Origin of the sequence: Prevotella sp. MGM1 (assembly GCF_002933775.1) — a bacterium.
GTDB lineage: Bacteria > Bacteroidota > Bacteroidia > Bacteroidales > Bacteroidaceae > Prevotella.
Genome location: NZ_BEWV01000136.1, coordinates 115,344 through 222,303 on the forward strand (window position 1 = coordinate 115,344; position 106,960 = coordinate 222,303).

The following is a 106,960-nucleotide window of genomic DNA, read 5'->3' on the forward strand; positions in this document are numbered from 1 at the left end:
TCAGCCGTAATGATATTCTTCTTCAGTTTTGCTTTTTTGAACTCCATCGGTTTTATGACATCAGGATGCTCAAAGTCATTATAGTCTGTGGCATTTTTTGACGTGAGTATGCGGCCTGTGATGTTCTTTGCGGCGAATCCTTTCAGGTCTATCGAAATAGTCTGATCCTTGTCGAGACTGATGTTAGACAAGGAGATGATAAGCGAACCGTCGGTTTGTTTTGCGGCTGAAGTATTGAGAACAGGTATCTTACGGCCGTCTTTTGCGTGCTGGTCTCCACGGACGGCGATACTGTCGCATGTAATATCCATAGGCAGGTATGTGGCTTCCTGAAATCCTTTGTACATGTCGAACACATGATATGTAGGTGTGAGAACCATGTGGCCCGTGCCTTTTTGGTCAGTGAGTATCATTGACTGTAATACGTTTACGATTTGTGCGATGTTGGCCATGCGCACACGGTCGGTGTGACGATGGAATACATTGAGCGATAGTGCTGCCACGAAAGCATCCCTCAGGGCGTTTTGCTGATACAGGTGCCCGGCTATAGTTCCCGGTTCTTCGTCCCACCATGTTCCCCATTCGTCAACGAGAAGACCTATTTTCTTTTGCGGGTCTTTGGCGTCCATGAGTTTTGAATGTTTTATTATCACGTCCTCAATGCCGAGGCATTTGCCCATTGTCCAATAGTAATCATCGTCATTAAACTTTGTAGCCGACCCTTTACTGCCGCTCCATCCAGTTACGGTATAGTAGTGCAGGGATACTCCGTCCATGCGGTTACCGATGTTGTTCATCAGCACCTTGGTCCAGGTATAATCGTAATCACTCGCGCCACTGGCAATCTTGTAGAGCTTATTACCATCATAATTACGGCAATAGACCGAATAGCGGCGATACAAATCGGCATAATACTCCGGACGCATGTTGCCGCCGCATCCCCAGCTCTCGTTGCCGACACCGAGGAATTTTACTTTCCATGCTTTGTCCCTGCCGTTTTTACGACGTAATTTTGCCATTGGTGTATCACCGTCGCTTGTCATATATTCAACCCATTTGGCAAGTTCCTCCACGGTTCCGCTTCCTACATTTCCGCTTATGTAAGGCTCGCAACCGAGCATTTCGCACAAGTTAAGGAATTCATGGGTGCCGAATGAGTTGTCTTCGATGGTTCCGCCCCAATTGTTATTCTGCATTTTCGGACGGTTCTCTTTCGGACCGATTCCATCCATCCAATGGTATTCATCGGCGAAACATCCGCCCGGCCAGCGTAATACTGGTACTTGCAGGTTTTTGAGGGCATCGAAAACATCTTTACGATAACCGTTGATGTTCGGGATTACGGAGTTTTCGCCGACCCAGAGTCCTCCGTATATACATGAGCCGAGGTGCTCGGCAAACTGACCGTATATCTCTTTATGTATTTTCTGACTCCCTTGTTTGATGTCGATGGTGGCTTTGGCATCTTCCGCGGACATTGTCAAAGTACAGCCCAGCATTATGGCTATTGTTATAAATACTTTTCTCATATATGTTATTTCTTAACGTTTACGGCCGCTTCCTCAATTGCCAGACAATTCCGATAATTCTCTATATATTTGTTGAAACCTGCCACTTCTTCTTCAGTTGGAGAAATTTCAACTCCAGATTCGCCGGTGAACACCTTGTATTCCAAAAAGTCGGCGAGTGAAAGTTGGCTGTTATTGTTTACAAGATACGATGCAAGCAGTGCTATACCCCATGCTCCTCCTTCTCCGGCGGTTTCCATGACAGAGATTGGAGAGTTGATGGCTGCGGCAAGTATTCGTTGCCCTACGCCTTTGGTTTTGAACAGACCGCCATGTCCTGTTATCCTGTCAACTTTGACTTGCTCGTCTTTAAAGAGGATGTCATTGCCTATTTTGAGTACACAAATGGAGGCATATAAGTGAGAGCGCATGAAGTTAGCAAGGTTGAACTTGTCGTTTGCCGAGCGGACAAACAACGGCCTGCCTTCCGAAAGGCCTGTTACAGGCTCACCGGAGAAATAGTTGTATGCGATAAGACCTCCGCAGTCAGTGTCGCCGTTTAACGCGTTGTTGTACAGTTTACCGTATATCTCATTCATATCTACCGGAATACCGAGCAGTTCCTGATATTCTTTGAAAATATTGACCCATGCGTTCAAGTCGGACGTACAGTTGTTGCAATGGACCATTGCTACTGGGCTGCCATCAGGCGTGGTGACCATGTCTATCATCTCGTATGGCTTGGATAAGTCTTTTTCCAATACGATCATGGAGAAAGAGGAGGTTCCGGCCGAAACATTACCAGTGCGGACTTTTACCGCATTTGTGGCAACCATTCCCGTTCCGGCGTCTCCTTCTGGCGGGCAGACGGGAATGCCGGCTTTCAAATGGCCGGAGATATCAAGACGTTTTGCTCCTTCTTCTGTCAGGAAACCGGCATTTTCTCCGGCAAGTAAAACCTCCGGCAGGATATCCGTAAGTTTCCAGGCATATCCTTTATCGGCAATGAGGCTGTTGAATTTGGCGGTCATACCGGCCGAGTAGTTTTTCGTCTCAGGATCAATCGGGAGCATGCCGGAGGCGTCTCCGATGCCTAATACTTTTTTGCCCGTTATCTGCCAGTGGATATATCCGGCAAGGGTAGTGATGAAGTCAATCTCTCTGACGTGTTCTTCCTTATCCAAGATAGCCTGGTACAGATGGGATATACTCCATCTGAGAGGGATGTTGTATACGAAAAGTTCGGATAATTCGGCAGCGGCCTTGGCTGTATTGGTGTTTCTCCATGTCCTGAACGGCACGAGTATTTCCTGCTTTTTGTTGAAAGGCATGTAACCGTGCATCATGGCACTTATTCCAATGGCCCCAAGTAGCTCTATCTCCGTATCATAGAGTTTCTTCACGTTGGAGCGAAGGTCTGCGTAGCAATTTTGCAAACCGTTCCAAATGGCTTCTATGCTGTAGGTCCACAGACCGTCGATCAGCTGATTTTCCCACTCATGGCTTCCTTGGGCTATAGGGTTGTTGTTTTGATCTATGAGTACAGCTTTGATTCTTGTGGAGCCAAACTCTATTCCAAGGATCGCTTTGCCGCTGTCTATGGTGGATTTCGCTTCTGAATTCATTATGTATGTATTAATAGTTTCTTGTGGTTAATAAAGATTTAAACATTAAGAGTCAAGATGTAAGGAATATTTTTGTTGCCGTGGCAAGGGAAATGTATATTCTTATATCTTAACTCTTAATATTTATTATAATCAGCTCAATGCTTTGTTAAGCATGTAATAAACCTCATTGAACCGCAGTTCTTTGCGGAAATTGTCGACAGTGGTATCGTTGTTAATGAAAAGGCATTCTATTCCGGCTATCTCAGCATAGTCTTGCCAGTACTCATCTGTCAGATCATAAGAGAAACAGCTATGGTGTGTTCCGCCGGCATATATCCAGCATCCGGCACCTACCTCAAAGTTTGGTAGGGGAATCCATAATGCCGATGCGACAGGAAGTTTGGGCAGTGGTTTTGGCTCAATGCAATCAACATCATTCACTATCAGACGGAAGCGGTTTCCCATGTCGACAACCGTAGCGGTTACGCCTTTTCCAACCTTTGATGTGAACACAAGGCGTGCCGTTTTGCTCTTACGGATGCCGATGCCGAGGAAATGGACTTCGAGTCTTGGTCTTGAAGCTGCGATGAGAGGACATACTTCAAGCATGTGCGATTGAAGTATGGAACTTTGATCGCCATTGAAGTTTAGCGTATAGTCTTCGAGGAATGAACATCCGCCTTGCAGTCCTTGGTTCATGACCCATACACTGCGGTATAATGCAGCGGATTTCCAGTCGCCTTCCGCACCGAAGCCATAGCCCTCGGCCATAAGGCGCTGTGAAGCAAGACCTGGAATTTGATCAAAACCTTTTCCTGTCTCATTAACATTAATGTCTCCGAGATCATCAAAGTTGGTTGTGAACCCCTTTGCTCCTTTGGCTTTCAGTATGGCACGTAATGCCAACTCGGCCTTTGCGGAGTTCCATACTTTTTGATAATCCTCTGTTGTCTTGTCTTCAAGTGATGCGTCGTGTTCATAAAGAGCGAAATACTCTGTGACAAGTGAATTTACATCTTCATCCTTGACATCATTGAAATAGCCCATGACTTCACTGAACGGGCAGTAGTCGACATGGTAGCCTAAAACTTGTTCGGCCGCTACTTTGTCGCCATCGGTGACGGCAACATTGTTCATTTGATCTCCGAAACGAAGAATGAGCATGTCCTGTGAATCAGACCAGGCTGCACAGACACGCTCCCATATTGCGATGTGTTCTTGTGTTTTTGCTTCTTTCCAATATCCGACCACAAGTTTTCTGCGGATGCGCATTCGTGAAATAATGTGGCCGAACTCACGGTCTCCGTGCGCACTTTGATTTAGGTTCATGAAGTCCATATCGATGTCATTCCATGGAATCTCTTCATTGAATTGTGTGTGCAGGTGGAGCAGTGGTTTATGGAGAATTTGAAGACCGTGTATCCACATCTTCGCCGGTGAGAAGGTGTGCATCCATGTTATTACACCTACACACTTCTTCTCATTATTCGCTTGTGCAAATATATCGGCAACTTCTTTTGAACTGTTTGCCGTTCCTTTGTAAATTACTTTTATAGGTAGTCTTCCTGATTCATTGAGTCCTTCTACCATCTTTTTAGAGTGGTTGTCAACTTGTAATACTGCATCTCCTCCATAAAGAAGTTGTGCACCGGTGACGAACCAAACCTCCATGTTCTCAAAAGCTTTGACCATATTATATAATATTTTAAGTTATATGATTTATTGTTTTTTCTTTTGTCCGTAATATGCATTTGGGCCATGTTTACGACTGAAATGCTTTTCTATTAATAGGGGATTCATTGTCGTGCATGGGTTTACGGAATATGAGATAAATGCCATTTTGGCAACTTGTTCCATGACAACGGAATTATACACGGCATTATCTGCGTCTTTTCCCCACGAGAAAGGACCATGATTTTTCACTAACACTCCCGGAGTATGCATAGGGTTGATATTTGCAGCCTTGATTCTTTTTACTATTACGTTCCCTGTTTCCAACTCATAGTCACCCTTGACTTCTTTTTCTGTCATGTCATCGGTGCATGGAATGGAATCGTGGAAGTAATCGGCATGGGTTGTCCCTATGTTCGGTATGTCTTTGCCTGCCTGTGCCCATGCAGTGGCATAGGTGGAGTGTGTATGTACTATTCCTCCTATTTCGGTAAATTCTCTATATAAAGCAAGGTGCGTGGGTGTGTCTGATGATGGATTTAATTCTCCTTCCACGACTTCACCCGTATTTAAATCTACAACCACCATATCTGATGCTTTCATCTCATCATAGCTGACCCCGGACGGTTTAATGACAACCAATCCTTTTTCTCTGTCTATTCCAGATACATTGCCCCATGTAAAAATAACAAGATTATGTTTTACCAAATCAAGGTTGGCACGGAATACTTTTTCTTTCAGTTCTTCTAACATAAGTGATTGAATAATTATTTGTTATAGTTTAAAATTGGGATCTTCCTTATATGCTTTCTTGTTGAATCTATATAAGTATGCCCCGCGTTTTGAACTTGTTTTATCTATAAGCTCGGTTTTTTCAATAAAGTCCATTTCTTTTATGCGCTTACGGAAGTTGCGCTTGTCTACTTCCTCTCCGCATACAGCCTCATACACTTTCTGTAGTTGGGTAAGAGTGAAGAGATTGGGCAGTAAGCGAAAACTAATTGGCTCACGGGAAATTTTGTCTTTCATCATTTTGTGGGCTTTTCTTACCATCTCATTATGGTCGGAGTATAATTCCGGTAGGTCATTTATGTTTACCCAATGCACATCGTGCTGTTTTTGTTGCATGCTGTCATAGTCCGTTGTATTTATCAGCGCATAGTATACAATTGATATGACGCGTTCTCCCGGATCACGGTCAACCTGTCCGAATGCACCCACTTGTTGCATGTATAAATTTCTTAAGCCGGTAAGTTCCAATAGCACTCTATTGGCAGCCTCGTCAACACTCTCGTTGTTTCTGACAAATCCTCCATAAAGAGAATCTTTCCCTAATCCGGGTTCCATCTTGCGTTTGCCGATAAGAACTCGGAGTTCTCCCTCATTAAATCCGAAGATAATACAGTCAACAGAAACAAGAACTTTAGAATACTCGTTATAGAATTTTGTCATTTCAAAGAATTAAAGAGTGAAAAGAACGGAGGATATATTAAATCCTCCATTCTTTTTATTTACCAGAAATAGTAATAGAATGCAACAGTTATGGCTAAAATGATAGATGTGTGGATAATATCCCATTTATTCCAGCTTGCGCGTGTCTCGGCACGTTGTTCCGGAGTGGATGTTCCAAACACAAGACCACGTATCTTGTCTTCGGAAGGTGCTTCTGTCATTAGGCTGACGATAATAACAACGAGGCAGCATACGACCAGCATTACTCCACAGAAATACAGCCAGTTGAAATCATAGAACAACCATTTGAACCAGCAATCTGATGCATCAGTGTTATTGCTGTAATAAACTTTTGCTCCAAGGCGTGTGAGACCGATGACCATACCGGACAACAATCCCCACATTCCTCCTTTTGCGGAAGCGCGTTTCCATGTGATACCAAGTAGGAAGGCTGCTGCAATACCTGGGGCAAGTACCGATTGTACGTCTTGCAGGTAATTATATAGCACATCACCAACTGATTTCATGATAGGAATCCATAAAATTCCCAGAATAACGATGACAACAGTGGCCGCTTGTCCGATTTTCACCAGGGCTTTCTCTGATGTGTTGGGTTTAAAACGTTTATAGAAGTCTATGGTGAAGAGCATCGCCGAAGAATTGAAAAGTGATGCCAAAGAAGACATTAGGGCAGCAAGGATACCGCAGACAACAAGTCCTTTTACTCCTGCCGGCAACAACTTGGCTACCAATGACGGGAATGCGGCATCAGCACTGGGGAGAACATATACGCCTGTTGCAAGTTCTATTTGATTTTTTGACATTGCAAAGGCAATCATTCCGGGAATGAGGAACAGGAACACGGGGAGAAGCTTTAGATAAGCGCCAAAGATGGTTCCACGGCGCGCTTCTTTCTCATTCTTTCCAGATAGTACACGTTGTACAATGAATTGGTCTGTACACCAATACCAAAAACCGATGACTGCAGAACCGACCAATGCGCCGAGCCAAGGATAGTCTTTGTCACGAAGGTTGCGTATAAGGTCTGTCATGTGGTCGCCATATTGATTTACTTCAACGGCTTTGCATGTTTCCATCATCACATCCCAGCCTCCAAGTGCGCGAAGTCCTAAGACGAGGATGATGAGAGAGCCCAGCAATAATATAGGAGTTTGTAATACAGACGTGTAAAGGACCGATTTCATACCTCCGAGAATGGTGTATAGGGCTGTTATGATAACAAGTCCGATGGCTGCGATCCAGAAGAAGTCTATGCCCCAAAGTTCTTTGATCCCGAATACCTGTTGGAACACAAGGCCACCGGCATAAACTGTTACAGCAACTTTTGTGAGCACATAGGAAATCAATGAGATTACGGAGAGTATGGTGCGGCTGGCCGCATTGTATCGTCTTTCAAGGAACTCTGGCATTGTGTAAACCATAGACCGAGTGTAGAATGGAACGAATACCCATCCGAGAATAAGGATCATCCAGCCTTGAATTTCCCAATGTGCCATTGCCATACCGGATGAAGCTCCGGCTCCGGCAAGTCCTATCAAGTGTTCGGAACCTATGTTGGAAGCAAATATGGAAGCTCCGATTGCGATCCATGTCGCGTCTTTACCTCCAAGAAAATAATCTGCCGAGTTGTTGTTTTTTTGGCTGATGACCCAGATGACAATGCCAATTAGCGCAATGCAAAAGACACCAATTACAATCCAATCTAAAAGTGCCATAATTTATGTTTTAGTTTTTTTGTTTGAACTTGAATTATTTGATAGAAAATTTATAAGCAACGTGGCTGTAATACTTTTCGCCCGGTTTCAGATAAGGGCTTGGCCAGTCTTTTTTATTCGGCGAGTCGGGGTATTTCTGACTTTCGAGACATACAGATACATGCTTGGGGTATTTAGTATTGTTCTTGCATGTAATGCCTGTGCCTTGGAAGTTACCTGTGTAGACTTGCACTCCGGGTTCGTTGGTAAACATTTCAAGGAATATTCCAGTTGAAGGAGAATAAAGGCTGGCACATACTTGAGTGTCATCGCCTTTACCGTCTTTATATGTATTTAAGCACCAGTTATGATCATATCCGGTCGCATTCTTTATCTGTTGGAAAGTGGTATCATTTATAGTTTCGCTTATAGCGTGCGGCTTACGGAAGTCCATAGGGGTGTTCTCGACCGTAGCTATTTCTCCTGTTGTCATGTATGTCTCGTCAGCCGGTGTGAAATTATCAGCGTTCACATATAAAACCATGTCTGTTCCTTCACGGGACGGATCACCGTTAAGGTTAAAGTAAGAATGGTTTGTCATATTAATCACTGTCTCTTTGTCTGTTGTGGCTTCGAATACAATGTCTAATGTGTTGTCGCTTAACAGTGTGTATGTGGTTGTTGCATTTATTGTACCCGGGAAGCCGTTATCTCCATCCGGTGAGACGATAGTCAGTTTCAGTGTCGAGTCATTTGGCTGTTCGGCATCATATACTTGATACATCCATCCGGAGTTACCGCCATGCAGGCAGTGTCCGAAGTTGTTTTGTGGTAATTGATATTCTTTTCCTTCGACAGTTATTTTGCCTTTGTTGATGCGGTTTGCATAACGTCCGACAGATGAGCCGTAGTCACTTGGTGAATTGACCGTATCTGCGTATTGGGCGATATTATCATATCCTAATACAACATCGGTCATGTTTCCGTTTTTATCAGGAACCATAATAGATACCACTCTTCCGCCGAAGTTGGTTATGCATACTTCCATCCCGTTGTTGTTTTTTATAGTAAACAAGGATGTTTTTTTGCCGTTGATGACAGAATCAAAAGCGGTAGGATTTAATCCGGATAAGGTGGTAAGCTCTTTTTGGCTCGTGGAGCAACCGGCAAGTAGCAGGGCTGCAAAGCCAAATCCCAAACAGGTCTTTTTAAGGTTTTTCATTATCAGAATGTTTTTAATAATTTTATTATAGATTATATTATTTAGGCGTAAAGTTACTATTTAAATTTTAAATCGCAACATAAAAAAGCATATTTTTTCACGCATAGTGTTTTCTTTACACTTAAAGGCGGTTTATTTAACGTACTATAACATATTTGTTGCATGATATTTATTATCAGGATACTATTAATCGTGTTGATGGATAAAGATTTGTGTCTCTTGATATTCATGCAAAAAGGCACTTACAATCCTGTAAGTGCCTTTTTGCATGAATATTATGGGGTTATTAGCAGACTTTTCTTGAACCGTCACTTATGACGATGTCATATACTTTCGGAGCGTGTCCGAATTTGGCTGCAAACTTCTCTTTTGCATCGGCGATGAACTTGTCGTATAGTTCTTCTTTTACGAGGTTGATTGTACATCCTCCGAAGCCTCCTCCCATTATTCGGCTTCCGGTTACACCGTTTGCTTTTGCCAATTCATTGAGATAATCCAGCTCTTCGCATGATACTTCATATTCTTTTGATAATCCGTGATGAGTTTCGTACATTTTTTTACCTACTGTTTCATAATCTCCGGCATTGAGAGCATCGCATACGGCCAATACGCGGTCTTTTTCACCAAGCACGAACTTGGCGCGGCTGTAATCCTCTGCGCCGACCTCATCTTTGACCTCTTCAAGTTGTTCCCATGTGCAGTCCCGTAATGTTTCGAATTTTCCTTCAGGATGTTTTTCCGCAATGTGTTTAACAACGTTCTCGCAACTGTTTCTACGGTCATTATACGGTGAGCCGGCCAATTCGTGCTTGACAACAGAATCCAACAATACCAGTTTGTAGCCGACCGGATTGAACGGGAAATACTCGAATTCGCGGCTGCGGCAGTCAAGACGCATCAAACATCCTTCCTTTCCAAATACGCTTGCAAATTGGTCCATTATACCACAATTGACACCGCAATAGTTATGTTCTGTCGCTTGACCAGCCAATGCCATATCCCATTTGCTCACCTTGTTGTCTCCAAACAAATCGTTTAGGGCGAGAGCGTAGCAACTTTCCAATGCTGCGGATGAGGACATGCCTGCTCCAAGTGGCACATCGCCTGCAAATGCGGTGTTAAATCCTTTGACATCCACGCCCAGTTTTTTCATTTCCTGGACGATTCCATAAATATAACGTGCCCAACTTGCCCGTGGGCCTTTCGGATCGTCAACCTTAAACTCTACGCGGTCTTTCAGGTCAATGGCGTATGCCATTATCGTGTCTGTTCCGTTAGGACGGATTTCACACATTATACCTTTGTCTACTGCTCCGGGGAATACAAATCCTCCGTTATAGTCGGTATGCTCGCCTATCAGGTTAATACGTCCGGGTGATGTATATATATTACCCGTTTTGCCGTCAAAGTGCTTGATGAAGCGGCTTCTTACAAATTCAATATCCATAGTTTTCAGGTTTTATAAAGTTATGAATGCTTTTTCTTATTTGCTTAATCCTATTCTGCTTCCCCAGTTGCAGAACCAGAATATATATAGGTAGTAGATGAACATCATGGCGATTGCGACTCCAACCCCAAGCCCCGGGTTGTCTACTACACGTCCCATTATTAATGGCAGTGTAGCGGCTCCGACGACACCAAGGTTGATTATACCGGAAGCCGCTTTCGTGTGAGGTCCGAGTTCTTGCAACCCGAGATTGAATATGAGCGGCCACATGACAGAGTGGAAAAGGCCGGCAGCGAGCATTGTGTATACAGCGGCCATTCCGCTAAGTGCGAATGAAGCGGCTACACAAACAGCTCCAAGAATCAGGCATACCGAGAGAATCTTGCGCGGTTCGAACTTACTGAGCACTCCGGCACCCACGAAACGTCCAACCATCATGCCCCCCCAGTATAACCACAGGAAGTCTGTAGCATTACCAAGTGACGGGTCTGCCTTGAAATATGCCGGAAGCATGGAAGGAATACCGATCTCGACACCCATGTACATAAATATGCCTAATGCGCCGAGCCACACATGTGGATATTTGAAAACGCTGTTTTTATATTCGCGTTTCACGTCTCCGGTTTCTGCATCCTGTTCTTCTTCATTGATATTTGGTAATTTGAGGAAATAAAGGATGATGCACAGTAATATTGTAAATAATCCGAGTCCTAAATAAGGATATGGTATATCGGATGGTACAGCTTCTTTTGCGTCTTTGCCGTTTAGGATGACATTGAGGATAAATATCGGTGCTACGGTGGTGGCAACAGAGTTGAGAGCCTGCGATAGGGTCATGCGGAACGCTCCTTTCTCAGGACTTCCAAGTACCATTACGTATGGGTTTGCCACGAGTTGCAGCATGACTATACCCAATGCGACAATGAACATGCAGGCCAAAAACATCCAGTATATAGATGCCGTACTGCCGTTTAAATTGCCGCTGATACAGAAATAGTTTATTACGAAACCTATGCCGACAACGGCAAGACCGAGAACCAGCGTGGCTTTATAGCCGATCTTATTCATCATGAATGCAAACGGTATCGACATTGCGTATGCGCCATAGAATGCCGAGTTTACCAATTGCCCTTGTGTCTCATTTAGGTTGAAAGCGTTTTTGCAAAACTCAATCATCGAATTGTTCATCGTTGTGACAAAACCGATGAGGAAGCATACGATAATTACGATTGTAAGAGCGAACGTATAGTTCGGTGTTTGTTTTTGATTCATTTTTTATAATGATTCTGATTGGTTATTTTAGTTAGATTTATTTCTCTATACCGAATTTGTATATTGTCTTCTGCTTGTATTGCTCGTTCGGATTGAGTATTACGGACGGGAAATAAGGATGGTTGGGTGTGTCAGGAAAATGCTGGCATTCGAAGCATATAGCGCTTCTGCGTGGGAAAGTGGCACCGTGTTGTCCGGTATATCCGTCTGCCCAGTTGTCGGTATAAACCTGTACTCCGGGTTCTGTGGTGTATACCTCCATTGTACGCCCGCTTGCCGGCTCTGTTATCTTTGCCGCATAACTTAACTCTCCTTCTTCTTCCTTGTTCAGGACGAAGCAATGATCATATCCGGCACCGTTCTTAATCTGTTCGTCATCGGTGTCAATGTCTTTTCCGACAGGTTTAGGCATTCTGAAATCGAAAGGTGTGCCCTTTACCAAACGAATTTCACCGGTAGGTATTGAAGTGTCGTCGATCGGCAGATAGTAATCGGCGTTAATCTCGCATATCAGATTGTCTATTGTCGGTGTCGGGTTTGCGATTCCGGCAAGACTGAAAAATCCGTGATGTGTCAGGTTTATGACAGTTTTCTTATTTGTTGTGGCAAGATACTCTATAATGAGTTCATTGTTGTCCGTGAATGTAAATTCCACTGTCACACGGCATTCACCGGTAAACCCTTCTTCTCCGTATGCAGATACATAGTTTAAGGCTAATGAGCGCGGCCCCATTTGTCTTGCGTCCCATACGCGGGCGTGAAAACCTGACGGGCCGCCGTGCAGGGCATTCGGGCCATTGTTGATTGCGAGTTGGTATTCCTTGGCGTTTAGTTTGAACTGTCCTCGACGGATGCGGTTCCCGTATCTGCCGATGAGAGTGGACAGGAATGGTTCGGGACTGTTGATGACATCCTGGATGTTGTCATGGCCTTGAATGACATTGGCGACGTTGCCATCTTTGTCCGGTACCATTATCGCAACGATGGCTCCTCCGTAGTTTGTTATGGCTACTTCGTATCCTTTTCTGTTTCTCAATATGTATAAGTCCGTTTTCTTACCATTTAAAGTGGTCTGAAAATCTTTGCGGTTAAGGCCGCATAAATTGGTGTTTCCCGCTGTGTTCGTCATTATTCGTTTGTTTTAAGTTATTGATTATGTATTTGCAAAGTAACCTAAAAAAAACGATAATAACGAACGAATGTTTAAAAAAAACGTAATGCTCTTAGTTAAAAACACCTAAAAACAAGTTTTCATAAAGTCTGAAATGATATAGCAACTTCCGCCTATAAAAATCAAATCTTCGGGTTGTGCTGTGGCCTTTGCTGAACTATAAGCTTCCTTTATTGTGCTGAAACATTTTCCGTTTAATCCGTATGCGGCGGCGATGCTTTTTATTTTGTTTTCGTTTAATGCTCGTTTGTTGTCAGGTTTAGTGAAGTAGTAGCGCGCACCGGCCGGCATCAGTCTTATCACTCCTTCTATATCTTTATCGTCAACCATCCCGAACACGATGTGTATATTTCCTTTTCCGGCATTGCTGAGCTGCCGGCCTATGTATTCCCAGCCTCCGGTGTTATGCCCGGCATCACATATTACGGTCGGTCTTTCTTCTATTTTTTGCCATCTTCCCGTCAGTCCGGTAAGACTAGTCACTTCCATGAATGATTTTTTTATTATATTGTTTATGTCTTTGTTTTTTATGATGTGATTTCCCGCTATTAGTTCTTTAATTGCCGTAAGGATTGTTCTTGTGTTTTTTATTTGGTAATCTCCGCTTAGTTCGCCTTCGAATTTTCCAAATGAAAGTGTGTCGTATTCAATGCGCCCGTCAGCTGTGTGTGCCGCTTTTAATATTTCGGCTGTGTCTTCTGCAAATACGGTTTTTACCCCTGTGTCCTGTGCCTTGTTTTTAAATACTTGGCGAGTGTCTTCCGTTGTCTCTCCTATGACAACCGGGACGCCTGGCTTCATTATCCCGGCTTTTTCACCTGCAATTTTTGCCAATGTGTTTCCTAAAAACTGTGTGTGGTCAAGGCTGATGTTAGTTATTACCGATAGGATGGGGGTTATGATGTTGGTACAGTCGAGCCGCCCTCCGAGTCCAACCTCAATTACGGCAATGTCAACTTGCATGTCACTGAAGTACTTGAAAGCCATTGCTGTTGTCACTTCGAAGAACGACGGGTGTAGCGGTTCGAAGAAGCCTCGTTCCTGCTCAACAAAATCTACGATATATTCTTCGCTTATCGTGATGCCGTTTATTCTTATCCTTTCCCGGAAGTCGATTATATGCGGCGAAGTGTATAATCCTACTTTGTATCCCATGTTTTGCAGTATTGCCGCTATGGTATGGGCGCACGAACCTTTTCCGTTTGTACCGGCAATGTGTATGGTTTTGTAGTTCCGGTGAGGATGCCCGAAGTGTGCGTCAAGTGTCATGGTGTTGTCGAGTCCTTCTTTGTACCCGGCTTTTCCCTGCTTTTCGAACATCGGCATCTGGTTGAATAAGTATTCGGTTGTTTCTTTGTATGTCATGGCATAATGTTAAAAAGCGGAAAGCACAGACATGCTTTCCGCTTTGTTTATCAGTTGAAATAATTTTTGAAGCGTTCGAATATCGATCGTTTGGTCGATGAGTCGCCCTTGAAATTATCACTGTCCTTGAATTGTGTTAGAGCGTCTTTCTCTTCCCTGCTTAGAGTTTTCGGCACATATACGCTGATGTTCACTATCAGGTCGCCCATGCCGTGGCCGTATCCTTGCACAGCCGGCAGTCCTTTCCCCCGCAGGCGCAGGGTCTTTCCTGGTTGTGTTCCGTTATCAATCTTTACTTTCAGTCTTGTACCCTCTATGGTCGGTATCTCAACGTCGCCTCCGAGTGCGGCCGTGGGGAAGTCGAGCAGCAGGTTGTATATCAGGTTGTTGCCGTCCCGTACAAATATATCGTTGTCTTCTTCGTCAATGAATACCTGTATGTCGCCGCTTATTCCGTTTCGCATACCGGCGTTACCTTTGCCTGGAACGTTTACGACCATGCCCTCGGCAACACCTGCAGGGATGTTTATTTCCACCACTTCTTCTCCTTTGACCACTCCCGAGCCTCCGCAGTGTTTGCACTTGTTTTTGATTACATGGCCCTCACCGTTACACGTAGGGCAGACTCCTTGTGTCTGCATCATGCCGAAGATGCTTTGTGTGGTATGCGTGATGACTCCTGATCCGTGGCATGTCTGGCATGTCTCCGTACCGCTTCCGGCCTCGGCGCCGCTTCCGTGACAGTGTGAACAGGTGATGTCTTTACGTACCTTGAATTTCTTTGTCACACCGTTTGCCACTTCATTGAGCGAGAGTTTTACTTTCAGTCTCAGATCGCTTCCACGATGCTGTTGCGGTCGGCGTTGCCCGCCTCCGAAGCCTCCGAAGCCGGCTCTTCCGCCGAATATGTCACCGAACATGGAGAAAATGTCATCCATGTTCATTCCTGCACCTCCAAAGCCTCCGAACCCGCCGGCTCCCGCCGGGCCGTCGAAACCGAACTGGTCATACTGCTGGCGTTTCTGATTGTCGTGCAATACATCGTAAGCCTCCGCCGCTTCCTTGAATTTCTCCTCGGCTTCTTTGTTGCCGGGATTACGATCAGGATGGTATTTAATGGCTATCTTTCGGTAAGCCTTTTTTATTTCGTCCTCTGATGCGTTTTTGTTGACGCCCAGCACTTCGTAGTAATCTCTCTTTGCCATAATATTATTGTCCTACTGCCACCTTGGCGTGACGTATTACTTTATCGTTCAGTTTATAACCTGTCTGCACACAGTCGAGAACCTTGCCTTTCTTGTCGTCTCCCATGCCCGGAACCATGGCTATGGCTTCGTGTACGTCCGTGTCGAAATCGGCGTTTGTTGTTTCGATTTTGCTTACTCCAAGTGTTTCAAGTGTTTTCTGAAACTTCGCAAAAATCAGTTCCATGCCTTCTCTCAGCACTTCGGGTTCTTCCGTCTTTGCTCCGTTGGCTATGGCGCGTTCCATGTCATCGAGTACCGGCAGTATTGCCGATATGGCTTTCTCGCCACCGTTCAATATTAGTTCGGTTTTCTCTTTGAGCGTGCGTTTGCGGTAGTTGTCAAACTCAGCCACAGTGCGCAGATACTTGTCTTTAAGCTCTTCAATCTTTTCGTTAGCTGCCTCAAGCGGGTCTTTTTCTTGCTTTTCGGCATCTTCCGCATTGTTTTCGGCTGTCTCTTTGGCGCAGTTCGCTTCTGTTTCGGATGCCGTTTCGTTATTCTCGTCGTTCAGCGGCTCTTTATCGAGAGTCTCGTTCTCGTTCATATTTGTTTTTTCTTTCATTCTACCGTTTGTTATTTGTTAGCATGAAGGTTGTAGCAAAAAGCGTGCCTGTCGCACGCTTTTCTTATACCTCGTACATTTTGGCTTTCTGGGCCTTGATGTTTTCATCATATATGTACTGGTCGTATTCCATCAGTTTGTCGATGGTGCCAGATGGGGTGAGTTCTATTATGCGGTCGGCCACGGTCTGTATGAACTCGTGGTCGTGGCTGGCGAATAGTATGTTTCCCTTGAATCCAACCAAGTTGTTGTTGAAGGCCTGGATGCTTTCGAGGTCGAGGTGGTTTGTCGGTGTGTCGAGGATTAGGCAGTTGGCGTTTTTCATCTGCATGCGTGCTATCATGCAGCGCATTTTCTCGCCTCCGCTGAGCACGTTTACTTTCTTCTGTACATCCTCGTCCTTGAAAAGCATGCGGCCGAGAAAACTCTTCATCTGTACCTCATTGCCTTTGCCGAACTGGCTCAGCCAGTCTACCAGGTTCAGTTCGCTGTCAAAGAACTCGGTATTGTCGAGCGGCAGATAGGCCGTGGTGATTGTCACTCCCCATTTGTATTCTCCCGCATCGGCCTGGCGGTTGCCGTTGATTATCTCGAACAGTGCGGTCATGGCCTTGGGATTATGGCTGAGGAACACTGTCTTCTGGCCTTTTTCTATTGTGAAGTTGATGTGGTCAAATAGTACCGTTCCGTCTGTATCTACTGCTTTCAGGTCTTGCACTTCGAGTATCTGTGTGCCCGGTTCGCGCTCCATTTGGAATATGATGCCCGGATATTTGCGTGAAGAGGGGCGTATTTCCTCTACATTGAGCTTTTCCAACATCTTCTTGCGGCTTGTCGTCTGCTTGCTCTTTGCCACATTGGCAGAGAAGCGGCGGATAAACTCTTCAAGTTCCTTGCGCTTCTCATCGGCTCTTTGCTTCTGGTTCTGAGCTTGGCGCAGAGCCAACTGTGAACTTTCGTACCAGAACGAGTAGTTACCCGAGAACACAGTTACCTTTCCGAAGTCAATGTCAACTGTCTGTGTGCTGACGGCATCGAGGAAGTGGCGGTCGTGGCTGACCACGAGCACGGTCTGCTCGACATTGCTCAGATACTCTTCGAGCCACATCACGGTGTCAAGGTCGAGGTCGTTGGTAGGCTCGTCGAGCAGCAGGTTGTCGGGGTGACCGAACAAAGCTTTGGCAAGCATGACGCGCACTTTCTCATTGTTCGAAAGCTCGCTCATCATCTTGTCATGCATGTTGTCTTTTATGCCGAGGTTTGTCAGCATCTGGTCGGCGTCACTCTCGGCGTTCCATCCGTCCATCTGTGCGAACTTGTCTTCGAGTTCCGCGACTTTGATACCGTCCTCCTCGTTGAAGTCGGGTTTCATGTAGAGGGCCTCGCGCTCTTTCATGTTTTGCCAGAGCGGCTGATGCCCCATGAGCACAGTGTCGCGAACGCTGTATTCGTCGTATTTGAAGTGATCCTGCTCCAATACGGACAGACGCTCTCCCGGCCCGAGGTCGACAGAGCCCTTGTTCGGTTCAAGTTCGCCGCTGATGGCTCTCAGCAGTGTTGATTTTCCGGCGCCGTTGGCACCGATTATTCCATAAATGTTACCCGGAGTGAATTTCAGGTTTACGTCCTTGTAGAGTACTTTTTTGCCGAATTGGATAGCAAGATTTGTTACTGTTATCATTATTTAATAATTATTTTATTTTTTGCGGATGCAAAGATACTCAATTTCAATGTAAAAAATGAACGTATTTGAAGAAATAACGCAAATTTGATTGTAAATGAGGCATTTAACGTATGAGAAGGTTTGGGAAGTTGTGAATCCGCTTGCTTTTTATCGGTTGTATCGTGATGTATATCGTGAACATGCTTGTTCGGTCGTGCTTTTTTATTTAACTTTGTACTCGGATAATACAAATTGAGATATGATGAAAGTAGTAAATATTTACAATATGGCATATCGTGATTGCATATTTATACGGTTTCGCAAATCATTGATTTTTGATATGGGACGATGTTTTAAGTATCGTTTCCGGTTTTTTGTCGTGTCTTAATATCCATTGATAATTGATAAGTGCATGCCGGCCGTGGCATCAGGTCTTGCGGGCAGGGGTTCACCATAGTGTGAAGTCCTGCCCGTTCTTCTTTTTCGCAAATGAATATTTATGCAAAATAATGTTTTTTCGTGCTGTAATCGGATACCGATTGCTGCGCATTCGGTATCCCGTTGCGACGTAACGGGATACTCGTTGCATCGCAACGGGTATCTAAATGCAGGATAACGGATGTCCGGTTGCGGATGAAGTCTTATACCGGTGTCTGCAAACTGCTTTTTTATCAAAAAATAATGTTTTTGTTGCTCTTCTGAAGTCGGTTTTTGCATAAATATTCATTTTCGGCAGTGTTAAATTGAATATAAAAATCTTTACTGTGAACTAATAGTACTACCTTTGCAGGAAAATAAAGAAAGGATGGAAAATCTGAAAGATAAGACGGCCAAGGGATTGTTGTGGGGTGGCTTTGGTAATGGTATGCAGCAGTTCTTGGGATTGGCTGCGGGCATCGTGCTCGGCCGGTTGTTGTCTCCCGACGATTATGGACTGATGGCGATGATTGTTGTCTTTTCGCTTATAGCCAATGAGTTGCAGAATAGCGGTTTTAAGGTTGCTCTTACAAATCTTGACACTCCTACGTCCCGTGATTATAACTCCGTGTTTTGGTTTAACACGATGATGGGCGCCTTGATGTATGTCATCTTGTTTTTCAGTGCCCCGCTGATAGCCGGTTATTATCGCCGTCCTGAGCTGATACCGCTTTGCCGCTATGCTTTCTTGGGGTTTGTGTTTTCAAGTTTCGGGGTGGTGCAGTCAGCCTATCTGTTTAAGAACTTGATGGCTCGGCAACAGGCTCAGGCTAATATAATGGCCACGTTGGCGTCTGTTGCGGTGGGTGTGGGTATGGCCTGGCTCGGTTTCGGCTATTGGGCGATAGCCTCACAGAACGTTGTTTACATAGGTACAAACACGTTGCTATTATGGCATTACTCGTCATGGCGGCCTTCTTTCAGCATTGATTTCGGACCGGTAAGAAAGATGTTCCGTTTCAGTTGCAAGATTCTTCTGTCAGGAATATTCACCATATTGAACAACAACATACTTAATGTTTTGCTCGGGCGTTATTTTTCTGCCCATGCCACAGGCGTGTATAATCAGGCATATCAATGGCACTCGAAGGTTTTTTATCTCATTCAAGGCTCTGTTCAGGTCGTGGCACAGCCCGTATTTGTGGATTTGCGCAGTGAGAAAGAGCGTCAGTTGAAGGCCCTTCGCAAATTCATGCGCTTCACTTCTTTTCTCGCTTTCCCGATGATGTTCGGTTTCGGCCTTGTATCGGAAGAGTTTATCGTGCTCACCATAACCGAGGTATGGCGGCCCAGTGCCATCCTGATAAAGTATCTTAGCGTTAGCGGAGCATTCGTTCCGTTGAGTTTCCTGTTGTCAAATGTAATCATGAGCAAAGGTAAGTCGGGTGTGTACATGTGGTCTACGATATGCCTCGGTGTCATTCAGGTATTGCTGATGATAGCCCTTCATTCATACGGCATACACACGATGGTGGTGGCATACGTTTGTGTTACTATTGCCTGGTTCTTTGTCTGGCATCATCTTGCCGGCCGCTATACCGGATACGGGGTTTTGATGGTACTTTCCGACGTGCTGCCTTTCTGTCTTTCTGCTTTCGCCGTAATGGCGCTAACGTATTTTATGACATCGGGAATAACCAATCTTTATCTTCTTCTCATCTCCCGGGTGGTGATAGCCGCGGCGCTGTATTATCTCGTGAGACGGGCGGTGAGGTGCGAGATACTTAACGAATGCATCGGGTTCGCAAAGTCGAGAATAAAGCGGAAACAGTAATATTCGTTGCCGGTGATGGTGTCGGAATAGCGAAAAAGTAGTAACTTTGCAGCCGTACAGATAAAAGACATTTTAACATGAGATATAATACAGCTTATAAGCGTGAGGGGGATTACGAGCATTTTACGGTGAATGAGAAGTCGGGACTGCTCGATTTTCTTCTTGCGAACGTGAAGGAAAGCCGCTCCAAGATAAAGGCCACGTTGCAAGGACGCGGAATAAAGGTAGATGGTAAGTGCGTCACACAGTTTGACTATATGCTTGAACCGGGGATGAAGGTATCCGTGAGCAAGACCAAGCGTAACCAGAACGGTTTTAAGAGCCGTTATGTGAAAATCGTATATGAGGATCGCTGGCTTGTGGTGGTAGAGAAGAACATCGGTATATTGTCTATGGCTGCGGGACACTCGTCTCTAAATGTGAAATCGGTGCTTGACAATTATTTTTCGAAATCACGCCAGCGCTGCCGCGCACATGTGGTGCACAGGCTCGACAGGGATACAAGCGGTTTGATGGTATATGCGAAAGACATGGATACTGAGCAGATTTTCGAACGAAACTGGCACGATATCGTTTATGACAGGCGTTATGTCGCCGTGGTAAGCGGAGAGATGGAGAATGAAGGCGGGACTGTCGCCAACTGGCTGAAAGACAACAAAGCGTACGTTACTTATTCGTCTCCAGTGGATAATGGTGGCAAATATGCTGTCACGCATTATCATGTTTTGGACCGCACTACGGAACATTCACTCGTTGAGTTTAAGTTGGAGACAGGACGTAAGAATCAGATAAGGGTACACACGGCGGATATGGGACATCCCGTTTGCGGTGACGTGAAATACGGAAATGGTGACGATCCGTTGCACAGGCTCTGTCTCCATGCGTTCCTGCTTTGCTTCACCCATCCCGTTACGGGGGAGCGAATGGAGTTTGAGACTCCTGTTCCTACGTCATTTCGCAGGATATTTAAATAATACAGGGTTATCGCAATGACAGATATTACATATTATATTGCGCTTTTGCTGATGATAATCGTCGGCTTTATCATTGTGAAAAAGGTTGCCGGTTGTCTCATACGCACGGTAGTAATAGTGACGCTCGGAGGCGTGCTTGGTTGTCTTTATTATTTCTATTTCAGGTGATAGGTATTTGATTTATACCTGAGGCAATCGGGTTATCATGTATAAGTCTTTCACGCCAAATGCGTGAAAGACTTTTTTATTATATGCAGGAAGAGCGTCTTTATACGTGACGAGGTTTTCTTTATGCGAGAAGAATACCGGCGGATACGCAAATTCCATATATGAACATATTGCGGGCAGTCTCGCCAAGGCATATATTGAGAGCTTTTCCCCGATGTATACGTTTGATTTTCATATATGTAAAGAAATGAAGAACGAGGTATATGAGTGGAAGGACAAAGGCGAGAATGTGATTCTCCAATATAAAAACACCCCCGATGAGACATGCGGAGACTCCTGTCATCAGGTAGGCATACAATCCGGTGTTTTCGCCGAAGCGTACTACAATGGTCCTTTTTCCGGTGTCACGGTCGTTATCGCGGTCACGATAGTTGTTTATAATCAGCAGACTGTCAATGACAAGCCCGCAGGCTATTGAAGCTACGAACACTTCAAGAGTGAAAGTGTGAAGTTGTATGTAATATGATACGCATACGGGAATAATCCCAAAAAATACTATTACCAATGCGTCTCCAAGTCCCATATACGACAAATGGGTGGTATAGAGGAAACAGAAAACAACGCATACGCACCCAATGAGAATCATTTCCAGACCACCGTAAAGAATAAGTGGTAGGCCAATGATGCATGCCGCGCACGTGGTAAGTGCTATCGCACGCTTCATGGCATCGGTGCTTATCCATCCTTGGGCGCAGGCGCGACGCGGACCGAGTCGTTTTTCTATGTCATCGGTCCCCTTTGCGTAGTCGAAAAAATCATTGATGAAGTTTGCGTCTATTTGCATTATGAAAGCAAACAGGAAACATAAGACGGCCGCAGTCATACAGAAAGTGTCTTGGGGATATTCTCGTGAGTCGGCAAACGCAAGCGCGATGCCGATCATCACCGGAACGGCCGCTCCGGCAAGGGTTTTCGGGCGGGCGGCAAGAATCCATGCTTTTAGTGAGTTTTGTCTTATATCGGTTTCTGGCATGCTTTTGTTTTGTAAGTTCTTGCAAAAATACAATTAATTCACTATATTTGCAAAAATATTAATTTATTTTATCATGATGGGTAATACGGCAAGTCTCGACCTTGTTGAATTTATAGAGACGAGCATTCTTCCGATGTATGCGGCATTCGATAAGGCTCACAACATGGAGCATGTGACAAGGGTTATAAGGCGTTCTCTTGATCTTGCACGTAGGACCGGAGCCAATATAAATATGGTATATGCGATTGCGGCATACCATGACATTGGTATGTCGGGACCTCGGGCTATACACCACATCACGGGCGGTAAGATGCTTATGCGTGATGCCCGATTAAAGAAATGGTTCTCGTCGGAGCAGATTAAGATAATGAAAGAGGCGGTTGAGGACCACAGGGCGTCGGCATCGCATGCCCCTCGCAGTGTATATGGTAAGATTGTGGCCGAAGCCGACAGGGATTTGGATGCGGAAGTGGTGTTCCGTAGAACGGTACAGTTCGGGCTGGCCAACTATCCCGAGCTGGATAAGGAGCACCAGTGGATAAGGTTTAAAGAGCATATGGCGAACAAGTATTCTGTTCATGGGTATATAAAGCTGTGGATACCGGGTTCCGATAATGAGAAAAAGCTGAATGTCTTGCGTTCGTATATAGCTTCTCCGAATGAGCTTCGGGATATTTTTGAGCGAATGTACAATGAGGAAACGGAAGCGAAAGGATAGGTGATTTGGATTAAAAGTACGAGCAGATGGGATTGAGTATGTTGTCAACTAAGATAATAAGTATAAGTAATTGAAAGAACAATAGGAACTGGTGTATGAAATAATACGGGCTGTAGACTAAACGGTTGTCTGCAGCCCGTATTTTTTTTATTATATAAAACCAATAAGATTGCTGTTTAGAGTAATTATATACGGATGTTTATGGCGGTGTGTTTTAATTGAAGAAGTTCCATGACACTCCGATCCTTAGTATTCTTCCGTTCTGCGGATAATGTGGTGTGAGGAAGTACATCTTGTCTCCATTGCCTGCCGTGGCATGGCTGAACATGACGAAGAAGCGTGCGTGTTTCAGGTGCATGTTGGCATAAACGTCTACAAACGGGTAGCCTCCGAGTTTAAGACGGCTGTCATTGTTTTCCTGAACAGCAAACTGATTGAGCTGCGGACAGAAGTCGGGGGCATAGTATTTGGTGAAGAAATAGGCGTCGCCTCCAAGCTCTACCAATAGTTCGTTTACTATTTTAAACTTTATATATAAGTTGGTAAACATGTTTAGGGCAGGCAGGGGGAGTACGTCCTGATTGCTGGAATTCTGGTATGTAACCACATTTTCCCAGTTTAGAATGCCCAATCGGAAATTCTGCATCAGTTGGGCGGTGAGCAAATTGATGTTGGAACCGTACTGTCTTACACCAGCCGAAAGGCTTGTTCTTGCGTCTTCGGATGCATTGTATTTCATGCCGAAGTATGTATAGTTCTGTATTTCCTCAATTGCTACTCTTAAAGTTGTTTTTGTTTTCTTGTAGGAGAACAATCCTTCAAGGCGTGTTCTGGTTTCTTTGCTCATGTCGTTGCGATCCCACCAGAAATGCTTTGAGTGATAATTCCTTTGATAAAAGGATGGGTTGATGCGATAGAAGAAAGCTTTGGCGGCCAATGTCACAGTGTCTCCGAACAGCGGGAAGTTAAGATCTGTGCTGAAATCGATCTTTAATTGTCCGGCATCCTCACCCGCAAGCCATGTCTCTGCCATGAGATTGTAGTGCAAAGTGTTGCCTTGTGTTTTGGAAATTTGTCCACCGATACTTATAGTATGTTCATTAAATGATGTCAGACGTGAATATGACAGTGGGCCTTCTCCAATGATTTCTGGCATTTTGAACTTTCTCATTTCATGACTTGCGAATACTTTCAGTCCGGCTTTCGCATATTTGTTGAAGCCTTCGAGCAATGCTACCGCAAGCGTATTCTTTATCGAGTGATGCTTGGTCTGGTCGTAAATGGAGTCGCCTCCGTATGTTGAGCCGTCCGTGTAGTTGTAGAATGTGTCGGCATAGTAATTTTCAGGTGTATCGTATGCCTGATAAATGCGGTCGTGTGTGTTGTAGTCAAGGGTATGTATAAAGCTTGTCACCGGAACAAACTCTTCTCTTGTGGTTGCGTCCAAAGAGTCCTTTAATGCTTTTGCGGCTAAAAGACTGTCCATTTTTGCCTGGCTATCAACACTTATACGTGTGGTATCATCCTTTGAAACATTATCTATTTGAGGCTCATTGCCGGCTATAGCCGCTCCGTCGGGTCTTCCGGCTGGTTCGCTGTCAGATTCTTTAATACTGTTACGCTTCCTTGAACGGACGGTGCTTTCATCATACTTGTCTTTCTTTCTACTGCTTGCATTCTCTTTTCTTGATGCCGCCGCGAATTGTCTTGCCTTTATTTCATCCTCTGTCAGTTTGACACGTTTATAAAAGCCGAGGCAGTATCTGTGGGTCAAGAAGAAGTGCAGGTTATTGTTCCTATTCCAATTTTGGTTTAATATAGTTGGTATTTCGTTTTCGCTGTATGAGTCCTCAAAACTCTCCGGGTGCGTAATGTAATTATCGTTGGTTATTCCACCGTTTTCAGACACTTTCTGGTGGTAAGTGGAGAACATGGCATGCATCTTGTATTTGTCACCCAAATATGAGGCATAGAATGTCGCTCCGAAATGTGACGCACTTTGATTGGCATAATACCCACGGGCGTATGCATAATTGAGATCAAAGCCCATGCCGAGTCTCCGGCCGGAATTTACAGCGAATTTAGCTTCTATATGGTCTTCACCGTTGGTCTTGTCTCCGCAATTGTCGTATGATAGGTTTGTGACCGGCGACAAAGTGTTGGTGAAATGCAACTGGTCCGGTTCTTTTATAATGTAGCTATATGGCCTGGTAAAAACGAACTGTCCCAAAAGCGGACGGTTGATGAATATTCTGCTTTCCCTTGCTGTGTAGTTATTACCGGTCGTATTGTATTCTCCGTATATTCCCGTGTTGAGTGTTGTGTTTGGGTATAAATGCGGGACAGTATCCGGAACGGCTTTCGTTATGTCGCCAAATTTCCGGTCTATCGTCCAGACATACAGCCCTTTGGGTATTTCCTTGTTTTTTGTTGTGTCGTTGTTGTGTTTGTTGAAGTTCCTATTCGTATTTTGGTCAAATTGCGTTATCTGTCCGTTTTCATCTATTTGATTGAATTCCTGTGCGCAGACCGTGACAAAAAACAAACTCAACAAAAAAGCTGAGAATATACTTTTCATTTATATTCGTAAAAGTCTTATTGCAGATTCCGTTATTTTGAAAGGTATGGCGGCCAACATTATATACATTCCTGTTTCTTTGTCGGAACTCATGTATATGATGATTCCCACTATGGCGGTAAGCATGAATATGATATTCAGCGCGTTTCTGATTATCAGTATCATGTTCTTTTGGGGCCGATGGTGTCTCTCCCTGTTGCCTATATTGTTTGTGTCTTCGTTTGTCATGATAACCCTATTTAAGTAAAGCCTCAAATCTGTCGAACAAATAGTCTTTTCTGTCTATTGTCTTGCGACGGAATCTGCCGGTCACCCGTGATAGTTTCTCCTTACTTTTTTTCAGTCCGTATTCATCGGTAATCCATTCTTCGGCTCTTAATGTCTGAGGCTCGCGTTCCTCATCATATAAGTAGTATATGCGTGTCATCTTGATGTCGGCTTTGCCATCTTCGCATTTTACGAACAGGTTGTACATAAGCCGTGTGCGGTCGAGCACTAATGCTGTACTTTTAAACACAAGCCATTCCTGATAGAAACCGCCTATTTCATGAGTAACGGAGTCTTTATATGTGATTCTGCTTTGTTCAAACTGATTGTCTTCCTTTGTCAACTCGGTCATGAACTTCAGGGCAATGTCGTAAATCTGTGCGGCGGTTTTACCTTTGGCATCTATCGTTTTCTCGAAAATCACTTTCCCGTCAGCCACTGGTACGGCTCCGGCGAGATATTTTTGGTCAGGGTTAGGTTTCGTCTTGCCTGTGGCATCTTTCATTTCCCATGTATTCTGTGCCATGGCCATAAGGGGCAGGCAAGATATGATCAGCATATAAATCTTTTTCATATATTCGTTATCTTTTTATAATTTGCCAAAATTACAAAATATATTGGTATTAGCATCTGCGATCACAGAGATTAACACACTTTTTTGCTTTTTTTTGCAACGTGACTCATTTTGAATGTTTCTTGATGTTTCTGGGGTGGTGTTCCAGTATTGCCTGCCTCAGCATAGTAGTGTCTATGTGTGTGTATATCTCGGTGGTGTCTATGCTCTCATGTCCGAGCATATCCTGGATAACACGCAGGTCGGCTCCGCCTTCGAGCAAGGCTGTGGCGAACGAGTGCCGCAGTGTGTGCGGACTTATTGTCTTCTGTATTCCAGCCGTCTTGGCCTGGCGTTTTATCATTATCAGTATCATGGTTCTTGTGAGGTGTCCTCCTCGGCGGTTGAGGAACACATAATCCTCTTCGCCTGGTTTGACGTTCATCCCTTTTCGGCATTCGAACCAGTTATTGAGCTCTTGTATGGCCCGGGGGGATATGGGGACAAGCCGTTCTTTTTTTCCTTTTCCGAACACACGTATGAACTGTTCTTTGAAATATAAGTTGGAGAGTCTCAGATTTACCAGCTCGGTTACGCGCAAACCACAGGAAAAAAGAGTCTCTATGATGGCTCGGTTGCGATGCCCCTCCCATTTGGACAGGTCGATAGAGTTTTCAAGTTCGTCTATTTCGTCTGTCGACAGCACTTCGGGCAGGTGCAATCCAAGTTGTGGTGATTCCAAAAACTCGGTAGGGTCATCGTCACGGTAATCGTTTAATAGAAGAAACTTGAAAAAAGACCGCACACCGCTGAGTATGCGGCATTGTGAAGAAGCTCCTATGCCTGCATCGTGAAGCCCGGCCGCAAATGTCTGAAGATCTTCCAGTTTTACATCGAACGGGCTGATTTTCACGCTTGACAGATAACCGTCCAGCTTCATCAGGTCTCTGTGGTATGCGTCGAGCGTATTTGGTGAGAAACTGCGTTCCAGTTTCAGGTATCGCATGTATTCTTCTACTATATTAGCATGGCTTTTCTTGTCAATATCCATTTATTTTAGTATTTTTGCCGAGACAAAGGTAGTAAAAATATTCGTAAACATGAAAATACAGATTATTAACGGACCGAATCTGAACATGCTTGGAGTCCGTGAGCCGGGGATTTACGGAAGTAGTTCTTTCGATACCTATCTTATGAAGCTGAGAGACATGTATCCTGATGTGGAAATAGAGTATTACCAAAGTAATATTGAGGGCGAACTGATAGACAGGATGCAGAAAACAGGTTTCGATAGCGACGGGATAGTACTCAATGCAGGAGCGTATACCCACACGAGTATCGCCCTGCAAGATTGCATACGTTCGTTGAAATGTCCTGTGGTGGAGGTTCATATATCCAATGTACATAAGCGTGAGGGATTCCGTCATCATTCGTTTATCAGTTGTGTGTGCCGAGGGGTGATATGCGGTTTCGGGCTCGATTCATACCGCCTTGCGATAGAAAGTCTTTTGGTCGCAGAGTGATAGGTTTAAATTGTATTGCGACGTGTCTTATGACGCATGTTGTTTTCTTATTTGTAATCTTTATATCTTTGTTGGCGAAAAGTTGATTACAGGCAATGAGAAAAATAATGTTTACAAATAAAGTGTCGGATACGGTGTGTATACAGGTCGGGAATGTATATTCATGCCTTTTCCGATGGCTTAGGAAAAAGGCTCCCGACATATTGCGTAAAGTGCCTTTTTCTTTGAAATAGTCTGCTTTTTGTATTGTAGAAAGATACTTATTGTGTTGCATTCCATTGGGTATCTAAATTAATTGTAACGGGTATCTTTTGGATATACCTTGCTTCAATGTTACGTCAGTCTTTGAGCTCAAGTTCTTTTTGCAGTCTTATGATTTCGTCGCGGTATTGTGCCGCTTGTAGGAAATCGAGTTTCTTGGCTGCTTCCTTCATTAGTTTTGTTGTGTTTGCAATGCTCTTTTCGAGTTGCTGTCTTGTCATGCGCTCCACAATCGGGTCGGCTGCGAAAACACTTTCTTCCGGTCCGATATACGCTGTATGTACAGGATGGTTGTCTCCGTTATCTCTGTCGTTTGATATTTCAGTCCTAAGGAAACTTTGTTTCAGTGATTTCCTTATCTGTGTGGGTGTGATGCCGTTTTCTTCATTGTAGCGCATTTGTTTCGTTCGCCTGCGCATTGTCTCGTCAATGGTCTGCTGCATGCTGTCTGTTATGGTGTCGGCATACATTATTACCTTGCCGTTCACGTTTCGTGCGGCACGTCCCGCCGTCTGTGTCAGGCTTCGCCGGCTTCGCAGAAAGCCTTCCTTGTCAGCGTCAAGTATTGCCACGAGAGAAACTTCTGGCAAATCAAGGCCTTCGCGCAGCAGATTTACACCTACCAATACGTCGTATACTCCTTGTCGCAGGTCTTCGAGTATTTTCACTCTGTCGAGTGTGGCAACATCGCTGTGGATGTATGCCGTCCTTATATTATGGTTCAGTAGGTATTCCGACAGTTCCTCGGCCATTCGTTTGGTAAGGGTGGTGATGAGTACCCTTTCCTCACGTTCGATACGTGTTCTTATTTCTTCCATTAGGTCATCGATCTGGTTCTCGCTCGGTCTTACCTCTATTTCGGGGTCGAGCAGTCCGGTAGGTCGTATTATTTGCTCGACAACCACACCTTCAGCTTCCTGCAATTCAAAATCGGCCGGCGTGGCAGATACATAGATGATCTGGTTTATCATATTGTGAAATTCATCGAATGTCAACGGCCTGTTATCGAAAGCCGCCGGAAGTCTGAAACCGTATTCCACGAGGTTTGTCTTTCTCGCCCTGTCGCCTCCGTACATGGCATTGATTTGCGGTACGCTTACATGACTTTCGTCGATGACCATCAGATAGTCGTCAGGGAAGAAGTCGAGCAGACAGTAAGGTCGTTCGCCGGCTTTCCGTCCGTCGAAGTATCTCGAATAGTTTTCTATTCCCGAACAGTGTCCCAACTCTTTTATCATCTCCATGTCGTATTCCACACGCTCTTTTATTCTCTGGGCCTTGATGCCGTCTCCCAGTTCGGTGAAAAACTCTACCTGTTTCACCAGATCATCCTGAATGTTTCTTATGGCGATGTTGGTCTGTTCCTGTGTGGTCATGAAGAGATTGGCCGGATATAGCTTGTATTCGTCGAACGATGCGAGCCTGTCCATCGTCACCGCGTCCAATTCTTCAATGGCATCTATCTCGTCGTCCCAGAATGTTATGCGTAGTATGACTTCGTTGTAGGCCATGGCAATGTCTACCGTGTCGCCTTTCACGCGGAAGTTTCCACGTTGCAGTTCTATGTCGTTGCGGACGTACAGTGCCTGCACGAGTTTTCTCAGCAGTGCGTTACGCTCGATGCTCTGGTTTCTGCGTATCTCTATTATATTCTCGTTGAGTGCCACCGGGCTTCCCATACCGTATAGACAACTGACGGACGAAACTACAACAACGTCTTTTCTACCTGAAAGCAACGATGATACAGCCCGTAGGCGCAGTTTGTCTATTTCCTCATTGATGACGAGATCTTTCTCGATGTATGTGTCTGTGGTTGGGAGGTATGCTTCGGGTTGGTAGTAGTCGTAGTAACTCACATAATATTCCACAGCGTTTTCAGGGAAGAAGCTGCGCATCTCTTCGTATAGCTGTGCTGCCAAAGTCTTGTTGTGGCTCAATATCAGGGTAGGGCGGTTGATATTTGCAATGACGTTTGCGACAGTGAAAGTCTTGCCCGAGCCTGTGACTCCGAGCAGCACTTGCGCATGGGCGCCACGTTTCAATCCTTCGGTCAAATCCCTTATTGCTTCCGGTTGGTCGCCGGTTGGCTTGTATTTTGATGTAAGTTTGAAATCGCTCATATCGTGCAAAATTACTTATTTCCGGTGTAATAAACGTTATAATCAGATACATTTTGGTAAAAAAGGTTTTAAATGCTTTGAAATTAAAGGAAAAATAACTATTTTTGCACTTCAAATTTCGAGAAATGAAGAAGTCTTTGTTCATATTGGCGTGTACCGTTCTTTTGATGACTGGGTGTGCAGCTGAGTTTAACAGGGTTTACAAATCCGCCGATTACGATTATAAGTATGAATTTGCCAAGCAGTGTTTTGCCGAAGGAAAGTTCAATCAGTCAATATCATTGTTGCAGGAACTGGTAACCGTTCAAAAGGGAACGGAGAACGCTCAGGAGAGTCTTTATATGCTGGCAATGGCAGAATATTGCGATCGTGATTATGAGGCGGCTTCCGCTACGTTCAGGAAGTATTGCTCTTCTTATCCGAAAGGTGTATATGCGGAACAGGCGTCATATTACATCGGTCAGTCGCTATATGAGAGTACCCCCGAGCCTCGTCTCGACCAAACACCCACAGTGGGAGCTATAAATGCATATCAGGAGTTTCTTGACCTGTATCCGGATTCAAAAATGAGGCCGATGGCTCAGAAGAAACTGTTTGACTTGCAGGATAAGTTGGTACAGAAAGAATATCTTTCGGCACGATTGTATTATAATCTCGGTGACTATTTTGGAAATTGTACTTTTGGCGGATCTAATTATGAAGCTTGTATAATAACGGCACAAAATGCGTTGAAGACTTATCCGTACAGCAATATGAGAGAGGACTTTGCCGTGCTTATAATGAAAAGCAAGTTTGAGCTGGCTCAGCGAAGCGTTGAGGAGAAGCGTTTGGAAAGGTATCGTGATGCAGAGGACGAGTGCTATGGTTTCCTGAATGAGTATCCCGATAGCAAGGAGCGTGACACGGCAGAGAAGTTTATTGCCAAATGCAAGAAAGTGACAAAGGATTAAAAGATAAAAGAAATATTTAAACATATATAAGGTAATATGGATTACAAGAAATCAAAGGCACCGGTAAACACCGTAACCCGCAACATTATGGATCTTTGCCAGGATACAGGCAATATCTATGAAAGCGTAGCTATTATCTCAAAGCGCTCCAATCAAATCTCAACCCAGATTAAGGAGGATTTAAGTAAGAAGTTGGCAGAGTTCGCTTCATATAACGATAGCCTTGAAGAAGTATTCGAGAACCGTGAGCAGATAGAAATATCACGCTATTATGAGAAACTTCCTAAGCCAACATTGCTCGCTACTCAGGAGTTTGTGGACGATAAAGTGTATTGGCGCGATGCGGTTCGTGATGCACAGTTGCAAGGCGAAGAGCGGTTATAATGTAAATCTGTTTGTTTATGATACAGCGTATACAGACTGTATATATTGTGATAGCCGTGATGCTGACCCTTGCCAGCCTGTGCTTGCAGATAGGCTATTTCAATTTGGAAGGGTTGACGGTAGCACGTGAATACAATCTTTGGATAATCGACGAGACTGGTAAGTGCGACTTTATCACATGGCCTCTGTTTGCTATCCTTGTGCCTTCAGCCGCATTGGGGATATATACTGTTTTCGCATATAACAACAGAAAGAGCCAGGCTCGTATGTGTATATTCAATGTGTTGCTGATTGTAGGTTGGTATATATTGTATGGAGTTTATAGTCGTGTGCTTCCTGGAGATACTGTTCGTCAGTCCGATTTTGTTCCGACTGTATTTGCGGCCTTTCCTGCTTTGTCTGCCCTTTTTTATGTTTTGGCTAACAGGGGAATTGTGGCGGATGAGCGACTTGTTCGTGCGGCAGACAGAATAAGATAAGTTTTATATACAAAATAAAAGAGGCGGATATCCAATTGGATATCCGCCTCTTTTATTTTGTTTTGATGTGTTGTATATTATACAATTCCTTGTCCCATCATTGCTTTTGCAACTTTCATGAAACCTGCGACATTAGCGCCTTTCACATAGTTAATGTAGCCGTCTGCCTCGGTACCATACTTCACGCAGTTCTCGTGAATGTCGTTCATGATAATCTTCAACCGGTTGTCAACTTCTTCGGATGTCCAGCTCAGGCGTTCTGAGTTTTGGCTCATTTCAAGACCTGATACCGATACACCGCCGGCGTTTGATGCTTTGCCTGGAGCATAGAGTATCTTGGCATCCTGGAAAACTTTGGTCGCTTCGGGAGTGGAAGGCATGTTTGCTCCTTCGGCAACAGCTATAACCCCATTACCAATAAGGGTTCGTGCATCGTCACCGTTTATTTCGTTTTGGGTAGCGCATGGAAGTGCGATGTCTGCCTTTTCGTTCCAAGGGCGCTCTCCTGCATGGTATACAGCGTTGGGATACTCTTCCGCATATTCTTTGATGCGTCCGCGCTCGATATTCTTCAACTCCATAACGAAATCAAGTTTGTCGCGGTCTATTCCGTCAGGATCATAGATATAGCCGTCTGAATCGGAGAGAGTGAGAACTTTTGCGCCTAACTGGATGCATTTTTCAGTGGCATATTGGGCAACGTTTCCTGAGCCTGATATAAGAACACTCTTGCCTTTCAGTTCAATGCCTCTTGTCTCAAGCATGGATAACAGGAAGTAAACAGTTCCGTATCCTGTAGCTTCCGGGCGGATGAGCGACCCGCCAAATTCACGACCTTTGCCGGTAAGAACGCCGCTCCATTCATGTGTCAGTTTCTTGTATTGACCGAATAGATAACCGACTTCACGTCCGCCTACACCAATGTCACCGGCAGGAACATCTACATCGGGGCCGATATGGCGGTACAGTTCGTTCATGAAAGCTTGGCAGAAACGCATAACCTCGCCATCGCTTTTACCGCGTGGAGAGAAGTCGGATCCTCCTTTTGCCCCTCCCATGGGGAGTGTGGTGAGTGAGTTTTTGAATGTCTGCTCGAATGCAAGGAACTTCAATATACCGAGATTAACGGATTTATGAAAGCGGAGACCGCCTTTGTAAGGGCCTATCACATTATTATGCTGTACACGGTAACCCATATTTGTCTGTACGTTTCCTTTGTCGTCAACCCATGTCACACGGAATTGGATGATTCTGTCCGGAATGCAAAGGCGTTCAACAAGGTTTGATTTTTCAAACTCTGGATGTTTGTTATACTCTTCCTCAATAGTGGGAAGAACCTGACTTACTGCCTGAATGTATTCCGGCTCATTGGGAAATCTAAGTTTAAGATCCTCTACAACTTTAGCTGCATTCATGTTCTTTTACCTTTTTAGTTGTTTACTATTTAGTGATTTAAATATTTGCAAGCAATATTTGATTATCGAGTGCAAAGATAAAGCATTTTTGTGAAATAACAAACTTTTTATCTGGTAAATTGCAAAATAAATATCTTTTTGTTATAATTTGGGCTGGTTTATTGACGAAATACATTTGTTATTAAGATTTTGGCTATCAAAAAAGACCATGGTTGATAATTGCCATGGTCTTTTTGATTTGTTATTTATTCTTCGCAGTCTCCTTGTTTTAATTTATCGACGTATGCGTCAATTACAGCTACCGCTGTTATGTTCACCACATCACGAACCGAACATTCGAAATCGGTGAAGTGAATGGGTTTGTTAAGACCCATTTGAATCGGGCCGATGATTTCCGTGTCAGGGTCTAACGACTGTAACAATTTATAGGCACCGTTGGCACTGCTTAGATTTGGGAAGACAAGCGTGTTGACATCAAGTCCTTTTAATCGGCTGAACGGATACTTGCTGTCTCTTAATTCCTTATTCATCGCAAAGTTAACCTGCATCTCTCCATCGATGGCCAAATCGGGATATTCACGTTGCATCTCCTCAACTGCTTGATGGACTTGTACTGGACTTCCCGTTTCTTCCGTTCCGAAATTGCTGTAACTGATCATTGCCATTCTCGGTTCGTCGTTAAAAAAGCGGACGGTCATGGCGCTGAGTTTGGCTATGTCTACGAGTGTTTCTTTATCTGGATGCCTGTTTATCAGCGTATCGGTTATATAATATGTTCCCTTTTTAGAGTTGAGTATATGCATGGTTCCGAAATGTTTGTATTCGGGACGTATGCCGATAACTTCTTTCGCCACTTTAATCGTATTTGAATACTTTGTATACAATCCGGTAATGAAAGCGTCGGCTTCGCCCGTTTCCACCATCATCATTCCGAAATAGTTGCGCTCGAACATCTTGTCATTGGCTTCCTGCTCCGTATATCCCATGCGCTGACGTTTCTCGGCCAGTATCTTCGCATAGCGTTCGCGGCGCTCAGCTTGATTGTCGTGACGCAGGTTGACTATTTCTATGCCGTCAAGATTAAGGTCAAGTTCCTTTGCCAGTTTCTCAATGCGTTCATCGTTGCCGAGCAGTATTGGATGGCAGATCTTCTCGGCTTTGGCCTGTACGGCAGCTTTCAGCATCGTGGGGTGTATACCTTCAGCGAATACCACACGTTGCGGATGATTGCGTGCCGTATCATATAATTTCTGTGTCAGTTTTGTCTCTTGTCCGAGCAACTCACGAAGATGGTTCTTATATGCCGTCCAATCGGTTATTTCCTTTCTGGCTACACCGCTTTCAATTGCTGCTTTGGCCACTGCGGCGGAAACTTCTGTAATTAATCGCGGGTCAACAGGTTTCGGAATGAAGTATGACGGGCCGAAAGTGAGATTGTTTACGTGGTAGACATCGTTGACAACGTCTGGTACCGGCTGCTTGGCTATTTCCGCAATGGCGTTTACTGCGGCCATTTTCATTTCTTCGTTAATGGCTGTCGCATGTACGTCGAGTGCTCCGCGGAATATGTATGGGAAACCAATTACGTTGTTTATTTGGTTCGGATAATCAGAGCGTCCGGTAGACATGAGTACATCGGGGCGGCTCGCCATGGCCTCTTCATAACTGATTTCGGGGACGGGGTTTGCCAATGCGAATACGATTGGCTGTTCGGCCATCGAGCGTATCATGTCCTGTGACAGAATGTTTCCTTTTGACAGTCCGACAAAAACATCGGCGCCTTTTATCGCTTCTTCAAGTGTGTGTATGTCTTTACGGTCGGTTGCGAAAAACTTCTTCTGCTCTGTGAGGTTCGGACGGTCATTGGTTATCACGCCTTTTGAGTCGAGCATCACTATGTTCTCTCGTCTTGCGCCTAATGCCATGTATAATTTTGTACATGAAATAGCGGCGGCTCCGGCTCCGTTTACCACGATTTTGACCTTTGAAATATCTTTACCGTTTACTTCAAGTGCGTTTTTAAGCCCTGCGGCTGATATTATGGCTGTACCGTGCTGGTCGTCGTGCATCACAGGAATATCCAATGTCTTTTTGAGTCTTTCTTCTATATAAAAGCACTCAGGAGCTTTAATGTCTTCCAGATTGATACCTCCAAAGGTAGGGGCAATCTTTTCTACCGCTTCGCAAAATTTCTCGGGATCTTTCTCTGCGACTTCGATATCAAATACGTCAATACCTCCATATATTTTAAATAGAAGTCCCTTTCCCTCCATGACCGGTTTGCCGCTCAATGCGCCGATATCTCCAAGTCCGAGTACAGCAGTGCCGTTGCTTATCACTGCGACAAGATTTCCTTTTGCCGTATACTTATAAGCGTCATTCGCGTTCTGTTGTATTTCAAGGCACGGATAGGCTACACCGGGTGAGTAGGCTAAACTTAAATCTGTTTGTGTGCGGTAAGATTTGGTTGGTTTTACTTCTATCTTACCCGGTCTTCCGTTCTCGTGGTATTCAAGAGCGGCTTCTTTGGATATTTTTACCATATTATTTATTATAAAGTTGGATTATTATCTTTAGTAATAGTTTGTCAAAGCAGGTTTTCTTTGTTAATATTGAATATACAGAGGCAAAGTTAATAAAAAAATATTCAAAATGTTTCTTTTTTTTATTATTTTAGTAACTTTGCAACCTAATTAAGGTTAGGTCATGCAAGAGGTTAAAAATCTTTCCATATACAGGCAGTCTTTGCGGGACAGAATATTGGAAACAGCGATATCATTGTTCATGAAGAACGGTATTCGTGCCGTTAAAATGGATGATATAGCCAATGTCATGTCTGTCTCAAAGCGTACATTATACGAAATGTATAGTGACAAGGAGCATTTGCTTTATGAGGGGATTAAGAAAGACCATATAATGAGGCGTGAGCATTTGAAGGAATTCGCTTCGAAAAGCGACAGTGTAATGGATGTGATATTATATGCTTACAAATTGAATATAGAGAAATTCCGCGAGGCAAATCCCCTGTTCTTTTCTGATATGGAAAAGTATCCTGATGTGATAGGTTATCTGAATGAAGAGAAGATTTATTCCGGAACGCAATTCGTTGATTTTCTTAACCGTGGTATTGAAGAAGGATATTTCAGGAGCGATATTAACTGTAAGCTTATTGTCTGCTTGTTTGACGCATTGGGCGATTATTTTAAGTCGGCCCAATTATATAAGCAATATACTTGGGAGGAAATAATGATGAATATTGTCTTTGTTTCTTTGAGGGGTATATGTACATCCAAGGGGGGGGAAATATTGGATGGTTTTTTGTTGACTTACAATAGGTAAGAGCATAGATTGGTTATAGGATATGAATCACGGTGCGCGGACCTTTATATTGACAGGGTTGGTTGTTGTTGTCCTTTTGGCTCTGCATCAGTTACCTACTATTTATTTGAATGACTCCGAGATGCGTCATGTCAATATTCTCAGTGATATTATTCCTGAAGTATACGGAAACAGTGAAACCGAGGATACCATTCCGCTTTTGAAAGAAGTGCCAGACTCAGTTGCTCAGGCGGATACGGTGTCGATACCTTCGAGGCAGGTGATACCTGATGGGGTGACGATGATTGACGACTACTCCGGAGGCGCACCCGGAGGCATGAGGCATTTTTATGAGATGCTTAACTGTGTCAAGTCTTTGGAACGTCCGGTTCGGATAGCTTATTTCGGCGATTCTTTTATAGAAGGTGATATTCTTACATGTGATATAAGGGAACGGCTGCAACGGCGTTTCGGCGGAAATGGTGTAGGATGGGTTGACTGCGGCAATAAGATAAACGGGTTCAGGCCGACGATAAGCCAAAAGTTCAGTGGATTCTCTGGCTATGAGGTAGTGAAGAAACCTTATAATCATAACAATGCTGGCATAAACCAGAGATATTTCATTCCGTCGGAAAATGCTGTCGTATGGACGGGGGGCACAAAGTACCGCAAGCATTCATCAGGTTGGAATGTAGCCCGGCTGTTTCTTCGTACCGGCAGTGGCCTGTCTCTGCATACAAGCATTAACGGAAGGTCGGAAACCGTTCGGGTGATAGACTCGGCCTCTGTTGTCAGGATGATAGAAGACCGCGACTCCATGAGAAATATATCATATCGCTTCACCGGTGTTGGCCATGATACATTTATATACGGCATGGCACTGGAGTCTGATTATGGTGTGGTGCTTGATAATTTCAGTATGCGTGGTTCGGCGGGATTTACGATTGCCAATATCCCGCATTCTGTTTTGGCAGATTTTGCCCGTCTGCGTCCTTACGACCTCATCATATTGCATTTCGGTTTGAATGTGGTGAGTGAGAAAAGTCGTTCGGCCAATTACAAGGCATACATCAAGAGGATGACGCGTGCCGTGGAAAAACTTCGCGGTGCATATCCTGAGGCGTCGATACTGATAGTAAGTGTTCCTGATAGAAACCAGCGCACAGCAGACGGAATAAAGACGATGCCAGGCATAGAGTCGCTTTCTGCCTATCAGCAGATAATGGCGTCTGAGTGCAAGGTGGCATATTTCAACTTGTTCAAGGCTATGGGCGGCAGGGAAAGCATGAAGGCACTGGTGGAGAGAAAATTGGCAAACAAAGATTATACCCATCTTAGTTTTGGTGGCGGAACCTGTCTTGCCGGGTATTTCTACGATTCTTTCATGGCTGGATACGACAATTATAAATACAGTATTGGTGAATGAACATGTTGGATAGAATATCAAGTATGCTTGCATATAATCCCGAGGAGCCGTTGCTTTTCAGTTCGGGGTTGTTCCTGTTTCTTTTTCTTGGTTTCTCGTTTGTATATATGCTGCTCAATAAGCAGCGTACTTTGCGGCTTCTGTTTGTGACCGCTTTCTCATACTACTTCTATTATAAGAGCAGTGGTACGTATTTCTTTTTGTTGGCTATAGTGACAGTTTCCGATTATTTGATAGCCCGATGTATATGGAATTACAGGCAGAAAAGTCCGCAGAGTATGTTTGTTCCTCGGTTTTTGGTCACTTTGAGTTTGCTGATAGATCTTGGGATGCTTGGCTATTTCAAGTACACCAACTTTTTTGTCGGGATGTTCGAGCACATGATTGGGAATAATTTCCAGCCATGGGATATATTCCTTCCTGTGGGAATAAGTTTCTTTACATTTCAGAGTCTTAGCTATACGATAGACGTGTACCGTGGAAACCTTAGGCCGTTGGGCAATATTCTCGATTATGCTTTTTATGTTTCTTTCTTCCCGCAGCTCGTTGCCGGACCGATTGTCAGGGCGCGGGATTTCGTGCCGCAGATACATCATCCGCTCATAGTCACCCGCGAGATGTTCTCACGTGGTGTTTACCTTATAATTATAGGACTGTTCAAGAAATCTGTGATAAGCGATTATATCAGTCTCAACTTTGTAGACCGTATATTCGATAATCCGAGGCTTTATACAGGAGTGGAGAATTTGTTGGGGCTTTATGGTTATGCTATGCAGATCTATTGCGATTTCAGCGGTTATAGCGATATGGCGATAGGCATAGCTTTATTGCTTGGCTTTCATTTTCCTCTTAATTTCGATGCCCCTTATCGCAGTTGTAGTATAACCGAGTTTTGGCGGCGTTGGCACATCTCTCTGTCATCATGGATTCGCGATTATATTTATATATCGTTTGGCGGCAACCGCAAAGGAGCCGTGAGGACGTACGTAAATCTGATGGTTACCATGCTTCTTGGCGGCTTATGGCATGGCGCGAGTCTCAATTTCGTGGCATGGGGCGGGCTTCACGGGTTGGCTTTGGCAGCCCATAAATATGCGAGCGCTAATATATTCCGCCATGAAAAGAATTATGTCTCGCATGGAATGCGTAGGTTTTTCGGTTGTTTATTTACATTCCATTTTGTTTGTTTCGCATGGATTTTCTTTCGCAATACCGATTTCTCGGCGAGCATGATGATGCTTAACCGTATATTCACGGATTTTCATTCCGAGTTATTCATGCAAGTTATCGGGAGTTATCAATATGTGTTCGGTCTTATAGTTTTCGGATATGTCACTCATTTTATTCCCGACAGTTGGCAGGATGGAATTATAAAACTGCTTACCCGTGGCAATGTCTTGGTTGACGCTTTATTGGTTTCGGCAGTGATATATATAGTCATTCAGGTCAAGAGCAGTGCTATACAACCGTTCATTTATTTCCAGTTCTGAGCGGTTGGGGGATAATCTAAATGGAGAACCTCTTTGATAAAATACATGTTTTGACGGCTTGTGACACTAATCCGTTGTTGTGAAAAATCTTATAAAAGTCCTTTTGGTATTATCACTTTTTGCTATAAGTAGTTTGCTGAGTATCTGAAACGTATGTATGTGCGGTCGTCAAATGAATTATTTCCGTCCATAAAGGCCTTGGTAGCCTTGAACGTTTTAATGTTCAGCGGATCATTGGTGAGCTGTTGATGAAGAGCTTCCTCCGACAGAGAAAGGGTGGGGCACAGGAACGGATATCCGTCGCTTGCCAATACCACGGTACCTTCATTGTCAGCGAGTGATATTCTTTTTACTTTGTCCATGGGGATAGGAAAACCGTCGACCACGGAGTATGTTTTGTTTTGGTTTTCCATGTTCCTTATCATATCCGGTATTATGGCTTTCCGGCCGATGTCGTTATTTCTTATGTCATCAATGGTATGTGTCTTTTCCGCCAGGGCTTTGCTTATGATTTCTGCCCGATGTCCGGCAAGGATGCTTTCATCCGGTTTGGGATTTTCATAAAGCTTTCCGTCTATCAGGCACTGGCAGTCTCCAATCATCCATATCTCCCGCCTTTTTTTGCTGAACACTATGCAACTTGCCGTGATTCTTTCTTCCGGATGAGATTTGGCATGTTCTTTTGTGTCTTTGTCATATACACTATTGACACATGAGGTTACACCGGAGCAAAAGCCATTGATATCGATGTCTGCGTCGACACTCCTGATATATTCGCTTATCAGCAACATGCAGTATCTCCCGTTGGAGTGCTGGGGAGATATGCGTTTGGCCGTTTTACTTGTGCTTCCGTCTATTACGGCGATGAAATCATCTGTGATTACGATCCCGTCTTCCGGCTCTGTTGTCTTGCTTTTCGCTGTTATGCTTTGCTCTATTATTTCCATTTCTGTTCTGTGAGGCGGTCTTTTGCCGTGTCTCTCTGTGGTGTTGGTAAACCATTTGCGGTTGTGACCATAATTCGCTGATTAGTTCCGGTCGCCCTATACGTCTGAGAGACTGCTCTATACCGCGCCTTTCTTCTGGCTTGTACCAAAAGAAAAACTGGCGCTGGGCAAGTTTTTCCCGTTGCGATTTTGCGCTGTATACCTGTTCCATGGTGTACGGGTCGTAGCCTGTATACCATGTCTCGGTGCTTACCGTCATTGGAGTGGGCGTGAAGTCTTGTATCTGTTCGAGGTGGAAATCCAGCTTTTTTGTCTTCACTGCCAGTTCCGCCATGTCGGCTTCGCTGCATCCCGGATGGCTGCTGATGAAGTAAGGGATTATCTGCTGGTTCAAGTTCTCTTCACGGTTTATTCTGTCAAATATGCGTTTGAACTCGTCAAACTGTCTGAACGGCGGTTTGCGCATCAGCCGCAGCACGTTGTCCGACATGTGCTCGGGAGCCACTTTTAGCCGGCCGCTCACGTGTTTGCAAATCAATTCGCGCGTATACTCGGCTGCCGCCTTGTTTGTTTTCTCGTTGTCGCTTCTATGCAACAGCAGATCGTAGCGCACGCCGCTGCCGATGAAACTCTTTTTTATTCCGGGAAGTTTATCCACCGTCCGGTAAATGTCTGTCAGTGCGCTGTGGTCGGTATTCAGGTTAGGGCATATCTGCGGGTTTATGCAACTCGGACGTTTGCACTTCTCACATATATTAATGTTTCGCCCTCTCATTCCATACATGTTTGCCGACGGACCGCCGAGATCAGACAGATAGCCCTTGAAGTCGGGCATGTCAATGACTTGCCTCACTTCTTTTATAATACTTTCTTTGGAGCGGCAGGTAATGAACTTTCCTTGATGTGCCGATATGGTACAAAACGCACATCCGCCGAAACATCCGCGATGTATGTTTACAGAGAATTTTATCATCTCGTAGGCCGGAATACGCTTGTTTTTATATTTGGGATGCGGGACACGGGTATAGGGCAGGTCAAACGATGCGTCCAGTTCTTTTGATGTCATGGGAGGATATGGAGGGTTGACAACGGCTAATCTCCCGTTCACCTCCTGTATAAGGCGTCGGGCATGGATTTTATTCGATTCTTCTTCGATATGCCTGAAATTTTCGGCTTGCGCTTTTTTGTCTTTTACGCATGTCTCATGGCTGTGCAGCAGTATGTCGTCTTTTGATATGCCGCCAGGTAGATCGTTTTTGTTTGTTAGGTAAACGGTCTGTGGAATGTCCGTAATCATTTTTATCGGCATTCCGCTTTCGAGCTGTCGGCAGAGCTCCACTATAGGTTTCTCGCCCATACCATATACTATAAGGTCGGCTCCGCTGTCGCACAGGATACATCTGCGCAGCGAATCCTGCCAGTAGTCGTAATGCGTCAGTCGGCGCAATGATGCCTCAATGCCTCCAAGGATGATAGGAACATCAGGGTACAACTGTCTGAGTATCTTTGAGTATACGATGGTAGGATATTCCGGTCTCATGTCGTGCCGGCCTTCTGGACTGTATGCATCTTCAGAGCGTAGTCGCTTGTTGGCGGTATACTTGTTTACCATTGAGTCCATACAACCGGGAGATATGCCGAAGAAGAGTCTCGGACGACCGAGTTTTTTGAAATCACGGAAGTCTCCATGCCAGTCCGGTTGAGGAACGACGGCCACTTTATATCCTGCCGCTTCAAGTGTCCGGCCTATTACCGCCGCTCCGAAAGAGGGGTGGTCTACATAAGCATCGGCTGAAAACAGAATGATGTCAGCCTCTTGCCATCCGCGAATATCCATTTCCTTTTTTGTCGTTGGCAGGAAATCCGATAGTTTATATTCCATATTGTTCGCCCTTGTATAATACTTGCTGGCTTTATGTCTGTATTGTTATTATTCGAAATGCGCAATCAGCCGGTTGGAGATGTCGGTGCGGTTGATTTGTTTTACTTACTCTGCCTGAGGGTCTTTGTTTTTCCATTCGATGAAAAGCTGCACCAGTTTTTGCAGTCCGAACGCTTTCATATTGGGATGATAAATGACATCGAGGCAAAGGTCGAGCAGTGCCTTATCGTTATTCCCGCTTGATTCGAGAAGTGAGCGGGTGTTCAGTCTCAGTTTGTCGAGCACTTGTTCGTCCACGTATCCATTGCTGTCTATCAAATCTCTGAACAGCAGATATTTGTCTATTGTTTGCAGATGTTCCTCGCTTATGCATATGTACCGTGTACCGGATAGGTTTGCTTGAATCTTGAACATAATCTTAATGTATTTGTTACAGTTATTGAACTTATTTCATGAGGAAATCCATTATTCCCCTCATGATAGAATGTTTCTTTTGGTTTTCTTTGATGCATTCGAACGGTATGCCCATCGTGAACGAGCGATAGTCGCTTCCTCTATATGCGATGGCGGCATTTCCTCCGTTGTTATAGCATAGTGCGGCGTATGCCTGTCCGTGCGGTGTGAATGCGTCGTGCTTTGTTGCGGCATAGTGTTCCTCATTGATGGCGTTGTGATAAGGAATGGTTGTGTTCATGCCGTATATGAAGTCATTTAGGCTTGTGTGGCTTCCAGCATAGCTGCATTTCAGTGTCTCTTTCAGGAAGAGTTGCTCTTCAGGGGCTGTCATATCGCTACCGATGTACGCTCCGGAGACCAGCAACCTTCCGCCACGTTTGGTAAATGCACGCAGTTGGTCACGTATCAGCAAGGGAAAGGTTTTGTAGTATTTGAGGCTGTGCCCGTCATTGCGTTCGAGTCCAAGTACCATATCTGCCAGTTTATACCGTGACAAGTCTATTTTTCCTGTTTCCAAGGCTTCACTTGAACAGCTTGCTATATTGTAACTGCCGGATGCTTGTATCGCTTCGGCATGGGTGCGGACATGGTTCCTGTCGTTGCCTGCAATGAACATACCTGTAAATTCATCGCCTGACCATCCCAACCCGCTTTCGTCTTCGATGCCAATTCTGTCACGGTTGTAACATAATTGCCTGCCGACCCAACCGGCAGTTGGGCCGAGAGATACGCCAGGGTCGTCATCAAAGTCAAATCCTTGCTCAAAGACATTGTCACGGATAGCGGGCGAAGAGAGTCTGTGAAAGCCGTCTATGATTATTATATTGTCGGCGTATTCGCTGTCAGAGTTGTATAGGGCGCATAGCGTTTCTGTGGTAAAACTCTTTCCGCCTTTGTTTGCCGCTGCGACTTTGAAACTGTAGAGCACGCCACGTTCCAACTTAACCTTGTGATAATTTGAGCCTTTTATGTATGTTCCGTTGTCGAAACCGGCACTTCCAACGCTTGTATATACGATGTATCCTGTCGGCCGTGAGGTGGCCTCTTGCGGGTCTTCGACCGGTTCCCATGCCAGTTTTACTTCATTACCATCCGTAAACTCTATGCGAAAATTGTTTGGTGTCATAGGAGTTACGATGTATGACCGGTCGTGCGAGTTGCATATCTGGCGCAAAACAGTTTTGTATATAGAACGTGCAAGGGTAAATTTGAAGTTGGGATCTTGCCCGTAACGCATGTCTGGGAAGTTCTGGTGAGACATGGTTTCTATTATGGCGCTTGGTATTTCCGGTATGCGCGTTTCCGAAAAGTTCCTGTCATATATTTCCCTTTCCACCCATTTGCCGTATTTATATCTTATGTCTTGCGTAATATTTGTGAGCAATGATTTGGCGAAATCGAGGGAGACCGTACGCGAAATGCCGGAGTTGAGCATACCGCTGCCAAATCCTGTGGTGCATATAGCCAGTGAACCGATAAGTCCTGTGCCGTTTGCTGAGTATCCGGCGTCGCTGTGAACGGCTAATGACAGTTCCAACGGAACTTTACGCCCCTCGACGGTCGGCATGTAACAGGAACCTCCGCCGAGATGATTGGTCATGTATGAGCGTGTGTTTATGTCGTCGCGGTAGTCGTCCGTACCGGATTTTGTACTGTATACGTAATATGGCATGCCTGCCCATTGGGCATAATATCTGGCACCTTCAAGACAACGGGGTAACCCGCTGGTTGCGTTTCCACGCATGATATTTCCCATACCGCCGCCGAAACGCACTGCATCTGACGTTACAACGCCTTTGCGTGCACTTTGATTGGTTATCACGACCCTGTTGAATTCATTGCTTCCCTTGTCGAACTCGAACGTGCCGAGATATACCCATGTGCCGCTTCCCATTTTCTGATTGACCTTAAATACCGTTTTCTCACCTTTATGCCAAACAGTATAGCATGCGTCATCTATACTGTTTGGCAATGTTTGATAGCTCACGTAAACGGCATATTTTCCCTCTTGTGGCAATTTGGGCTGGTAAGAGATAAGACTGTAACTGTTTGATTTTCTTGTTGTCTTTGCCATTCGTGCCGTACCGGCGGTGAACGGGTTTTCTCCGTCCGTGTAATATCCGGGATGTTTGGCAAATCCCTTGATACCGGTATTTTTCCATGAGTGTTGCGAACTGACTTCTATATAGCTCGTCCCGACCATGTTGTCATCATTATCCACAATGACTTCGTTTTTCTGCCAGTCTCGTTCGCGTGGTGTAAAGACGATTGCTCCGGCGTTTTCAAGCATGGGGATGAGATACGGAACGACGATCGTTTGGGTAAATAAATCCTCAGTCGTACCGAAAAGTTTGGGCCTTTGCCATTTCCATAAGTTTTTATTGTTGTCATAATACCGTCCGTGGCTTGCCCATACCGATATGTGTCGATTTTGCAATCCGTGTGTTATTTGTGTTGGATCGGAAATGTTCTTGACCCATGGATTGCCTTTATAATCTATATTTATTCTGCCGGAAAGCCTTTTACCGGCCTCCGATTTTATGTTTGGCGCAAGGTTGTCTATAGACAGTCCGTTTGAGATTATCGTTATCTTATGGTTCCGGTATCTTTTATCGAGTCTTTTGCTTATTCCTTCATATATCTTTCTTGTCGTTTTAGCGGAAAACTCCTGCATGGCAAAAGTCTCGTCAACTGTTATTCTTACAGTCCGTTTGCTATTGTCAACTTTATAGTCCAGAATAACAGGTGTCTGGCTTTTGTCCTTGTTGTTGACCTTGTATTTCTTGAGAAACTTTTCTATTTTCTTCACCGTTTTAGCGTCAATCCGCGAAGGTTGGGCGCTTATGGCGATGGAATACAAGAACGATAATAATATAAAAAAATGCCTTATTCTCATAGGCTTATATCTCCCCGACAGTGAATTTTTCCGGTATTTTCCCCTTGAAGTCTTTGAAATATAGTTTTATCTCTTTCATCTGATTGTCAACATCTCCGTTTGGGATAATTGTTTTCTTGCATTGTATGACGCGCTTTTCATAGTCGGCTCCATATAATAATATGGGAATGCCGGCTTTCATTGCAATGAAATAGAATCCTTTTTTCCATTCTGGATTAAGCGAGCGTGTACCCTCGGGAGTGACACACAGGTGGAAACTGCTCGACTTTTTGGCTGTTTCGGCTAAGTTGTCTGTCATGCTTGTTCTTTTTGTGCGCCATACAGGAATGCCGCCCAAACGTCTGAAAATGCCACCCAACGGCCAAAAGAACCATTCTTTTTTCATCAAAAAGTTACTTTTCAGCCCTTCGGCGCCGGAATATAACTGCCCGATGAGAAAATCCCAGTTACTTGTGTGCGGTGCGAGACATATAATATATTTATCGGGATGAGGCTCGGTCACGTCGGCAACCCATCCCATTTGTTTGTATAACAGCCATCTGCAAAATGCTTTCCACATATATATTATTCTCTTGCTCCGTGATTAATTGAAATTATTTATTTGGTCGATGGTCTCATTGACACCTGCATGGAATTTGTCAATGAGGTCTTTAAAATATGTTTTTGCTTTCATTCCTGGCTCTGGATGTGATATTCTTCTGATAAAACAGCTTTCCAGCTTCAGTATAGAGAACATCAATGCTTTCACATTATCATCGTTTGTCTTTGCGCTATAAAGCGATACTGCCACACACTCGGCGAGTAAATCCGCGCAACTTGAATTGATGTACTTTTTTAGTTTTCTTTTGTTTGTCATAATAATAGCCTCCTTGTCTTTTCGATTTATAATTACTTCGTCAAAGATACGGAAAAAAAGCGAATGACGATAAGTTTTTGTTATGAAAATTAATTAAATATTTGATTTTATACAGTTTCTTTCTTATTTCTGTATGAAAATTGTTATTTTTGCATTCATGAAATAAGCGATTAGTTCATTATTCATATAAAATATTAATTATTTATGGAAAAGAGTGCTTTGCAAATTGCAAGGGCTGCTTATCAGCCGAAGTTGCCGAAAGCCCTTCAAGGTGCAGTGAAAGTAAAAGAAGGAGCTCCCACACAGAGTGTGGACAATCAGGAAGAAATTAAAAAGTTATTCCCCAACACTTATGGTATGCCGGTCGTTGAGTTTGTTCCGAGCGATGAGGCAAACACAAAAAAAATCAATGTAGGTGTGATTTTGAGCGGAGGACAGGCACCCGGAGGTCATAATGTAATCACCGGCCTGTTTGACCAACTTAAAAAGCTGAATCCAGACAACAGGCTCTATGGATTTATTCTCGGCCCCGGAGGGCTTGTAGACCATAATTACAAAGAACTTACAAAAGAGGTTATTGACGAGTATCGCAACACCGGCGGTTTCGACATGATTGGTTCCGGACGCACAAAACTCGAAGAGGAGGATCAGTTTGAGAAAGGTATCGAGATTATCCGTGAGCTGGACATTAAGGCAATAGTAATTATAGGCGGAGACGATTCAAACACAAACGCTTGCGTACTGGCGGAGTATTATGCCGCAAAGAAATATGGGGTACAGGTAATCGGCTGCCCCAAGACAATAGATGGAGACCTTAAAAACACACAGATAGAGACCAGTTTCGGTTTCGACACGGCAACAAAGACTTATTCGGAGCTTATAGGAAATATTGAGCGCGATTGCAATTCGGCTCGCAAGTATTGGCATTTTATCAAGGTTATGGGACGTTCGGCGAGCCATATAGCATTGGAGTGCGCTTTGCAGTGCCAGCCTAATGTTTGCCTTGTATCGGAAGAGGTTGAGAGCAAAGACATGACGCTTAACCAGATTGTTGAAAACCTCTGTGAGGTGATTGCCCGCCGTGCTGAAGACGGCAATAATTTCGGAACAGTGATCGTGCCTGAGGGCCTGATTGAGTTCATACCGGCGATAGGCCGCCTTATTCAGGAACTAAACGACCTGCTTGCCGCTCATGGTGACGAATACAAGGATTTGGACAAAGACGCTCAGCGCAAGTACATCATGGCCCATCTGTCTGCCGAGAACGCATCCACGTTCGCAACTCTGCCGGAAGGCGTGGCAAGTCAGCTTTCTCTCGACCGCGACCCCCACGGAAATGTGCAGGTTTCGCTCATTGAGACAGAAAAACTGCTTTCCGATATGTGTGAGGCCAAGTTGGCCCAATGGAAAGATGAGGGTAAATACACTGGAAAATTCTCGGCATTACATCATTTCTTCGGATATGAGGGACGCTGTGCCATACCGTCAAATTTCGATGCCGACTACTGCTATGCTCTCGGTTCGAGTGCGGTGCAGCTCATTGCTAACGGAAAGACCGGCTATATGGCTATCGTGAAGAACACTACGGCTCCGGCCGACGAGTGGATAGCCGGAGGTGTGCCAATCACTATGATGATGAATATGGAGCGCCGCAACGGAGAGATGAAGCCTGTAATCAGAAAGGCTCTTGTGGAACTTGATGGTGAGCCTTTCAAGGCGTTTGTCGCCATGCGTGATGAGTGGGCAAGGAAAACTTGTTATGTATATCCCGGTCCGATACAGTATTGGGGACCGACGGAAGTTTGCGACAAGCCGACTATGACTTTGGCCTTGGAGCAGAATAAATAAGATACTCTACCGCAAGTTGCATTGGTAATACGATTGACATGGTATGTACCGTTATCAGTGTGACTTGCGGTTTATATTTTCAGCATGCCGAATACAGTAAAACGACGCCCCAATAGAAAATCAACGAGAAAGAAATATCACAGTCCCGTGCGCAGGAACAAGCCGGGATTGCTGACCCGCATACTTCAAAAGATGCCCGGCTGGGCTTGGTGGATAGGTGGCGGACTCGTCGTTTTGGGATATGTATGGGCTTTTTATTATTTTTTTGTCGGCCCGTTCGGTTTCCGTTGGCGTGCTCTGTACGGTGATGTCTCTTATCCGGAAGGATATGAGATACACGGAATAGACATAAGCCACTATCAGGGCACGATTGATTGGGGTGATCTCAGGAACAACGGCATGATAGAGAGATGTCCCGTGCGGTTTGTCATGATAAAGGCTACCGAAGGCGCAAGCCGTATAGACAATCGTTTCAAAGATAATTTCTATCAGGCCCGTGAGTACGGTTTCATTCGCGGAGCATACCACTTTTGGAGTACACGCTCTACGGGAAAGGCTCAGGCCGAACATTTCATACGTAACGTGAAACTTGAAGAGGGCGATCTTCCTCCTGTACTTGATGTGGAGCATAAGGCGAAAGAACAAAGTCCGGAAGAGTTCAAGAAAAGCGTTCTCACATGGCTTGACATTGTAGAGAGGCATTATAATGTGAAACCGATAATCTATACTTATTATAAGTTCAAGACGGCCTATCTCAGCGATTCCATATTCGATCAATATCCTTATTGGATCGCTCACTATTATGTTGACAAGATTGAGTATAAGGGTAAATGGAAGTTCTGGCAGCATACGGATTGCGGTAAGTTGCCCGGAATAAAGGGATATGTGGATTTCAATATATACAATGGCAGCTATTATGACTTGCGTCGCCTTACTATCGGTAATGAAGAGGGATCGGATGAGCCGGACTATTATCCACATTGACAGTCAGGAAGCGGTCATTTTTCAGGGCGTTTTTTGGGGGAGATGGTAGTGTAAGCCATTCCGTTGCCTGATATCATGTGCTCTTTGATATTGAGAATGTAATAATAAAGTCACGAATTTAACACTTTGCTTTTCTTCATTCTACGTTGGCAATGCGATATACATCACTATACATAATGCGTCGGCATAATCATTTCATGACTATTATTTTACCTTTTTTCTGCAACGGGATACCCGTTGGAGTCTGTTCGGCAAGTAATTGCAAGACGTTTAGCCGCCCGTTACATTCTAACGGGCGGCTAAATGCAGGCCAAAGAGCGTCCCGTTGCGGAAAACTTGATGAATAATCACGATAATGTTTCCTGTTATATCAGCTTGAAGTGCGTATATACTTGATAAATAGTATGTTATGTGAAATGGTGAAATAAGGTGATATTTCAGGTCTACGGATTTTCATTACCAAATAATCGAAATACAAAACGTCTTTTGTCAATATTATTCCGAATGAGAAAGCGGCTGCGATAGTTTTATATGACATATCGGAGCCGCTTTTTTATATATTCTTGTGGTTTAGCGTTTGTTGTCGGAAATGAACGATATGCATGCCCAGTCTCCGTCATTTTTCTCCTGTTTAGGAGTGAGGCCGATACTTTTGCCTTTAGTTTTGAGAGCGTCGGTGTCTTCTTTGTAAAATCCGCTCATAATCAATTCTCCATCGTCTTTCATCACGCTTCGGAATCGTTCCATGTCGTTCAACAGTATGTTTCGATTGATGTTAGCCACTACTATATCAAACTTCATGTCTGTATCATCGAGTACCGAGGCATCTCCAAGGATGGACTTGAATTTGTCATCCACATTGTTTATCACCGCATTGTGGCGTGCGTTGTCCACGCTCCATTCGTCAATGTCGTAGCCTACGGTTTTCGCTGCTCCGCCTTTCAGGGCCGCTATGCCGAGTATTCCCGTGCCGCAGCCGCAGTCGAGCACACTCTTTCCTGTAAGGTCTTCGGCCAGCAGCGTGGCAACCATCATCCGTGTCGTCTCGTGTGTGCCTGTTCCGAACGCCATGCGGGCATCTATTTCTATTGAAATGTCGAAATTACCTTCCGGCAGGTGCCTGCCGTCGTGTATCACGCATTTGTCAGCTATTGTAACGGGCATGAATCCTTCGTTTTCCCATTGCTCGTTCCAATCCTTGTATTCGGCTTCCTTCGCATTATATGTAATGTCTGTTCCCTCCATCGGTATATTGTCTATGGCCTGTTTCAAGGCTTCCTCATCATACATGGAGGTCTGTATATAGCCTTTAATGCCGTTGTCTGTTTCCTCGAATGTCTCGAAACCCGCCTCTCCGGCAAAAGCCGCTATCAGGTCGCGCACGTCCTGAATATCGGCTCCGGACGTTCCGGTTGTTATTTTAAAATCAACTTCGTAATATCTCATAATAATATGAATTTGATGCAAAAATACAAAAAATAGGGAAATTCCTATAACTATTTAGGGCTTTTCCATGTGATAATAGGTTTAATATGATTATTTTTGTATCATGAATGAAGTAAACAATAAAAAAGGAGCGATTATGAGAAAGTTTATTCTTATGTCAATGTTTGTGTTGGCTATGCCGGCAAGCATGATTGCGCAAGACGATATGTACTTCGTTCCGACGAAGAAAAGCGTAGCCGAAAGTACCGCCGATTTCGGAATACCGCGCGGCACGTATTATTCGGGGAGCGATCGTGACGTCGATGAGTACAACCGGCAAGGCAGTTCTGTGCATCAGATTGACTCGGCCGGAAATGACGTTATAGAGTTTGACAGTGTGGCGGGTGTATATCCGTCTGTGGCGCAAAACTCGGACGATGACTATGCATATACCCGCCTGATGAGCCGTTTCGACGATTATCATTGGTCAGATTCCTATTGGGCCGGTTATCATGACGGCCGTTTTGACGCTTGGGGATGGGGGAGTCCTTGGTATTATTCGAGCTGGTATCACAGTCCATGGCATTATTCAGGTTGGTTTTATGACCCTTGGTATCACGGTTGGTATGATCCCTGGTATCACGGTTGGCACGGACATTGGTGGGGCGGTCCTATCTATGTTGGCAGTTCCGGCGGTCACACGGGTACAAAGAATCATCTTAACGGTACTGGACGTCGTCCGCTTGCGGGCTATGGCAACGGCAACGCTACAAGTAAGGGACGTGTGACGACAGGTCATTCGAGAAACTCAGGATTTGGAAATCGTAAGTTTAACGCATCCGAGCGGTTCGGAACAAACAGGACAAATACTGCGAACAGGCCCAATACCGTCAACAGGAATGATAATAAAACCGTGCGCCCGGTAACTCCGCCGCGCAATACCAACTCTTCGTTTGGCAGTGGAAACGGTTTTGGAGGCAGTAGGTCCGGTGGAGGAGGCTTCGGTGGCGGAAGCCGTTCCGGAGGCAGCCGTTCCGGAGGATTTGGCGGGCGCAGATAGTAATAAGGTAATAGTATTAAAAGAACAACTGATATGAAAGTAAGATATTATTTGGCTGTTGCCTTGATGTGCGGGCTTATGCCGGCAGCGGCTCAGGAGACTTATGAGAATGCCAACATTGCGACGGGCGATTTGAATGGTACGGCGCGATATGTGGGAATGGGTGGAGCGATGGACGCTCTCGGAGCCGACATATCCACGATAGCCACTAACCCCGCTGGTATAGGACTTTTCAGACACTCGACGGCAAGCATGTCTTTCGGTCTCGTGTCTCAGGATGGAGCGGAAGACTTCTCAACCGGCAATAAGACAAACCTGAGTTTCGACCAGATAGGATTTGTATACTCGAACCGTTTGGGACGCAGTTCGTTTGTGAACTTCGGTTTCAACTATCACAAGAGCCGTAATTTCAACCATATACTGAAAGCTGCCGGGCGTATGGCTGCCGGCGCATCGCAGAACAAGATGTCGTATAACAAGGGTGTTGCGGCTGCGGAGAACGGTTGGGACTTCGTAGAGATAAAAGACGATGAAGTCATATCGAATGACCTTGCGTATAGTGTGACGGACTATTTGTACTACAATACGATATTGTATAATCCTCTGATAGACCCAAACGGAAAAGATATATATCATTATTATTCCTCTGAGCGCTATATGATGGACAGGGCAAGCAAAGGATATATAGGCGAATACGATTTCAATATCAGTGGAAACATAAACGACAGGGTTTATCTTGGACTTACGGTGGGGCTTCACGACGTTCACTATAAAAGCTATTCGGAATATGCGGAGCTGTTCGCCCCAAACCATGAAGGGCTTGGAGGTACTCTGCTTGAAGACTCTCGTGAAATCACCGGACTGGGTTTCGACTTGAAAGCAGGTGTGATATTCCGTCCGTTTGAGAACTCGCCTTTCAGAATAGGTATGTCTATTGCCACGCCTACGTGGTACGACCTTACGACCCGTAACTACACGACACTCCTGATAGACGACACTAATGCCAATCCGGAGACATATCGCGGGCTTGGTTCTCTCAGCCTGTCGGAAAGCTATGACTTCAAGCTTTATACTCCATGGCGGTTCGGATTAAGTCTCGGACATACGATAGGAAACTACCTCGCCCTCGGCGCTTCGTACGAATATGCCGATTATGGCAATCTTGACAGTCGTGTAAACGACGGGTATGACTATTATGGCAATGAGACAAGCGTATCCGACGAATGGATGAACGAACACACCAAAAACACTCTTAAAGGTGTATCGACATTGAAACTGGGTGCCGAGTTCAAGCCCGATCCCGCCATTGCCGTTCGTCTCGGTTTTAATTATGTATCGCCGATGTACGAGAAAAACGGGATGAAAGACGGCACACTCGACTCTTACGGGGTTATGTATCAGTCGGCGACAGACTGCACGAACTGGAAAGATACATACCGTGTGACGGCCGGTATCGGGTATCGTATAGACAAACTGTCTCTTGACCTTGCATATCAGTATAGTCAGACAGATGGCACTTTCCGTCCGTTTACAGATGTTCTCGATGCTTCGAATGTCGCTGATGCGGTAGATATAAGCAATAAGCGTAATCAGTTGCTGTTCACTGTCGGGTATACTTTCTGATGATTTGTGTCAATGTATTGTTGTGTCAAGCGCATAATGGCAGTGAGCGGTGATAATTTAGTGTAGAACGGAACATATATAAACCCACAGCCGCACTTCAAATAAAGATTTTGAAGTGCGGCTGTGGATTTTGGTTGAAATGTTATTATTCTATTATTCCGGCTTCATGCCATTTTAATATCATGGCTTCAACATCTTTTTGAGCGGTTGGCTGTTCCACATCGTATTCCTTGGTTAGCAACAGCACAAGTTCGTCTGTCGTGAATTCACGGCCTTGAACTTGTTGCCACAGGTACGCGGCGGTCTCGTTCATGCTTATTATCTTGCTGAAATCGATATTCTCTTTTCCCTCGGCCACGATGATATGCTCACCGCAAATTGTGCGCAGATTAAATCCTTTCTTCGTTATCATAATATTAATTGACTTATTATTGTTTTATGAATAAATGCCTGTGTAAGTACAGTAGGTATCGGCGGATAGGGTAGAGGCGTGTCCATAGCCATGAGTATATTAGCCATTTTGTTCCGTTGGTGTAATCCGCTGTGATTTTGTTCTTACGATAAAAACCTACGGCAGTGGCTTTGATATCATCCAGATGGCAGTATTCCACTCCCAGATTTCCGTCTCCGCGGAGAGTGGCTACATCGTCGTAAATATTTACTATGCGGTGGAGCACAAAATTACCCTCACTGATTTCCGCCAGAACAACATCGCCGGCTTTTGCCTTTTTTGCTTTCGTTAGGATGGCTTTATCACGTCCGTCTTCAAGAAACGGCCTCATACTGTATCCGCGTAATGGTAATGTGACGGTGTGCCCGGCTTCTATAATCTTAATGACTTCTGGTATAAATGTCGCATTTGGCATTTGTTTTGTTGTCATAAGGCTGTTTCTTTCATGTTTTGTCTGTTTGTTATTTAGTGCTTGTCGGATATATGTTGGCGAACATTTGGCATTCTGTTGATTTATTACGATTTTCTTTATTGCCCTTTATTCTGTTAGCGGTTTCTGTTTGTTTAAATACATTGTTGCCTTTATTCAAATAACTGTTCCTTATTCGTTTGATTGACAATCTGTTTGCTTATATATGATAAATTACTTTTTAGGAGCCGCTTCCAGCTATTCCTTTATGACAGACCAGGGCTGCTTCTTTATCAGGCAGGCAGTGCATGGTGAACATCGGCACTGTTTCGACAAGTCGGGTGATTATGTTACAGATATTATTATAAATAATGCTGTCCCATTTCATTGAAGAGCATTGAGGGAGCATTGATGCAAATGCCTGAACTGGGCGTAGCCTTTCTATACGGTTTGCGGGTGCCCGGTCAATTCTTGTTACAGCTCCCAAGGGCGCTTTTATATCTTTATAACACGGAGTCTTGCCGCTCCATGGTGAACCGTATAGGAATGGTTTACCATCAATAATTCTTATTATGGGATTGTCATCATTCATTAATTCCGTGTCTTGGATATGCTTCAGCCACAGGCTTGAATGGGTGCTTTTACCGGTTCCGCTCTTGGCAATGAAAGGATAGGCATAGCCGCTGTGGCTAACGCATGATGCATGGATTAGAAGTGTGTCTTGATGACTGCCCCGGAACGCGAAAATCAACATAAGGGCATCATTTAATCCAAAACTGCGCATTGTCGCCGTCCCGTTCAATGCGCAGGTGCACAGGCTGAAGTCTTTGTTTGTGTGCAGTAAACAGCACGGATTATTGTATATGTCTTTTATGATATACTGATAGCCGCCGTCAGGCAGTGTATATACCAAAGTATCTCCGTTGCCGGTGTCACATTTCTTTATAAGCTCTTTTTCCTGTGCCGGCTGCAGATTGTCGTCTACCGTGAGGGTAAACAACAGACAATCCGTTTCCGGCTGTTCGGTTTCAAAAACGGAGAAAGAAGGCAGCAAAGAAATGCTGTTTTGGTTTGAGTTTTCAAAAACTATGGATATATAAAAGTCCGCGATACGGAAGAAGTGCCGCTTTTTCATTCTACTTCTTCTATGCTCATGTCAATCCCTTTGAATTTGAATTCGCCTGTTTCCAGAAAACGAACATCAAACGGAGTCTTGGCTTTGACGGTATATTTGTTTTTCAATTTTATCAGTTTTTTCTCCACATCCTTTTTCTTTTGTCCGAAGAATACCACGCATGTTCTTGCCGGCATATTCTTCTGTTGGGCGAAGTAATTCTTTAACTGATAAGAGTAGTTGTCACGACCGAGCAGGAATTTGCTTTTTGTGTCGATCCAAACGCTATCTACCGTTTGTACATTCGTAAAGTAAACGACCGAGTCTGTAAATGCGGCAGAAAAGCCGAACATGTATGCCTTTGGCAGCATTTTTTTCTTTGCGGAAACCTCTCCCACGAAAAAAAATGGGATTAACATTGCCGCAATTGTAACGTATTTAAGTGATTTCATTATTCTTTTATTGTCCTAAATATGATTTTAACAGTATATTATTCGTATTATTTCTCAATTGCCTGATGGCTTTCTCCTTTATCTGTCGCACACGTTCTCGTGTAAGTCCGTATTTTATTCCTATCTCATCGAGGGTCATTTCATTCATGTTAATGCCGAAAAAAGCTTTGAGGATGTTACTTTCCTTTTCACTCAGACATTTCAGAATTTCGTTTATTTCCGTGCGTAACGATTCCGCTACCAGCTCTTTGTCTGCCATTGTCGAGTCGTTAGAGGCCATAGTATCGAGCAGTGTGTTCTCTTCTCCATCCGTGAACGGGGCATCTACCGATACATGATGGCTGCCGGCCGTCAGGACATCGTTTATTTTGTCTTGTGGCATGTCTGTCCTTTCTGATATTTCTTCTGCCGAAGGCCGTCTTTCAAACTCTTGTTCGAATTTGTTCAACTCCTTGTTTATCTTGTTTACCGAGCCGATTTGGTTCAAAGGCAACCTCACCATTCTGCTCTGTTCCGCGATGGCTTGAAGTATGCTTTGGCGTATCCACCACACAGCGTATGATATGAACTTAAATCCCCGTGTCTCGTCAAACTTCTCCGCGGCTTTTATCAGTCCTACGTTACCTTCGTTTATGAGATCGGGCAGACTCAGACCTTGATTTTGATATTGTTTTGCCACGGACACGACAAACCTCAGATTGGCTTTTACAAGTCTTTCGAGCGCTTTTCTGTCACCGTCATGGATACGTCTTGCGAGTTCCACTTCCTCATCGACCGATACCAGTTCCTCGCGACCTATTTCTTGAAGATATTTGTCGAGAGTGACATTGTCTCTATTGGTGATAGACTTGTTTATTTTTAGTTGTCTCATAGTCGTGTGGGTTATAGTTGATGCAAAGTTAAAGTTTTTTTCCGAAATGCCAAATTAATGTGCAATAAAAAGAAAAAAGAAAGAGGCGAAGAGCAGGTAAGCACAGTGTTTTTTTGCCTTCCTTGCTTTTCACCTCTTTATAGTGTCAAATGATTGTTGTCATTCGTTTTGCAACGGAACGGCAAAGTATGCTTTCTTACCTGTCGGGTAGATACCTTGTATGTATAGCACAGGATCCTTGCTCGTAGAGGCGTCTTTGACAACTTTCTGCATGTCGTCTATCGTCTTAATAGTCTCGTCGTTGACTCTCTGTATTATAAATCCGCGGGCTATTCCGGTCTCTTTAAGTTTACCGTTGTTAACCTTTATGACCTCAATACCGTAGCTTATGCTGAGTTGTTTTTTCTGAGCCTCGGTGATTTCGCGGAAGTTTGCTCCCAATACATCAAGATCGGCATTCTTTACCACTTTGGTATTTCCCTGCTCGTTTTTGAGCACTACAGTTTCGGTTATCTTTTTCTTATTGTGCAGGTAGGTGATTGTCAGCTTGTCGCCGGGGCGTTTCTTGCTGATAATCTCTTGGAGTTCGGCCATTCGTGTCACTTTTTGTCCGTCTGCCGAGATTATCACGTCACCTTTCTTTATTCCTGCGTCGAATGCCGCTCCCTCGTCCATCACTTCGTCAACGTAGATGCCTTCCATCGTTCCGAGGTCAACTTCCTTGCCTTGTTCTTTTTGCGCATCTACATAGTTTTTCACGTCTCCGCCTTTAATTCCTATCCAAGCGCGCTGTACCACACCGAATTTTTTCAGGTCTTCCACAATCTTGTTCATTATCGTAGTAGGTATGGCAAATCCATAACCGCTATAAGAACCAGTCGGAGAGTAGAGCATGGCGTTGATACCAACGAGCTCACCGCGTGTGTTTACCAATGCGCCTCCTGAGTTGCCGGCATTGATGGCGGCATCTGTCTGGATGAAAGACTCTACATTGTTGGCGCCGAGCGAGCGGGCCTTTGCGCTTACTATACCTGCTGTGACAGTATTGTTGAGGCCGAGCGGATTGCCTACGGCAAGTACCCATTCGCCAATTTTAAGGTCTTCGCTGTTTGCTATAGTTATAGCTGGCAGGTTTTTGCCGTCTATCTTTATTAGCGCAAGGTCTGTGGTCTTGTCTGTTCCGATTATTCTCGCCGAGTGTTCTTGGTTGTCATTAAGCGTTACTGTCAGTTCGTCGGCTCCCTCAACCACGTGGTTGTTGGTTACGATATATCCGTCGGTAGAGATGATGACACCCGAACCGGTGGCCGTTTTCTTCGGAGTCTGTACCTGGCGCTTCTGTGTTCCACCGTTGCCACGTCCGAAAAATCCTCCGAACGGGTCTGAGAAGAAATCGCTGAACGGGTCGCTCTGAACCTCTACCGTCTTTATCTTGCTGTTCTGTACATATTTGATATGTACAACTGAGGGCAGCGCTTTTTCGGCTGCATAAGTAAGGTCAACCGGTTGTCCAGCCGGAGTTGCAGCACCGGCTTTGTTGAAAGCGGCAACAGAAAAAATGATTGCCACCATGCAGATTGCCGGAAGTAAATAGTTTACGATCTTTTTCATCATAGAAATGTTTTTATGTTACATTAGTTATCAAATTATTATCGCTTATTTTAAACGTTGCAAATATATCAGCAATTTTTGTTTTTCTGCCATTTTGGCATTTTAATTTGTCGCAATTTAACAGTTATAAAACTGCCGTTAACGGCTGTTTGCGTTGAATGCTGTCAATTTTACAAATCTTTAAAATAACAAATCGTTACAGAGGCCTTTTAGAAGTGTTTCGTGATTATGCTTGTTTGGAGCGGTTTTATTTCTATAATCCGATAATGACTGCCTGATAACTGTTTGCCGTTCTTAAAAAGACTTTATTGTTTTGCCGTTTCGATATTTTGCAGTACTTTTGCATAATGAAAGCAGTGCTCCGGTCTGTCGCCGGCACCGTCATTGGTGCGGGAGGAAAGTCCGGGCAGCGTAGGGCGCTCAGCTTCCGAAAACAGAAGCCATTGGCGACAGTGGGATATGGCAGAAGAGAATGACCGCCGCGCCGAAAGGGGCGGTAAGGGTGAGAAGGTGGTGTAAGAGACTACCGGCCGGCGGGTGATCGTCGGGCCGTGCCATCCTGAGGCTGCAAGTTCGCGTATACCGTCGTTTGAGGGTTGCCCGCCCGAAAATATCCGACGGAGGGTAGAATGCTTGAGCCGCGTGGTGACATGCGGATTAGATAAATGACGGACACCGCTGTATGGTGGTACAGAACCCGGCTTATAGGGGCAGTGCTTTCTTTATTTTGAATGTTGGTGTTTCTTGATTTTGGGTATGAAAGAGAAGTTGATGGATTTGGTGAGATTTCTTAAAGTTGACATCTGGCAGATATCAACAGGTGATGTCTCACCACTGAGATATCTCCTTTATAGCATTGTCAAGAAACTGATGATCACTATACGTTTTTTCACGACGAAGCGTGTGATGAACCATGCCTCCGCACTTACTTATTCGACACTCTTGGCTATTGTCCCGATTTTGGCTGTCGTGTTTGCGATAGCTCGCGGATTCGGATATAACAGATATATAGAGACATGGTTTAGAGGTACATTCGAGTCGCAGCCTCAAGCTGCCGATGTGATTGTTGGGTTTGTCAACAGTTATCTTGTACATACGAAGAGCGGAATATTTCTTGGTGTCGGTCTTGTATTTATGTTGTATACTGTCTTGATGCTTGTAAGCAATATAGAGGTGACTTTCAATGAGATATGGCAGGTTAAGAAGCCGAGAAGCATATTCCGGACGTTTACCGACTATCTTGCCATGTTGCTGCTATTCCCTATTATAATAGTGCTGACATCAGGATTGTCTATTTTCATGGCTACCATAGCCGACAGCATGCCCGACATATTGTTGCTCGGACCTATGATGCGTTTTATCATTGCCTTGTTGCCTTATGTGCTGATGTCTGCCATGTTCATTGGGCTTTATATCTTCATGCCAAACACACACGTGAAATTCAGATATGTGGTGGTGCCTGGAATTTTGGCAGGAGTGGCTATGCAATGGTTACAGTTGTTCTATATACATTCTCAGATGTGGGTGAGCAGCTATAATGCCATTTACGGTTCGTTTGCGGCACTGCCGTTATTTATGTTGTGGATGCAGATTTCATGGACGATATGTTTGTTTGGGGCGACATTGTGCTATGCCAATCAAAATCTCAGTTATTATGATTATAACACCAAGACATCGGATATAAGCCATCGCTATCAGATAATGCTCAGCGCATTGCTTGCCGCTCGTATATGCCGCAGATTTGACAAAGGTCAGCAGCCATATACGGCAATGGAACTGCGTGCCGAGACCGGTATACCGATAAGGGTGGTGAATGATTTGCTTTATGAAATGATCGATTCCCGCCTGCTTATCGAGATTACGTCAGACGAGAAAGGAGAACCATCGCAGTTTGTTCCGGCGGAGAATGTTGAGAATTTGAGTCTTGGTGTTCTCATAGACCGATTGGAATCTCGGGGTCGCTGGAAAATAGACCTTCCGTTAGATGACTTTTATAATGATAATTGGCGGCAGGCATTTGAAGAACGACGCATATATTTAAGAAAATCAAGAAGTATATTACTTAAAAACATGTAGTATGGGTACATGTTAATGGAGAATAATTGTCTGTTGGTTACGGTATAATCATGTAGTAAAAAACAGGTGAAGACTTAATAAATAGTCTTCACCTGTTTTCTTTATTCGGTTTTCTTCAGTCATATTTATTTGAGAATTTATGTATAATGGTGTAATTACACATAATACATGGAGGCTTATCGGCTCATGAGAAACTCCTTGAAAGCGCTGAATTCTTTTGGCATTACAATGCTCCGTTTCTCACCTCTCATGAAAGCTGCGAGTCGTGAGGGGATTTTAATTTCGCATCCAATGACTGGTTCTACGGTATCTTTGAACTTTGCCGGATGCGCTGTTTCGCAGAAAACACCGGTTTCCCTTTCTTTAAGCAGGTCTTTCAGTGCCTGATAACCGCACGCTCCATGAGGATCGAGGATATATCCGGTTGTTTTATAGCATTCGGCTATGGTCTCTTTGATACTCTCGTCGCTATACGTAGCTCCACTGACAAGTGCTTTTATTGAGCTATGATCATATTCATATAAATCATATATGCGGGCGAAATTGCTCGGGTCGCCGACATCCATAGCATTTGCTATGGTCTGTCTGCTCGGCATCGGCTCGTATTTTCCGGTTTGAAGGTATTTATAGAAAATGTCGTTTGCGTTGTTGGCGGCGATAAATCGCTTTATAGGTAGCCCCATACGGTGCCCGAACAGGGCGGCGGTAATGTTCCCGAAGTTGCCGCTTGGCACGCACATTACCAGGTTGTCTGTCTTCCCTAGTTCTTTCATCCGTGCATAAGCATTGAAATAGTAGAAAGCCTGTGGCAGAAAACGGGCGACATTTATCGAGTTTGCCGATGTCAGTTTCATGTGCTCATTCAGTTCTTTATCCATGAAAGCGCTCTTTACTAAGGCTTGACAATCATCGAAAACGCCTTCTACTTCAATTGCCGTTATGTTCTGTCCGAGTGTAGTGAACTGGCATTCCTGTATCTTACTTACTTTTCCTTTGGGGTAAAGCACGTATACATGTATTCCATCTACGCCAAGAAAACCATTGGCAACAGCGGAGCCGGTGTCTCCGCTTGTGGCTACGAGGACGTTTACTTGTTCTCGCTTTTCCTTGCGTATGAAATATTGCAGGAGTCTGGCCATAAACCGTGCTCCTACGTCTTTGAACGCAAGGGTGGGGCCGTGGAAAAGTTCCAAGCTGTAAATATTGTCTTCAACTTTCTCTACCGGACAATCGAATTCCAGAGTCTCATATACTATTTTGCGTAACTCGTCAGACTCAACGTCATCTCCGAAAAATGCGTCAGCCACCTTATATGCAATTTCTTGGAATGTCATTGTCTCGATAGTATCGAAAAAATCGGAAGGCATTGCCTTTATCTTCTCAGGCATATAAAGTCCTCTGTCACTCGCCAGACCTTTTACCACCGCTTCATGTAGTGTGGCATTGGGGGCTTGTCGGTTTGTACTGTAATATTTCATATATTGTTTTTATTCATTATATTATTTGTCAATGGCCATAAACTCATGCATAAATTCGCTGAGTCTTAACAGGCCGTAACTACCGTCCACACAGCTTTGTTCATTGTATTGATGTACATTGTCTGGCATTATGTTCTTATGCCATATTAAGAATGGTACAGGTTCGTTCATGTGTGTACGTATTTCCACAGGTGTGGGATGGTCGGGGAGTATGGCTATGCACACGTTTTCTCCCTTCCATTTCATTATTTCATCATATATCGGTTTGATTATTCGGCTGTCGAGATCTTCTATTGTTCTCAGTTTTAATTCAAGATCACCGTCGTGTCCGGCCTCATCGCTAGCTTCTATGTGAAGGAAAACAAAGTCGTCTCCTTCTTTCAAGGCGTTTATCGCAGCTTGTGCCTTGCCTTCGTAGTTGGTATCGGCTTGTCCGGTCATGCCGTCAACGACAATATTTTTCAGTCCGGCATATTTTCCAATGCCTCTGATCAGGTCTACAGCGGAGATTACGGAGCCGTTTTTTATTTGCGGATACATTTTTTGTAATGTTTTCATGCGCGGTCTGTATCCGCCGCTCCACGGCCATATACTGTTTGCTTTCTCTTTGCGTCCTTGATTGAAAGGATGCGATTCAAGCAATTCTTGCGACTTTAATATCAGTCTGTTTATCAGTTCAGCAGTTTCTACAGCGGTCAATCTTTGTAACGGCTGGGCTGAATCCGTGTTTTTGTTCTCGTCTGTTTTTGCTGTATCATTATTGTCAGCCTTAACTAATAACGGTCTCCATGGTTCTTCCGGATGATCATGTGGCGGAGCACAGACAATATTTTTGTTACCTCCTTTTATTACAAGTAAATGCCGATATTGTATTCCGGTGATGAATCTAATGCGATTATTTCCGAGCTTTTCGTTCAGAAAGGCGATAAGCGTATCGCTTTCTTCGGTTGTGAGATGTCCTCCGTGATGATTTTTTATTTCTCCGTCTTTAATGGTTATGATGTTGCACCGCATTGCAAGATCGTCTTCTTGCATATCATAACCGATGCTTGCGGCTTCGAGAGGGCCTCTTCCCTCGTATACCTCATCAAGGTCATATCCAAGTATAGCAGTGTTGGCCACCTCACTGCCTGGACTGTATCCTTCTGGTACGGTAATCAGTTTGCCTGTTCGTCCGCTTTTTGCAAGCATGTTCATGTATTTCGGGCGAGTGTATTCCAGCAGTGTTTTCCCGCCGAGCCGCCCGATAGGATGGTCGGCCATACCGTCTCCCAATATAATAAGGTGTTTCATTTCTTTACTCTGTTTTTACTCATTAACTACATGTTCATCATATTCAGGCTTCTCACATTGTGTCTCCTTTAATCATATATTCGCAATTGACATGATGTTTGCGAAAACTCCGGCAGCAGTAACTCCGGCTCCGGCTCCATATCCTTGTATCTGCATAGGATACTCACGATAGCGTTCTGTTGTTAGCAGTACAATGTTGTTGGATCCTTCCAGGCCATAGAACGGATGCCCGACAGGAACAGCTTCAAGACTTACGCTTGTCTTTCCCATGTCCATTTTTGCCACAAATCGCCATCGTTTGTTTTCTCTTTCAATAATTTCCCGTTTACGTTCAAACTCATTATCGAGTGAAGGCAATGCTTTCCAAAAGTCATTCAAACTGCCTTTCAGCAGTTCGTTCGGTATGAAGAGATGCTTCTCCACGTCGTCTTGTTCCACTTTGTAGCCGGCCTCTCTTGCCAATATGACAAGTTTGCGAACCACATCCTTGCCGCTCAAGTCTATGCGTGGGTCTGGTTCGCTGTATCCCTGCTCCTTGGCACGCCGTACGGTTTCAGAAAAAGGCACGTCTGCCGCTATTTCGTTGAAAATGAAATTGAGCGTTCCACTGAGCACGGCTTCTATCTTTAATATTTTATCTCCCGAGCTGCAGAGGTCACCTATTGTTCCTATTATTGGTAAACCGGCTCCTACGTTGGTTTCGAACAGAAATTTTACTCCACGGCGCAATGCCGTGTCTTTGAGTTTGCGATAGCTCTCGTAGTCGCCAGATGCCGCTATTTTATTTGCCGCCACCACGCTGACATTGTGTTCAAGCAGGGTCTTGTATATGCCTGCGACTTCTTCGCTTGCAGTGCAGTCAACAAAAACGCTGTTGAAAATGTTCATTCCTGTAATTTCATTTACGAGCCGTCTCATATCGCTTGGCTGAGCATCGGCGAGTGCTTTTCTATAAGTACTCAGATCTATTCCATCTCGTGAAAACAGGGCTTTGCTGCTTGATGAAATGCCGACAACATTCAACTTCAACCTTCTTGTGCGCATCAATTCATCGTATTGTGCGCGTATCTGTTCTATCAGATTGCCGCCAACTGTGCCAATACCGCAGATAAATAGGTTGAGTACTTTGTATTCGCTAAGGAAAAATGAATCGTGAAGAACATTGAGGGACTTTCTAAGGTATTTTGAGCTAACCACGAACGATATGTTTGTCTCTGAAGCACCCTGTGCGCAGGCAATAACGCTGATACCGCTACGGCCCAGTGTGCCGAACAGTTTTCCGGCGATGCCGGGCGTGTGTTTCATGTTTTCGCCTACGATCGCAATAGTGGCCAGGCCGCTTTCTGCGTGCATTGGGAACATGGCTCCTGTTTCTATCTCTTTGACAAACTCGCTGTCAAGAACTTTCACAGCCTCATCAGCATCCTCGTCCCGTACACCTATGGATGTTGAGTTTTCCGAAGAAGCTTGACTGACCATGAACACAGATATGCCGTGATCGGCCAATGCGGTGAATATTCGCCTGTTGACCCCAATGACACCGACCATAGAAAGACCGGTGACAGTGATGAGTGTAGTACCTCCGATACTTGAAATACCCTTAATGGGCTTGCTGTCGTTGGTTACCTTGTTTTTTATTATCGTTCCGGGATTTTCGGGGTTAAATGTGTTTTTTACTATTATCGGTATGTTCTTTACACATACTGGATATATCGTCGGCGGATATATAACCTTGGCTCCGAAGTTGCAAAGCTCCATCGCTTCTACATAGCTCAGTTCGGCAATTGTATATGCTGTGGGTATCACTCTTGGATCGGCAGTCATGAAGCCGTTAACGTCAGTCCATATTTCAAGTGTCTCTGCGTCCAATGCTGCAGCGATTATAGCTGCAGTATAATCACTTCCGCCGCGTCCGAGATTGGTTGTTTCGCCGGTGTTCTTATCAGTACTGATAAATCCAGGAACCACACATACCTTTGATGATATGGTCTTGTTGTCATTCGCCATAAAAGCGTCTTTTACAAGCTTCGCTGTCAGTTCGCTGTCGAGAGTATTTTTGCCGTGTTTCAGTTCTGTTTTGATAAACTCGCGTGAATCAAACCACTGTGCATCCTTCATGATTGCCGCTGTGATTCGGCTGCTCATGCGTTCCCCATAGCTCACGATTGCGGCCAGGGTTTTCGGGCTTAAATCCTTTATCAAAAACAGACCGTAATATATGGAACGTAGTTCTTCTGCCAATTTGTTTATGTCTGTTTTCAATATACGGCACTGTTCCAGATCTGTGAATACGGAATCAATCATATCGTGATGCCTATGCACAATATCGGTAAATTCATCCTTATACCGTTCGTCGCCATGCATTGCAAGTCTCGATGTGGCGATTAGTTTGTCTGTTATGCCACCGAGTGCACTTACCACTACTATTACCTGCTGTTCCTGCCGCTCAACGATGCGTTTGAGATTCAGGATGCTCTCTGCGGAACCTACGGATGTTCCACCGAACTTCAATACTTTCATTCTCTTCCTGTTTGTCTTTGTTTATATGTATCCCTGTTACAAACCGGGGATTTTATTTCAAAATGCGAGTAATAAGCCACAAATTTAATAAGATTAATCGGTATAACCAACAAAATTACTGTGTTAATGAAACTTTTACGTTATATTTGCTTATAATTTGTAATTATGACAGTGAAGCTGATAATGTATGCCTACAATAGATGTTGGTGTTTTTGTAAATATGTTCATGTACTTTGTTGTAAAGATACTGTATGGTAGAAATGTTCATACAAGCTTTTTACTTTGTCATTTATTGATTATCTTTGCAACGGATAGAGCTGGAGGTTATTTTCCCCAATTTAAGGTGGAAGGCGAAAAACCTTGAAGTTTCGGTTTTATTGTAATGAAATTAATATTTTAATGATAAACGAATATCAAATACGTGTATTGCCACATGTGGCGGCTTCAGAGCAAGGCATACGTGAATATGTGGCTCGTGAAAATGGATTGGATGTGCGTACGATGACATCTGTCAGAGTGCTCAAACGTAGCATAGATGCCCGTCAAAGAATAATATATGTGAATCTAAGGGTGAGGGTGTATATAAATGAGATGCCTGTCGATGATGCTTTCGAACGTACAGACTACTGCGATGTTTCACAGGCAAAGCGTGTGATTGTGGTAGGTGAGGGGCCTGGTGGACTTTTTGCCGCTCTAAGGCTTATAGAACTCGGTTTATGTCCAGTCGTGATTGAGCGTGGGAAAAATGTTCGTGACCGTAAAGCTGATCTTGCGAAAATATCGCGTGAACAAAATGTAGATTGTGAAAGCAACTACTGCTTCGGAGAGGGTGGTGCCGGTGCATACTCCGATGGTAAGTTATATACTCGCAGCAAGAAACGCGGTAATACGGTGAAGATTCTAAATGTTTTCTGTCAGCATGGAGCGCCGGTGTCCATACTTGCCGATGCTCATCCCCATATAGGGACAGACAGGTTGCCGCGTGTCATTGAAAATATGCGTAATACAATCCTTAAATCAGGTGGCGAAGTGCATCACCAGACGAAAATGACACGGTTTGTAATCAATGGTGATGAGGTTGTGGGGGTTGAGGCGCTCGACTTGATAACGGGAAAGGAACTTATATTCCGTGGTCCTGTCATATTGGCTACAGGCCACTCTGCACGAGATGTTTACAACTATTTGCATGAAGAAAAAGTTGAACTTGAGGCAAAAGGTATAGCTGTTGGTGTGAGGTTGGAACATCCTTCTGAAATGATAGACCAGATACAGTATCATAATAGGCAGGGACGCGGCCGGTGGTTGCCTGCTGCCGAATATTCTTTTGTAACCCAAGTTGATGGTCGTGGAGTGTATTCGTTCTGTATGTGTCCCGGTGGGTTTGTTATTCCTGCGGCTACAGGAAAGCAACAAATTGTAGTCAACGGTATGAGCCCGAGCAATCGTGGTGGTCGGTGGTCTAACAGTGGTATGGTAGTGGAGATACGTCCAGAGGATATAGGGGGCAATGATCCGTTGCGCATGATGAATTGGCAGGAAGGTATTGAGCGAGATTGTTGGCAGCAGGGCAATATGCGTCAGACGGCTCCTGCGCAGCGAATGGCGGATTTTGCCAATAATAGGCTGAGCTATGATTTACCGCCAACGTCTTATTCTCCTGGTCTTATATCGTCACCACTTCACTTTTGGATGCCTAAACTTGTTGTTACACGTTTACAACAAGGATTCCGCCAGTTTGGGAAAATGAGTCACGGTTTTCTAACTAATGAGGCTGTGATGATAGCGGCGGAAACACGTACATCAGCTCCAGTGCGTATATTGCGTGACAGTGGTACGTTGATGCATGTTCGTTTGCGCGGACTTTTCCCTTGTGGTGAAGGTGCCGGATATGCCGGCGGTATAGTGTCTGCCGGTGTGGATGGCGAGCGTTGTGCCGAGATGTGCGCAGAATATGTGGGCGTATAACACAAATCTTTGAGTTAATACGGTGGAAAAACTTGCGTGGCTAATGGATTTTTAGTAAATTTGCACGACATTTTTATAGTATACTAAATAAAATCATTATAATGAATATTTCCTATAAATGGTTAAAGGAATACGTTGATTTTGAACTTTCACCGCAACAAGTGTGTGATGCTTTGACATCAACGGGTCTTGAAGTAGGTGCTCTTGAAGAGGTACAGACTGTCAAAGGTGGCCTGAAAGGGCTTTATGTCGGCAAGGTGCTGACATGCGATATACATCCAAATTCGGATCATCTTCATGTTACTACGGTAGATTTGGGGCATGAGATTCCCTCACAGATTGTTTGCGGTGCACCTAATGTGGCTGTCGGTCAGAAAGTTATCGTGGCTGATTTGGGGTGTGTGCTTTACGATGGCGATAGTGAGTTTGTTATAAAAAAGTCGAAACTCCGTGGAGTAGAGAGTTATGGTATGATATGTGCCGAAGATGAAATAGGAGTCGGTGCAAGTCATGACGGTATTATTGTTTTGCCGGAAGATGCTCCTGTGGGACAGCCGGCGGCGGAGTATTACAATTTGGAAAGTGACTGGCTGATAGAAGTGGATATCACTCCAAATCGTGCTGATGCATTGTCGCATTGGGGGGTGGCGCGCGATCTTTATGCATGGTTGCGGAGCAACGGATATGAAACAAGTCTGCATCGTCCGGATTGTTTGAAGTTTACGGTAGATAATACGGAACATCCGGTTGATGTGGTTATAGAGAATACGGAAGCATGTAAACGATATGCGTGTGTGAGCATAACCGGATGTGAGGTAAAAGAAAGTCCAGAATGGTTGCAGAATAAACTGAAAGTGATAGGTCTGCGCCCAATAAACAATATCGTGGACATAACCAATTATATCATGATGGCTTATGGGCAACCGTTGCACTGTTTTGATGCAGATATGGTAACGGGTAACAAGATTGTTGTTCGTACACAGCCAGAGGGAACCAAGTTTATAACGCTTGATGGTGTGGAACACGTTCTTGGAGCACATGATTTGAGTATCTGCAATGATAAAGAGCCTATGTGCATAGCTGGAATATTCGGAGGAAAAGGCAGTGGAACATATGAGACAACGCATAGTGTGGTTCTTGAAAGTGCATATTTTCATCCTACATGGATTCGCAAGAGTGCACGCAGGCATGGTCTTAGTACGGATGCTTCATTCCGTTTTGAACGTGGTGTAGATCCCAATGGGATTATTTATGCATTGAAGCAAGCTGCGATAATGTGCAAGGAACTTGCTGGAGGTCAGGTGTCTATGGAGATAAAAGATGTCTATCCGGTTCCGATTGAGAATGCGAGAGCTAGACTTGAATATGATTATGTTAACACATTGATTGGCAAGGATATATCAGCTGATACGGTAAAGAGTATTTGTACCAGTCTTGAAATGGAGATATCCGCTGAGGATGCAGCAGGAATAGACCTTGAAATACCGGCATACAGAGTGGATGTGCAGAGACCGTGTGATGTTGTTGAAGATATACTCCGTATTTACGGATATAATAATGTAGAGATACCGATGCAACTGAAGAGTTGTCTTGTGGTGAAAGGTGATGAAGACCGTAAGCATTGCCTGGCGGATTTAGTGAGTGAGCAACTTGTTGGGTGTGGTTTTAATGAGATATTGAACAATTCTATAACCAAGGCTACTTATTACGAAAAAAGTGCCGCATATGCAGTTGATGAGTGCGTTAAGATAATGAATCCGTTGAGTTCAGATCTTAACGTAATGCGTCAGACGTTGCTATTCGGTGGTTTGGAGAGTTTGGAGCATAATATCAAACGCAGGAATGCCAACCTTAAATTCTTTGAGTTTGGAAATGTATATCATTTTAATCCTGAGAAGAAAAACGAGGAAAATCCCATTGCCGCATATAGCGAGAACCATCATATGGCATTGTGGCTGACAGGTAAACGTGTGCAAGGCAGTTGGATACATGCGGATGAGGATACAAGTTATTTTGAGTTGGAGGCTTATATTCGCAATATACTGAGCCGTATCGGAATGCTGGAAGGCATGGTAGTAAGAAAGAAGAGTGACAATGAGATATTCTCGTCAGGCGTGGCATTGGAAAACAGAGGGGGAAGAAAACTTGTTGAAATGGGTTGCCTTTCTAAGAATGTGCTCAAAGCGGCAGATATTGATATGCCGGTATATTATGCTGAATTGGATTGGGACGCATTGATGAAAGCGACTGTCAAGAATAAGGTTCTGTATAAAGAGATTTGCAAATATCCTGCCGTAAGTCGCGACCTCGCCCTTTTGATAGACAAGAATATTGAGTTTGCGCAGATAGTGGAAATAGCCCGTCAGACGGAAAAGAAACTGCTGAAAAACGTTGAACTTTTTGATGTTTATGAGGGGAAGAATCTTCCGGAAAGCAAAAAGAGTTATGCCGTGAATTTTATTTTGCAGGATGAGACAAAGACATTGAATGACAAACAGATAGATGTCATAATGAATAAGTTGATAACAAATTTAAAGAATAAACTTGGAGCAGAGCTCCGTTAAAACTAATTCCAATGGGAAGAGCATTTGAATATCGTAAGGCAGCAAAGCTGAAAAGATGGGGACACATGGCCCGTACATTCACAAAGATTGGTAAGCAGATAGCCATAGCGGTGAAAGCCGGAGGTCCGGAACCGGAGAACAATCCTACACTGAGAGCTATCATTGCGAACGCAAAGCGTGAGAACATGCCCAAGGATAATATTGAGCGTGCAATCAAAAATGCGATGGGTAAGGATCAGAGTGAATACAAAGAAGTGACTTATGAGGGATATGGCCCTCATGGTATCGCCGTATTCGTTGAGACTCTGACCGACAATACAACGCGTACTGTCGGTGATGTGCGTTCGGTGTTTAATAAGTTTAATGGTAATCTTGGAACACAAGGCAGTCTCTCGTTCCTTTTTGACCACAAGAGTGTGTTCACGTTCAAGAAAAAGGACGGTATTGATATGGACGAAATGATTCTTGACCTTATTGACTATGGTGTGGAGGATGAGTATGATGAGGATGAAGAAAGTGGTGAAATAACCATTTATGGAGACCCGAAAAGTTTTGGTGAAATACAGAAACATTTGGAGACAGAAGGTTTTGATGTTACAGGGGCCGAATTTACGCGCATACCGAATGACCAAAAAGAAGTTACGGCAGAAGAGCGTGAGACGATAGACAAGATGGTGGAGCGTCTTGAAGAGTTTGACGATGTGCAAACGGTTTATACAAATATGAAACCAGCTGAAGAGTAAATAGTTAATTTCCAAAATTTAATCGGGTGTAAAAGAACTGTCTTTTACACCCGATTAAATTTTGGAAATATGTATTTATTGGCATTTGTTCATCTTATGATAGCTATTTATAGTCTTTTTCTGTAAATGTGGCATTGAATAAAACTTTACCTTTATCTTTTCCTGATAAATATGTATATGCGAAATTATAGCCATTGTCCTTGTATGCTTTTATTGACGTGGAATTTTTTACTTCGTCAAGAAGAATTTTGCGTATGTCGACCGAGGAAAACACCCCCATATTATCCGCATTTCCGGTTAGAGTGTAATAGTAATGCAATGTGTGACTTTCTCTCTCGAATATCAAGCTATCAATTGTCGTATTCTCACCAAGCTTAGCAGGACATTTCTTTTCGGTGTATGACATGGCTTCTCGTGCACATCTATCTTCAAGTGATTCTTGGCAGGATACGAATAATAATGTAAAGATGGAAATATAAAAAAGTTTTTTCATATTAAATGTTTTTTATTATCATGCAAAATTAATCAATTAATTGAAATAATAAACTTTATGTATTACTTTTTTATTTGGCAAAGAATTCAATATGGTATTCTGCCAAATGTTTTTTCTATGGATTATATTTGTCTATAATATTAGAAAACTTCTTAAAATATCTATTGTTCGCACTTTTTTCCTTACCTTTGCTGTTCCAATTTATATAAAATCAGGTTTTACAGAATTATTATAATGTTATCAGTAGAAGGATTAAAGGTTGAGTTCGGTATAAAACCATTGTTCGGTGATGTTAGTTTCGTTGTAAATCCACGTGATCGTATAGCACTTGTCGGTAAGAATGGTGCGGGAAAATCTACAATGCTCAAAATATTGTGCGGACAGCAAAAACCAACATCTGGTGTTGTTTCGGTTCCTAACGATACAACTGTTGGCTATTTGCCGCAAGTAATGAAGTTGCAGGATAATACGACAGTACGCGAAGAGACACGTAAGGCTTTTGCTGGCATAACGGCTCTGAAAGAGAAAGTAGAAGAACTAAACAACCTGCTGATGGAGCGTACCGATTATGAGAGTGAGGAATATATGGAATTAGTACAGAAGTTCACTCAGGAGCATGAGAGGTACATGATGATGGGAGCAGAGAATTATGAGGCGGAAATAGAACGCACATTATGTGGCCTTGGATTTGTGCGAACAGATTTAGAGCGTCCGACAAGCGAGTTCAGTGGCGGGTGGAGAATGCGAATAGAATTGGCAAAAATACTGTTGCAGAAGCCAGATGTACTGCTTCTTGATGAGCCGACTAATCATCTTGATATTGAGAGTATTCAATGGCTGGAACAATTTCTTACACAGTCGTCGGGAGCTGTTGTCTTGGTGAGTCATGACAGAGCTTTTATCAACAATGTAACTAATCGTACGCTTGAAATATCATGCGGTAAAGTGATTGACTATCGTGTGAAATATGATGAATACGTAGAGTTGCGTAAAGAGCGTCGTGAACAGCAATTGCGTGCATATGAAAATCAGCAGAAAGAGATTGCTGAGATGAAAAATTTTATAGAAAAGTTCAGATATAAACCCACAAAAGCGGTTCAAGTGCAAAGCAGAATAAAGCAACTGGCAAAGATTGTTCCAATTGAGATAGATGAAGTAGACAATTCTGCACTGCACTTGAAGTTTCCGCCATGTTTGAGAAGTGGAGATTATCCGATAATATGCGAAGATGTTCGTAAGGATTATGGCGAACATTTGGTATTTGATAATGTTATATTTACTATAAAGCGTGGCGAAAAAGTTGCTTTTGTAGGAAAAAACGGTGAAGGTAAGTCAACGCTTGTGAAATGTATAATGAATGAAATACCATATACAGGAAATCTCAAAATAGGTCATAATGTACAGATAGGTTATTTTGCACAAAATCAAGCTCAGATGCTTGATGAGGATATTACCGTTTTTGAAACCATAGATAATGTAGCCAAAGGTGAGATAAGATTGAAGATAAATAATATCCTTGGCGCTTTTATGTTCGGTGGAGAAGCATCAGATAAAAAGGTGAAAGTGTTGAGTGGTGGTGAACGTAGTCGTTTGGCAATGATAAAACTGTTGCTTGAACCGGTAAATCTTCTTATATTGGATGAACCCACCAATCATCTTGACATGCAGTCGAAAGATGTTCTTAAAGAAGCAATAAGGGCTTTTGACGGAACGGCAATAATAGTAAGCCATGATCGTGAATTTCTTGATGGGTTGGTGACAAAAATATATGAATTTGGAGGAGGAAAAGTAAAAGAGCATATTGGAGGAATATATGATTTCTTGAAAGAGCACAATATAGACTCACTTAATCAGTTGGAAAATGCCTGTCAGGTTATTGAAGAAAAGAAGGCAGAGACGTCAGTGACAAAAAATAAGTTAAGTTATTCGGAGCATAAAGAACAGCAGAAAAGAATACGTAAAGCAGAGAGAGCTATTGCGGAGTCAGAATTAAAAATTTCTCAAAAGGAAAAGCGGTTAAAGGAGCTTGATTTAATTCTCAGTTTGCCGGAAAATGCGTCTAATATGGAGTATATAGCGGAATATACTGAGACCAGGCGAGAACTTGATGAGGAGGTGGAGCGTTGGGAACATTTTTCTGAAGAATTGGAAAGTATAAACATTAATAATTAAGAATATATTAAGATGAAAATTAAACGAATTTTGCCTGTTGTCGCTTTTGCATCAATGTCTATTGCGACGATGGCACAGGAGCAATTGAAATCGGGAATAGACTTATCAAATCTTAATCGTGAAGCTAATCCGGCGACGGATTTTTATGAGTTTGCTTGTGGAGGATGGATGAGAAACAATCCGTTGCCGGCAGCATATTCTCGGTTTGGTAGTTTTGACCAACTTGGCGAAAATAACAATAAACGTATTAATTCCATATTGAATGATTTGAGAAATAATACTTATGCATCAGGAACTACAGAATGCAAATTAAGTGATCTGTATAAATTGGCGATGGATTCCGTGCGACGTAATAAAGATGGTGTTAAGCCGATTATGCCAATAATACGTAAACTGGAAAAAGCAAAGACTGTAGATGCGCTTTTTAAAATCCAATTGGAGTTAGCAGCCAATGGTGATAATGAGTTTTTCTCCGCTTACATTGGTGCTGATGATAAGAATGCGAGTATGAACATTTTGAACATAAATCAGGGTGGAATTACTTTGAGACAAAAAGAGTATTATCTTGATGAAGATACGGCGACAGTAGTAATTCGTGATGCATATAAGAAGCATATCGTGAGAATGTTTAAGTTATTCGGATTCAGTGAAAAAGCTGCAATATTGAAGATGAAGAACATAATGAAACTTGAAACAGAATTGGCAAAGTCTTCAAAATCAATGACAGAATTGCGTAATCCCGAAGCAAATTATAATAAAATATCATTAAAGGATTTTAAGATAAAATACCCTCATATTAAATTGGTTGAAATATCTAATGCCTCTGGTTTGAAAACGGAACATATTCAGGAACTGGTGGTTGGACAACCCGATTTTATTGAGTGTGTCGATAAATTGATTGCTAATATTTCTCCTGATGAATATCGTGATTACATGGAGTGGGGGCAAATAATCAGCTATGCCAATTATTTAAGTGATGATGTTGTAGAGGCTAATTTTGACTTTTTCGGTAAAACAATGTCAGGTCGCAAAGAAAATCATCCGTTATGGAAACGGGCAACCGGACAAGTTGAGAATGTTATGGGGCAGGCGTTGGGAAAAATATATGTAGATAAGTATTTTCCCTCATCATCAAAAGAACGTATGCAGAAATTGGTGCGCAATCTTCAAATATCTCTTGGTGAGAGAATAAAAGCACAAGAATGGATGAGTGAGTTGACAAAGCAGAATGCACTTGATAAACTTTCTGCTTTTTATGTTAAAATAGGATATCCTGATGAGTGGATTGATTTTTCAGATTTAAAGATAGATAATACAAAGTCTTATTTGGAGAATATTATAGAATGTCAGAGATTCTGGAATAAGTGGACAGTTGACAATAAAGCTGGTAAGCCTGTTAATCGTGATGAATGGTATATGTATCCTCAAACGGTAAATGCCTATTACAATCCGACAACGAATGAAATTTGTTTTCCGGCAGGAATACTACAGCCGCCTTTTTTTGATCCAGAAGCAGATGATGCCTTTAATTATGGAGCTATCGGTGTTGTAATCGGTCATGAAATGACTCACGGATTTGATGATCAGGGCCGTCATTATGATAAAAACGGAAATATGAAGGATTGGTGGACCGAATCAGATGGAAAGAATTTTACTGAACGTGCAGATGAATATGCTGATTATTTCTCAAATATCAAGGTGTTACCGGATTTGAATGCTAACGGTCGTTTTACGTTGGGTGAGAATTTGGCAGATCATGGTGGATTGCAAGTTGCTTATTATGGATTTGTGAATGCAACAAAAGATATGAAACTTGATGTTATAGATGGTTTTACCCCAGAACAACGCTTCTTTTTGGCTTATTCTGGTGTATGGGCTGCTAATATAACGGAAGCTGAAATCCGAAATCGGACAAAAAGCGATCCTCATTCATTAGGTCGTTGGCGTGTTAATGGAGCTTTGCCACATATAGATATGTGGTACGACGCATTCAATATCAAAGAAGGAGACTCTATGTTTATTCCCAAAGAAAAGCGTTTGTCTTTATGGTGATTTGAAACTTATCTTTTGTATATTAGACTGTCGTATAATTATTTACGGCAGTCTTTTGTTTTTATAATAAAATATTCGTATCTTTGCCAAAAGAGTATAATCCTAATGCAATGAAAAAACGAAATTGCCGGGAGATAAGAACGATTTCTAAATAAAACAAGGAAATATAAGCAATAATTATATATGGCAGATGTCAATGTAAATGATTTGGAACAAAACGGTCATATAGAGAAAACTTTGCGACCAGAAAGGATGCCAGAATCGGGATATAAAATAGAACCGACTCCGTTTAATCAATATACACAAAGAATGGAGGCATCTTTATGCCCTATTTGCAGTGCATCTATGGATGGTGATGCAGATTATTGTGAATCATGTCAGAATTATGTCCGAAAAGATATTTGTTCGTATTGCGGAGCGCTTTTGGATGATTCTGCTTCTTATTGCTCTGAATGTGGTTGTCCTCGTGAAGGGATAACTTGTCCGTATTGTAACAAAGTCAATAATTTTTCTTTTTGTAGGCAATGCGGAATGCCGTTAACCGATGATGCACGTTTGTTATTTGAAAGTAAACATGCAGATTCCGATTATAAAGAGTTAGGTTTGTTGATTAGGGGATTAGTTGATTTGGAGAACATAATTCCTTATGAATCAGAAAATGATGTTGTAAAGGATAAAGATACGGAAAAGTTACGTATTAGGGTTTTGGAATTATTAGCCAAAGACAAGGGAATAACGGAGCCGTTAATAGAAAAACGTGTTTCGCGGCGTATGACGAAAGAAGAATTGGATAAGAGAAAAAAAAGCCAATTAAGTCTGATGACAGAAGTATTGGAGCGAATGGCTTTAAAACCAATACCATCTCCTGTAAAGGCACGAAATTTTGTAATGGCAACTAAACCGATGGGAGTTAAAGTTGCTTGGAAATGTAATTATAAGCAAGCATTGCATAGCAACCCTTGTGGGTGTGCTAAACCTCATCTTGGTGGTAAATGGGTTGTGTTAGGTTATAATAATACAGAACAGATTAAGGATGATATAAATGATTAAGGATGATATTACGATACGCTATGATGCTATAGGGGATAGAAACGTGCAGTCGGATCAAAATGCCGGTGATGTGTGTCGGACCCTAAGGGTCAATTCTATTGCAGAATCTTCGGATATAAGCGAGAATGAATTCGTTTTACGTGGTGTAACATATTATAAAGTCCGTACTCTTAGTAATAATTCTGGTGAAGCTCAAGTTTTTCTTGTTAATAATAACGGAAAAGATTATGTATTAAAATTGTATTATTCTGATGTAGACATCAAGCATAAAGCACTTAAAGTAATTTCAAATATAGATTTTGATATGATTGTCAATATCTATGATTTCGGATATATATATGTTGGAGGCAAGAAGCGTTTTTATGAATTGATGGAATATCTTTGTGGGGGAACGTTGGCGGATATAAGTATCAATGGAGATATAGATTTGTTTCGTCGTATATCTTTACAAGCGGCGGCAGCATTGGCTTGTTGTCATAGCAATGGTATTATACACAAAGATATAAAGCCAAGTAATTTCTTTTTTCGGGATGTTGGGCATTCGGAATTGGTACTTGGAGATTTTGGAATATCGTCAATAATAACCAAAGAAGGTTTTTTGCATTGTACGACGCAGGCTCGCACACCTTTATATGCGGCTCCGGAAATGTATAATGATGTTATAGATGGAGCCGTAGAGATTTCAACTGCGGCTGATTATTATTCTTTGGGAATAACATTATTGAATCTTTGGATTGGTATGAATAACCTTAATACTAATGAAAGGTTAATAATAAAGCATAAAAAAGAAGGACGAATTCCTGGAATATCAGAATTACCAAATCGAATAAAAATAATAATACAGGGATTAACTTCCGTTAATACTGAATCTCGTTGGAAATATAAAGAAGTTGAACAGTGGTTTTTAGGAGAGAATCCTAAGGTTGATATATCATCTCCATATCTTAAATACGGCTCTTTTGTTGTAGATCCGGATAAGAATTTGATTGCGGAAAATGTTAATGAATTAATACCGATGTTGCTTGATAACGAGCGTATTGCTTGTAATTATCTATATGGAGGACAATTAAAGGAATGGTTTGAACATAGTGGCAATACAAAGTTAAGCGTAGCATTGGATGATATAGTCAAGAATAAATATCCGACAGAGCAAATGGCTGGTCTGATGGTTGCGGTATATACAATGGATCCAACATACCCTTACCATGACATCCATGGTAATTCATGTAATACGATTCATGATGTTGCAAAGTCATTGTTGAATTATTCAGATGAATATATTGTATCTTTAAAAGATTTTAGAGATAATTTTTGGTTGTATTTGGAGACTCATACACGATTGGATATAAACAGGCTGCAAAGTTATATTCAGATTAGCAGTGAGGGTAATGATGGACGCAAAGCTTTAAAAAGAATTGTATATGAGATAGATCCAGAAATGCCTTTTTTTGAATTATATCAGTCTTCAACAATATCTGATATAATCAGGTGTTTTGGTTATGAGCATCTTACGGAAGATGATTGGCATAGTATAACTGATGGACGTCTGTTATCTTGGATGTATAGCCATGCCGACTTTATGACATGTGAGACTCTTCGTGAGATAACGAAGGGACAATCTTACTCAAAAGATTTGGTTTACAAAGTATTCTACAGTATAGACAGTAGTGTTGCTTATGATTTGAAAGATGCTGATACACCTCAAAAGATTGGTGAATTGCTAAATGAACAATTAGTGTGTTGGCAGAATGTAGATGAGGCTGAATTTGAAAATCTTATAACTGAGTATTCTGATCTTGATGGTCGTTTTGTGTTTTTTGCTAAACGACATGGTTGGTTGGAGTTCGTGGATGAAGCAAAAAGATGTTTTAACGTAGACAGTGAGGATAATAGGGAGCGTTTATGTTTGTATGATTTACGTACCGCTGCATATCGAATGTGTTTAATATTAAATGTAAGTCCAAGTTATAAACTTCCTGATGGCGTAAGATTGACCAATGGGTTGGAGATTGACAATAAATATAGGTCAGAGATAAGAAGTGAAATCCGTTCTGGAGCTTTTTCACAGTGGTTGTCCGTTTATTATCATGAAGATCCTTATAAGGATTTTAATGAGACTTATAGTTATGAGAAGGCATTAGAGAAATGGATAAATGTTATAGGTCTTTTTGATGCTCAAAATGTTTATTATAAAAGATTTATTAAAGCAAAAGAGGAACGTGAAGAGAAGTATAAAGAATTGTTTGGTGAGCATAAAATGTTAAGTATACGTGAAAACAGTTGGCGTTGGGCATTCTATGTAATATGTATAATTTGGTTATTTCTTGTGATTATCTTTGGTGTAGGTGACAGAAATCATGTATTGGGTCATTATTGGTTTACAATCGGAATACCGGTTGGAGTCACATCAGCTTTGATACTTGGAACAAAAATATTTTTTAAAGGCTATGGGCTGTTATTATCTTCTATTTTTGGGGTATTGGGCTTTTTGTCTATATTTATACCGGTTGGACTATTGAAATATATTGAGAATAACATTCCTGTATTGTTTGTTCCAATGATAGTTGTTTTGACATTGTTATATATGATGACATGTCATTATACTGATTCTCGTAAAACGGTGATAGAGACGAAACAACTTGTAAATGAAATATTAGAAGATGATATAAGAACAGCGTTGATAGAACCTTTATATTATGCATTAAAAGTAAAGTCGTACAAGTTTATTGGTTCCAAATTTGGTGCATTGGATGAAATACGAAACAATATTCGTACCGTTTCCGGTGAAAGGGTTCTTCATTATTTTTTATGGAGTCTTATGGGGATATTGTTGGTTTTGGAAATGATTATATATAATCCGAATTTGCTTGATGTAAATCCCCCTTTCTTAAATGACAGGAAAGTTAATCCTGTAAAAATTATAAATCAGATAAAGCACGATGCATAGTAGTCAAGGCAATGAACTGTAAGTATTGTAATAAAAAGAATCGTGATATAGCAAAGTATTGTAAATGGTGTGGACGCCCGTTTGCAGAACATGATTTGCTTGATGAGATTGTCGGTCTTGACGAAATGAAGCAACAGCTTAAATCAGTTGTTGATACTTATACTTATTTGCGTTCGCGTAAGGATGTAAATAATGTAAGGTTGAGTGTAAATGCTATTATCATAGGAGAGACTGGAACGGGAAAAACAATGCTTTCTACAATAATTCGTGATTATTTTTATCAACATAAGATAATAAGCAAACCCAAATTGACGGTAGTTGACGCAGTTGACTATCAACGGTTTGTAGATAAATGGGATGATAATATAAAGAAGTCTTGTGGTGGATTGCTTTTCTTCGATAATGTCCAAAAACTATTGCCGGACAGATATGCCAATCAAGTAAATCCGCTTGATAAGTTATTTGTGGAAATGGAACATTGGAATGATGATCCTATTGTAATCATTTCCGGATTGAATAAAGGGTTAGACGAATTTTTGGTGAATAATCCAGCCATTGCCAATAGATTTAAGTACCGTTTTCAACTTCCTGCTCCCGGATATAAGGAATTATATGAAATTTGTAGGAAAGTATTACAAAAGAAATATGGAATAACCAATTATTCTACTGATGCGGAGAAAAAACTACAAAGTTTTTTCAAATATAGTGTAAAGATTAAGGATGAGAGTTTTGGGTACGCTCATTTGGCAACCAAGACCGCTGAAGATATTTTTACTTCTTTTATCACCAGAGGTGCAGAGGCTGTTCGGGTTGAAAAAGATGATATACGAGGATATGTTCCAGAAGAAAGACAGCTTGAGGAAATATTAGCTGACATGGATTGTTATATCGGTATGAATGAGGTCAAACGTGCAGTGCGGGAAATAGCATATTCGGTAAAAAACAATTCAGAGCGTCTTGAACGTGGACTGGGAGATCGGAACAAAATGGGAATGCATATTGTTCTTACAGGAAATCCCGGTACAGGAAAAACAACAATAGCCCGTAAGTTAGGTGAGATATTGGCATCTATTGGATATCTTGATAGCGGTCATGTCGTTGAGACAGACCGTTCAGGTATGGTAAGCCCTTATCAAGGAGAGACCCCTAAGATGGTTGATAGATTGTGTGAAAAAGCATTGGGAGGTATTCTTTTTATAGACGAAGCCTATACCTTGGCTCCTTTAAACCGTTCTGGTGAATATGACAGCCAAGGAACCCAAGCCTTAGAAAAATTAATGAAACGTATGGAGGATGACAGGAATAAATTTGTTGTCATTTTAGCCGGGTATAGGATGGAGATGGATAATCTATTCCGTGTCAATCCAGGTTTCAGAAGTCGATTTAATTATTTTCTTAATATAGAGGATTATTCTCCGGAAGAATTGTTTAATATATTGCTTGCGTTTGCGAAAGAGAAGAAATACATATTGTCAGAGCAGGCTGAGCTACTTGTGCGGGATAAGATAAAAGAAATGTATGAACAGAGGGACAAAGATTTTGCCAATGGCAGAACAATGCGCCTTTTGTTCGATTCAATTTGTAAGAATCAGGCACAACGTTTAGAACGTTCTAATTCACAGACGATTACGGATGAGCAATTAATGACAATAGAGGCAGATGACATTCCTTATGATAAACCTAAAATAATAGATTTTAATGATTGCTTGAAGCGGTTCGATGGTCTGGTCGGATTACAATCGGTCAAGACGGAAATATCTAACCTTGCTTCATTCCTTAATTTACAAATTAGACGTGGTGAGGCAAATACGTTTCAAGGGAAACACTATATTTTTACGGGAAGTCCGGGTACAGGCAAGACAACTGTTGCTCGAATTATGGCAGAGGTATTCAAGACATTGGGGATATTGTCAAGAGGGCATCTTGTAGAGGCTGATAGAAGTAAACTTGTTGCAGGGTATAGCGGGCAGACAGCAATAAAGACAAATCAACTGATAGATTCCGCCATCGGTGGTGTCTTGTTTATTGATGAAGCGTATACATTAAAGTCAAATGATAATGATTCATTTGGAACAGAAGCTATCGATACATTATTGAAGCGTTTGGAAGATGATCGTGGAAAGTTTGTATGTATTGTTGCGGGATATACGGATCAGATGCATGATTTCATCAATTCCAATCCAGGTTTGAAAAGTCGTTTTACACAAACGATACATTTTGATGATTATACTCCCGAAGAGTTAAAGGAGATATTCATGAAAATGAGTGATGCGAGGAAGTTTATATTAGATTCAGATACCGAGTTGTCCGTTCAGAGAATATTTGAACAGTTATATCTTAGGCGCGATAAAAATTTTGGAAATGCCCGTGAAGTTCGTCGTATTTTTGATGAGACGGTTGAAAGGCAGAGCCGGCGTTTGATGACAAATATAGGAAGTGCTGATTTCGTTGAGGATGATATGTATCGTATTATGGTAGACGATCTGCCCGTATCGCAGCATGGAAAAGCCCGTTCATTGGATGAAGTTCTTAATGAGTTGGATAAGTTTATCGGCATGCGTTCGGTTAAGAATATGATACGACGTTTGGCTGTACAGAATATGTTTATGAAGCAACGTACAGCTAATGGTGTAGGGAGAGTGCAGCAAATGGCATTGAATTTTGTACTAACTGGAAATCCAGGTACAGGAAAGACAACTATTGCCAGGAAAATGGGTGAGGTGTTGCAAAGTATGGATATCTTGCCTTCTTGTAATGTCATAGAAGTCAGTCGTGCAGATCTTGTGGGGAAATATATGGGAGAGACACCTAAAATAGTAAACAATGTCTGTGATAAAGCAATCGGTGGTGTCTTGTTTATAGATGAGGCTTATACTTTGAGTGGTGAAAATGATACTTATGGGAAAGAGGCAATAGATACTCTCATGAAACGTATGGAGGATGATCGTGGAAAGTTTGTTGTCATAGCCACCGGATATAAAGATTTGATGGATGAATTTCTTTCTGTTAATAGTGGATTGGCGTCGCGTTTCACTCATCGTATGCATATTGATGATTATGATGAGAATGAGCTTCTTGCCATATTTAAGCAAATAGCTTCTATGGAGCAATATGTATTATCTCCAACTGCGGAGTTTAAATTAATGGATTTGATTTTCCATAAAGTAATGAATAAAGACAGTTCTTTTGGAAATGCTCGTGAGATGCGTAATGTTTTTGATTTAACAATTCAACAATTATCAGTCCGAGTGTCATCCATGCCTCAATCTCAAGTAACAGATGAGACTTATCGGTTAATAACTCCGGAAGATATACCGAACTGATGTTTATCCAATGATATAAAAAGAAGTGTGAGATATGATAATATGCCCGAATTGCAAAGAAGAGATAGATGATGACTCACTATACTGCGATCAGTGTGGCCAGATGCTTTTATTCTGTGAAACTTGTGGTCATGTGGGTATAGGGAAACGATGCACAAATTGTGGTGGCTTTATGGGTAGTTCTAAATCTTCTGATGAAGAACTGAAAAGTATTCCATTGTCAGATCTGGTTTTGTCAAATGCACAGCAAGGTATTAGTATGTCTGTATCTAATGGTGATATAATAGGACGTAGAGTTGGAGTGCATAAACACTTGTTTGAGAACAATATGTACATTTCCGGTCAGCATGCACAGTTTGTTTATTCTTCATCAGATGGGTGGGGAGTCGTTGATAAGAATTCATCGAATGGAACAATGGTCAATGGAAATAAATTATTACCAGATAAAATTCATATACTGAAAGACGGTGATTTGTTGATGATTGCCAATTTGAAATTGCAAGTAAGCATAGTATGAGATATATAAATGTTTCTGCGTCATGCCATATCGGTAATATACGGGATCATAACGAAGATATGATTCTCGTTGCCGATAAATTCATACGAGACAATAGTCTCGACATGAATTTATCTTTATTGGATTCCAATCGGTTTGTCATTGCGTTGGCTGATGGTTTGGGGGGATATAATTCTGGTGATATTGCAAGTGCGGAAACATTGTCTAATTTAAAGTTTTTTATAGATGATTTACCGGATTTATTGACAACAGACGGTTTAAAGAATTTGTTGAATAATTGGTTAGGTTCAATAAACCAGATCGTATCTTCGCAGGGTTATGTAAACCCACGATTATCTAAAACGGGAACGACATTGGTCGGTATAATATTTTATGGAAATAAATTCTTTTGGATGAATTGTGGTGACAGCCGTTTATATCGTCTGCGAAACGATGAGATCGTACAGATTTCCACAGACCATTCAAGTTCCGTTGTAGATACCGATAATCCGGTGAAAGGTGTTACCAATTGTATTGGTGGCGGGTGTAAAACCACATATCTTGATATAAACGAATTTACCGACATTATTGAAGATGGAGATATTTATGTCTTGTGCTCCGATGGTCTAAGTGATATGCTTTCCGATACAGAGATAAGAAGAATTTTGATGAGAGGCGGTAATGCCGATGTATTAAGCGCTGTGGCTATTGCGGCAGGTGGTTATGATAATGTATCGGTATGTGTAATGAAGATTGTTTAAAAATATAATATAAGAAAATGCCATTAAGATTACCGGACAGGCTGCCGGCCATAGAACTTTTAAAGCGAGAGAATATTTTTGTGATGGATGATTCACGTGCCACTTCTCAGGATATAAGGCCGTTGAAAATAGTCATCCTCAATCTTATGCCTTTGAAGATAACGACAGAGACAGATCTTGTTCGTCTTTTATCCAATACTCCTTTGCAGTTGGATATCAGTTTCATGAGGTTAAAGAGTCATACGCCTAAAAATACGCCGATAGAGCACATGTTAATGTTTTATCGTGATTTTGAAGATATGTCGAAAGAAAAATTCGATGGTATGATAATAACCGGAGCTCCGGTAGAGACGTATGAATATGAAGATGTGACATATTGGGATGAGATTAAAGTTATTTTTGAGTGGGCCAAAAGTCATGTCACTTCTACGCTTTATATATGTTGGGCTGCACAGGCCGGTCTTTATTACCATTATGGAATTCCCAAATATCCGCTTGCAAAGAAGAAATTCGGTATATTCAGTCAATATGCTCTTAATGCGAGACTTCCTATTTTCAGAGGGTTTGACGATATTTTCAATATGCCTCACAGCCGTCATACCGAGATTCGCCGTGGTGATATATTAGCTACCCCCGAGTTGTCTCTTATAGCGGAATCATCTGAGAGTGGTGTCGGTATAGTCATGGCGCGTAATGGTCGTGAGTTTTTCATAACGGGCCATTTCGAGTATGCTCCCGATACATTGGATAACGAGTATAAACGCGATAAGTATGTGCGCGACGATGTGGACATGCCGATAAATTATTATCGTGATGACAATCCATCCAATCCGCCGCTTATGACATGGAGCGCACATGCCAATTTGTTTTATAATAATTGGATAAACTATTACGTTTATCAGGAGACACCGTTTGATATAAATAATATAAAGTGATAGAGTTAGAACTTCTTGCCCCTGCGAGAGATTTAGAGTGTGGTAAGGCCGCCATAGATCATGGCGCAGATGCAGTGTATATCGGTGCCGAGCGTTTTGGTGCTCGTGCTGCCGTTGGTAATTCCGTAAGTGATATAGGCGAGTTGTGCCGTTATGCCCACCGCTTTGCGGCAAAGGTGTATGTTACGGTAAATACTATAATTTATGATAACGAATTAGATGATACCAGTAGTCTCATTGAACAGTTGGAGAATGTTGGTGTTGATGCGGTGCTTGTTCAGGATATGGCGGTTATGGGCATGGTGAAAAAGGCGGCAAGACATGCCAGTACGCAAACGGATAATCGGACGCCTGAAAAAGTACGGTGGCTGAGAGATATTGGTTTCCGTAGGGTCGTCCTGGCGCGTGAGCTGTCCATATCGGAGATAGCGGAAATACATGATAAGGTTCCGGATGTTGAGCTTGAAGTGTTCGTTCATGGCGCTTTATGTGTTGCTTATAGTGGCTTGTGCTATGCTTCGCAATATTGTTTTAATCGTTCGGCAAATAGGGGTGAGTGTGCCCAGTTTTGTCGTTTAAAGTTCGATTTGTCCGATTCTTCAGGCAAAGTAATAGAGCGAAATCGTCATCTTCTGTCATTAAAAGATATGAATCAGAGTGCCAATCTTGAAAGACTTGTCGATGCGGGGGCGACTTCTTTCAAGATAGAAGGCAGACTGAAAGACATATCTTATGTGAAGAATGTCACGGCGGCATATAGTCGTTTGCTGGATGATATTGTTTGCAGGAATAATGGAAAATATCGCAGGGCATCGCTCGGGCATTGTAATCATGGTTTTAATCCGGAACTTTCAAAGTCGTTTAATCGTGGTTTTACAACATATTTTGCCGATGGCCGTCAATCGGATATGGCATCAATGGACACTCCGAAATCAATCGGCGAATTTGTCGGAACGGTCAAGGAAATACGTGGGACTTCATTTAATGTTGCGGGGGTGTCAAGTTTTGCGAATGGTGATGGGATATGTTTTATTAATGATAATCATGAACTTGAAGGTTTTCGTATCAATAGAGTAGAGGGTAACAGGCTTTTCCCCCTGAAAATGCCTTGTAATCTCCATGCCGGAATGAAACTTTACCGTAATAATGATGTCGTTTTTGAACGACTATTGTCTAAGTCCGGTCAGATAAGGAAAATACCGGTTGCAATGTTTTTGACGTCCACCGAAGATGGATTTGTCTTGAATGCCGAGATAAAAGGGCTGTGTGCTGCATCGTTTGTACTCAAGGCAGAACATCAACCGGCATTAACTTCTCAGAGAGAGAATATAATTCGTCAACTGTCAAAACTCGGAAATACAGTTTATGAATGTTCGGAAATTATTGTGCCGGATGATTTTGATTATTTCATTCCTTCAAGTATTCTTTCCGAAATGCGGCGCTCCGTTATAGACAAATTGGAACGTATGAGCGGTTCTTTTCCGGTAAATGGCAATTGTTTGGATGAGTCAAAGGTGTCTTCCGTGCCTGAGTATCCAGATGCCGTGATGTATAATATATCCAATAGCCGGTCACGTACGTTTTATGAAAGGAAAGGTAAGACATCTTTGAAACAGGCTTTTGAGCTTCAACGAGATACAGATGTTCCAATAATGCAATGCAGGTATTGCCTGCGTCATGCGTTAGGATTTTGTATGAAAAATGGAGGGAAAAAAGCACAATGGCACGAACCGCTTTATCTGTCTTTACCGGATGGTCGTCGTTTTCGTTTAGAGTTTGATTGTCGTAACTGTCAGATGAATATATATAAATGAAAAAGATAGTTTTTTATATTTGTTTTTTGTTGTTGTCGGTTTCTTGTTACAATTCATCGACACCAACTCCTGACGCATGGAGCACCACTGATTTGCGACAGATAGACTCTGTCTCTTTTTTCACTACGCATCATTACTCTCAGAACTATAACTTTCTTGTTAAAGCCGATACATTGCGGTTGGTGTGCCAGGCACCTGATGAATTGCCTTTTGATTCTGCTTCGGTTACTCGTGGAGATCGCGTTGTCGTTGCGGACATAATGATAATGCCTGCTGATACCATTGATTCTGTATGGGTGAAGATTGCTCGTGACCAAGCCACCCAAGGGTGGGTTCGCGAGGTCGCCATGTTGCCTGCTGTGCAACCGGATGATCCTATATCACAGTTTATTGATGTCTTTTCAGATACACATCTGCTTATTTTTCTTGCTTTTGCTGTCATCGTGACGGCCATTTATTTATTACGGCTTATAATGAGGCGTCATGCTCATATCGTTCATTTTCACGATATAAATTCATTTTATCCGATGTTATTGGCATTGCTCGTGTCGGCATCGGCTGTTTTCTATGCCACTATCCAGTTGTTCGGCAATGAATCTTGGCGGCATTTTTATTATCATCCTTCCCTTAATCCGTTTGGATTGCCGTTTCATCTTGGTATATTCGTCACTTCTGTTTGGGCTATAGTTATTGTAGGAATAGCGACTGTCGACGATGTTTTCCGTAAACTTCCTTTTGCAGATGCGTTATTATATGTCAGTGGGCTGATGGCTGTTTGTGCAGTTGATTATGTGGTTTTCAGTATATCCGCATTATATTATGTAGGCTATCTGTTACTTGTGGTATATATTATTTGGGCCGTTTCACAATATTTGAAAAAATCGCGTACAAGATATTATTGTGGTAATTGTGGAAGGGAGATGACAGAAAAGGGATTATGCGGTTTTTGTGGTGCGGTTAACGAATGATTGATTTATTTATAATAGAGAAGAGAAATAGAAAACAGTGTTTCCATTAAACAATAATCTTTAATGGAAACACTGTTGTATTTTACGGGTTTTCCTGATGATTATCCCTTATTATTTGGGGATCCCCGATTATTTCAATTTTGATTGTACAAAAGATTCAAGTTCGGCACCTCGTAGCCCTTTAGCTATTATAGTACCCTTATTGTCTACTATAATAGTTTGTGGAATGGAGCGGACGTTCATCATTTTTGCGGCAGCGTTGTTCCAACCTTCCAAGTCAGAGAGCTGAACCCATTTAATGCCAAGATTTTTGGTTGCGTTTTCCCAATCTTGCTGTTTCTTATCGAGAGAGATACCTATTATCCCGAGCCCTTTGGAGTTATAATCGTTATATAGTTTGACGACGTTCGGCATTTCTTGACGGCATGGTCCGCACCAACTTGCCCAGAAATCGATAACGGTTAGCTTGTGTTTTGCTATTTCACTCATTATGCTTTGGGGCTTGCCGTTGATGTCATTCATCGTGAAGTCGTTTATTTTCTTGCCGATTGCCGTGGTCTGTTCTTTTTCAAGTCGTTGACTGAGCATTTTTATTGTGCTCCTCTGTCTCACTTTCTCCGGCAGAAGGTTTACCAATTCGAGATGTGTGACCGGGTCAAGAACTCCTTCATAATATATGACAATAAAATATCCGAGCTCATTCTTTATATTCTTTTTTGCATAATCGACAATAATATTTTTGAAGTCGTTTCTTAACGCCTTTATTTCTTTTTCCTTTGCGTCAAGTTCGTCTTTGCCTAATTTGTTCTCATAAATAAGCTGTCCTATTCGTTCTATTTTCTGTGCGAGTACGGTCGAACTGTCTACCACTTTCTGCCATTCATTGTTTATAGAGGTACCGGATACTTTTGTGACCGGTCGTTCAGACAAGTATTGTCCGGAAATGGCGGACTGTCGGTCTTTTGATATTTCAATCTTGATTGTACCGGGTTCGATGAAAAAAGGAATGACGAATTTCCGCCGGTATTGGTCTTGGATGGCACAGAGTATGACAGAATCTGCTTGCCCTTCCAGTTCGAATGTTCCGTCTTTCACTACAATTGTATCGCCGGGAATGCCTTTTTCTACATCTGTAATCAGATACAGGATATCTCCGTCGGTCAGTGCCGTACCGCTTCCTTTTATGTGGTATGTATCAGACTGGCAGGCTGCAAACATACAACTTGCAGCCACCAATCCGATGAATGTCATGAAAAATTTGCTCATAAATAAATTTTTGTTATTAAAACTTATCGTATTATACTAAATACAGATTACTGATGCTTTCATTATGGATAACTCTTCTGATAGCTTCGGCAAACATGTCCGCAACGGAAATCTGCTTTACTTTTGCACAACGGTTCGTGTATGGTATTGAGTCTGTGAATACAATCTCTTCCAATGATGAGTTTTGTACGCGCTCACTGGCCGGCCCGCTCATCACGCAGTGGGATGCACAAGCGCGCACGGTCAGTGCACCGGCCTCTTTCATTATGTCGGCTGCCTTTGTTATTGTGCCGGCCGTGTCCACCATATCATCAATGATAATCACATTTTTGTTTTTGACATCTCCGATGATCTGCATGCTCTCAACCACGTTGGCTCGTGCACGTGTTTTATTGCATAGCACGAGCGGACATCCAAAATATTTGGCATAAGTGTTGGCACGTTTTGAACCTCCCACATCCGGTGAGGCGATAACCATGTCTTTGAGTTTTAGACTTTGCAGATATGGCATGATTACACCTGAGGCATACAGATGATCGACTGGTACGTCAAAGAAGCCTTGGATTTGGTCCGCATGCAGGTCCATGGTTATCAGTCTGTCTATTCCGGCGACGCTGAGTAGGTCGGCAATGAGTTTTGCGCCGATACTTACTCTTGGCTTGTCCTTGCGGTCTTGTCTTGCCCATCCGAAATATGGGATTACTGCATTGATAGTGCGTGCCGAGGCTCTTTTGGCTGCGTCTATCATCAGCAGAAGTTCCATCAGATTGTCTGAGTTGGGGAATGTGCTCTGAACGAGGAATACATCGCGGCCGCGAATAGATTCCTCATAAGATACCGAAAACTCGCCATCTGAAAATTTGGTGATGACAAGCTGCCCCAATGGGCAATCCAAACTTTGGCAGATTTTTTCTGCCAAATATCTCGTGCTTGTTCCCGAGAAAACCAAGTAAGAGCTTTTTGTACTCATTGTTTTGTTTGTTATATTCTTTAATAATTTGCTAATCAGTTGATTATCTTACGAAGCCTTTCGAAATGGTTTATCAGTTCCTTGTAGTCAAGTTCGTGATGGATGTTGAACTTGTTCCATAAGTCTTCGCATATTACTACGCCTCCAAATCCGAGGTCTTTTGCCATATATGAGTTTTCCGGGTTTATACCACCTAGGGCATAAACTTTTTTATCTATAAGTCCTTTGCGTGATGCCTCTTTAAGTTCTTCAGCTGAGAATGCGCCTTTTATGCTTTCCCCATTCCGGCAGTCAAACACATTATTAAGAAAAACATAGTCGGATTTCTTTTTAGCGTCTTTGAGCTCTTCTATCGAATGGCATGTGCGGCATACTCGTCCCTTGTATCCTTGTGGTACGGGTTTTATGGCATCATCGATGTGAATGCCCCGTAAGCGATATTCCTCTTTCAGGTAGAAATGCTCATGAACGGTTATCTTACAGTGATAATCATCGTTAAGCAATGTCAGAAGTCGTTCTGAGTATATAGGTGTAGAGTTTGGTTTATATAAATGTAGATTGTCCAAACCCTCATCAAAAAGTGATGTGAGTATCTTGTCTTCTTCCACGAAAAATGTGGGTTGGGTCATGATAATGAGTTTCATATCCGGATATACTCTTTTCGATGTGCAAACTTACACATTTTTTTCGACTTAACGTTAGTCTTTACTTAAAAAAAGCGTGGCTTTATAGGAATTGCTGTTTTTAAACGGTTTGGGTTCAAAGTATTCTCAATATTATTTTATATTTGTTTTGTAAATTAAATGTCACATATTTTTCAAATTAGTATTTGTATATTTATGCGTTTCTTCTTATTATATAAGTGTTTGTATATTTGATGATAAAAGAAAGTACTTTGTTTTTTGATAGGTTATTTGTCTTTTTACATTTGCGTTATGCTTGTTTTGCATTCGGTAACTGGTTGCACTGCGTTTAGTATCCCGTTGCATTGCGTTTAGTATCCCGTTGTAACACAAAAAGCCTCCCAAAGCAGTGCGTTGGGAGGCTTGTAATATGTGGGCTGTAGATATGTGTTATTACAGTCATGTGGTGTACCGGCTATTATAGGTCATACGCCGGTGGCAGCATGGTGCGCATGTGCTTATGATAACTAATGATACAAACGTGTTGTTCGGCTTGTATTCAATGGCAAGAGATTGTGTTTTTTATGATGATTATCATTTTTTACGGTAGGTGATGATTGCATAAACATGCATTTTTCAGGTTTGGTGTCATGTGGCTTTTGTGATTGTTTGTAAAGATATATCATGTCTGGGGATTTTGGGTGGATTTTGTTTAAATCAAAGTTACAAAAAAACTAATGTCTGTGCAAGCCGTATTACTATATATATTACGATATAAATTATGGAGCGGCAATAATTTTTTTCGTGTTGCGTTTGTGAGGCCGGTATGTAAATATTAACCTGTTTCTTTTGGTGTAGTCTTTGATTTGAGTTAACTTTGCAATTAATTATGTCACAACCGTTAGCAGAAAGATTGAGGCCGGGGACACTCGATGACTATATAGGCCAAAAGCATATAGTGGGAGAGGGGGCGGTATTGCGCAGAATGATAGATTCAGGGCGCATATCTTCGTTTATTCTTTGGGGGCCTCCCGGGGTGGGCAAGACCACTTTGGCGCAGATAATAGCAAATAAACTTGAGACACCGTTCTACACACTAAGTGCTGTCACAAGTGGAGTGAAAGATGTGCGTGATGTCATTGAAAAAGCGGGGAAAGGCCGATTTTTCAATGAAGCGTCTCCTATATTGTTTATAGACGAGATACACCGTTTCAACAAGTCACAGCAAGATTCTCTGCTTGGTGCCGTGGAGAAAGGCACTATCACTTTGATTGGAGCCACGACGGAAAATCCCTCGTTTGAGGTTATACGGCCTTTGCTTTCGAGATGCCAGTTGTATGTTTTGAAATCTCTTGAGAAGGAAGATCTGCTCGAACTTCTTGATAGGGCTTTGAAGAAAGACATAGTGTTGAAAGAGCGCAATATTGAGTTGAAAGAGACAGACGCACTATTGCGTTATAGCGGTGGGGATGCCCGCAAACTGTTAAACATACTTGAAATAGTAGTGGAGTCTTCATCGGATTGCGATGTTGTGATAACGGATGATATGGTGGTGGACAGGCTCCAACAAAATCCGCTTGCCTACGATAAGGACGGTGAGATGCACTATGACATAATATCAGCGTTTATAAAGAGCATACGTGGAAGCGATCCGGATGCGGCGCTTTATTGGCTCGCACGGATGATAGAGGGAGGAGAGGATCCTAAATTTATAGCCCGCCGGCTTGTGATCAGTGCAGCTGAGGATATAGGACTGGCCAACCCTAATGCTTTGTTGCTGGCTAACACGGCTTTTGAAGCGGTGAATAAAATAGGATGGCCGGAAGGACGTATACCGTTGGCCGAAGCTACGGTATATCTGGCCACAAGTCCTAAAAGCAACTCGGCTTATCTGGGAATCGATTCGGCTTTGGGGGTGGTGCGCAAGACCGGCAACCTGCCTGTGCCGCTACATCTTAGAAACGCTCCCACCAGACTTATGAAAGACATCGGTTATAGTGACGGATATGTTTATCCACATGATTATCCAGGTAATTTTGCCGCCCAGCAATATTTGCCTGACGAGATACCGGCATTGCGTCTTTGGCACGGTCAGCATAACTCTGCGGAGGAGAAGCATTTGGCGAGGATGCGTTCATGTTGGGGAGAAAGATTTGATGATTGACAGCATGAAATGAGAGAAAAGACAAAAAACAGATGTATTAAGAAACATGTAAAAGATGAAGATTGTAGTATTAGACGGATATAGCGTTAACCCGGGAGACTTGTCATGGGAACCGTTTGAAGACTTGGGTGAACTGACGGTATATCCGAGTACAAAATCGGAAGAGACGATAGCGCGTTCTCTCGGAGCGGAAATTCTTCTTACAAATAAGGTGATTATAGATAAAAATGTGATGGATGCTTTGCCGGATCTGAAATATATAGGTGTCTTGGCAACAGGATATAATGTCGTGGATACGGAAGAGGCGGGAAAACGCGGGATCGTAGTGACCAATATCCCGGCGTATAGTACAGACAGTGTCGCGCAGATGACATTCGCACATTTGCTGAACATAACGAACCGTATTGGTCATTATGCAACTGAAAATAGAAAGGGACGGTGGAGCGGAAACAGGGATTTTTGTTATTGGGATACACAGATACCTGAGCTGTCGGGAAAGACGCTTGGTATTGTCGGGCTTGGAAATATTGGTTTGAAAGTGGCGGAGATAGCCCGTATTTTTGGTATGGACGTATTCGCTTTCACTCATCGTGACGCAAGCTCGATGCCTTCCGGTATTCAGAAAACCACTCTTGACGGACTGTTGTCCACAAGTGATATTCTCACTTTGCATTGTCCGCTTACGGCGGAGACATGTGAGATGATAAACAGTGATACGATAATGAAAATGAAGCGCGGTGCTATATTGATAAACACGGGGCGTGGAAGGCTAGTTAATGAGCGTGATGTGGCTGAAGCTCTTGCAAGCGGCCAACTTGCAGCGTATGGTGCCGATGTTATGTGCGAAGAGCCTCCGTCATCCGATAATCCGTTGTTTGGTGCTCCAAATGCGTTTATAACTCCCCACATAGCATGGGCAACATTAGAAGCTCGCATGAGGTTGATGACTGTCGCGGCAGGAAACGTAAAAGCTTTTATGGATGGATTACCAGTAAATGTAGTTAACGGATGAACGAAGAGATAAACCTTTCAGCTGTACCTTATATAATAGAGTTTCTCGGAACGTTCGCTTTTGCCATATCAGGTATCAGGCATGCGGCAGCCAAGCATTTCGATTGGTTCGGCGGTTATGTGTGCGGCATAGCAGTGGCAATAGGTGGTGGCACGATACGTGACGTGATGTTGGGTGTCACCCCTTTTTGGATGACAGATCCGATATATATGGTTTGTACGGCATTGGCTCTGTGTGTGGTTATTGTGTTTTCGAAGCACATGGAACGGTTGAATAATACTTGGTTTGTGTTTGACACTTTGGGACTGGCTCTTTTTACAATATCCGGGATACAGAAAAGCCATGCATGCGGACAGCCGTTCTGGGTGGCGATAATAATGGGATGTATAACAGGATCGGCAGGTGGGGTGATACGCGATGTGTTGCTTAATAATGAACCGGTGATATTCAGAAAAGAGATTTATGCGATGGCATGTCTGCTTGGAGGAATAACGTATTGGGGACTGTCAGAAATTGATTTTCCGGTCGAGGTAACTGTTATGGCAAGTTTTATTGTAACATGTACAATACGTTTTATTGCGGTGAAATATCATATATCATTGCCGCATCTTAAATGAGAAAGTTATTAATCACCCCATGTCTCAAAAGTTAGCGGAACTTTTGAGACATGGGGTGATTTATATATGTTAGTGAAATCTTCTTTTGGGGGGCAGTTCATTTGCGGATTATATTTCTAACGGTAGTAGGATTTACGGTTATTTCTTTTGGGGCTTTTTCCCGCTACGTCTGCGTCCGTTTCCATTTCCGTTCCCTCTGCCATGGCGTCTTGTCCCACATCTGTTTGACTGAGTGTTCTTTTCCACCTTATACTCCGGACCTTTACCGAGATTTTCAGGAAGCGGATTTTTAGTAATCACTTTCTCAAGGAATTCCTCAATCTGCTGGAACTTATAAATCTCTTTTTCGTTCACGAATGTTATTGCCGCTCCGTCCCTGTCTGCTCTTGCGGTTCGTCCGATGCGGTGAACGTAGTCTTCGCAGTCGTGTGGGACATCGTAGTTTATCACCATTAATATGTCATCAATGTCTATACCTCTGGAAACTATATCTGTGGCTACGAGTACGTCTTTCATTCCAGCCTTGAATTTGAACATCACTTCGTCTCGTTCTTGCTGTGTGAGATCGCTGTGCATCTGGCAGCAGTTTATTTTCAGGTTTCGCAGTTCGCGGGCAATATCTTTTACTTTGTCTTTCTTACCGGAGAAAATAATGACCCTTTTTAATTGGTTTGTAGCAAAAAGATGTTTTATTATTCCAATTTTCTGTGTGTCATAGCAAACGTATGCCGATTGTTTTATTTTTTCGGCCGGCTTGCTCACCGCTATCTTAATCTCAACAGGATTATTGAGAATAGTACGTGCAAGTTGCTGTATTTTATCCGGCATCGTGGCGGAGAACATGATTGTTTGTCGTTCTTTCGGCAGTTTGGCGACAATTTGCATTATATCATCGCTGAATCCCATATCAAGCATACGGTCAGCCTCATCGAGTACAAAAAAACTTACTTTACTCAAATCTATGTGTCCCATTCGGATATGGCTGAGCAGTCGTCCAGGAGTAGCTATTACAACATCAGCACCCATCCGCAGACTTTTCATCTCTTGATCGTATCTGTTTCCGTCGTTTCCTCCATATACGGCAACGCTGCTTATGCTGTCAAGATAATAACCGAAGCCTTGCATTGCCTGGTCTATTTGTTGGGCAAGCTCTCTTGTCGGTGACATAATAATGCAGTTAATGGCGTCTTTGGGATATTCGCCGTCATCGAGCATGCTTAATATCGGCAGCAAATATGCAGCTGTCTTACCGGTTCCTGTCTGTGCAACTCCAATGACATCATTGTAATCCAATATTTCAGGTATACACTTTTCTTGTATCGGTGTACAATCCTCAAAACGCATGTCATAGAGTGCGTCCAGTATGTTGTCATTTAAAAATGTATCTTCAAATTTCATTAATTAGGTGCTTTTTTATAACAAAAATATGCAATTATAAAATATAGTAGGTTTGGAATCCATGCAGCAATTACCGGTGGGGTATTTGCGTTGATGGCAAAAGTGGAACTTACTGTTTGCAGAAGTATATAAGAAAAACTCAAAATCAGACCGATACCGAGATATAACCCCATTCCGCCCTTGCGCTTTCTGGCACTAAGGCTCAGTCCTATGATGGTGAGAATGAACGATGCGAAACACGTGGCTATTCGCTTGTGATACTCTACCTCATATTGAACTACATTACCGGAGCCGCGGTCTTTTTGTTTAGATATGTAGCGTTTGAGTTCTGGACTTGTGAAAGTTTCTTGTTGTCCCTTGCTGAAAACGAGATCCATAGGCTCCATCATTATTGTTGTGTCTTTCTCAAATCCGGATGTGATATGTTCCTTCATTCCTTTTAATGTTCTTATTTTGTAGCTGATGGCTTTCCAGTGATAGCGTGAATCGGATATGGTGTCGTATTTGATCACATTGGCTGTCATTTGACTTACAAGTTTTTTGTTCTCGAATTTGTATAGCGAGAAACCAAATCCGGTCTTTGTCTTGTCGTCGTATTGAGCTATATATGCAATAACTCCTTTACCCACTTGAAGTTGTATGTTTGTGGCTGACGTTTGTTTTTTGCTGTTCTTATATTGAGATTCGAAGTTATGGCGTATTACAGTACCTTTGGGAATGATGTAAGAACCAAGATAAAAATTCAATACGGATATCATCGCGGCCGAAATCATGTATGGTCTTAGCAGGCGCTTAAAACTCATGCCACATGCCAACATCGCTATAATCTCTGAGTTACCGGCAAGTTTGGATGTGAAAAAAATAACGGCAATGAAAACGAACAACGGACTGAACAGGTTGGCGTAGTATGGCACGAAATTAGCATAGTAGTCAAAGATTATGGCTCGTAAAGGTGCGTGATATACGCTGAACTTGGCCAGATTATCATTAATATCCAATACAATGGCTATACTTATGATAAGGAATATTGAATAGATATATGTTCCGATGAACTTTTTTATGATATATCTGTCGAGACGTTTGATATACCTGAATGGATTGAAAATGCCAAGTTTGTGTATGACATGACTGTAACATCCGTTGTATTGGTCTGTCGAATGCCGGAATTTTAGTATCTTATGCAATGGGTTACTATTATAGAATCTCATGTCTATAAAAACAGTTATTAAACTCTTCGGCCTAAATCATCTATGACACTACGCTTCCATGCAACAAAATCTCCTTGTTCGATATGGTGTCTTGCGTCGGTAACGAGTCTTATATAGAAAGCAAGATTATGGATGCTGGCTATTTGCATGGCGAGAAGTTCCTGTGCCTTGAACAAATGATGAAGATATGCTTTTGTATATATACGGTCAGTTTCACATCCATCCTGGTCTATAGGTGAAAAGTCGTCTTCCCATTTTTTATTGCGCATGTTCATTGTTCCGTTGTATGTAAAGAGCATCGCATTTCGTCCGTTGCGTGTTGGCATGACGCAATCGAACATATCTACGCCGCGCTCAATAGCTTCGAGAATGTTCTGTGGGGTCCCTACGCCCATCAAATATCTTGGCTTTTCTTTTGGAAGAACCTCATTGACAACTTCAATCATATCGTACATGACTTCTGTCGGTTCGCCAACAGCCAGACCTCCGATGGCATTTCCGTCAGCATCTTTGTCTGCAATGTATTTTGCCGCATCACGACGCAAATCTTTAAACGTGCATCCTTGAACTATGGGAAATAAAGTTTGCTCATATCCGTACAAAGGCTCGGTTTCATTGAAACGTTTTATACACCTGTCAAGCCAGCGTTGTGTGAGTGCCAGGCTCTTTTTCGCATATTGATAATCACTGTTTCCGGGAGGACATTCATCAAATGCCATTATGATGTCAGCACCGATGGCACGTTCAGTATCCATAACGTTTTCCGGAGTAAAGATATGTTTTGAGCCATCTATGTGTGATCTGAATTCACATCCTTCCTCACGCAGTTTTCGTATACCAGTGAGCGAAAAGACTTGAAATCCGCCAGAATCCGTTAATATAGGTCTGTCCCATCCTCCGAAACGGTGAAGACCTCCCGCCTTTTTAAGAATATCAAGTCCGGGACGCAGATACAGATGATATGTATTGCCTAATATTATTTGGGCTTTGACTTGCTCTCTCAACTCTGAGAAATGAACACCTTTCACACTGCCACAAGTTCCTACCGGCATGAAGATAGGTGTTTTTATCACGCCGTGTGCAGTGGTGATAATACCTGTTCGTGCGTCTGACGAACTGTCGGTATGCAGTAATTGGAATTCCATTATTTCTTATCTTCCTCTATTTCAAATATTAAAGGATTGTCAACAGTTTCCTCTGTGAGGGCAAAGTCCCATACGTCTTGGACATTTTCCACATAATGGAAAGTGATACCTTTAAGGTAGACATCAGGAATTTCATCTATGTCTTTCTTGTTTTCGCGACACATTAAAATATCCGTTATGCCGGCTCTTTTGGCTGCTAATATCTTTTCTTTTATTCCTCCGACAGGCAATACTTTTCCTCTCAGTGTTATTTCACCTGTCATGGCCGTATTCTTTCTTACTTTGCGTTGGGTAAGTGCCGATGCTATAGATGTTGCAATGGTTATTCCGGCAGAAGGCCCGTCCTTGGGAGTGGCGCCTTCAGGGACATGAATGTGAATGTTCCAATTATCGAAAATCCTGTAGTCGATATTCAATTTGTCAGCATGTGCTTTTACGTATTCCAGTGCGAGTACAGCCGACTCTTTCATTACGTCTCCCAGATTTCCGGTAAGTGTAAGCTTGGTTCCTTTTCCTTTGCTCATGCTTGTCTCTATGAACAATATCTCTCCGCCCACACTTGTCCATGCCAAACCGGTTACGACTCCCGCATAAGAGTTTCCCTGATAAATATCCCGATAGTAGGGGGGCTTTCCGAGAAGGCTTTCAATTTCAGTAGGAGAAATCTTATTATATGGCAATAAGCCTTCTTTGGCTTTTGTGAAAGCGAGTTTTCTCAAAGCCTTGTTTATTTGCTTTTCAAGTTGACGAACTCCGCTTTCTCTTGTGTATTGCTCTATTATTTTTTCAATCGCAGACTTATTGAAAGCCAATTTTTTTTCATCCAACAGGCCGGTACTGTCTTTTTCTTTTGGAATAAGATGCCTTTTGGCAATCTCGATCTTCTCTTCTGTGATATAACCGCTTACCTCTATAATTTCCATGCGGTCAAGCAATGGTCTTGGTATTGTATTAAGTTCATTTGCCGTAGCAATGAAGAGTACTTTCGACAGATCATAGTCCACATCGAGATAATTATCGTGAAAAGCTGTATTTTGTTCAGGATCGAGAACTTCGAGCAATGCTGAAGCTGGATCTCCATTGACTGTATTTTGTGTTACTTTGTCAATTTCATCAAGAATGAAAACCGGATTGGAAGAGCCTGCTTTTTGTATGTTCTTTATTATTCTTCCGGCCATGGCACCGATATATGTACGCCTGTGACCTCTTATTTCGGCTTCATCGTGTAATCCGCCAAGAGACATACGCACATATTTCCTGTTCATTGCATCGGCGATACTTTTTCCGAGACTGGTTTTTCCGACTCCCGGAGGGCCATAGAGGCACAAGATGGGTGATTTCAGGTCTCTGCGCAGACTCAAAACGGCAATGTATTCAAGGATTCTTTCCTTTACCTTCTCCATTCCATAATGGTCTTTATCAAGGACTTTCTGTGCTTTTGTTATGTTTAGGTCGTCTTCTGTATATTCATTCCAAGGAAGTGAGACAAATGTCTGGAGATAAGTGAGTTGTATGTTATACTCCGGACTTTGTGGATTTAATTGGTCGAGTTTGTCCAGTTCCTTCATGAATATAGTCTCGACATCCTCATTCCAAAGTTTTGTTGCAGCTTTATCCAGTAACTCTTTTCTTTCCGGTGAGCCGTCGCCGTTACCTATCTCAGCCTGGATATTCTTTATCTGTTGTTGTAAAAAGTAGTTTTTCTGTTGCTCGTCTATGTCATCACGAGTCTTATTTCTTATATCCTGTTTAAGACTCTGAAGCGCAAGTTCTCTGTTTATTATTCTCAAAGTATAGAAGAGCCTGTCTTTGATGGAGTCCATTTCCAATAATTCCATCTTTTCTTTTATCGAGAATAGCATATTGGAACATATAAAGTTCAATGCCATGACATCGTTGTTCACATTCTTGATGGCAAAGGTTGCCTCTTCTGGAATATCGTCGTTGATTTTTACGTATTCGGCAGTAGTGTTACGTAAATCTTCTATTGCGGTTGTAAACTCACTGTCGTTATTATCAGGAAAAGTTTCATGCGCAACTTCAACCTTACCTGTAAGATAAGGTTTTTTGCGTATGATAGAAGTTAGTTTCAGTCTGCCTAACCCTTGTATAATTGCAGTGATATTATTATTTGGCAGGCTGAGAATCTTTACTACTTTTGCAAAAACTCCGTATTCGTAAAGGTCATTTTTGGAGGGTTCGTCTATATCCGGATCTTTTTGGCATACAATGCCTATGAGTGTACCGGAAGCTTCTGCTTTTTTTATCAACGTCATGCTTGATTCCCTACCGATAAGTATAGGAGAAACCACACCAGGGAAAAGCACAAGATTTCTTACAGCAAGTATGGGCATGCTTTCCGGCATGTTTATATTGGAAAGGTCGCTGAAATCGCCTTCTATATCGGCAATCATTGAGAATGCCTTGTTATTTTGCTTATTACTCATTACTTATTTAATAATTCAAAAGTGCAAAGTTACTAAATATCAGCGTAAAAACAGAAAAAAAAGGTAAAGAATGAAATGAAAGCGTGTAAATATCTTGTAAAGTACTAGTTTGGTTTATACAAAAGCATGTAATGTGGATAGTGTATTTAAATACATATACTATATGTGCCCGTACTTGAAAAAATAATTCATGTACGGGCACAAAGCACTGTAAGTTTGTATTGTTTGTTCTGGTAAAACCGTTTTTTATTTATTGGTGTTGCTCACGTAATAAATCATTAACTGTTTTTACCGGATTGAATGTTGATAGCGGTACTTCTACGAATATCGTATTCCAATCGCTCATAGCACCGTTCCACAGTCCTGGCAGTTCAAGTGCTTTCAGTTCTTTGCCGTCCTTGCTCTTACTGCTGATAAATCCTGTTGCCTTGTCAACGAAATCAGGTAGGTTGAAAGATTTTCCTTTATAGTCTTTTACGGCACACACAAGGTCGACAGGATTGAAATGTGTTCCAGTAGTAAACATTTTCATATATTCTTGATTGTTCTTGTCAATCTGGCTGCTTTCCAATATTTGGAGGCTTACGGTACCGTCTTGATTGTAAGTAAGGAATGGACCTCCACCGGGTTCACCTACGTTTTTGACAACACCGCATACACGCATAGGACGATTGAGCTTTTCTTTGAGATAAATCACAAGTTCCGTATCTTCAAGATGCTTTATGTCTGATTTTCTACAGCATAATTCTTGCTGTACGAAACGTATTATCTCTTCAAGTTTTTCGTGGTTATATTTGCCGGAGTCAAGCGTGTTTAGGTGCTCGAATGCCTTTTTCTGCAATGAGACGAGAATGCCGGCAATGACTTGCTTGTATTCAATTGTGTCTGCTTTCAACCTGTCCGGTACTACATTATCGATGTTCTTGATGAATATTACGTCTGCGTCAATGTCGTTGAGGTTCTCTATCAGAGCTCCGTGTCCTCCGGGACGGAACAGAAGGCGTCCGTCGGTGGTTCTGAACGGAGTGTTGTCCGCATTTGCCGCAATGGTGTCTGTACTTGATTTCTGTTCAGAGAAAGTTATATTGTAATTAATATTGTATTTTTTTGCATATTTGTCTGATTGTTGAGATACTTTTTTCTCAAAAAACTCCATGTGTTCGTTGCTTACAGTGAAATGTACATTTGCTTCTCCATTACTTGCCGCATATAGAGCACCTTCTACAAGATGTTCTTCCATGGGAGTGCGTGCCCCATCCTCATATTTGTGGAAAATCAGCATGCCTTTTGGAAGTTGGCCATAGTTAAGTCCTTTACTTTCAAGCATGTTGGAAACAACAGCTTTATAGTTGTTCTCGCTTATAAGTTCTTTTATTCCTTTTTTCTCGTTTTTGAGACAGATGTCATCAAGTGCGTCATAGAATGCGAATTTTTCTATATTATTGAAGTAATGCTTCTCAAAATCGGTTGACGGTGTATCATAATCGGAGGTAAGGAAAGTGAACATATCTTTAAACATGCGGCTTGCCGCTCCCGAGGCAGGGACGAACTTTACGATTTTATGACCTTCGGCTTTGTAGTTGTTCCATTTTTTTTCGAAATCGGAACGCTCATCGGTGTTTGGTGAGATTATTCCTTGTGAGATGCTTGCCGCAGCTTCCAACTTAAGGAATGGAAATCCCGTTTTGAATTGTTTTAACTGTGTCTCGATTTGTTCAGCAGTCATGCCTTTGGCGGCAATTTGTTTAAGGTCTTCTTGTGATAACATAATTTATTGTGTTATTAGTAATAATGCAGCAAATGTAGTAACTTTTTATCTAAAAACCGAATAAATCGGATAAAAATCGTATCTTTGCAATAATATATTAACATACGGGTGTAATTATGGTTGAAAGATTGGATTTTACGGCAGAGGAACTAAAAAAAACGCTTGATATATATAAAAATATTAAGGTAGTTATTGGTTCTTCTCTTATTGATGGTGATGAAGAAAAAGTACGTAAACATTTGATAAACTCTATTGAATGCAATCAGGTGGGGCGTGATGCTTTTGGGCTTAATCCGATACTTTTTAGTTTTCAGGCAGCTCAGATTGTTGTTGATGAGATTGGATTGAAGCGTGATGCCGTGCTTGCAGTCTTGTTGCATCCGAGTGTATCCGGTGGATTTGTTTCTATAGAAGAAGTCAATTGGGAATTTGGTGAGGCTGTGTCACGTATTCTTCATGGTTTGCAGCGAATTTCAGATTTGTACTCCAAAAATCCGGTTATCGAGAGTGAGAATTTCCGTAATCTTCTTCTGTCGTTTGCCGAAGATATGCAGGTTATTCTTATTATGATAGCGTCTCGTGTCAATCTTATGCGTCAGATAAGGGATTGTCAGAACATGGAAAGCAAATCAAGGGTATCGGAAGAAGCGGCTTATTTATATGCTCCGTTGGCCCATAAACTTGGGTTGTATAAGTTGAAGAGTGAGCTTGAAGATTTGTCATTGAAGTATCTTGAACATGATGCTTATTATATGATAAAAGATAAATTGAGTGCCACGAAAGCTGCGCGTGATAAATATATAGAGAGCTTTATTGGTCCGATTGAAGAGAAACTGGCTCTTGCCGGATTAAGATTTCACATGAAAGGCCGTACCAAGAGTATCCATTCTATCTGGCAGAAGATGAAGAAACAGAAGTGCGGTTTCGAGGGGATATATGACCTTTTCGCCATTCGTATTATTATAGATACCGATGTTGAGAAAGAGAAAATGCAGTGCTGGCAGGCCTATTCGATAGTTACTGATATGTATCAGCCCAATCCGAAACGTTTGCGTGACTGGCTTTCCGTTCCGAAATCAAATGGATATGAGAGTCTGCATATAACGGTGCTCGGTCCGGAACAGAAATGGGTGGAGGTGCAGATACGTACCGAACGTATGGATGAGGTTGCCGAGCGCGGTGTGGCAGCCCATTGGAGATACAAAGGTATAAAGGGTGAGACAGGCTTGGACGAGTGGCTGACAAATATCCGTAATATACTTGAGACGAGCGATGGCTTGCAGGTGATGGATCAGTTTAAGATGGATCTTTATGAGGATGAGGTGTTTGTCTTTACACCGAGAGGAGATCTGTTTAAATTTCCTAAAGGTTCTACCGTGCTTGATTTCGCATATCATATCCATTCGAAAATTGGAAATAGCTGTACCGGCGCTCGAATAAACAATAAGGTAGTATCACTGCGTGAGAGGTTGCAGAGTGGAGATCAGGTGGAGATAATGACATCAACTACTCAGAAGCCGAAGCAGGACTGGCTTAATATCGTAAAGACATCAAGGGCAAAGTCAAAAATACGTCTTGCGTTAAAGGAGACACAAGTTAAGGAAGGGTTGTTTGCCAAGGAGATGATAGAGCGCAAATTTAAGAATCGTAAGATTGAGATAGAAGAGTCTTTGATGGCCCGTCTTATTAAGAAACTCGGGTTTAAGGAAGTAAGTGATTTCTACAAGCAGATATCCGACGGTTCTCTTGATGTCAATACCATAATAGATAAATATCTTGAAATACAGGCTCGTGATACGGGTCTGGTATCTGACGGTCCGTCAAGAAGTGCCGAGGAGTTTAATTTTCAGAATGAGACTGAACAGAAAAACAAGATAAACGATGATGTTCTCGTAATCGATAGAAACCTGAAAGGACTTGATTATCAGCTTTCCAGGTGTTGCCAGCCAATATACGGAGACGACGTCTTTGGCTTTGTCACTGTCAGTGGCGGTATCAAGATACATCGTTGCGATTGTCCTAACGCCGCAGAGCTACGCAAGCGTTTTGGCTACCGTATCGTAAAGGCGAGGTGGAGTGGCAAGGGTGCGTCTCAGTATTCAATAACCTTGCGTGTCATAGGAAATGATGATATAGGCATCGTGAACAATCTTACAAGTATAATCAGTAAGGACGAGAAACTGACATTGCGCAGCATCAGCATAGACAGTAACGACGGTCTGTTTAGGGGCAATCTGGTTATAATGATTGATGATACGTCTAAGTTGGAGGCTCTTATTAGAAAACTGCGTACCGTGAAAGGTGTGAAACTTGTTGAGCGAATATAGTTTTTATATGTCGGCTATGCTAAAGTAGGCGGCTTTCTCTTTATGGTGTATGGCGCTCTTGTCCCTATGCCTGAAATATTAATTGAATTAAGAATGAAAAGAACAGTGAAATTTTATGTTTCTTTGCCATGCTGTTCTGTTTTGCAAGTATGGATGCGGAAAAGGGGGCAGTGCGAAAACCCTGTGAGTATGTTATGTTAATACTCATCTTTGCGTTCAAATTAAAATTATTTGCCCAATGCCTTCCAATCGCAACCTACATAAGTTATTACGAGTCATCTTCCCCGAAGTTTTAATGGAGTATTTCGAGATCTCCGGTTGGTATGACGACTCTGTCAAAATCGAAGTCTGGCTTGATGAAAAACACCACATGGAACGTTCAGATTACAAGAGTGGAACCGTGATCTCACATGGTTTTACCGATGAGAAAGTGATTCAGGACTTTCCCCTGCGTGGTAAACCTGTTTATCTCCATGTAAGACGTCGTCGCCGGTATGACAAAGCTACCGGGGAAACTTTTTCCTATACCTACGATGATCTTACGGTCGAAGGAACGAAACTCACTCCTGAGTTCGTTGCTTTTTTAAAAGAAGAAGATTGAAACTACCGCTGCCGGCATAACCTCCATGGCAGCTGCTTGTGGGGTAAACGGTAAACAGTTAACTTCACAGTACAAGGCCTTTATCAGCCAATACAGAGAATGGGACCGGTTAGATCATGCCTCAGAATATGTCCTGTTCAAACAAAACATAGGTCCCAGCCTTTGTATTGACGAGACTTCTTTGAGCTGTGGAGAATTATATACCGTTGTCACTAACCGTGCGGGACGTGGTGGCAGAGGTACACTTGTGGCCATGATACGTGGCACGAAGTCTGAAGAAGTCATAAAGGTGCTTGAAATGATTCATGTCTCCAAGCGTAAGAGAGTCAAAGAGGTCACTTTGGATCTTTCACCGGCCATGATGCGGATTGTCCGGACTGCTTTTCCCAACGCTACTATGACCAATGACCGTTTTCATGTACAGAAACTCTTTTATGAGGCAATTGATGAACTTAGGATTACTTATCGCTGGATGGCACGGGATTTGGAGAACGATGAAATTCAGCGGTGCAGAGAGCAAAATATAGAGTATGTTCCGTTTCGATATGCCAATGGTGATACCCGTAAGCAGCTGCTGGCAAGGGCTAAATATGTACTTGTCAAGCATTATAGTAAATGGACTGAATCCCAAAGAATACGTGCGGAAATCATATTCGCATATTATCCGGAACTGAAATCAGTTTACGGCTTGGCTATAGAGTTGACCGATATATATAATAAGCACTATGACAAGGATGTGGCACGTGGAAAGCTTGCCTTGTGGTATAATAAAATAGAAAAGCTTGGATACGGATGTTTCAGAACCGTAACAAATATCATGCAGAACTATTATGAAACAATATTAAACTATTTCGTTAATAGGGAAACCAATGCGTTTGCAGAATCATTCAATGCAAAAATTAAAGCGTTCAGAGCACAGTTTAGGGGAGTTGGAGATATACCATTCTTTATTTTTAGATTATGCAAACTAACAGGGTAAATTTAACATACCAACAGGGTTTTTGGGCTGACCCGGTTTTTGGGGGTCAGCGGATTTTTCCGGTGGGCGGGAGAGAGTATCAAGAGTATA

At 42.7% G+C, this 106,960-nt stretch carries 81 protein-coding genes, 1 other RNA gene and 2 pseudogenes (1 of these 84 running past the window's edge); 37 read left to right on the top strand and 47 right to left on the bottom strand.

What is annotated here, in order from left to right:
• The 14 genes from MoGM_RS05125 to MoGM_RS05190 form a co-directional block, all read right to left on the bottom strand.
• A protein-coding gene (locus tag MoGM_RS05125) for an alpha-N-arabinofuranosidase (protein ID WP_104369044.1) crosses the window boundary here: on the bottom strand, positions 1-1,529 show its 5' portion. Its footprint begins 40 nt before the window's first position; only the first 1,529 of its 1,569 coding nucleotides appear in the window; it begins with the start codon at positions 1,527-1,529; the stop codon falls past the left edge of the window.
• A 5-nt stretch (positions 1,530-1,534) separates the two neighbouring features.
• Positions 1,535-3,133: a xylulokinase gene (locus MoGM_RS05130; RefSeq protein ID WP_104369045.1), complete on the bottom strand. Its 1,599-nt coding sequence runs from the start codon at positions 3,131-3,133 to the stop codon at positions 1,535-1,537.
• A gap of 132 nt (positions 3,134-3,265) precedes the next feature.
• Entirely contained in the window at positions 3,266-4,807 is a 1,542-nt protein-coding gene (gene araA / locus MoGM_RS05135) for an L-arabinose isomerase (RefSeq protein ID WP_104369046.1), read from the bottom strand.
• 27 nt (positions 4,808-4,834) lie between these two features.
• Positions 4,835-5,539: an L-ribulose-5-phosphate 4-epimerase gene (locus tag MoGM_RS05140; protein WP_104369047.1), complete on the bottom strand. Its 705-nt coding sequence runs from the start codon at positions 5,537-5,539 to the stop codon at positions 4,835-4,837.
• Positions 5,540-5,560: 21 nt separating this feature from the next.
• Complete coding sequence (locus tag MoGM_RS05145) at positions 5,561-6,238, bottom strand: NUDIX domain-containing protein (RefSeq protein ID WP_104369048.1); 678 nt, start codon at positions 6,236-6,238, stop codon at positions 5,561-5,563.
• Between the two features lie 59 nt (positions 6,239-6,297).
• Positions 6,298-7,974, bottom strand: coding sequence for a sodium:solute symporter (locus MoGM_RS05150; RefSeq protein WP_104369049.1), 1,677 nt, complete (start codon positions 7,972-7,974; stop codon positions 6,298-6,300).
• 34 nt (positions 7,975-8,008) lie between these two features.
• Positions 8,009-9,175, bottom strand: a complete 1,167-nt coding sequence (locus MoGM_RS05155) for an aldose epimerase family protein (RefSeq protein WP_104369050.1) — start codon at positions 9,173-9,175, stop codon at positions 8,009-8,011.
• Between the two features lie 286 nt (positions 9,176-9,461).
• On the bottom strand, positions 9,462-10,622 hold the full coding sequence (gene galK / locus MoGM_RS05160; RefSeq protein ID WP_104369051.1) for a galactokinase: 1,161 nt from the start codon (positions 10,620-10,622) through the stop codon (positions 9,462-9,464).
• Positions 10,623-10,658: 36 nt separating this feature from the next.
• Complete coding sequence (gene gluP / locus MoGM_RS05165; protein ID WP_104369052.1) at positions 10,659-11,894, bottom strand: glucose/galactose MFS transporter; 1,236 nt, start codon at positions 11,892-11,894, stop codon at positions 10,659-10,661.
• Between the two features lie 37 nt (positions 11,895-11,931).
• Positions 11,932-13,023: an aldose epimerase family protein gene (locus MoGM_RS05170; RefSeq protein ID WP_104369053.1), complete on the bottom strand. Its 1,092-nt coding sequence runs from the start codon at positions 13,021-13,023 to the stop codon at positions 11,932-11,934.
• A gap of 108 nt (positions 13,024-13,131) precedes the next feature.
• The gene (locus MoGM_RS05175; protein WP_104369054.1) at positions 13,132-14,430 is read right to left on the bottom strand and encodes a folylpolyglutamate synthase/dihydrofolate synthase family protein; all 1,299 of its coding nucleotides are present in this window, start codon (positions 14,428-14,430) and stop codon (positions 13,132-13,134) included.
• 50 nt (positions 14,431-14,480) lie between these two features.
• The gene (gene dnaJ / locus MoGM_RS05180) at positions 14,481-15,635 is read right to left on the bottom strand and encodes a molecular chaperone DnaJ (protein ID WP_104369055.1); all 1,155 of its coding nucleotides are present in this window, start codon (positions 15,633-15,635) and stop codon (positions 14,481-14,483) included.
• Between the two features lie 4 nt (positions 15,636-15,639).
• On the bottom strand, positions 15,640-16,239 hold the full coding sequence (locus MoGM_RS05185; protein ID WP_104369056.1) for a nucleotide exchange factor GrpE: 600 nt from the start codon (positions 16,237-16,239) through the stop codon (positions 15,640-15,642).
• A gap of 64 nt (positions 16,240-16,303) precedes the next feature.
• Positions 16,304-17,920 carry an ABC-F family ATP-binding cassette domain-containing protein gene (locus tag MoGM_RS05190; protein ID WP_104369057.1) on the bottom strand — a complete coding sequence of 539 codons (1,617 nt, stop codon included), beginning with the start codon at positions 17,918-17,920 and terminating at the stop codon, positions 16,304-16,306.
• A gap of 787 nt (positions 17,921-18,707) precedes the next feature.
• Between MoGM_RS05190 and MoGM_RS05200 the strand changes: the two genes are divergently transcribed.
• The 3 genes from MoGM_RS05200 (at position 18,708) to MoGM_RS13160 (ending at position 21,295) form a co-directional block, all read left to right on the top strand.
• A complete protein-coding gene (locus MoGM_RS05200; RefSeq protein WP_104369059.1) occupies positions 18,708-20,153 on the top strand; it encodes a lipopolysaccharide biosynthesis protein in 1,446 nt (481 codons plus the stop codon).
• 77 nt (positions 20,154-20,230) lie between these two features.
• Complete coding sequence (locus MoGM_RS05205; protein WP_104369060.1) at positions 20,231-21,127, top strand: RluA family pseudouridine synthase; 897 nt, start codon at positions 20,231-20,233, stop codon at positions 21,125-21,127.
• A gap of 15 nt (positions 21,128-21,142) precedes the next feature.
• Positions 21,143-21,295, top strand: coding sequence for a hypothetical protein (locus MoGM_RS13160; protein WP_172204803.1), 153 nt, complete (start codon positions 21,143-21,145; stop codon positions 21,293-21,295).
• Positions 21,296-21,416: 121 nt separating this feature from the next.
• On the opposite strand, the gene menA is transcribed toward MoGM_RS13160, so the two are convergent.
• Complete coding sequence (menA, locus tag MoGM_RS05210) at positions 21,417-22,328, bottom strand: 1,4-dihydroxy-2-naphthoate octaprenyltransferase (RefSeq protein WP_104369061.1); 912 nt, start codon at positions 22,326-22,328, stop codon at positions 21,417-21,419.
• A 73-nt stretch (positions 22,329-22,401) separates the two neighbouring features.
• On the opposite strand from menA, the gene MoGM_RS05215 reads away from it, so the two are divergent.
• Positions 22,402-23,046: an HD domain-containing protein gene (locus MoGM_RS05215; RefSeq protein WP_104369062.1), complete on the top strand. Its 645-nt coding sequence runs from the start codon at positions 22,402-22,404 to the stop codon at positions 23,044-23,046.
• A gap of 214 nt (positions 23,047-23,260) precedes the next feature.
• On the opposite strand, the gene MoGM_RS05220 is transcribed toward MoGM_RS05215, so the two are convergent.
• The 4 genes from MoGM_RS05220 to MoGM_RS05235 all read right to left on the bottom strand — a co-directional run bounded on the left by MoGM_RS05220 (position 23,261) and on the right by MoGM_RS05235 (position 27,495).
• Positions 23,261-25,624, bottom strand: a complete 2,364-nt coding sequence (locus tag MoGM_RS05220) for a putative porin (RefSeq protein ID WP_104369063.1) — start codon at positions 25,622-25,624, stop codon at positions 23,261-23,263.
• Entirely contained in the window at positions 25,625-25,852 is a 228-nt protein-coding gene (locus MoGM_RS05225; protein ID WP_104369064.1) for a hypothetical protein, read from the bottom strand.
• Positions 25,853-25,859: 7 nt separating this feature from the next.
• A complete protein-coding gene (locus tag MoGM_RS05230) occupies positions 25,860-26,465 on the bottom strand; it encodes a DUF4468 domain-containing protein (protein ID WP_104369065.1) in 606 nt (201 codons plus the stop codon).
• A 106-nt stretch (positions 26,466-26,571) separates the two neighbouring features.
• On the bottom strand, positions 26,572-27,495 hold the full coding sequence (locus MoGM_RS05235) for a site-specific tyrosine recombinase (RefSeq protein WP_104369066.1): 924 nt from the start codon (positions 27,493-27,495) through the stop codon (positions 26,572-26,574).
• A gap of 49 nt (positions 27,496-27,544) precedes the next feature.
• On the opposite strand from MoGM_RS05235, the gene aroQ reads away from it, so the two are divergent.
• Positions 27,545-27,967, top strand: a complete 423-nt coding sequence (gene aroQ, locus MoGM_RS05240) for a type II 3-dehydroquinate dehydratase (protein WP_104369067.1) — start codon at positions 27,545-27,547, stop codon at positions 27,965-27,967.
• Positions 27,968-28,305: 338 nt separating this feature from the next.
• On the opposite strand, the gene uvrB is transcribed toward aroQ, so the two are convergent.
• Complete coding sequence (gene uvrB, locus MoGM_RS05245; protein WP_104369068.1) at positions 28,306-30,348, bottom strand: excinuclease ABC subunit UvrB; 2,043 nt, start codon at positions 30,346-30,348, stop codon at positions 28,306-28,308.
• Positions 30,349-30,473: 125 nt separating this feature from the next.
• On the opposite strand from uvrB, the gene MoGM_RS05250 reads away from it, so the two are divergent.
• From MoGM_RS05250 to MoGM_RS05260, 3 genes are read left to right on the top strand one after another with little or no spacing between them, the layout of a single operon-like run.
• Positions 30,474-31,298, top strand: coding sequence for an outer membrane protein assembly factor BamD (locus tag MoGM_RS05250; RefSeq protein WP_104369069.1), 825 nt, complete (start codon positions 30,474-30,476; stop codon positions 31,296-31,298).
• Positions 31,299-31,334: 36 nt separating this feature from the next.
• On the top strand, positions 31,335-31,682 hold the full coding sequence (locus MoGM_RS05255) for a DNA-directed RNA polymerase subunit omega (protein WP_104369070.1): 348 nt from the start codon (positions 31,335-31,337) through the stop codon (positions 31,680-31,682).
• 17 nt (positions 31,683-31,699) lie between these two features.
• Positions 31,700-32,161, top strand: coding sequence for a DUF4293 domain-containing protein (locus MoGM_RS05260; protein WP_104369071.1), 462 nt, complete (start codon positions 31,700-31,702; stop codon positions 32,159-32,161).
• Positions 32,162-32,238: 77 nt separating this feature from the next.
• Here MoGM_RS05260 and MoGM_RS05265 read toward each other — a convergent pair whose 3' ends face one another.
• Both MoGM_RS05265 and MoGM_RS05270 read right to left on the bottom strand, forming a co-directional pair.
• Entirely contained in the window at positions 32,239-33,576 is a 1,338-nt protein-coding gene (locus tag MoGM_RS05265; protein WP_104369072.1) for an NADP-specific glutamate dehydrogenase, read from the bottom strand.
• A 245-nt stretch (positions 33,577-33,821) separates the two neighbouring features.
• Positions 33,822-36,119 carry an NADP-dependent malic enzyme gene (locus MoGM_RS05270; protein WP_104369073.1) on the bottom strand — a complete coding sequence of 766 codons (2,298 nt, stop codon included), beginning with the start codon at positions 36,117-36,119 and terminating at the stop codon, positions 33,822-33,824.
• A 163-nt stretch (positions 36,120-36,282) separates the two neighbouring features.
• Between MoGM_RS05270 and MoGM_RS05275 the strand changes: the two genes are divergently transcribed.
• The 3 genes from MoGM_RS05275 (at position 36,283) to MoGM_RS05285 (ending at position 39,810) form a co-directional block, all read left to right on the top strand.
• On the top strand, positions 36,283-36,915 hold the full coding sequence (locus tag MoGM_RS05275; RefSeq protein ID WP_104369074.1) for a TetR/AcrR family transcriptional regulator: 633 nt from the start codon (positions 36,283-36,285) through the stop codon (positions 36,913-36,915).
• Positions 36,916-37,021: 106 nt separating this feature from the next.
• Positions 37,022-38,320 (top strand): hypothetical protein, encoded by a 1,299-nt coding sequence (locus MoGM_RS05280; RefSeq protein ID WP_233210173.1) that lies wholly within the window; start codon positions 37,022-37,024, stop codon positions 38,318-38,320.
• 2 nt (positions 38,321-38,322) lie between these two features.
• Positions 38,323-39,810, top strand: coding sequence for an MBOAT family protein (locus MoGM_RS05285; protein ID WP_104369131.1), 1,488 nt, complete (start codon positions 38,323-38,325; stop codon positions 39,808-39,810).
• A 122-nt stretch (positions 39,811-39,932) separates the two neighbouring features.
• Here MoGM_RS05285 and MoGM_RS05290 read toward each other — a convergent pair whose 3' ends face one another.
• The 6 genes from MoGM_RS05290 to MoGM_RS05315 form a co-directional block, all read right to left on the bottom strand.
• Entirely contained in the window at positions 39,933-40,757 is an 825-nt protein-coding gene (locus tag MoGM_RS05290; RefSeq protein WP_104369076.1) for a hypothetical protein, read from the bottom strand.
• A complete protein-coding gene (locus MoGM_RS05295; protein ID WP_104369077.1) occupies positions 40,681-42,639 on the bottom strand; it encodes a YgiQ family radical SAM protein in 1,959 nt (652 codons plus the stop codon). Before MoGM_RS05295 ends, MoGM_RS05290 begins: the two co-directional genes overlap by 77 nt.
• Before the next feature lie 105 nt (positions 42,640-42,744).
• On the bottom strand, positions 42,745-43,053 hold the full coding sequence (locus tag MoGM_RS05300) for a hypothetical protein (RefSeq protein WP_104369078.1): 309 nt from the start codon (positions 43,051-43,053) through the stop codon (positions 42,745-42,747).
• A gap of 31 nt (positions 43,054-43,084) precedes the next feature.
• On the bottom strand, positions 43,085-45,904 hold the full coding sequence (locus MoGM_RS05305) for a xanthan lyase (protein WP_233210174.1): 2,820 nt from the start codon (positions 45,902-45,904) through the stop codon (positions 43,085-43,087).
• 91 nt (positions 45,905-45,995) lie between these two features.
• On the bottom strand, positions 45,996-46,550 hold the full coding sequence (locus MoGM_RS05310) for a 1-acyl-sn-glycerol-3-phosphate acyltransferase (RefSeq protein ID WP_104369079.1): 555 nt from the start codon (positions 46,548-46,550) through the stop codon (positions 45,996-45,998).
• A gap of 24 nt (positions 46,551-46,574) precedes the next feature.
• A complete protein-coding gene (locus tag MoGM_RS05315; RefSeq protein ID WP_104369080.1) occupies positions 46,575-46,847 on the bottom strand; it encodes a hypothetical protein in 273 nt (90 codons plus the stop codon).
• Between the two features lie 204 nt (positions 46,848-47,051).
• Between MoGM_RS05315 and MoGM_RS05320 the strand changes: the two genes are divergently transcribed.
• Complete coding sequence (locus MoGM_RS05320) at positions 47,052-48,695, top strand: diphosphate--fructose-6-phosphate 1-phosphotransferase (protein ID WP_104369081.1); 1,644 nt, start codon at positions 47,052-47,054, stop codon at positions 48,693-48,695.
• Positions 48,696-48,779: 84 nt separating this feature from the next.
• Complete coding sequence (locus tag MoGM_RS05325; RefSeq protein ID WP_104369082.1) at positions 48,780-49,679, top strand: glycoside hydrolase family 25 protein; 900 nt, start codon at positions 48,780-48,782, stop codon at positions 49,677-49,679.
• 570 nt (positions 49,680-50,249) lie between these two features.
• Here MoGM_RS05325 and prmA read toward each other — a convergent pair.
• A complete protein-coding gene (gene prmA, locus MoGM_RS05330) occupies positions 50,250-51,125 on the bottom strand; it encodes a 50S ribosomal protein L11 methyltransferase (RefSeq protein WP_104369083.1) in 876 nt (291 codons plus the stop codon).
• Positions 51,126-51,261: 136 nt separating this feature from the next.
• On the opposite strand from prmA, the gene MoGM_RS05335 reads away from it, so the two are divergent.
• Together MoGM_RS05335 and MoGM_RS05340 are read left to right on the top strand one after the other, a co-directional pair.
• Positions 51,262-52,164, top strand: coding sequence for a hypothetical protein (locus MoGM_RS05335; RefSeq protein WP_146078652.1), 903 nt, complete (start codon positions 51,262-51,264; stop codon positions 52,162-52,164).
• 33 nt (positions 52,165-52,197) lie between these two features.
• Positions 52,198-53,787 (top strand): OmpP1/FadL family transporter, encoded by a 1,590-nt coding sequence (locus tag MoGM_RS05340; protein WP_104369085.1) that lies wholly within the window; start codon positions 52,198-52,200, stop codon positions 53,785-53,787.
• A gap of 145 nt (positions 53,788-53,932) precedes the next feature.
• Here MoGM_RS05340 and MoGM_RS05345 read toward each other — a convergent pair whose 3' ends face one another.
• From MoGM_RS05345 to MoGM_RS05370, 6 genes are all read right to left on the bottom strand, one after another.
• The gene (locus tag MoGM_RS05345) at positions 53,933-54,199 is read right to left on the bottom strand and encodes a PqqD family protein (protein WP_104369086.1); all 267 of its coding nucleotides are present in this window, start codon (positions 54,197-54,199) and stop codon (positions 53,933-53,935) included.
• 16 nt (positions 54,200-54,215) lie between these two features.
• Positions 54,216-54,668, bottom strand: a complete 453-nt coding sequence (locus tag MoGM_RS05350) for a S24/S26 family peptidase (protein ID WP_104369087.1) — start codon at positions 54,666-54,668, stop codon at positions 54,216-54,218.
• A gap of 220 nt (positions 54,669-54,888) precedes the next feature.
• Positions 54,889-55,782 carry a hypothetical protein gene (locus MoGM_RS05355; RefSeq protein WP_104369088.1) on the bottom strand — a complete coding sequence of 298 codons (894 nt, stop codon included), beginning with the start codon at positions 55,780-55,782 and terminating at the stop codon, positions 54,889-54,891.
• Positions 55,779-56,213 carry a hypothetical protein gene (locus MoGM_RS05360; RefSeq protein WP_146078653.1) on the bottom strand — a complete coding sequence of 145 codons (435 nt, stop codon included), beginning with the start codon at positions 56,211-56,213 and terminating at the stop codon, positions 55,779-55,781. The genes MoGM_RS05355 and MoGM_RS05360 overlap by 4 nt, the downstream gene beginning before the upstream one ends.
• A gap of 7 nt (positions 56,214-56,220) precedes the next feature.
• Positions 56,221-57,084 (bottom strand): RNA polymerase sigma factor RpoD/SigA, encoded by an 864-nt coding sequence (locus tag MoGM_RS05365; RefSeq protein WP_104369090.1) that lies wholly within the window; start codon positions 57,082-57,084, stop codon positions 56,221-56,223.
• A 159-nt stretch (positions 57,085-57,243) separates the two neighbouring features.
• Positions 57,244-58,695, bottom strand: coding sequence for a Do family serine endopeptidase (locus tag MoGM_RS05370; protein WP_172204921.1), 1,452 nt, complete (start codon positions 58,693-58,695; stop codon positions 57,244-57,246).
• A gap of 353 nt (positions 58,696-59,048) precedes the next feature.
• On the opposite strand from MoGM_RS05370, the gene rnpB reads away from it, so the two are divergent.
• Positions 59,049-59,416, top strand: an RNA gene (gene rnpB / locus MoGM_RS05375) — RNase P RNA component class A.
• 35 nt (positions 59,417-59,451) lie between these two features.
• On the top strand, positions 59,452-60,771 hold the full coding sequence (locus tag MoGM_RS05380; protein WP_104369092.1) for a YihY/virulence factor BrkB family protein: 1,320 nt from the start codon (positions 59,452-59,454) through the stop codon (positions 60,769-60,771).
• Between the two features lie 176 nt (positions 60,772-60,947).
• Here the strand turns inward: MoGM_RS05380 and thrC are convergent, their stop codons facing one another.
• From thrC to thrA, 3 genes are all read right to left on the bottom strand, one after another.
• A complete protein-coding gene (gene thrC / locus MoGM_RS05385) occupies positions 60,948-62,249 on the bottom strand; it encodes a threonine synthase (protein ID WP_104369093.1) in 1,302 nt (433 codons plus the stop codon).
• 21 nt (positions 62,250-62,270) lie between these two features.
• Positions 62,271-63,542, bottom strand: a complete 1,272-nt coding sequence (locus tag MoGM_RS05390; protein WP_104369094.1) for a cofactor-independent phosphoglycerate mutase — start codon at positions 63,540-63,542, stop codon at positions 62,271-62,273.
• A 72-nt stretch (positions 63,543-63,614) separates the two neighbouring features.
• On the bottom strand, positions 63,615-66,062 hold the full coding sequence (gene thrA / locus MoGM_RS05395) for a bifunctional aspartate kinase/homoserine dehydrogenase I (protein ID WP_104369095.1): 2,448 nt from the start codon (positions 66,060-66,062) through the stop codon (positions 63,615-63,617).
• A gap of 399 nt (positions 66,063-66,461) precedes the next feature.
• Between thrA and MoGM_RS05400 the strand changes: the two genes are divergently transcribed.
• The 3 genes from MoGM_RS05400 (at position 66,462) to MoGM_RS05410 (ending at position 71,334) form a co-directional block, all read left to right on the top strand.
• Positions 66,462-68,027 (top strand): NAD(P)/FAD-dependent oxidoreductase, encoded by a 1,566-nt coding sequence (locus tag MoGM_RS05400; RefSeq protein WP_104369096.1) that lies wholly within the window; start codon positions 66,462-66,464, stop codon positions 68,025-68,027.
• 101 nt (positions 68,028-68,128) lie between these two features.
• Positions 68,129-70,591: a phenylalanine--tRNA ligase subunit beta gene (pheT, locus tag MoGM_RS05405; protein ID WP_104369097.1), complete on the top strand. Its 2,463-nt coding sequence runs from the start codon at positions 68,129-68,131 to the stop codon at positions 70,589-70,591.
• An 11-nt stretch (positions 70,592-70,602) separates the two neighbouring features.
• The gene (locus tag MoGM_RS05410; RefSeq protein ID WP_104369098.1) at positions 70,603-71,334 is read left to right on the top strand and encodes a YebC/PmpR family DNA-binding transcriptional regulator; all 732 of its coding nucleotides are present in this window, start codon (positions 70,603-70,605) and stop codon (positions 71,332-71,334) included.
• A gap of 103 nt (positions 71,335-71,437) precedes the next feature.
• Here the strand turns inward: MoGM_RS05410 and MoGM_RS05415 are convergent, their stop codons facing one another.
• The gene (locus tag MoGM_RS05415) at positions 71,438-71,827 is read right to left on the bottom strand and encodes a hypothetical protein (RefSeq protein WP_104369099.1); all 390 of its coding nucleotides are present in this window, start codon (positions 71,825-71,827) and stop codon (positions 71,438-71,440) included.
• A gap of 234 nt (positions 71,828-72,061) precedes the next feature.
• Here MoGM_RS05415 and MoGM_RS05420 point away from each other — a divergent pair, with 234 nt between their 5' ends.
• From MoGM_RS05420 to MoGM_RS05465, 11 genes and pseudogenes are all read left to right on the top strand, one after another.
• Positions 72,062-73,999 (top strand): ABC-F family ATP-binding cassette domain-containing protein, encoded by a 1,938-nt coding sequence (locus MoGM_RS05420; RefSeq protein ID WP_104369100.1) that lies wholly within the window; start codon positions 72,062-72,064, stop codon positions 73,997-73,999.
• Positions 74,000-74,011: 12 nt separating this feature from the next.
• Positions 74,012-76,051, top strand: coding sequence for a M13 family metallopeptidase (locus MoGM_RS05425; RefSeq protein WP_104369101.1), 2,040 nt, complete (start codon positions 74,012-74,014; stop codon positions 76,049-76,051).
• Positions 76,052-76,234: 183 nt separating this feature from the next.
• A complete protein-coding gene (locus MoGM_RS05430) occupies positions 76,235-77,101 on the top strand; it encodes a zinc ribbon domain-containing protein (protein ID WP_104369102.1) in 867 nt (288 codons plus the stop codon).
• A complete protein-coding gene (locus MoGM_RS05435; RefSeq protein WP_104369103.1) occupies positions 77,094-80,048 on the top strand; it encodes a protein kinase family protein in 2,955 nt (984 codons plus the stop codon). Before MoGM_RS05430 ends, MoGM_RS05435 begins: the two co-directional genes overlap by 8 nt.
• A gap of 11 nt (positions 80,049-80,059) precedes the next feature.
• Complete coding sequence (locus MoGM_RS05440) at positions 80,060-83,371, top strand: AAA family ATPase (RefSeq protein WP_104369104.1); 3,312 nt, start codon at positions 80,060-80,062, stop codon at positions 83,369-83,371.
• 34 nt (positions 83,372-83,405) lie between these two features.
• A pseudogene (locus tag MoGM_RS13495) lies at positions 83,406-83,525 on the top strand (zinc-ribbon domain-containing protein); the annotation flags it as partial.
• A gap of 18 nt (positions 83,526-83,543) precedes the next feature.
• Positions 83,544-83,888, top strand: coding sequence for an FHA domain-containing protein (locus MoGM_RS05445; protein ID WP_233210177.1), 345 nt, complete (start codon positions 83,544-83,546; stop codon positions 83,886-83,888).
• A complete protein-coding gene (locus MoGM_RS05450; RefSeq protein WP_104369106.1) occupies positions 83,885-84,628 on the top strand; it encodes a PP2C family serine/threonine-protein phosphatase in 744 nt (247 codons plus the stop codon). Before MoGM_RS05445 ends, MoGM_RS05450 begins: the two co-directional genes overlap by 4 nt.
• A gap of 17 nt (positions 84,629-84,645) precedes the next feature.
• Complete coding sequence (gene metA / locus MoGM_RS05455) at positions 84,646-85,563, top strand: homoserine O-succinyltransferase (protein ID WP_104369107.1); 918 nt, start codon at positions 84,646-84,648, stop codon at positions 85,561-85,563.
• Positions 85,560-87,377, top strand: a complete 1,818-nt coding sequence (locus MoGM_RS05460) for a U32 family peptidase (RefSeq protein ID WP_104369108.1) — start codon at positions 85,560-85,562, stop codon at positions 87,375-87,377. The genes metA and MoGM_RS05460 overlap by 4 nt, the downstream gene beginning before the upstream one ends.
• Positions 87,374-88,345 (top strand): beta-carotene 15,15'-monooxygenase, encoded by a 972-nt coding sequence (locus MoGM_RS05465; protein WP_104369109.1) that lies wholly within the window; start codon positions 87,374-87,376, stop codon positions 88,343-88,345. The genes MoGM_RS05460 and MoGM_RS05465 overlap by 4 nt, the downstream gene beginning before the upstream one ends.
• 129 nt (positions 88,346-88,474) lie before the next feature.
• On the opposite strand, the gene MoGM_RS05470 is transcribed toward MoGM_RS05465, so the two are convergent.
• Genes MoGM_RS05470 through MoGM_RS05480 form a run of 3 tightly spaced genes read right to left on the bottom strand, consistent with a single transcriptional unit; the run spans position 88,475 to position 91,225 of the window.
• Entirely contained in the window at positions 88,475-89,611 is a 1,137-nt protein-coding gene (locus MoGM_RS05470) for a TlpA disulfide reductase family protein (RefSeq protein ID WP_104369110.1), read from the bottom strand.
• A gap of 31 nt (positions 89,612-89,642) precedes the next feature.
• The gene (locus MoGM_RS05475) at positions 89,643-90,581 is read right to left on the bottom strand and encodes a ribose-phosphate pyrophosphokinase (protein WP_104369111.1); all 939 of its coding nucleotides are present in this window, start codon (positions 90,579-90,581) and stop codon (positions 89,643-89,645) included.
• A 35-nt stretch (positions 90,582-90,616) separates the two neighbouring features.
• A complete protein-coding gene (locus tag MoGM_RS05480) occupies positions 90,617-91,225 on the bottom strand; it encodes a thiamine phosphate synthase (protein WP_104369112.1) in 609 nt (202 codons plus the stop codon).
• An 868-nt stretch (positions 91,226-92,093) separates the two neighbouring features.
• Between MoGM_RS05480 and MoGM_RS05485 the strand changes: the two genes are divergently transcribed.
• The 3 genes from MoGM_RS05485 to MoGM_RS05495 are packed head-to-tail and all read left to right on the top strand — an operon-like array spanning position 92,094 to position 94,997.
• On the top strand, positions 92,094-93,368 hold the full coding sequence (locus MoGM_RS05485) for a replication-associated recombination protein A (protein WP_104369113.1): 1,275 nt from the start codon (positions 92,094-92,096) through the stop codon (positions 93,366-93,368).
• A gap of 55 nt (positions 93,369-93,423) precedes the next feature.
• Positions 93,424-94,380, top strand: a complete 957-nt coding sequence (locus tag MoGM_RS05490) for a D-2-hydroxyacid dehydrogenase (protein ID WP_104369114.1) — start codon at positions 93,424-93,426, stop codon at positions 94,378-94,380.
• The gene (locus tag MoGM_RS05495; protein ID WP_104369115.1) at positions 94,377-94,997 is read left to right on the top strand and encodes a trimeric intracellular cation channel family protein; all 621 of its coding nucleotides are present in this window, start codon (positions 94,377-94,379) and stop codon (positions 94,995-94,997) included. Before MoGM_RS05490 ends, MoGM_RS05495 begins: the two co-directional genes overlap by 4 nt.
• Before the next feature lie 249 nt (positions 94,998-95,246).
• Here MoGM_RS05495 and MoGM_RS05500 read toward each other — a convergent pair.
• The 5 genes and pseudogenes from MoGM_RS05500 to MoGM_RS05520 all read right to left on the bottom strand — a co-directional run.
• Positions 95,247-96,395, bottom strand: a pseudogene (locus MoGM_RS05500) (DEAD/DEAH box helicase); the annotation flags it as partial.
• Positions 96,395-97,603: an LptF/LptG family permease gene (locus MoGM_RS05505; RefSeq protein ID WP_104369117.1), complete on the bottom strand. Its 1,209-nt coding sequence runs from the start codon at positions 97,601-97,603 to the stop codon at positions 96,395-96,397. The gene MoGM_RS05505 and the pseudogene MoGM_RS05500, both read right to left, overlap by 1 nt.
• 17 nt (positions 97,604-97,620) lie before the next feature.
• On the bottom strand, positions 97,621-98,748 hold the full coding sequence (tgt, locus tag MoGM_RS05510; RefSeq protein WP_104369118.1) for a tRNA guanosine(34) transglycosylase Tgt: 1,128 nt from the start codon (positions 98,746-98,748) through the stop codon (positions 97,621-97,623).
• A complete protein-coding gene (lon, locus tag MoGM_RS05515; protein ID WP_233210178.1) occupies positions 98,748-101,195 on the bottom strand; it encodes an endopeptidase La in 2,448 nt (815 codons plus the stop codon). The genes tgt and lon overlap by 1 nt, the downstream gene beginning before the upstream one ends.
• Positions 101,196-101,445: 250 nt before the next feature.
• Positions 101,446-102,963 carry a DUF4301 family protein gene (locus MoGM_RS05520; RefSeq protein ID WP_104369119.1) on the bottom strand — a complete coding sequence of 506 codons (1,518 nt, stop codon included), beginning with the start codon at positions 102,961-102,963 and terminating at the stop codon, positions 101,446-101,448.
• Positions 102,964-103,079: 116 nt separating this feature from the next.
• Between MoGM_RS05520 and MoGM_RS05525 the strand changes: the two genes are divergently transcribed.
• The 3 genes from MoGM_RS05525 (at position 103,080) to MoGM_RS05535 (ending at position 106,870) form a co-directional block, all read left to right on the top strand.
• Complete coding sequence (locus tag MoGM_RS05525) at positions 103,080-105,290, top strand: bifunctional (p)ppGpp synthetase/guanosine-3',5'-bis(diphosphate) 3'-pyrophosphohydrolase (RefSeq protein ID WP_104369120.1); 2,211 nt, start codon at positions 103,080-103,082, stop codon at positions 105,288-105,290.
• Between the two features lie 295 nt (positions 105,291-105,585).
• Entirely contained in the window at positions 105,586-105,891 is a 306-nt protein-coding gene (locus MoGM_RS05530) for a transposase family protein (RefSeq protein ID WP_104369135.1), read from the top strand.
• Between the two features lie 133 nt (positions 105,892-106,024).
• Entirely contained in the window at positions 106,025-106,870 is an 846-nt protein-coding gene (locus MoGM_RS05535; protein WP_104369134.1) for a transposase, read from the top strand.
• Positions 106,871-106,960 lie beyond the last annotated feature (90 nt).

What these genes read in the sequence shown, in the direction of transcription:
- MoGM_RS05130 (WP_104369045.1), bottom strand. Translation starts at nt 3,133, where the DNA reads ATGAATTCAGAAGCGAAATCCACCATAGACAGCGGCAAAGCGATCCTT.
- araA (WP_104369046.1), bottom strand. Translation starts at nt 4,807, where the DNA reads ATGGTCAAAGCTTTTGAGAACATGGAGGTTTGGTTCGTCACCGGTGCA.
- MoGM_RS05140 (WP_104369047.1), bottom strand. Translation starts at nt 5,539, where the DNA reads ATGTTAGAAGAACTGAAAGAAAAAGTATTCCGTGCCAACCTTGATTTG.
- MoGM_RS05145 (WP_104369048.1), bottom strand. Translation starts at nt 6,238, where the DNA reads ATGACAAAATTCTATAACGAGTATTCTAAAGTTCTTGTTTCTGTTGAC.
- MoGM_RS05150 (WP_104369049.1), bottom strand. Translation starts at nt 7,974, where the DNA reads ATGGCACTTTTAGATTGGATTGTAATTGGTGTCTTTTGCATTGCGCTA.
- MoGM_RS05155 (WP_104369050.1), bottom strand. Translation starts at nt 9,175, where the DNA reads ATGAAAAACCTTAAAAAGACCTGTTTGGGATTTGGCTTTGCAGCCCTG.
- galK (WP_104369051.1), bottom strand. Translation starts at nt 10,622, where the DNA reads ATGGATATTGAATTTGTAAGAAGCCGCTTCATCAAGCACTTTGACGGC.
- gluP (WP_104369052.1), bottom strand. Translation starts at nt 11,894, where the DNA reads ATGAATCAAAAACAAACACCGAACTATACGTTCGCTCTTACAATCGTA.
- MoGM_RS05170 (WP_104369053.1), bottom strand. Translation starts at nt 13,023, where the DNA reads ATGACGAACACAGCGGGAAACACCAATTTATGCGGCCTTAACCGCAAA.
- MoGM_RS05175 (WP_104369054.1), bottom strand. Translation starts at nt 14,430, where the DNA reads ATGACATACAAAGAAACAACCGAATACTTATTCAACCAGATGCCGATG.
- dnaJ (WP_104369055.1), bottom strand. Translation starts at nt 15,635, where the DNA reads ATGGCAAAGAGAGATTACTACGAAGTGCTGGGCGTCAACAAAAACGCA.
- MoGM_RS05185 (WP_104369056.1), bottom strand. Translation starts at nt 16,239, where the DNA reads ATGAAAGAAAAAACAAATATGAACGAGAACGAGACTCTCGATAAAGAG.
- MoGM_RS05190 (WP_104369057.1), bottom strand. Translation starts at nt 17,920, where the DNA reads ATGATAACAGTAACAAATCTTGCTATCCAATTCGGCAAAAAAGTACTC.
- MoGM_RS05200 (WP_104369059.1), top strand. Translation starts at nt 18,708, where the DNA reads ATGGAAAATCTGAAAGATAAGACGGCCAAGGGATTGTTGTGGGGTGGC.
- MoGM_RS05205 (WP_104369060.1), top strand. Translation starts at nt 20,231, where the DNA reads ATGAGATATAATACAGCTTATAAGCGTGAGGGGGATTACGAGCATTTT.
- MoGM_RS13160 (WP_172204803.1), top strand. Translation starts at nt 21,143, where the DNA reads ATGACAGATATTACATATTATATTGCGCTTTTGCTGATGATAATCGTC.
- menA (WP_104369061.1), bottom strand. Translation starts at nt 22,328, where the DNA reads ATGCCAGAAACCGATATAAGACAAAACTCACTAAAAGCATGGATTCTT.
- MoGM_RS05215 (WP_104369062.1), top strand. Translation starts at nt 22,402, where the DNA reads ATGATGGGTAATACGGCAAGTCTCGACCTTGTTGAATTTATAGAGACG.
- MoGM_RS05220 (WP_104369063.1), bottom strand. Translation starts at nt 25,624, where the DNA reads ATGAAAAGTATATTCTCAGCTTTTTTGTTGAGTTTGTTTTTTGTCACG.
- MoGM_RS05225 (WP_104369064.1), bottom strand. Translation starts at nt 25,852, where the DNA reads ATGACAAACGAAGACACAAACAATATAGGCAACAGGGAGAGACACCAT.
- MoGM_RS05230 (WP_104369065.1), bottom strand. Translation starts at nt 26,465, where the DNA reads ATGAAAAAGATTTATATGCTGATCATATCTTGCCTGCCCCTTATGGCC.
- MoGM_RS05235 (WP_104369066.1), bottom strand. Translation starts at nt 27,495, where the DNA reads ATGGATATTGACAAGAAAAGCCATGCTAATATAGTAGAAGAATACATG.
- aroQ (WP_104369067.1), top strand. Translation starts at nt 27,545, where the DNA reads ATGAAAATACAGATTATTAACGGACCGAATCTGAACATGCTTGGAGTC.
- uvrB (WP_104369068.1), bottom strand. Translation starts at nt 30,348, where the DNA reads ATGAGCGATTTCAAACTTACATCAAAATACAAGCCAACCGGCGACCAA.
- MoGM_RS05250 (WP_104369069.1), top strand. Translation starts at nt 30,474, where the DNA reads ATGAAGAAGTCTTTGTTCATATTGGCGTGTACCGTTCTTTTGATGACT.
- MoGM_RS05255 (WP_104369070.1), top strand. Translation starts at nt 31,335, where the DNA reads ATGGATTACAAGAAATCAAAGGCACCGGTAAACACCGTAACCCGCAAC.
- MoGM_RS05260 (WP_104369071.1), top strand. Translation starts at nt 31,700, where the DNA reads ATGATACAGCGTATACAGACTGTATATATTGTGATAGCCGTGATGCTG.
- MoGM_RS05265 (WP_104369072.1), bottom strand. Translation starts at nt 33,576, where the DNA reads ATGAATGCAGCTAAAGTTGTAGAGGATCTTAAACTTAGATTTCCCAAT.
- MoGM_RS05270 (WP_104369073.1), bottom strand. Translation starts at nt 36,119, where the DNA reads ATGGTAAAAATATCCAAAGAAGCCGCTCTTGAATACCACGAGAACGGA.
- MoGM_RS05275 (WP_104369074.1), top strand. Translation starts at nt 36,283, where the DNA reads ATGCAAGAGGTTAAAAATCTTTCCATATACAGGCAGTCTTTGCGGGAC.
- MoGM_RS05285 (WP_104369131.1), top strand. Translation starts at nt 38,323, where the DNA reads ATGTTGGATAGAATATCAAGTATGCTTGCATATAATCCCGAGGAGCCG.
- MoGM_RS05290 (WP_104369076.1), bottom strand. Translation starts at nt 40,757, where the DNA reads ATGGAAATAATAGAGCAAAGCATAACAGCGAAAAGCAAGACAACAGAG.
- MoGM_RS05295 (WP_104369077.1), bottom strand. Translation starts at nt 42,639, where the DNA reads ATGGAATATAAACTATCGGATTTCCTGCCAACGACAAAAAAGGAAATG.
- MoGM_RS05300 (WP_104369078.1), bottom strand. Translation starts at nt 43,053, where the DNA reads ATGTTCAAGATTCAAGCAAACCTATCCGGTACACGGTACATATGCATA.
- MoGM_RS05310 (WP_104369079.1), bottom strand. Translation starts at nt 46,550, where the DNA reads ATGTGGAAAGCATTTTGCAGATGGCTGTTATACAAACAAATGGGATGG.
- MoGM_RS05315 (WP_104369080.1), bottom strand. Translation starts at nt 46,847, where the DNA reads ATGACAAACAAAAGAAAACTAAAAAAGTACATCAATTCAAGTTGCGCG.
- MoGM_RS05320 (WP_104369081.1), top strand. Translation starts at nt 47,052, where the DNA reads ATGGAAAAGAGTGCTTTGCAAATTGCAAGGGCTGCTTATCAGCCGAAG.
- MoGM_RS05325 (WP_104369082.1), top strand. Translation starts at nt 48,780, where the DNA reads ATGCCGAATACAGTAAAACGACGCCCCAATAGAAAATCAACGAGAAAG.
- prmA (WP_104369083.1), bottom strand. Translation starts at nt 51,125, where the DNA reads ATGAGATATTACGAAGTTGATTTTAAAATAACAACCGGAACGTCCGGA.
- MoGM_RS05335 (WP_146078652.1), top strand. Translation starts at nt 51,262, where the DNA reads ATGAGAAAGTTTATTCTTATGTCAATGTTTGTGTTGGCTATGCCGGCA.
- MoGM_RS05340 (WP_104369085.1), top strand. Translation starts at nt 52,198, where the DNA reads ATGAAAGTAAGATATTATTTGGCTGTTGCCTTGATGTGCGGGCTTATG.
- MoGM_RS05345 (WP_104369086.1), bottom strand. Translation starts at nt 54,199, where the DNA reads ATGATAACGAAGAAAGGATTTAATCTGCGCACAATTTGCGGTGAGCAT.
- MoGM_RS05350 (WP_104369087.1), bottom strand. Translation starts at nt 54,668, where the DNA reads ATGACAACAAAACAAATGCCAAATGCGACATTTATACCAGAAGTCATT.
- MoGM_RS05355 (WP_104369088.1), bottom strand. Translation starts at nt 55,782, where the DNA reads ATGAAAAAGCGGCACTTCTTCCGTATCGCGGACTTTTATATATCCATA.
- MoGM_RS05360 (WP_146078653.1), bottom strand. Translation starts at nt 56,213, where the DNA reads ATGAAATCACTTAAATACGTTACAATTGCGGCAATGTTAATCCCATTT.
- MoGM_RS05365 (WP_104369090.1), bottom strand. Translation starts at nt 57,084, where the DNA reads ATGAGACAACTAAAAATAAACAAGTCTATCACCAATAGAGACAATGTC.
- MoGM_RS05370 (WP_172204921.1), bottom strand. Translation starts at nt 58,695, where the DNA reads ATGAAAAAGATCGTAAACTATTTACTTCCGGCAATCTGCATGGTGGCA.
- MoGM_RS05380 (WP_104369092.1), top strand. Translation starts at nt 59,452, where the DNA reads ATGAAAGAGAAGTTGATGGATTTGGTGAGATTTCTTAAAGTTGACATC.
- thrC (WP_104369093.1), bottom strand. Translation starts at nt 62,249, where the DNA reads ATGAAATATTACAGTACAAACCGACAAGCCCCCAATGCCACACTACAT.
- MoGM_RS05390 (WP_104369094.1), bottom strand. Translation starts at nt 63,542, where the DNA reads ATGAAACACCTTATTATATTGGGAGACGGTATGGCCGACCATCCTATC.
- thrA (WP_104369095.1), bottom strand. Translation starts at nt 66,062, where the DNA reads ATGAAAGTATTGAAGTTCGGTGGAACATCCGTAGGTTCCGCAGAGAGC.
- MoGM_RS05400 (WP_104369096.1), top strand. Translation starts at nt 66,462, where the DNA reads ATGATAAACGAATATCAAATACGTGTATTGCCACATGTGGCGGCTTCA.
- pheT (WP_104369097.1), top strand. Translation starts at nt 68,129, where the DNA reads ATGAATATTTCCTATAAATGGTTAAAGGAATACGTTGATTTTGAACTT.
- MoGM_RS05410 (WP_104369098.1), top strand. Translation starts at nt 70,603, where the DNA reads ATGGGAAGAGCATTTGAATATCGTAAGGCAGCAAAGCTGAAAAGATGG.
- MoGM_RS05415 (WP_104369099.1), bottom strand. Translation starts at nt 71,827, where the DNA reads ATGAAAAAACTTTTTTATATTTCCATCTTTACATTATTATTCGTATCC.
- MoGM_RS05420 (WP_104369100.1), top strand. Translation starts at nt 72,062, where the DNA reads ATGTTATCAGTAGAAGGATTAAAGGTTGAGTTCGGTATAAAACCATTG.
- MoGM_RS05425 (WP_104369101.1), top strand. Translation starts at nt 74,012, where the DNA reads ATGAAAATTAAACGAATTTTGCCTGTTGTCGCTTTTGCATCAATGTCT.
- MoGM_RS05430 (WP_104369102.1), top strand. Translation starts at nt 76,235, where the DNA reads ATGGCAGATGTCAATGTAAATGATTTGGAACAAAACGGTCATATAGAG.
- MoGM_RS05435 (WP_104369103.1), top strand. Translation starts at nt 77,094, where the DNA reads ATGATTAAGGATGATATTACGATACGCTATGATGCTATAGGGGATAGA.
- MoGM_RS05440 (WP_104369104.1), top strand. Translation starts at nt 80,060, where the DNA reads ATGAACTGTAAGTATTGTAATAAAAAGAATCGTGATATAGCAAAGTAT.
- MoGM_RS05445 (WP_233210177.1), top strand. Translation starts at nt 83,544, where the DNA reads ATGGGTAGTTCTAAATCTTCTGATGAAGAACTGAAAAGTATTCCATTG.
- MoGM_RS05450 (WP_104369106.1), top strand. Translation starts at nt 83,885, where the DNA reads ATGAGATATATAAATGTTTCTGCGTCATGCCATATCGGTAATATACGG.
- metA (WP_104369107.1), top strand. Translation starts at nt 84,646, where the DNA reads ATGCCATTAAGATTACCGGACAGGCTGCCGGCCATAGAACTTTTAAAG.
- MoGM_RS05465 (WP_104369109.1), top strand. Translation starts at nt 87,374, where the DNA reads ATGAAAAAGATAGTTTTTTATATTTGTTTTTTGTTGTTGTCGGTTTCT.
- MoGM_RS05470 (WP_104369110.1), bottom strand. Translation starts at nt 89,611, where the DNA reads ATGAGCAAATTTTTCATGACATTCATCGGATTGGTGGCTGCAAGTTGT.
- MoGM_RS05475 (WP_104369111.1), bottom strand. Translation starts at nt 90,581, where the DNA reads ATGAGTACAAAAAGCTCTTACTTGGTTTTCTCGGGAACAAGCACGAGA.
- MoGM_RS05480 (WP_104369112.1), bottom strand. Translation starts at nt 91,225, where the DNA reads ATGAAACTCATTATCATGACCCAACCCACATTTTTCGTGGAAGAAGAC.
- MoGM_RS05485 (WP_104369113.1), top strand. Translation starts at nt 92,094, where the DNA reads ATGTCACAACCGTTAGCAGAAAGATTGAGGCCGGGGACACTCGATGAC.
- MoGM_RS05490 (WP_104369114.1), top strand. Translation starts at nt 93,424, where the DNA reads ATGAAGATTGTAGTATTAGACGGATATAGCGTTAACCCGGGAGACTTG.
- MoGM_RS05495 (WP_104369115.1), top strand. Translation starts at nt 94,377, where the DNA reads ATGAACGAAGAGATAAACCTTTCAGCTGTACCTTATATAATAGAGTTT.
- MoGM_RS05505 (WP_104369117.1), bottom strand. Translation starts at nt 97,603, where the DNA reads ATGAGATTCTATAATAGTAACCCATTGCATAAGATACTAAAATTCCGG.
- tgt (WP_104369118.1), bottom strand. Translation starts at nt 98,748, where the DNA reads ATGGAATTCCAATTACTGCATACCGACAGTTCGTCAGACGCACGAACA.
- lon (WP_233210178.1), bottom strand. Translation starts at nt 101,195, where the DNA reads ATGAGTAATAAGCAAAATAACAAGGCATTCTCAATGATTGCCGATATA.
- MoGM_RS05520 (WP_104369119.1), bottom strand. Translation starts at nt 102,963, where the DNA reads ATGTTATCACAAGAAGACCTTAAACAAATTGCCGCCAAAGGCATGACT.
- MoGM_RS05525 (WP_104369120.1), top strand. Translation starts at nt 103,080, where the DNA reads ATGGTTGAAAGATTGGATTTTACGGCAGAGGAACTAAAAAAAACGCTT.
- MoGM_RS05530 (WP_104369135.1), top strand. Translation starts at nt 105,586, where the DNA reads ATGGAGTATTTCGAGATCTCCGGTTGGTATGACGACTCTGTCAAAATC.